Origin of the sequence: Cryobacterium sp. TMT2-4 (assembly GCF_004402575.1) — a bacterium.
Classification (GTDB): Bacteria; Actinomycetota; Actinomycetes; order Actinomycetales; family Microbacteriaceae; genus Cryobacterium; species Cryobacterium sandaracinum.
In genome coordinates this window covers 113,499-223,468 of record NZ_SOGE01000001.1, presented here as the reverse complement: position 1 = coordinate 223,468, position 109,970 = coordinate 113,499, and the positions used below count along the sequence as shown (strand labels likewise).

At 67.0% G+C, this 109,970-nt stretch carries 114 protein-coding genes, 2 tRNA genes and 1 pseudogene (1 of these 117 only partly in view); 43 read left to right on the top strand and 74 right to left on the bottom strand.

Annotated features, from left to right (window positions below):
* The 9 genes from E3O54_RS01145 to rpsP all read right to left on the bottom strand — a co-directional run.
* Window positions 1-597, bottom strand: partial view of a ribonuclease HII gene (locus E3O54_RS01145; RefSeq protein WP_134400755.1) — the 5' portion only. The gene continues 45 nt to the left of window position 1, outside the view; only the first 597 of its 642 coding nucleotides appear in the window; it begins with the start codon at window positions 595-597; the stop codon falls past the left edge of the window.
* A gap of 3 nt (window positions 598-600) precedes the next feature.
* Window positions 601-1,347: a signal peptidase I gene (gene lepB, locus E3O54_RS01140; RefSeq protein ID WP_104103128.1), complete on the bottom strand. Its 747-nt coding sequence runs from the start codon at window positions 1,345-1,347 to the stop codon at window positions 601-603.
* 85 nt (window positions 1,348-1,432) lie between these two features.
* Entirely contained in the window at window positions 1,433-1,777 is a 345-nt protein-coding gene (gene rplS / locus E3O54_RS01135) for a 50S ribosomal protein L19 (protein WP_104195167.1), read from the bottom strand.
* A 192-nt stretch (window positions 1,778-1,969) separates the two neighbouring features.
* The gene (locus E3O54_RS01130; RefSeq protein WP_134400754.1) at window positions 1,970-2,548 is read right to left on the bottom strand and encodes an MFS transporter; all 579 of its coding nucleotides are present in this window, start codon (window positions 2,546-2,548) and stop codon (window positions 1,970-1,972) included.
* Window positions 2,549-2,584: 36 nt separating this feature from the next.
* Window positions 2,585-3,334, bottom strand: coding sequence for a tRNA (guanosine(37)-N1)-methyltransferase TrmD (gene trmD / locus E3O54_RS01125; protein WP_104103117.1), 750 nt, complete (start codon window positions 3,332-3,334; stop codon window positions 2,585-2,587).
* 9 nt (window positions 3,335-3,343) lie between these two features.
* The gene (locus tag E3O54_RS01120; protein WP_134343031.1) at window positions 3,344-4,225 is read right to left on the bottom strand and encodes a formate/nitrite transporter family protein; all 882 of its coding nucleotides are present in this window, start codon (window positions 4,223-4,225) and stop codon (window positions 3,344-3,346) included.
* An 87-nt stretch (window positions 4,226-4,312) separates the two neighbouring features.
* The gene (gene rimM / locus E3O54_RS01115; RefSeq protein WP_104103111.1) at window positions 4,313-4,987 is read right to left on the bottom strand and encodes a ribosome maturation factor RimM; all 675 of its coding nucleotides are present in this window, start codon (window positions 4,985-4,987) and stop codon (window positions 4,313-4,315) included.
* A 22-nt stretch (window positions 4,988-5,009) separates the two neighbouring features.
* Window positions 5,010-5,246 carry an RNA-binding protein gene (locus E3O54_RS01110; RefSeq protein WP_104103108.1) on the bottom strand — a complete coding sequence of 79 codons (237 nt, stop codon included), beginning with the start codon at window positions 5,244-5,246 and terminating at the stop codon, window positions 5,010-5,012.
* A gap of 2 nt (window positions 5,247-5,248) precedes the next feature.
* Complete coding sequence (rpsP, locus tag E3O54_RS01105; RefSeq protein ID WP_104103105.1) at window positions 5,249-5,674, bottom strand: 30S ribosomal protein S16; 426 nt, start codon at window positions 5,672-5,674, stop codon at window positions 5,249-5,251.
* A gap of 285 nt (window positions 5,675-5,959) precedes the next feature.
* Between rpsP and E3O54_RS01100 the strand changes: the two genes are divergently transcribed.
* Window positions 5,960-7,096 (top strand): glutamate--cysteine ligase, encoded by a 1,137-nt coding sequence (locus E3O54_RS01100; RefSeq protein WP_104103102.1) that lies wholly within the window; start codon window positions 5,960-5,962, stop codon window positions 7,094-7,096.
* A 348-nt stretch (window positions 7,097-7,444) separates the two neighbouring features.
* Here the strand turns inward: E3O54_RS01100 and E3O54_RS01095 are convergent, their stop codons facing one another.
* Window positions 7,445-8,284, bottom strand: coding sequence for an LLM class F420-dependent oxidoreductase (locus tag E3O54_RS01095; RefSeq protein ID WP_104103100.1), 840 nt, complete (start codon window positions 8,282-8,284; stop codon window positions 7,445-7,447).
* A 70-nt stretch (window positions 8,285-8,354) separates the two neighbouring features.
* Window positions 8,355-9,929: a signal recognition particle protein gene (gene ffh / locus E3O54_RS01090; RefSeq protein ID WP_104103097.1), complete on the bottom strand. Its 1,575-nt coding sequence runs from the start codon at window positions 9,927-9,929 to the stop codon at window positions 8,355-8,357.
* Window positions 9,930-10,005: 76 nt separating this feature from the next.
* On the opposite strand from ffh, the gene E3O54_RS01085 reads away from it, so the two are divergent.
* Window positions 10,006-10,326 (top strand): putative quinol monooxygenase, encoded by a 321-nt coding sequence (locus E3O54_RS01085; RefSeq protein ID WP_134342630.1) that lies wholly within the window; start codon window positions 10,006-10,008, stop codon window positions 10,324-10,326.
* Window positions 10,327-10,346: 20 nt separating this feature from the next.
* Here E3O54_RS01085 and E3O54_RS01080 read toward each other — a convergent pair whose 3' ends face one another.
* Window positions 10,347-10,850 (bottom strand): DUF2004 domain-containing protein, encoded by a 504-nt coding sequence (locus E3O54_RS01080; protein ID WP_134342631.1) that lies wholly within the window; start codon window positions 10,848-10,850, stop codon window positions 10,347-10,349.
* A gap of 7 nt (window positions 10,851-10,857) precedes the next feature.
* Window positions 10,858-11,733: a signal recognition particle-docking protein FtsY gene (ftsY, locus tag E3O54_RS01075; RefSeq protein ID WP_104103088.1), complete on the bottom strand. Its 876-nt coding sequence runs from the start codon at window positions 11,731-11,733 to the stop codon at window positions 10,858-10,860.
* 488 nt (window positions 11,734-12,221) lie between these two features.
* Here ftsY and E3O54_RS01070 point away from each other — a divergent pair, with 488 nt between their 5' ends.
* Complete coding sequence (locus E3O54_RS01070) at window positions 12,222-12,602, top strand: four-helix bundle copper-binding protein (RefSeq protein WP_134342632.1); 381 nt, start codon at window positions 12,222-12,224, stop codon at window positions 12,600-12,602.
* A gap of 37 nt (window positions 12,603-12,639) precedes the next feature.
* On the opposite strand, the gene E3O54_RS01065 is transcribed toward E3O54_RS01070, so the two are convergent.
* On the bottom strand, window positions 12,640-16,401 hold the full coding sequence (locus E3O54_RS01065) for a chromosome segregation SMC family protein (protein ID WP_134400753.1): 3,762 nt from the start codon (window positions 16,399-16,401) through the stop codon (window positions 12,640-12,642).
* A gap of 268 nt (window positions 16,402-16,669) precedes the next feature.
* On the opposite strand from E3O54_RS01065, the gene E3O54_RS01060 reads away from it, so the two are divergent.
* Window positions 16,670-17,068 carry a GNAT family N-acetyltransferase gene (locus E3O54_RS01060; RefSeq protein WP_134400752.1) on the top strand — a complete coding sequence of 133 codons (399 nt, stop codon included), beginning with the start codon at window positions 16,670-16,672 and terminating at the stop codon, window positions 17,066-17,068.
* A 62-nt stretch (window positions 17,069-17,130) separates the two neighbouring features.
* Complete coding sequence (locus tag E3O54_RS01055) at window positions 17,131-17,478, top strand: hypothetical protein (RefSeq protein WP_134371597.1); 348 nt, start codon at window positions 17,131-17,133, stop codon at window positions 17,476-17,478.
* Here E3O54_RS01055 and E3O54_RS01050 read toward each other — a convergent pair.
* A complete protein-coding gene (locus tag E3O54_RS01050; protein ID WP_241976701.1) occupies window positions 17,414-17,986 on the bottom strand; it encodes a hypothetical protein in 573 nt (190 codons plus the stop codon). The two genes, E3O54_RS01055 and E3O54_RS01050, sit on opposite strands and share 65 nt — an antisense overlap.
* On the opposite strand from E3O54_RS01050, the gene E3O54_RS01045 reads away from it, so the two are divergent.
* Window positions 17,985-18,383, top strand: coding sequence for a hypothetical protein (locus E3O54_RS01045; RefSeq protein WP_134400750.1), 399 nt, complete (start codon window positions 17,985-17,987; stop codon window positions 18,381-18,383). The two genes, E3O54_RS01050 and E3O54_RS01045, sit on opposite strands and share 2 nt — an antisense overlap.
* Window positions 18,384-18,695: 312 nt before the next feature.
* On the opposite strand, the gene E3O54_RS01040 is transcribed toward E3O54_RS01045, so the two are convergent.
* The 9 genes from E3O54_RS01040 to E3O54_RS01000 all read right to left on the bottom strand — a co-directional run bounded on the left by E3O54_RS01040 (window position 18,696) and on the right by E3O54_RS01000 (window position 29,080).
* Window positions 18,696-19,637, bottom strand: coding sequence for an Fpg/Nei family DNA glycosylase (locus tag E3O54_RS01040; protein ID WP_134400749.1), 942 nt, complete (start codon window positions 19,635-19,637; stop codon window positions 18,696-18,698).
* Window positions 19,638-19,670: 33 nt separating this feature from the next.
* Window positions 19,671-20,357 (bottom strand): ribonuclease III, encoded by a 687-nt coding sequence (gene rnc / locus E3O54_RS01035; RefSeq protein ID WP_134400748.1) that lies wholly within the window; start codon window positions 20,355-20,357, stop codon window positions 19,671-19,673.
* Between the two features lie 135 nt (window positions 20,358-20,492).
* On the bottom strand, window positions 20,493-20,696 hold the full coding sequence (gene rpmF, locus E3O54_RS01030; RefSeq protein WP_066596228.1) for a 50S ribosomal protein L32: 204 nt from the start codon (window positions 20,694-20,696) through the stop codon (window positions 20,493-20,495).
* A gap of 2 nt (window positions 20,697-20,698) precedes the next feature.
* Window positions 20,699-21,271 (bottom strand): DUF177 domain-containing protein, encoded by a 573-nt coding sequence (locus E3O54_RS01025; protein ID WP_104171681.1) that lies wholly within the window; start codon window positions 21,269-21,271, stop codon window positions 20,699-20,701.
* Between the two features lie 11 nt (window positions 21,272-21,282).
* Window positions 21,283-23,724, bottom strand: coding sequence for a DUF3488 and transglutaminase-like domain-containing protein (locus E3O54_RS01020; RefSeq protein WP_134400747.1), 2,442 nt, complete (start codon window positions 23,722-23,724; stop codon window positions 21,283-21,285).
* Complete coding sequence (locus E3O54_RS01015) at window positions 23,711-25,276, bottom strand: DUF58 domain-containing protein (RefSeq protein ID WP_134400746.1); 1,566 nt, start codon at window positions 25,274-25,276, stop codon at window positions 23,711-23,713. Before E3O54_RS01015 ends, E3O54_RS01020 begins: the two co-directional genes overlap by 14 nt.
* A gap of 4 nt (window positions 25,277-25,280) precedes the next feature.
* Window positions 25,281-26,252, bottom strand: a complete 972-nt coding sequence (locus tag E3O54_RS01010; RefSeq protein WP_134400775.1) for a MoxR family ATPase — start codon at window positions 26,250-26,252, stop codon at window positions 25,281-25,283.
* Window positions 26,253-26,338: 86 nt separating this feature from the next.
* Window positions 26,339-26,827: a pantetheine-phosphate adenylyltransferase gene (coaD, locus tag E3O54_RS01005; RefSeq protein ID WP_104103054.1), complete on the bottom strand. Its 489-nt coding sequence runs from the start codon at window positions 26,825-26,827 to the stop codon at window positions 26,339-26,341.
* Window positions 26,828-26,884: 57 nt separating this feature from the next.
* Window positions 26,885-29,080, bottom strand: coding sequence for an ATP-dependent DNA helicase RecG (locus tag E3O54_RS01000; protein WP_104103051.1), 2,196 nt, complete (start codon window positions 29,078-29,080; stop codon window positions 26,885-26,887).
* A gap of 95 nt (window positions 29,081-29,175) precedes the next feature.
* On the opposite strand from E3O54_RS01000, the gene rsmD reads away from it, so the two are divergent.
* Window positions 29,176-29,754, top strand: a complete 579-nt coding sequence (gene rsmD / locus E3O54_RS00995) for a 16S rRNA (guanine(966)-N(2))-methyltransferase RsmD (RefSeq protein ID WP_134400745.1) — start codon at window positions 29,176-29,178, stop codon at window positions 29,752-29,754.
* Between the two features lie 7 nt (window positions 29,755-29,761).
* Here the strand turns inward: rsmD and thiL are convergent, their stop codons facing one another.
* Entirely contained in the window at window positions 29,762-30,769 is a 1,008-nt protein-coding gene (gene thiL / locus E3O54_RS00990; protein WP_370247057.1) for a thiamine-phosphate kinase, read from the bottom strand.
* A 24-nt stretch (window positions 30,770-30,793) separates the two neighbouring features.
* Here thiL and E3O54_RS00985 point away from each other — a divergent pair, with 24 nt between their 5' ends.
* From E3O54_RS00985 to E3O54_RS00975, 3 genes are all read left to right on the top strand, one after another.
* Complete coding sequence (locus E3O54_RS00985) at window positions 30,794-31,309, top strand: DUF3515 family protein (protein ID WP_104171675.1); 516 nt, start codon at window positions 30,794-30,796, stop codon at window positions 31,307-31,309.
* Between the two features lie 213 nt (window positions 31,310-31,522).
* The gene (locus E3O54_RS00980) at window positions 31,523-32,581 is read left to right on the top strand and encodes a YeeE/YedE family protein (protein WP_104103039.1); all 1,059 of its coding nucleotides are present in this window, start codon (window positions 31,523-31,525) and stop codon (window positions 32,579-32,581) included.
* A 35-nt stretch (window positions 32,582-32,616) separates the two neighbouring features.
* A complete protein-coding gene (locus tag E3O54_RS00975) occupies window positions 32,617-32,844 on the top strand; it encodes a sulfurtransferase TusA family protein (RefSeq protein ID WP_134400744.1) in 228 nt (75 codons plus the stop codon).
* A 28-nt stretch (window positions 32,845-32,872) separates the two neighbouring features.
* On the opposite strand, the gene E3O54_RS00970 is transcribed toward E3O54_RS00975, so the two are convergent.
* The 10 genes from E3O54_RS00970 to E3O54_RS00925 all read right to left on the bottom strand — a co-directional run bounded on the left by E3O54_RS00970 (window position 32,873) and on the right by E3O54_RS00925 (window position 42,697).
* Window positions 32,873-33,991 carry a D-alanine--D-alanine ligase family protein gene (locus E3O54_RS00970; protein WP_134341768.1) on the bottom strand — a complete coding sequence of 373 codons (1,119 nt, stop codon included), beginning with the start codon at window positions 33,989-33,991 and terminating at the stop codon, window positions 32,873-32,875.
* Window positions 33,894-34,991 carry an NAD(P)H-dependent glycerol-3-phosphate dehydrogenase gene (locus E3O54_RS00965; RefSeq protein ID WP_104103030.1) on the bottom strand — a complete coding sequence of 366 codons (1,098 nt, stop codon included), beginning with the start codon at window positions 34,989-34,991 and terminating at the stop codon, window positions 33,894-33,896. The genes E3O54_RS00970 and E3O54_RS00965 overlap by 98 nt, the downstream gene beginning before the upstream one ends.
* 19 nt (window positions 34,992-35,010) lie before the next feature.
* Entirely contained in the window at window positions 35,011-35,706 is a 696-nt protein-coding gene (locus E3O54_RS00960; RefSeq protein ID WP_241973097.1) for a 1-acyl-sn-glycerol-3-phosphate acyltransferase, read from the bottom strand.
* Window positions 35,707-35,839: 133 nt separating this feature from the next.
* Entirely contained in the window at window positions 35,840-37,162 is a 1,323-nt protein-coding gene (gene murA, locus E3O54_RS00955; RefSeq protein ID WP_233191550.1) for a UDP-N-acetylglucosamine 1-carboxyvinyltransferase, read from the bottom strand.
* A gap of 98 nt (window positions 37,163-37,260) precedes the next feature.
* Entirely contained in the window at window positions 37,261-37,869 is a 609-nt protein-coding gene (leuD, locus tag E3O54_RS00950; protein WP_104103024.1) for a 3-isopropylmalate dehydratase small subunit, read from the bottom strand.
* A 3-nt stretch (window positions 37,870-37,872) separates the two neighbouring features.
* Window positions 37,873-39,318, bottom strand: a complete 1,446-nt coding sequence (leuC, locus tag E3O54_RS00945) for a 3-isopropylmalate dehydratase large subunit (RefSeq protein WP_134371627.1) — start codon at window positions 39,316-39,318, stop codon at window positions 37,873-37,875.
* A gap of 199 nt (window positions 39,319-39,517) precedes the next feature.
* Window positions 39,518-40,360 carry a PP2C family serine/threonine-protein phosphatase gene (locus E3O54_RS00940; protein WP_241976700.1) on the bottom strand — a complete coding sequence of 281 codons (843 nt, stop codon included), beginning with the start codon at window positions 40,358-40,360 and terminating at the stop codon, window positions 39,518-39,520.
* A 44-nt stretch (window positions 40,361-40,404) separates the two neighbouring features.
* A complete protein-coding gene (locus E3O54_RS00935) occupies window positions 40,405-41,430 on the bottom strand; it encodes a TerC family protein (RefSeq protein ID WP_134371629.1) in 1,026 nt (341 codons plus the stop codon).
* 238 nt (window positions 41,431-41,668) lie between these two features.
* Window positions 41,669-41,741 (bottom strand) — tRNA-Glu (locus tag E3O54_RS00930).
* 56 nt (window positions 41,742-41,797) lie between these two features.
* The gene (locus E3O54_RS00925) at window positions 41,798-42,697 is read right to left on the bottom strand and encodes a diacylglycerol kinase family protein (RefSeq protein ID WP_134400743.1); all 900 of its coding nucleotides are present in this window, start codon (window positions 42,695-42,697) and stop codon (window positions 41,798-41,800) included.
* Window positions 42,698-42,752: 55 nt separating this feature from the next.
* Between E3O54_RS00925 and E3O54_RS00920 the strand changes: the two genes are divergently transcribed.
* The 5 genes from E3O54_RS00920 to E3O54_RS00900 all read left to right on the top strand — a co-directional run bounded on the left by E3O54_RS00920 (window position 42,753) and on the right by E3O54_RS00900 (window position 48,230).
* Entirely contained in the window at window positions 42,753-43,391 is a 639-nt protein-coding gene (locus E3O54_RS00920) for an MBL fold metallo-hydrolase (RefSeq protein WP_104103016.1), read from the top strand.
* A 270-nt stretch (window positions 43,392-43,661) separates the two neighbouring features.
* A complete protein-coding gene (locus E3O54_RS00915; RefSeq protein ID WP_134400742.1) occupies window positions 43,662-45,332 on the top strand; it encodes a hypothetical protein in 1,671 nt (556 codons plus the stop codon).
* 195 nt (window positions 45,333-45,527) lie between these two features.
* A complete protein-coding gene (locus tag E3O54_RS00910) occupies window positions 45,528-46,250 on the top strand; it encodes an ABC transporter ATP-binding protein (protein WP_134371635.1) in 723 nt (240 codons plus the stop codon).
* Entirely contained in the window at window positions 46,247-47,548 is a 1,302-nt protein-coding gene (locus E3O54_RS00905) for an ABC transporter permease (RefSeq protein ID WP_104103007.1), read from the top strand. The genes E3O54_RS00910 and E3O54_RS00905 overlap by 4 nt, the downstream gene beginning before the upstream one ends.
* A complete protein-coding gene (locus E3O54_RS00900) occupies window positions 47,541-48,230 on the top strand; it encodes a TetR/AcrR family transcriptional regulator (protein ID WP_134400741.1) in 690 nt (229 codons plus the stop codon). The genes E3O54_RS00905 and E3O54_RS00900 overlap by 8 nt, the downstream gene beginning before the upstream one ends.
* A 258-nt stretch (window positions 48,231-48,488) precedes the next feature.
* Here the strand turns inward: E3O54_RS00900 and ald are convergent, their stop codons facing one another.
* Window positions 48,489-49,607, bottom strand: coding sequence for an alanine dehydrogenase (gene ald / locus E3O54_RS00895; RefSeq protein WP_134371639.1), 1,119 nt, complete (start codon window positions 49,605-49,607; stop codon window positions 48,489-48,491).
* 357 nt (window positions 49,608-49,964) lie between these two features.
* Here ald and E3O54_RS00890 point away from each other — a divergent pair, with 357 nt between their 5' ends.
* A complete protein-coding gene (locus E3O54_RS00890; RefSeq protein ID WP_134371641.1) occupies window positions 49,965-51,191 on the top strand; it encodes a CdaR family transcriptional regulator in 1,227 nt (408 codons plus the stop codon).
* Here E3O54_RS00890 and E3O54_RS00885 read toward each other — a convergent pair.
* From E3O54_RS00885 to E3O54_RS00845, 9 genes are all read right to left on the bottom strand, one after another.
* Window positions 51,188-52,675 (bottom strand): amino acid permease, encoded by a 1,488-nt coding sequence (locus tag E3O54_RS00885; RefSeq protein ID WP_134400740.1) that lies wholly within the window; start codon window positions 52,673-52,675, stop codon window positions 51,188-51,190. The two genes, E3O54_RS00890 and E3O54_RS00885, sit on opposite strands and share 4 nt — an antisense overlap.
* 273 nt (window positions 52,676-52,948) lie before the next feature.
* Window positions 52,949-53,830 (bottom strand): ABC transporter permease, encoded by an 882-nt coding sequence (locus tag E3O54_RS00880; protein ID WP_104102992.1) that lies wholly within the window; start codon window positions 53,828-53,830, stop codon window positions 52,949-52,951.
* Window positions 53,817-54,800 carry an ABC transporter ATP-binding protein gene (locus E3O54_RS00875; protein WP_233191527.1) on the bottom strand — a complete coding sequence of 328 codons (984 nt, stop codon included), beginning with the start codon at window positions 54,798-54,800 and terminating at the stop codon, window positions 53,817-53,819. Before E3O54_RS00875 ends, E3O54_RS00880 begins: the two co-directional genes overlap by 14 nt.
* A gap of 10 nt (window positions 54,801-54,810) precedes the next feature.
* On the bottom strand, window positions 54,811-55,992 hold the full coding sequence (locus E3O54_RS00870) for a DUF2092 domain-containing protein (RefSeq protein WP_134400739.1): 1,182 nt from the start codon (window positions 55,990-55,992) through the stop codon (window positions 54,811-54,813).
* A 132-nt stretch (window positions 55,993-56,124) separates the two neighbouring features.
* A complete protein-coding gene (locus E3O54_RS00865) occupies window positions 56,125-56,448 on the bottom strand; it encodes a zf-TFIIB domain-containing protein (RefSeq protein ID WP_104102983.1) in 324 nt (107 codons plus the stop codon).
* A 506-nt stretch (window positions 56,449-56,954) separates the two neighbouring features.
* Window positions 56,955-57,155, bottom strand: coding sequence for a zinc-ribbon domain-containing protein (locus E3O54_RS16700; RefSeq protein ID WP_255570146.1), 201 nt, complete (start codon window positions 57,153-57,155; stop codon window positions 56,955-56,957).
* Between the two features lie 443 nt (window positions 57,156-57,598).
* The gene (locus E3O54_RS00855) at window positions 57,599-58,063 is read right to left on the bottom strand and encodes an SRPBCC family protein (RefSeq protein WP_174720165.1); all 465 of its coding nucleotides are present in this window, start codon (window positions 58,061-58,063) and stop codon (window positions 57,599-57,601) included.
* Window positions 58,064-58,071: 8 nt separating this feature from the next.
* On the bottom strand, window positions 58,072-59,553 hold the full coding sequence (locus E3O54_RS00850) for an NAD(P)/FAD-dependent oxidoreductase (RefSeq protein ID WP_134400737.1): 1,482 nt from the start codon (window positions 59,551-59,553) through the stop codon (window positions 58,072-58,074).
* A 409-nt stretch (window positions 59,554-59,962) separates the two neighbouring features.
* Window positions 59,963-60,775, bottom strand: coding sequence for a bile acid:sodium symporter (locus tag E3O54_RS00845; protein ID WP_241976706.1), 813 nt, complete (start codon window positions 60,773-60,775; stop codon window positions 59,963-59,965).
* A 122-nt stretch (window positions 60,776-60,897) separates the two neighbouring features.
* Here E3O54_RS00845 and E3O54_RS00840 point away from each other — a divergent pair, with 122 nt between their 5' ends.
* The 5 genes and pseudogenes from E3O54_RS00840 (at window position 60,898) to E3O54_RS00820 (ending at window position 65,259) form a co-directional block, all read left to right on the top strand.
* On the top strand, window positions 60,898-61,284 hold the full coding sequence (locus E3O54_RS00840; protein WP_134371653.1) for a helix-turn-helix transcriptional regulator: 387 nt from the start codon (window positions 60,898-60,900) through the stop codon (window positions 61,282-61,284).
* Window positions 61,281-63,233, top strand: a complete 1,953-nt coding sequence (locus E3O54_RS00835; RefSeq protein ID WP_134400735.1) for a cation-translocating P-type ATPase — start codon at window positions 61,281-61,283, stop codon at window positions 63,231-63,233. The genes E3O54_RS00840 and E3O54_RS00835 overlap by 4 nt, the downstream gene beginning before the upstream one ends.
* On the top strand, window positions 63,230-63,412 hold the full coding sequence (locus E3O54_RS00830; RefSeq protein ID WP_134400734.1) for a hypothetical protein: 183 nt from the start codon (window positions 63,230-63,232) through the stop codon (window positions 63,410-63,412). Before E3O54_RS00835 ends, E3O54_RS00830 begins: the two co-directional genes overlap by 4 nt.
* A 215-nt stretch (window positions 63,413-63,627) precedes the next feature.
* Window positions 63,628-64,013, top strand: a pseudogene (locus E3O54_RS00825) (ArsR/SmtB family transcription factor).
* The gene (locus E3O54_RS00820) at window positions 64,006-65,259 is read left to right on the top strand and encodes an MFS transporter (RefSeq protein ID WP_134400733.1); all 1,254 of its coding nucleotides are present in this window, start codon (window positions 64,006-64,008) and stop codon (window positions 65,257-65,259) included. Before E3O54_RS00825 ends, E3O54_RS00820 begins: the two are co-directional and overlap by 8 nt.
* Before the next feature lie 4 nt (window positions 65,260-65,263).
* On the opposite strand, the gene E3O54_RS17240 is transcribed toward E3O54_RS00820, so the two are convergent.
* Window positions 65,264-65,545 carry a hypothetical protein gene (locus tag E3O54_RS17240; RefSeq protein WP_134400732.1) on the bottom strand — a complete coding sequence of 94 codons (282 nt, stop codon included), beginning with the start codon at window positions 65,543-65,545 and terminating at the stop codon, window positions 65,264-65,266.
* Between the two features lie 1,064 nt (window positions 65,546-66,609).
* On the opposite strand from E3O54_RS17240, the gene E3O54_RS17115 reads away from it, so the two are divergent.
* Together E3O54_RS17115 and E3O54_RS00805 are read left to right on the top strand one after the other, a co-directional pair.
* Window positions 66,610-66,735: a hypothetical protein gene (locus E3O54_RS17115; RefSeq protein ID WP_255570123.1), complete on the top strand. Its 126-nt coding sequence runs from the start codon at window positions 66,610-66,612 to the stop codon at window positions 66,733-66,735.
* Complete coding sequence (locus E3O54_RS00805) at window positions 66,732-67,790, top strand: beta-propeller fold lactonase family protein (protein ID WP_134400731.1); 1,059 nt, start codon at window positions 66,732-66,734, stop codon at window positions 67,788-67,790. Before E3O54_RS17115 ends, E3O54_RS00805 begins: the two co-directional genes overlap by 4 nt.
* Here the strand turns inward: E3O54_RS00805 and E3O54_RS00800 are convergent.
* Window positions 67,747-68,073 (bottom strand): metal-sensitive transcriptional regulator, encoded by a 327-nt coding sequence (locus tag E3O54_RS00800; RefSeq protein ID WP_166785345.1) that lies wholly within the window; start codon window positions 68,071-68,073, stop codon window positions 67,747-67,749. The genes E3O54_RS00805 and E3O54_RS00800 overlap by 44 nt on opposite strands.
* 344 nt (window positions 68,074-68,417) lie before the next feature.
* On the opposite strand from E3O54_RS00800, the gene E3O54_RS00795 reads away from it, so the two are divergent.
* From E3O54_RS00795 to E3O54_RS00775, 5 genes are all read left to right on the top strand, one after another.
* A complete protein-coding gene (locus E3O54_RS00795; protein ID WP_134341785.1) occupies window positions 68,418-68,639 on the top strand; it encodes a heavy-metal-associated domain-containing protein in 222 nt (73 codons plus the stop codon).
* Window positions 68,636-70,927 (top strand): cation-translocating P-type ATPase, encoded by a 2,292-nt coding sequence (locus E3O54_RS00790; RefSeq protein ID WP_134400730.1) that lies wholly within the window; start codon window positions 68,636-68,638, stop codon window positions 70,925-70,927. Before E3O54_RS00795 ends, E3O54_RS00790 begins: the two co-directional genes overlap by 4 nt.
* Before the next feature lie 99 nt (window positions 70,928-71,026).
* Window positions 71,027-71,488, top strand: coding sequence for a hypothetical protein (locus E3O54_RS00785; protein WP_104102956.1), 462 nt, complete (start codon window positions 71,027-71,029; stop codon window positions 71,486-71,488).
* 95 nt (window positions 71,489-71,583) lie between these two features.
* Window positions 71,584-72,189: a DUF305 domain-containing protein gene (locus tag E3O54_RS00780; protein WP_198411399.1), complete on the top strand. Its 606-nt coding sequence runs from the start codon at window positions 71,584-71,586 to the stop codon at window positions 72,187-72,189.
* A 174-nt stretch (window positions 72,190-72,363) separates the two neighbouring features.
* The gene (locus E3O54_RS00775) at window positions 72,364-72,552 is read left to right on the top strand and encodes a hypothetical protein (protein ID WP_166805179.1); all 189 of its coding nucleotides are present in this window, start codon (window positions 72,364-72,366) and stop codon (window positions 72,550-72,552) included.
* 56 nt (window positions 72,553-72,608) lie between these two features.
* On the opposite strand, the gene E3O54_RS00770 is transcribed toward E3O54_RS00775, so the two are convergent.
* Window positions 72,609-72,806, bottom strand: coding sequence for a hypothetical protein (locus E3O54_RS00770; protein ID WP_134371662.1), 198 nt, complete (start codon window positions 72,804-72,806; stop codon window positions 72,609-72,611).
* An 83-nt stretch (window positions 72,807-72,889) separates the two neighbouring features.
* Between E3O54_RS00770 and E3O54_RS00765 the strand changes: the two genes are divergently transcribed.
* The 7 genes from E3O54_RS00765 (at window position 72,890) to E3O54_RS00740 (ending at window position 76,592) form a co-directional block, all read left to right on the top strand.
* Window positions 72,890-73,177, top strand: a complete 288-nt coding sequence (locus tag E3O54_RS00765) for a hypothetical protein (protein ID WP_134400728.1) — start codon at window positions 72,890-72,892, stop codon at window positions 73,175-73,177.
* Between the two features lie 317 nt (window positions 73,178-73,494).
* A complete protein-coding gene (locus E3O54_RS00760) occupies window positions 73,495-74,007 on the top strand; it encodes a redoxin domain-containing protein (RefSeq protein WP_134400727.1) in 513 nt (170 codons plus the stop codon).
* A 3-nt stretch (window positions 74,008-74,010) separates the two neighbouring features.
* Window positions 74,011-74,169 (top strand): hypothetical protein, encoded by a 159-nt coding sequence (locus E3O54_RS16135; RefSeq protein ID WP_166805178.1) that lies wholly within the window; start codon window positions 74,011-74,013, stop codon window positions 74,167-74,169.
* Complete coding sequence (locus tag E3O54_RS00755; protein ID WP_134400726.1) at window positions 74,169-74,492, top strand: thioredoxin family protein; 324 nt, start codon at window positions 74,169-74,171, stop codon at window positions 74,490-74,492. The genes E3O54_RS16135 and E3O54_RS00755 overlap by 1 nt, the downstream gene beginning before the upstream one ends.
* Window positions 74,493-74,506: 14 nt before the next feature.
* The gene (locus E3O54_RS00750) at window positions 74,507-75,145 is read left to right on the top strand and encodes a DUF3105 domain-containing protein (protein WP_104102938.1); all 639 of its coding nucleotides are present in this window, start codon (window positions 74,507-74,509) and stop codon (window positions 75,143-75,145) included.
* 101 nt (window positions 75,146-75,246) lie between these two features.
* Window positions 75,247-75,627 carry a BlaI/MecI/CopY family transcriptional regulator gene (locus tag E3O54_RS00745; RefSeq protein ID WP_134371666.1) on the top strand — a complete coding sequence of 127 codons (381 nt, stop codon included), beginning with the start codon at window positions 75,247-75,249 and terminating at the stop codon, window positions 75,625-75,627.
* Complete coding sequence (locus tag E3O54_RS00740; protein ID WP_134400725.1) at window positions 75,624-76,592, top strand: M56 family metallopeptidase; 969 nt, start codon at window positions 75,624-75,626, stop codon at window positions 76,590-76,592. Before E3O54_RS00745 ends, E3O54_RS00740 begins: the two co-directional genes overlap by 4 nt.
* A gap of 89 nt (window positions 76,593-76,681) precedes the next feature.
* Here E3O54_RS00740 and E3O54_RS00735 read toward each other — a convergent pair whose 3' ends face one another.
* From E3O54_RS00735 to E3O54_RS00720, 4 genes are all read right to left on the bottom strand, one after another.
* Window positions 76,682-76,861 (bottom strand): hypothetical protein, encoded by a 180-nt coding sequence (locus E3O54_RS00735; protein WP_134371670.1) that lies wholly within the window; start codon window positions 76,859-76,861, stop codon window positions 76,682-76,684.
* Window positions 76,858-77,187, bottom strand: a complete 330-nt coding sequence (locus tag E3O54_RS00730; RefSeq protein WP_134400724.1) for a hypothetical protein — start codon at window positions 77,185-77,187, stop codon at window positions 76,858-76,860. The genes E3O54_RS00735 and E3O54_RS00730 overlap by 4 nt, the downstream gene beginning before the upstream one ends.
* A 104-nt stretch (window positions 77,188-77,291) precedes the next feature.
* Window positions 77,292-78,800 carry a multicopper oxidase family protein gene (locus tag E3O54_RS00725; protein WP_134341794.1) on the bottom strand — a complete coding sequence of 503 codons (1,509 nt, stop codon included), beginning with the start codon at window positions 78,798-78,800 and terminating at the stop codon, window positions 77,292-77,294.
* Entirely contained in the window at window positions 78,797-79,048 is a 252-nt protein-coding gene (locus E3O54_RS00720; protein ID WP_134341795.1) for an SHOCT domain-containing protein, read from the bottom strand. The genes E3O54_RS00725 and E3O54_RS00720 overlap by 4 nt, the downstream gene beginning before the upstream one ends.
* Before the next feature lie 376 nt (window positions 79,049-79,424).
* Here E3O54_RS00720 and E3O54_RS00715 point away from each other — a divergent pair, with 376 nt between their 5' ends.
* Complete coding sequence (locus E3O54_RS00715; protein WP_134400723.1) at window positions 79,425-81,812, top strand: cation-translocating P-type ATPase; 2,388 nt, start codon at window positions 79,425-79,427, stop codon at window positions 81,810-81,812.
* On the opposite strand, the gene E3O54_RS00710 is transcribed toward E3O54_RS00715, so the two are convergent.
* The 7 genes from E3O54_RS00710 to E3O54_RS00680 all read right to left on the bottom strand — a co-directional run bounded on the left by E3O54_RS00710 (window position 81,804) and on the right by E3O54_RS00680 (window position 87,789).
* Complete coding sequence (locus E3O54_RS00710) at window positions 81,804-82,922, bottom strand: cell wall metabolism sensor histidine kinase WalK (RefSeq protein WP_104102917.1); 1,119 nt, start codon at window positions 82,920-82,922, stop codon at window positions 81,804-81,806. The two genes, E3O54_RS00715 and E3O54_RS00710, sit on opposite strands and share 9 nt — an antisense overlap.
* Window positions 82,919-83,611 carry a response regulator gene (locus tag E3O54_RS00705; protein WP_104102914.1) on the bottom strand — a complete coding sequence of 231 codons (693 nt, stop codon included), beginning with the start codon at window positions 83,609-83,611 and terminating at the stop codon, window positions 82,919-82,921. Before E3O54_RS00705 ends, E3O54_RS00710 begins: the two co-directional genes overlap by 4 nt.
* Before the next feature lie 92 nt (window positions 83,612-83,703).
* Window positions 83,704-83,964: an SHOCT domain-containing protein gene (locus E3O54_RS00700; RefSeq protein WP_134371676.1), complete on the bottom strand. Its 261-nt coding sequence runs from the start codon at window positions 83,962-83,964 to the stop codon at window positions 83,704-83,706.
* Window positions 83,965-84,042: 78 nt separating this feature from the next.
* On the bottom strand, window positions 84,043-84,381 hold the full coding sequence (locus tag E3O54_RS00695) for a hypothetical protein (protein WP_134400722.1): 339 nt from the start codon (window positions 84,379-84,381) through the stop codon (window positions 84,043-84,045).
* Window positions 84,382-85,062: 681 nt separating this feature from the next.
* Window positions 85,063-85,134, bottom strand: a tRNA-Gln gene (locus E3O54_RS00690).
* Window positions 85,135-85,270: 136 nt separating this feature from the next.
* Window positions 85,271-86,791: a glutamate--tRNA ligase gene (gene gltX, locus E3O54_RS00685; protein ID WP_104102905.1), complete on the bottom strand. Its 1,521-nt coding sequence runs from the start codon at window positions 86,789-86,791 to the stop codon at window positions 85,271-85,273.
* Between the two features lie 11 nt (window positions 86,792-86,802).
* Window positions 86,803-87,789 (bottom strand): LysR family transcriptional regulator, encoded by a 987-nt coding sequence (locus E3O54_RS00680; protein ID WP_233191521.1) that lies wholly within the window; start codon window positions 87,787-87,789, stop codon window positions 86,803-86,805.
* Window positions 87,790-87,870: 81 nt separating this feature from the next.
* Between E3O54_RS00680 and E3O54_RS00675 the strand changes: the two genes are divergently transcribed.
* Entirely contained in the window at window positions 87,871-88,962 is a 1,092-nt protein-coding gene (locus E3O54_RS00675; protein ID WP_134341799.1) for an aminotransferase class V-fold PLP-dependent enzyme, read from the top strand.
* A 61-nt stretch (window positions 88,963-89,023) separates the two neighbouring features.
* Here the strand turns inward: E3O54_RS00675 and E3O54_RS00670 are convergent, their stop codons facing one another.
* Both E3O54_RS00670 and E3O54_RS00665 read right to left on the bottom strand, forming a co-directional pair.
* On the bottom strand, window positions 89,024-89,731 hold the full coding sequence (locus E3O54_RS00670; RefSeq protein ID WP_134341800.1) for a type 1 glutamine amidotransferase domain-containing protein: 708 nt from the start codon (window positions 89,729-89,731) through the stop codon (window positions 89,024-89,026).
* Between the two features lie 48 nt (window positions 89,732-89,779).
* The gene (locus E3O54_RS00665) at window positions 89,780-90,805 is read right to left on the bottom strand and encodes an NADP-dependent oxidoreductase (RefSeq protein ID WP_104102898.1); all 1,026 of its coding nucleotides are present in this window, start codon (window positions 90,803-90,805) and stop codon (window positions 89,780-89,782) included.
* A 93-nt stretch (window positions 90,806-90,898) separates the two neighbouring features.
* On the opposite strand from E3O54_RS00665, the gene E3O54_RS00660 reads away from it, so the two are divergent.
* The gene (locus E3O54_RS00660) at window positions 90,899-91,504 is read left to right on the top strand and encodes a TetR/AcrR family transcriptional regulator (protein ID WP_134371682.1); all 606 of its coding nucleotides are present in this window, start codon (window positions 90,899-90,901) and stop codon (window positions 91,502-91,504) included.
* A 3-nt stretch (window positions 91,505-91,507) separates the two neighbouring features.
* On the opposite strand, the gene E3O54_RS00655 is transcribed toward E3O54_RS00660, so the two are convergent.
* Genes E3O54_RS00655 through E3O54_RS00645 form a run of 3 tightly spaced genes read right to left on the bottom strand, consistent with a single transcriptional unit; the run spans window position 91,508 to window position 94,490 of the window.
* Window positions 91,508-92,278: a fumarylacetoacetate hydrolase family protein gene (locus tag E3O54_RS00655; RefSeq protein WP_104102895.1), complete on the bottom strand. Its 771-nt coding sequence runs from the start codon at window positions 92,276-92,278 to the stop codon at window positions 91,508-91,510.
* A complete protein-coding gene (locus tag E3O54_RS00650; RefSeq protein ID WP_134400721.1) occupies window positions 92,275-93,420 on the bottom strand; it encodes a branched-chain amino acid aminotransferase in 1,146 nt (381 codons plus the stop codon). The genes E3O54_RS00655 and E3O54_RS00650 overlap by 4 nt, the downstream gene beginning before the upstream one ends.
* Window positions 93,417-94,490: a 3-isopropylmalate dehydrogenase gene (locus E3O54_RS00645; protein WP_134341803.1), complete on the bottom strand. Its 1,074-nt coding sequence runs from the start codon at window positions 94,488-94,490 to the stop codon at window positions 93,417-93,419. Before E3O54_RS00645 ends, E3O54_RS00650 begins: the two co-directional genes overlap by 4 nt.
* 102 nt (window positions 94,491-94,592) lie before the next feature.
* On the opposite strand from E3O54_RS00645, the gene E3O54_RS00640 reads away from it, so the two are divergent.
* Complete coding sequence (locus E3O54_RS00640; RefSeq protein WP_104102889.1) at window positions 94,593-94,844, top strand: DUF6458 family protein; 252 nt, start codon at window positions 94,593-94,595, stop codon at window positions 94,842-94,844.
* Window positions 94,845-94,925: 81 nt separating this feature from the next.
* Here the strand turns inward: E3O54_RS00640 and E3O54_RS00635 are convergent, their stop codons facing one another.
* On the bottom strand, window positions 94,926-96,413 hold the full coding sequence (locus E3O54_RS00635; protein ID WP_241976704.1) for an MFS transporter: 1,488 nt from the start codon (window positions 96,411-96,413) through the stop codon (window positions 94,926-94,928).
* A gap of 131 nt (window positions 96,414-96,544) precedes the next feature.
* Here E3O54_RS00635 and E3O54_RS00630 point away from each other — a divergent pair, with 131 nt between their 5' ends.
* Window positions 96,545-97,138 carry a TetR/AcrR family transcriptional regulator gene (locus E3O54_RS00630; RefSeq protein ID WP_104102886.1) on the top strand — a complete coding sequence of 198 codons (594 nt, stop codon included), beginning with the start codon at window positions 96,545-96,547 and terminating at the stop codon, window positions 97,136-97,138.
* Here E3O54_RS00630 and serA read toward each other — a convergent pair.
* Window positions 97,128-98,720 (bottom strand): phosphoglycerate dehydrogenase, encoded by a 1,593-nt coding sequence (serA, locus tag E3O54_RS00625; RefSeq protein WP_104102883.1) that lies wholly within the window; start codon window positions 98,718-98,720, stop codon window positions 97,128-97,130. The genes E3O54_RS00630 and serA overlap by 11 nt on opposite strands.
* 97 nt (window positions 98,721-98,817) lie before the next feature.
* Between serA and E3O54_RS00620 the strand changes: the two genes are divergently transcribed.
* A complete protein-coding gene (locus tag E3O54_RS00620) occupies window positions 98,818-99,213 on the top strand; it encodes a DoxX family membrane protein (RefSeq protein ID WP_104102881.1) in 396 nt (131 codons plus the stop codon).
* 262 nt (window positions 99,214-99,475) lie between these two features.
* On the opposite strand, the gene E3O54_RS00615 is transcribed toward E3O54_RS00620, so the two are convergent.
* The 8 genes from E3O54_RS00615 to E3O54_RS00580 all read right to left on the bottom strand — a co-directional run bounded on the left by E3O54_RS00615 (window position 99,476) and on the right by E3O54_RS00580 (window position 108,309).
* The gene (locus E3O54_RS00615; protein WP_104171617.1) at window positions 99,476-99,844 is read right to left on the bottom strand and encodes a hypothetical protein; all 369 of its coding nucleotides are present in this window, start codon (window positions 99,842-99,844) and stop codon (window positions 99,476-99,478) included.
* Window positions 99,841-100,431, bottom strand: a complete 591-nt coding sequence (locus tag E3O54_RS00610; protein WP_104102876.1) for a DNA polymerase III subunit gamma/tau — start codon at window positions 100,429-100,431, stop codon at window positions 99,841-99,843. Before E3O54_RS00610 ends, E3O54_RS00615 begins: the two co-directional genes overlap by 4 nt.
* A complete protein-coding gene (locus E3O54_RS00605) occupies window positions 100,428-100,763 on the bottom strand; it encodes a hypothetical protein (RefSeq protein ID WP_134400720.1) in 336 nt (111 codons plus the stop codon). The genes E3O54_RS00610 and E3O54_RS00605 overlap by 4 nt, the downstream gene beginning before the upstream one ends.
* A gap of 112 nt (window positions 100,764-100,875) precedes the next feature.
* Window positions 100,876-101,904 (bottom strand): ketol-acid reductoisomerase, encoded by a 1,029-nt coding sequence (gene ilvC / locus E3O54_RS00600; RefSeq protein ID WP_134400719.1) that lies wholly within the window; start codon window positions 101,902-101,904, stop codon window positions 100,876-100,878.
* A gap of 41 nt (window positions 101,905-101,945) precedes the next feature.
* On the bottom strand, window positions 101,946-102,455 hold the full coding sequence (ilvN, locus tag E3O54_RS00595; RefSeq protein WP_104102867.1) for an acetolactate synthase small subunit: 510 nt from the start codon (window positions 102,453-102,455) through the stop codon (window positions 101,946-101,948).
* A gap of 3 nt (window positions 102,456-102,458) precedes the next feature.
* Window positions 102,459-104,279: an acetolactate synthase large subunit gene (locus E3O54_RS00590; protein WP_134371693.1), complete on the bottom strand. Its 1,821-nt coding sequence runs from the start codon at window positions 104,277-104,279 to the stop codon at window positions 102,459-102,461.
* Between the two features lie 37 nt (window positions 104,280-104,316).
* Window positions 104,317-106,011 carry a dihydroxy-acid dehydratase gene (ilvD, locus tag E3O54_RS00585; RefSeq protein WP_104171612.1) on the bottom strand — a complete coding sequence of 565 codons (1,695 nt, stop codon included), beginning with the start codon at window positions 106,009-106,011 and terminating at the stop codon, window positions 104,317-104,319.
* Between the two features lie 45 nt (window positions 106,012-106,056).
* Window positions 106,057-108,309, bottom strand: a complete 2,253-nt coding sequence (locus E3O54_RS00580; RefSeq protein WP_134400771.1) for a bifunctional alpha,alpha-trehalose-phosphate synthase (UDP-forming)/trehalose-phosphatase — start codon at window positions 108,307-108,309, stop codon at window positions 106,057-106,059.
* 203 nt (window positions 108,310-108,512) lie between these two features.
* Here E3O54_RS00580 and E3O54_RS00575 point away from each other — a divergent pair, with 203 nt between their 5' ends.
* Window positions 108,513-109,181 carry a hypothetical protein gene (locus E3O54_RS00575; protein ID WP_134400718.1) on the top strand — a complete coding sequence of 223 codons (669 nt, stop codon included), beginning with the start codon at window positions 108,513-108,515 and terminating at the stop codon, window positions 109,179-109,181.
* Window positions 109,178-109,954, top strand: a complete 777-nt coding sequence (locus E3O54_RS00570; RefSeq protein WP_134400717.1) for a PspA/IM30 family protein — start codon at window positions 109,178-109,180, stop codon at window positions 109,952-109,954. The genes E3O54_RS00575 and E3O54_RS00570 overlap by 4 nt, the downstream gene beginning before the upstream one ends.
* The last annotated feature ends 16 nt before the right edge of the window (window positions 109,955-109,970 follow it).

The window sequence follows — 109,970 nt, the reverse complement described above, 5'->3', positions numbered from 1 at the left end:
TCCGAGCAGGGCGATCGCCGCCATGTGGGCGGGGCTGCCGTAGCCCTTGTTGCCGGCCCACTCGTAGCCGGGCGTCACGGCATCCGCCTCGATCATCAGAGCGTCGCGGTGCACCTTCGCGATCACGGATGCCGCGGCCACCGACGCGCAGTCCTGGTCGGCCCGCACGCGGGTCACCACGTTGAGCGGAGTGCTCAGTGCCCTGTTCAGCCAGTCGTCGTTGCCGTCCAAAAGCACCACGGCGCCGGTGATGTCGACCCCGGCCGCGAACAGCTGCGCGAGGGCCCGCTTGCCGGCCAGGCCGAGCGCGGCGATGATGCCCAGTCGGTCGACCTCCAGCGGCGTCGCGAGGCCGACCGCTGAGTGCAGCGCCCAGGCGACAGCCAGCGGCGCAAGGAGCCCGCGCCGGGGTTCACTGAGCATCTTGGAGTCGCGCAAACCGGCCGGGAAGGCCGAAGCTGAGGCGTTGACGACGGCCACACCTACCCCCACCGGACCGGCAAGGGCGCCGCGGCCGACCTCGTCGACGCCGATCACGCAGGTCGCCCCGGCGGCCAGCAACGCCCGTTCGATGTCGAGGGTCGGATCCACGACCATTCCCTACCTCGTCTCCGTGGGGACGCCCTGGAAGACCTCCGGGTAGTCGTCGAGCCAAGACCAGCGCGCGGTCGGCCAGCTGATCACGAGGGCGCGCCCGACGACGTTGTCGATGGGCACGAACCCCTTGCCGGGGGTCTCGGTGTTGTAGCGGGAGTCCTTGGAGTTGTAGCGGTTGTCACCCATCACCCAGAGCGAGCCGTCCGGCACGACGATGTCGAAGTCGTCCTGCGAAACGCTCGTCTCCCCGGTCGGCAGAGACACATAGGGTTCGGACAGAGGCACGTCGTTGACGCTCATCTGGCCGAGCGGGTTGCAGCAGGTGACGTGGTCGCCCGGCAGCCCGATGACGCGTTTGATCAGGTGGTCGTTGCTGTCCGGCGCCGACAGCCCCACCGCGGCCATGACCCAGTCCACGGCGGCGATGACGGCGTTCTGCTCGAGGGGCGCCTGCGGCAGCAGCCAGCCGCCCGGATCCCGGAACACGACGACGTCGCCGCGTTCGACCGGGATCAGTTTCGGTTCGAGCTGGTTCACGATGATCCGGTCGTTGATCAGGAGGGTGGTCTCCATCGACCCGGAGGGAATGTAGAACGAGCGCACCAGGAACGTCTTGATCAGGAACGAGATGAGCAGCGCCACCACGAAGATGACCAGCAGGTCACGTATAAAGAGTGCAACGCCGCGCTTCTTGCGCTTTGTTTCTGTTCCCTGGCGATTGGATCGCGTGGGCAGAGAATTATCTGTCATTAAACCGCCTGAGCTCCTGACCCAGTGTACGGGTGAGGAGCTCAGGGGGAATTCAGCGCAAGCTGGAAGTCGACTGCGACGGGTGTTAGTCGCGCTTCTCCTTGATCTTGGCCTTCTTGCCGCGCAGGTTGCGCAGGTAGTACAGCTTCGCGCGACGCACGTCACCACGGGTGACGACCTCGATGCGGTCGATCACCGGGGAGTGCACCGGGAAGGTACGCTCGACGCCGACCTGGAAGCTGACCTTGCGTACGCAGAACGTTTCGCGCACGCCTTCGCCGGAGCGTCCGATGACGACTCCCTGGAAGACCTGCACACGAGAGCGAGCGCCCTCAACGATGTTGACGTGGACCTTGACGGTGTCGCCGGCGCGGAACGCCGGAATGTCCTTGCGGAGGGATGGGGCATCCACCTGGTCGAGAATATGCATACTGTTCGCTCTCTGTATCCGCCACAGGACGACTACGGCTTATGCGATCCGACACGCGAGGCGAGCGAATCAGCAAATGAATGAGTTTGTTTCGTGCCGATACGTTGCAGCTCCCCTGTGGCAGAGGCTTGCCACGGCACAAACGATGATTATGTCACGAAACGCACCATGCCCGCAAAAGCTGGGTGAAGGTCAGGCCTCCGGCGCCTGACCGTGCTTCTTCCCGGATTCCTTCTTCTCGAACGACTCCCCGGTCGGGCGGAGTGGATGCTCGCGCACGATGATGACGGAGGGATCCGGCGTGGGGTTGAAACCGTCGGTCGGCGGCAGCGTGGGCGGCACGGTCGGCAGGAACGCGGGGCCCCTCGCCGTCTCCTCGACCAGGAGCATCATGGCCCGCATGCTGCGGCGGGCGGCGGCGATCAGCTCCCAGATGGCGAACCAGAACGCGCCGATTCCGACCACGATCACCAGCGCGGCGAGGCCCGGCGCGACGCCGTAGGTAAAGCCCATGCCCACGATCAGGGCGTGCCAGAGCGTGAGGATGCCCACGTCGGCCCACGACACCATGCGGGTGCTGCGCACCTCGGTGCGGGCGAAGAAGATCAGGCTCACGGCGAGCAGGCCCACACCGACCACGAGGCCGCCGAAGAAGCTGCCGACCACGTCCCAGCCGCCGCTGCCGTAAACGGAGGCGCCGACCAGGAGCCACGCCGGAAGCACGAGGACGGCAATGAACTGCCAGTAGTAGAAGAACCTGCGTACGAACACGGAATCAGACTACCCGGGCGATCTGCTCCGGCGAGCTCAGTTCGCTGGCGGCAGAAGGTCCGGGCGCACCCGGGCCGTGCGCAAGAATTGCTGCTCCCGCCGCCACGCCGCGACGGCGCCGTGGTTGCCACTGAGCAACACCGACGGAACGTCGAGGCCGCGCCAGGCCGCGGGCTTCGTGTAGCTCGGATATTCGAGGAGGCCGTCCTCGTGGGATTCCTCGACAAGGCTTTCCGGGTTGCCGACGACCCCCGGGATCAGACGACCGACGGCCTCGATCATGGCCATCACGGCCACCTCTCCCCCGTTGAGCACGTAGTCGCCGAGACTGACCAAGCGCACCCGGCCGTCCTGCTCGAAGTGGTCGAAGACCCGCTGGTCGATGCCCTCGTAGCGTCCGCAGCCGAAGATGAGGTTCGATTCCTCGGCCAACTCCCGGGCCATGGCCTGCGTGAACAAATCCCCAGCCGGGGACGGGAAGATCAGGAGCGGACTGGCATCCGTCGCCGTCGTTTCGGGCATGACGGACGCATCCGGCGGCTCGGCACCCGGGTGCACGTCGGTGAGGATCGCGTCGATCGCGTCACCCCATGGCTCCGGCTTCATCACCATGCCGGCGCCGCCGCCGTAGGGCGTGTCGTCGACGGAGTGGTGCCGGTCGTGGGTGTGGTCGCGCAGGTTGTGCACCCGAAGGTCGATCAGCCCCGATTGCCGGGCCTTGCCGACCAGGGAGACGTCGAGGACGGAGAAGAACTCCGGAAAGATCGTGATGATGTCGATACGCACGGGAGAAGTCTACGAGCGAACGAGCGTGGGTTCGGCAGGCTCGGTCGCCTCGGCGGCCACCTCCGCGTCGACGTCGACTGCTTCACCGGATGCCGGGGCGCGGTTCACATGGGTACGGTGCGAGAAGTAGATTGGCAGCGCGGTGAAGAGGATGGCGCCCAGGACGTTGCCGAGGAGCACCGGGGCCTGGTTCCATACCCACCACTGCCCGACCGTGACGTCGGCGCCGAGCATGATGCCGGCCGGGATCGCGAACATGTTGACGATCGCGTGCTCGAGGCCGAGGCTGAAGAAGGTCGTCACCGGCAGCCACATCGCGAGGATCTTGCCCCCCGTGGACTTGGACGTATAGAACATGATGGTGCCGATGGCGACCATCCAGTTGCAGAGCATGGCCTTGATGATCACGACAAGGATGCCGCCGGCACCGACCGCCTCGTAGGGCAGCACCTTGTGCTCGGCGAGGTCGATGATGGCCTGGACCATCGGGTCGGACATGTCCGTGCCCAAGTAAGTGATCGACGTCGTGTAGAGGAAGGCGTACAGTCCGGCCCCGAAGAGGTGGGCGAGAATGACCACGAAGAAGTTCCTGAGTCCCCGGGTGACCGTCGTGCGCCTTTCCATGATCGCAAGCGGGACAAGGGCGAAGCTACCGGTGACCAGCTCGAGGCCCAATAGCAGGATCATCGCGAATCCGACCGGGAAGAGCACGGCCCCGACGATCGGCAGCCCGGTCTGGGCCGTGGCGGTTAAGGCGACGGTCGTGGCCGCTCCGAGAATCGCCCCGGCAAGCGCACCCCGCATCACCATTTGCCCCAGGGTCAGTTGCGTTTTAAGCATGCCGGAGTGAGTGATGTCATCGACGAGTTGGCTCGGTTTAACGTACGACATGCGACGGTGCTCCAATAAGAGGTCTGCCGCGTCGTGACGAGGTGGGGAGCCGGTCGGGCGCGGCGCGCCTCTCCCCGAGGAGGTGTTTCAGCTCCGGCCGGGGGCTCCGTCAACCTCGGCCTGGGGTTCTGATTCAGTTTCGGGGGCAGCCGTGGCTGCGGTGTTGTCACTATTGTCGACGTTGTCATCGTCGTCGTCCGGTTCCTCCGGGAGCTCTTCGAGCAAGCCGGGAGGCGGGGTGATGGTGACGATGCCGGTCGCGATGTCGACGGAGGGCACGATGGCCTTCACGAATGGGATCATGACCTCGGCGGCGGGGGTCTTCACGATCAACAGGTCCTGCGCGGGAAGGTGCTCCAGCCGCGCGATGGTTCCGATCTGGACGCCGTCGCGCACGACGGAGAGGCCGATCAACTGGTGGTCGTACCAGGCGTCTTCTTCGCCGGACTGTTCCGCGTCGTCTTGGTCGATCCAGAGGATCGCCTTGGCGAGGGCTTCGGCCGCTTCACGGTCGGGGACATCCTTGAAGAAGCCGACCGCGTGCTGGTTGTACCAGCGGAGCTCGACGAGCTCGATTTTCTTGCCGTGCCAGGGTGAACCCGTGGGCACCTGCAGGGTGAACACGGCGCCCGGGACGAAACGACGTCCCGGGTCATCCGTGAACAATTCCAGCTTGATCGCGCCCTTGAGACCGTGCGCCTTGGTCAGGCGCCCCACCCTCAACTGGCTGCGCGGAGTCGTACTGTCGTTCACCGAACTCATATCCAACTACTCATTTACCAGTTCAGAAATCGGTGTCGACGACGTCAACGCGCACGCGCCGGCCGTCGGCCAGCGCGGCCACGAGGGTGCGCAGTGCCTTGGCGGTGCGCCCGGAACGCCCGATCACGCGGCCGAGGTCTTCGGGGCTCACACGAACCTCGAGAACCTCGCCCCGTGGGGACGTCTGGGTCACAACATGCACATCGTCCGGGTGATCGACGATCCCCTTGACAAGATGCTCAAGCGCGGGAGCGAGCAAAATTACGCCTTGTCCTCTTCGGTTGCCTCCGCGGCAGCCTCGGTCTCCTTGGGTGCCTCTTCCTTGGCCACAGGCTTGACGGCCTTCGGCTTCAGAACCGGCTTCTTCTTCTCGTCGGCGACGAACGGAGCCTTCGGCTCCTTGAACTTCACGGTACTGACGGCGTTCTTGTCACCCTTGAAGATGCCCCAGTCGCCGGTCAGCTTGAGGAGAGCCTCAACCTGCTCTGTCGGCTGTGCTCCAACGCCCAGCCAGTACAGGGCACGCTCGGACTTGACCTCGATGACGGAGGGCTCCTGCGTGGGGTGGTAGATGCCGATCTCTTCGATGACACGACCATCGCGCTTGGTGCGCGCGTCGGCAACGACGATGCGGTAGTACGGTGCACGGATCTTGCCCATGCGCTTCAAACGAATTTTGACAGCCACAATTCTCCTGTGTATTTGATTTTTGGCGAACTGAGGGCCGTGAGCGTGGGGGCACACTCGGCACAAGCTCAATAAGGTTTTTTCCTGCGCCTGAGTAGAGGGTCGGACGCAAGAGAACTCGACTAACTATTCTGTCAGACATCGACGACTTTCTGATAATCGACCGGCTGGGCGGCGCGGTCATCACCGGACCCGCGTCCGGCTGGGGCGCCGCTTCGCCAATCGGTGTCAGGATTGTCACACAACCACGCCCGAAGGGGTGAACCAGGATCGGAAGGACCGCGCATGGGGATCGAATTTGCCCGGTCGAAACGGTCAACCATTGGCATCGAGTGGGAACTCGCCCTCGTCGACCGCGAGTCGGGTGACCTGGTCTGCCTGGCCGAAGAGGTGCTGACGGCTCTGGCCGCGCCCGACGGCACGCCGCATCCGCACATCACCGGGGAATTGCTCCTGAACACGGTCGAACTCGTGTCGGGGGTGCACCATACAGTTGCGGGCGCCGTCACGGATGTCGCCGTCCAGGTTGACGAGGTGCGCGCCATCACGGATCCGCGGGGCGTCGAACTCATCTCTAGCGGATCGCATCCGTTCAGCCAGTGGTTCGACCAGAAGGTCACGGACGAGGCCCGCTACCAGCGGTTGATCGACCGCACCCAGTGGTGGGGCCGCAACATGATGATCTGGGGCATCCACGTGCATGTGGGGATCGAGGACAAGGCCAAGGTCATCCCGATTTTGAACGGCCTGCTCGGCTACCTACCGCACCTGCAGGCCCTGTCGGCGTCGAGCCCGTTCTGGGCCGGCGTGAACACGGGCTACGCCTCCAACCGCGCCCTCATGTTCCAGCAGTTGCCCACCGCCGGCCTGCCGTGGATCCTGCAGGACTGGGAGGCCTGGGAGCGCTACGTGGCCGATATGACGGCCACCGGGGTGATCGAGGATGCGACCGAGGTGCGCTGGGACATCCGTCCTTCGCCGCGATGGGGAACCATCGAGGTGCGCGCCTGCGACGGCGTGTCCACGACGGAGGAACTCGGCGCCATCGCCGCGTTCATCCAGTGCCTGGTCGACTGGATGTCTGGGCGTCTCGACGCCGGCGAGACGGTCGGGCCGATGCAGCCGTGGTTCGTTCGTGAGAACAAATGGCGGGCCGCTCGCTACGGCCTGGACGCCGAGATCATCACGGATGCCGCGGGCGCCGAAAGCCTGGTGACCGACGATGTGCGCCGGCTGATCGGCATCCTCTCCCCCGTCGCCGAGCGTCTGGGCTGCCTGGACGAGCTGCAGAGCCTGAACCGGATCATCACCGCGGGTGCGAGCTACCAGCGGCAGCTGCGCGTCGCCGAGGCGCACGGCGGCAGCCTGCCGGCCGTCGTGAAGTCGCTAACCCGCGAACTCCGCACGGGCCTCCCCGCATAGCTGACTGAGCCTTCATGGCCGTGGACGATGCGGGATCGCGGCTTGGGGGTTCCGAGCCGGGTGTTCGTGATGTCGACGCAGGCAGGCAGTGGACCGTGACGCGGGATGTGAGTGCGTTCCGGCCACCGTGTCTCTCGGGTCCGCGGCCCTGCAGCAACTCCGTCCCCAACGAATTCGACGGCGATTTTGGCGGAATCGGCCCGTCACACACCGAAAAACCCGTTTCACACCAAAATCTCCGTCGAATTGGTTCACCACCGAAGCCGGCGTTCCGCCTGTGATGATCAGCGTCCACGTGGTGCGGGCAGGACTGACCTTCCGGGAGCGATACCACCACTCGATTAGGACTCACGCATCTCGGGTGCAGCCCGTCTCAAGCGCGTTTTTTGTATCACGCCAGGCGAGCCAGTCAGTGAGCGAGGCCAGGTCGTAGTGCGGGCCGGACAGCCCAAGGGTGAACAGGCGGGCGCCTAGGTCGTAGAGCTCGTCGGCCTCGGTCACGGTGCGGGCCCGCAGCTCGGTGGAGATCTCGATCTCGGAGAGGTCCCGGCCCACCGTGTCACACCACTTCGAGAGCACGCCGAGCTTGTGCTCGAGCACCGCGGGAGTGGAAAACGAATGCCAGATGTCCGCATGTCTCGCCACGATCCGGAGGGTCTTCTTCTCGCCCCCGCCGCCGATCAGCACCGGGATGTCGCGCAGGGGCGGCGGGTTCAGCTTCGCCCAGCGCGCCTCGATCCGCGGGAGGTCGGCTTCGAGGGCGTCCAGGCGGGTGCCCGCGGTGCCGAACTCGAAGCCATACTCGTCGTAGTCGCGCTCGAACCAGCCGGAGCCGGTGCCGAAGATGAACCGGCCGCCGCTGATGTGGTCGATGGTGCGCGCCATGTCGGCCTGCAGGTCGGGGTTGCGGTAGCCGTTGCAGTTGACCAGCGCGCCCAGCTCGATGGTGGAGGTCTGCTCCGCCCAGGCCGCGAGGAGCGTCCAAGACTCGAAGTGGAGGCCGTTCTTCTCGCCGGAGAGCGGAAAGAAATGGTCCCAGTCGAACGCGATGTCCGTGCCTAGGGCCTCGACCTCCGCCACGGTCACTCGAATCTTCGGATAGAGGGCGTGCTGCGGGGCGATTTGCACACCGATACGCACTCGGTCGGCCCTGGGGGAAGGCGTGGAGGAAGGCGTGGAGGAGGTCATGCGCTCATCCTAAACCGGCGGCCGGGGGCATCCGCAGCGCAGTCAGCGGCTCAGCGTTTGCGGCGCAGTATCACCGACCGAGCATCTTCTGCAGGGCGGCCATCTCGTCTTCGGTGGGACCGCCCGCCTTCCTGGCGCCGCCGAGGCCGAAGCCCGTGCCGCCGCCCGCACCGGGGCCTGCGCCAGCGGGCTTCTCACCGGACGCGATCGCCAGGTTCTCCGCCGCGCGCTTGGCCGGGTTGCCTGACTTCGAGCCCTTCTTCTTGGGCTGCGGCTTGCCACGGCCGCCGCCGCCCATGCCGCCGGGGACCGGGCCCATGCCGGGGATGTTGGGCATGCCGCCCTTGGCGACCGTCTTCATCATCTTGGCGGCCTGCTCGAACCGGGACACGAGCTGGTTGACCTCGGTCACGGTCGATCCGGCGCCGCGGGCGATGCGCAGCCGACGGGATCCGTTCAACAGCTTCGGGGTGGTGCGCTCGGCCTTGGTCATCGACTGGATGATGGCCTCGGTGCGCACGATCTCGCGCTCGTCGAAGTTCTCGAGCTGCTGCTTCATGGCGCCGGCGCCGGGGAGCATGCTCATCATCTTCTTGATCGAACCCATGTTGCGCAGCTGCTGCATCTGCCCGAGGAAGTCGTCGAGGGTGAAACTGTCGGTGGAGAACTTCTCCGCCATCTTGCGTGCTTCGTCTTCGTCGAAGGCACCCTGCGCCTGCTCGATCAGGGTGAGGATGTCACCGAGGTCGAGGATGCGGCTGGCCATGCGGTCGGGGTGGAACGGCTCGAAGTCGTCGAGGCTCTCACCGGTCGACGCGAACATGATCGGACGGCCGGTGATCGAGGCCACGGACAGGGCCGCACCGCCGCGCGCGTCGCCGTCGAGCTTGGAGAGCACCACGCCGGTGAAGTCGACGCCGTCCTGGAACGCCTTGGCGGTGGCCACCGCGTCCTGGCCGATCATGGCGTCGATCACGAAGAGCACTTCGTCGGGGTCGATGGCCGTGCGGATGTCCGCGGCCTGCTTCATCATCTCCGCGTCGACGCCGAGGCGTCCGGCGGTGTCGACGATGACCACGTCGTGCATCTTCTGCTGCGCGTACTTGACGCCGTCGCGGGCGACCTTGACCGGGTTGCCGACGCCGTTGCCGGGCTCGGGCGCGTAGACGGGCACGCCCGCCTGGGCGCCGACGACCTCGAGCTGGGTGACCGCGTTCGGGCGCTGCAGGTCGGCCGCGACCAGGATCGGGGTGTGGCCGTCTTTCGCGAGCCACTTCGCGAGCTTGCCGGCGAGGGTGGTCTTACCGGCACCCTGGAGGCCGGCGAGCATGATGATGGTCGGCGGCTTCTTGGCGAATTCGAGTCGGCGCTGCTGACCGCCGAGGATCTCGACGAGCTCCTCGTTGACGATCTTGACGACCTGTTGGGCCGGGTTCAGCGCCTTGCTGACCTCGTCGCCGAGGGCACGCTCGCGCACCTTGCCGGTGAAGTCCTTGACCACCTCGAGGGCGACGTCGGCGTCGAGCAGTGCGCGCCGGATCTCGCGCACGGTGCCGTCGACATCCGCCGCGCTGAGCTTGCCCTTGGTGCGGAGATTCTTGAACGTCTCGGCCAGGCGATCTGAGAGGTTTCCAAAAGTAGCCATAATGCGTTTAGTTTAACCGGTCGCGGAGCCTACGTTTGTTCGGGTGCGCAAACCGCATCCGAAGCCAGGAGTCACCATGTCCGTTGTCGTCGTCGCCGTACTCACCCCGAAGCCCGGTCGCAGCCAGGAGCTCCTGGACGCGTTCGCCGTGGTCTCCCCCACGGTGCACGCCGAGACCGGCTGCGAACTGTATGCCGCGCACACCGACGGTGACCTGGTGGTCATGGTCGAGCGCTGGGCCAGCGTCGCCGACCTCGCGGTGCACGCGACCGGCGCGGGAATCACCGAACTTGGTGCGCTCACCGATGACGCACTGGCCGCCCCCACGGACGTCAAGGTGCTGCAGAACGTGCCGTTCGGCGACCCGGCCAAGGGCACCATCCAGGAGGGGCACTGACGTCCGACCGGACTGCTGCGCTACTGCTCGACGGCGATCCGCACGGGGTCGCCGTGCACGTCGATCGTGACCACGAGCAGGGCGTCGGTGTCATCGGGGCTGATCGAGTACTCGAGCACCGCGAAGTGCTCCTCGCTACGGAAGTGGTGCGGGTGGAAACCGATCCGCTGCAGCTGGATGGAGCGCAGAAAATCGATTTGTTTGTCGCCCGAATCCCAGATCAGGGCGTCGTCGAGAACCTCGGGATCCATTTCGTCGAGTTCGGTCGTGATGTATGCGCCCGTCACCGAGCCCTCCTTGCTGAGGTCGGCCACGAGCGATTCGCGGGCCTGCGAATCGAGTCCCTCGATGTCGTTGACCATGGCCGCCGCAATGTCGAGCGCTTCGGTCGAGACGGACTCCTCGTCGGGGGAGCTGAGGTCGATCTGCACGTCCTGGTCGCCCAGTTCGGCCGAATCCGACCAGTAGACCTCGCCAGCATCGTCACTGCCGAGAATTCCGAAGAAATCGTGTTCGATGGTCATGACTGTCCTATCCGACGAGTTTTTGTGCGAAAACGTGCGGCGTGAAACCGGTGAGGTCGTTGATGCCCTCGCCCTGGCCCACGAGCTTGATGGGGATGCCGGTCTTCTCCTGCACGGCGAGCACGAAGCCGCCCTTGGCGGATCCGTCCAGTTTGGTGAGCACGAGCCCGGTCACGCCGGCATGCTGGATGAAGGCCTCGGCCTGGGCCAGTCCGTTCTGGCCGGTCGTCGCGTCGAGCACGAGGAGCACCTCGGCGATCGGGGTCTGCTTCTCGATCACCTTGCGGATCTTGGTGAGCTCGTCCATCAGGCCGCCCTTGGTCTGCAGCCGCCCGGCGGTGTCGATGATCACGATCTCCGTGCCGTCTTTCATGGCCCGCTCGACGGTCTGGAAGGCGACGGATGCCGGGTCCTGGCCGTGGGCCTGCGGCCGCACGATGTCGGCGCCCGCCCGTTCGGCCCAGGTTGCCAGCTGTTCCACGGCGGCCGCACGGAACGTGTCTGCCGCCCCGATCAGCACGCTGCGGTTGTAGGTGCGCAGGAACTTCGCGAATTTGCCGATCGTGGTGGTCTTGCCGACGCCGTTGACGCCGACGACGAGCACGACGGCAGGCCGCGCGCTGAGGTTGAGGGTGGAGTCGAGCTTGGAGAGCCGTTCCTCGAGGCCTTCGCGCAGCATCCGTTGCAGGTCGGTCGGGTCGGTCGTGTTGTACCTGGCGACCTTGGCCCGCAGGTCGGCCACGACCGCCTCCGTGATGCTGGGACCGAAGTCGGCCTGGATGAGCGCGTCTTCGAGGTCTTCCCAGGTTTCGGCGTCGATGAGCTTCTTCGCGAACATGCCGCGCAGTGCGCCGGAGAGAGACCAGGGGGTGCGTTCTGCCATACCTACAGCCTATGGCTCGCGCGGTATCTGCGCCGCTGCGCCCCAGGTGTGCCTCGCGCGAAGCGGCGCAGCCGGCGCGTACCGAGCGGTGGACCTCCGAACCGATGGTGCGGACCGGGAGCGGCACCGCCCCGATAACGCTCGTTCGTGCGATTCGTGCCGTCACACGAGCGACCCGACCCGGCAGAATGACGGGGTGACGGCCCAGACCTCATCCTCTTGTGTCGGCATCGTCCACATCACGGCACGTCCTTCCCGCACGGCCCGGCGGCGGTCGGCAGCCTGATGCGTACGCTGGCGGCCGCGCGGCCGGAGCCGATCGTTGCCCTCGGATTCGTCGATGTGCAGCGCCCGGACACGCCGGAGACCCTCAGCCCGGTGTGAGGGTGTTGTTCTGAGGGACTTTCGGTCCTGGAACGACCACCCGAAAACGAGCAGGAATGTGCAAGCCCCCCGACAGCCGCCCGGACCCGGTCTAGGGTGTCGGCATGGCAGTCAGCACAGGGCCCGAGAGTGTGCGCACCGGGATCAACCGGTGCATCGCGGCGTGCGACGCTCTCGTGACGGTAAGCGAGGACTGCGCGCACGCCTGCCTCCGCATCAAGGGCAACGGCGACATCACCCGCTGCTTCTTCGCCGACCTGGACTGCATCGAGGTGTGTTCGTCGACGAGCCGGCTGCTGTCCTGGCATGCGCGCAAGGACGGGCTGATGACCATCGCGCTGCTGGAAACCTGCCGCGAGGCCGCCCGGGCATCGATCGCGGCCTGCGAGAACATGGCCCGGCTGCATCCGGGCTGGCACACCTGCAGCATGGCCTGCCGCCGGGTCGACGAGGCCTGCGCGCGACTCCTGGCCGTGCTGCGCTAGCGTTCCTCACTCGACAGCGGCGAACAGCGGCGACGTGTCAGGATGCCTGCTCGTCATCCTTCGCGATGCGCTGCCCGACCACGGCCGAGACCCCATCGAGGCGCATCGAGACGCCGTAAAGGGCATCCGCGATCTCCATCGTGCGTTTCTGGTGGGTGATCACGATGAGCTGACTGGTGGCGCGCAGGTCCTCGAAGATAGTCAGCAGCCGGCCGAGGTTGGCGTCGTCGAGGGCAGCCTCGACCTCGTCCATGATGTAGAACGGACTCGGGCGGGCCTTGAAGATGGCGATCAGCAGGGCCACGGCGGCGAGCGAGCGCTCTCCGCCCGACAGCAGCGAGAGCCGCTCGATCTTCTTGCCGGCGGGCTTGACCGAGACCTCGATGCCGGTCGTGAGCAGGCTGTCGGGATCGGTGAGACGGATGCTGCCGCTCCCGCCCGGGAACAGCACCGGGAACACCTCGGCGAACGCCGCCTGGGTGTCGTCGAAGGCGCTGCCGAAGATGGCACCCATCTTCTCGTCGATCTCCTCGATGATGGTGAGCAGGTCACGGCGCGTGTTGGAGAGGTCGGTGAGCTGCTCAGTGAGGAAGCGGTGCCGCTGCTCGAGCGCGGCAAACTCCTCGAGGGCCAGCGGGTTCACTCGGCCGAGCTGGGCATAGCGGCGCTCGGCGACGGTCAGGCGGCGCTGTTGGTCGTCCCGGTCGAAGCGGACGGGTTCGATGGTCGGGTCTGAGCTGTTCTGGACGGCGCCCGGGATCGGCTGGTCGGGCCCGTACTCGGCCACGAGCACGTCTTCGGTCAGACCGAGGTCGCTGACGGCGCGCTCGAGCAGCCCGGACAGGTGCAGCTTCTTCTCGTAGATGGCCAGTTCCAGGCCGTGCACGGTCTCGGTGACGGCCTGCAACCGGGTGCGCAGAGCGCTGTCCTCCCGGCGCAGCGCCGCGATTTCCTCGTTCTGGCTGCTGCGCTCCGCCTCGGCGGTGGCCAGGCGCAGCCTGGCTTCGCTGGCGGAGGCGTCGACCGAGGCGAGAACCAGCGGGAGCGCCTCGGCCACCCGGCTGGCGGCATCCACCTGACGGCGACGGATGACCGCACGCCGGGCTGCCTCCTCGGCCGCCGCCCGCGCGGCAGTCTGCTGTTTCGCTAGCGCGTCGGCCCGCGCCTGCCCGGCGCGCACGCGTTCGCGGGCGGTCTCGGCCTGGAGCCGGGCCTCGACCTCGGCTTCGCGCGCGGCCTCGAGGGCGGCGACGAGCGCGTCGCGAGGTCCGGTATCCGGCACCGGGCGCGGCCGGGCGCGCTGTTCGTCGCGCGCGGTGCGGGCCATCTCGCTCGCGGCCTCGAGGGCGGCGACGGCCTCGGCCTGCAGTAGGAGGGCGGCGGAGAGCCGACTCAGTTCGGCGGTGGCCGCCTCGAGCTGCACGGTGGCCCGGTTGGTCTTCTCGGCCTGCACGGTCGTGCGGGACTCGAACGCCCGCACCCGGGCGGTGGCCGCCTGGGCCTGGGTCTTGCGGGCGGACAGCACGACGCGGGCCTCGGCGAGGTCGGCGACGACCTGCTCGAGCCGGATGCGCACCGCAGCGAGCGAGTCGGCGGCCGCATCGCGGTCGGCGATGAGCTCGAGGCGGCTGCGCCGGGCCCCGGAACCACCGCACAGCACGGTGTCGCTGAATACGTCTCCGGCCCGGGTGATGACGGTGATCGGGAGGGCTGCGCGCCCGGCGGTCGCCACGCCAACGGTCTCCACGCCAACGGTCTCCACTTCCTCGGATCGGGGTCCGAATCGGTCTACGACGGCTCGGGCGGCGTCGAGGTCGTCGGCGATCACCGTACGCCGGAGCAGGCCGAGCACCCCGGGTGGCGCGTCGATCACCGATTCGGCCCAGAGCAGCCCGGGCTGCACGGTGAGGTCTGGCCGGGTGTCGGGTGCGAGGACATCCGTCGTGCCGGTACCCGACGTGCCAATACCTGACATGCCGGTATCCGCCGTGCCGTCACCGGGCGCGTCGGCGTCGATCGTGCCGGCCGTCGCATCGCCGGTCGCGTCTGCGGGCGGGGCGTCGGCCCTGGCGTCTTCGTCGATCGTGCCGGCCACGATAAGTTCGACCCGGCCGAGATCGTCGGCGCGGGCGCGCACGATGGCGTCGACGGCCGCGCTCCAGGTGTCGGCGAGCACGGCGTCGGCGAGGGAGCCGAGGGCGGCGGCGATGGCGGCCTCGTAGCCGGGCCGCACGCGCACATGCTCGGCCACCAGACCACGGATGCCCGCCGGGGCCGCAGCGAGCAGGGCCGCCGAGCCGTCCTTATGGTCCAGAGCGAGGGACAGTGCCCCCGCGCGGGCGGCGAGGGCGTCCCGTTCGCGTTCGCCGAGGTGCAATTCGTCGCGCAGGCGTTCGACCTCGACCTCCGCCTGGGCGACGGCAGACCGGGCCGCGGCGGCAGCCTCGGCCGGGTGGATCTCGCCGGCGTCGAGGGCGGCCGCGTCGAGCGCCGCGGCGTCCGCGGCGAGTCCGGCGAGGTGTGCCTCAGCCGTGTCGACCCGGCCACGGGCGGCATTGAGGGCGTTCTGCTGCCGCAGCACTTCGCCGCGCACGGAGGCCAGGCGGCCCGCGGCGGTCTCGGCCTGCCCGGTCAGCTGGGAGAGGTGGAGGTCGTGCCGGGAGACCAGCACGGCCTGGGCGGCGATCTGTTCGTCGAGCGCGTCGAGCCGGCCCCAGGCCTCCTCGGTGGCCGCGCGGGCGGCAGCCCAGGTGGAGTCGGCCACGTCGATGCGGCTACGCAGCGCGTCGATCTCGGCGGCGGCATCCGTCAGCATCGCCGTGGTCACGCTGGGGCCGGCGTCCACGGACTCGGCCTGCGAGCCGAGCAGGGCCAGCCGCTGGTTGGCGAGGGTGTAGAGGCCGCGCAGGCGCTCCTGCACGGATTCCAGGCCGAAGTTCGTGCGCCGGGCCCGGTCGACGGCGTCGCCGATCTGCTCTTGCTCGAGTCGGCGCAGGCGCCGCTGCCGGGTCTCGAGCTGTTCGGTCAACACGAGTCGTTCGGCGTGCCGCTCGCTCTCGGTGCGGCCGTGCGCGTCGAGCGCGATACGCAGCGTGACCACGTCGTCGGCGAGGAGCCGGGCCCGGGCGTCGCGGGCGACGGCGGCGATGATCTGCGCCTCGCGGGCGATGTCGGCCTGGCGCCCGAGCGGTTTGAGCTGCCGACGGATCTCCCCGGCAAGGTCGCTGAGCCGGGTGAGGTTGGCCTGCATGCCGTCGAGCTTGCGGAGGGTCTTCTCCTTGCGCCGACGGTGCTTGAGAATGCCGGCGGCCTCCTCGATGAACCCGCGGCGCTCCTCGGGGCTGGCGCGCAGCACGGCGTCGAGCTGCCCCTGCCCCACGATCACGTGCATCTCCCGGCCGAGGCCGGAGTCGCTGAGCAACTCCTGCACGTCGAGCAGGCGGCAGGTGCGCCCGTTGATCGCATACTCACTCGCACCGTTGCGAAAGAGGGTGCGGGAGATGGTGACCTCGGTGTAGTCGATCGGTAGCGCGCCATCCGTGTTGTCGATGGTCAGCGTCACGGCCGCCCGGCCGAGCGGGCCCTTGGTGGACGTGCCGGCGAAAATGACGTCTTCCATCTTGCCGCCGCGAAGGGTCTTCGCGCCCTGCTCGCCCATCACCCAGGCGAGTGCGTCGACGACGTTGGACTTGCCCGAGCCGTTGGGCCCGACCACGCAGGTGACGCCGGGTTCGAAGGCGAACGTGGTGGGGTGGGCGAAGGATTTGAAGCCTTTGAGCGTGAGGCTTTTCAGATACACGGTTTCGCCCCCTTTCGCCGCTGACTCGGGTCGCGGCTGCCCGGCGCGCCGCCCCCAGTAACGGTACCGGACACAGCCGCCACCGCCCGGTAGGCGCGGTCCCTGGCGGTAGGCGCGGTCCCTGACGAATTCGACGGAGATTTTGCCGATTTGGAGCGGAAACGGATGTCTCGGGCCGGGTTTGAGCAAAATCTCCGTCGAATTGATTCGGAGCTGGGGCCGAACCCGGGTGGCAGGGGCGGCAGGGGCGGCGCTACGCTGGCCGATCATGGGGACCTTCACCTTCGAGATCGACGAACTCGCCATCCCCGCCGCGCCGCAGGCTCCCGGCTGGGCCGATTTCGAGGCGGCAAACGGGGTGCGCAACACGGTCGAGGCGTATGGCACCACCGACCTGGAGCTGACCGTCGAAGAGCTCCTGCCGGACTGGCTCAAGCAGGCGTGGGAGCCCAAGCGCCTCTTCGTGGCCCGGTCCAAGGGACGCCTTGTCGGGCGCGGTCACTACGAGACCCTTCCGGAGGGTTCCGCCGAGCACGCGTGGTTGGCCGTGGAAGTGCTTCCCGAGTACCGACGGCGAGGCATCGGCTCAGCCCTCACTGCCCGGCTCGAGGCGATCGCACCCCGCCGGAATGGTTGCCCGATCTGGCGGTGCTCTACGCGCGCATGAGCACGGATGCCCCGAGCGCCGGCCTTGCCGAACCGGAGCAGCTCTAGACGCCCGAGCGCGTCATGCAGGAGGAGCAGAAGGCTGCCGCCGGCAGGCGCACGGCGTTGACCTCGGCGGTGCTGCATGGCCCGAGCGGCCACCTCGTGGGATTCACCGAGCTGGAGGTGCCGGCGGAGTCCCGCCGCTCGGTCAGCCAGGAGGACACTCTGGTGCTGCGCGAGCACCGCGGCCGCCGGTTGGGGATGCTGCTGAAGATGGCGAACCTCGAGCTGCTCGCGGCGAAGCGCCCCGGGCATCCGTCGGTGATGACCTATAACGCTGAGGAGAGCCGGCACATGCTCACGGTCAACGAGGCCATCGGCTTCGTGCCGCTTGGTTACGAGGGAGCCTGGCGCCGCGACGCCCTCTAACCCGGCTCTCCGGCCCTCGAGCCTGCCGAGCCCTGAATTTCCGAACCCTGAGTCCCAGAGCCAAAGACCCAGATCCCGAGACCCGACAACCAAAAGCCCAAAGCCAAAGCCAAAGAACAAAAGACCGCAAAGCCAGCAAAGAGGGCAAAGCCGGCACACGTAGCTGAGGCGAAGGGCGGCGACCGCCGAACACCCGGCCCTGATCGGCCTCGCCGGCGATCGTCAGCAGCTGCACGAGGGCATCGGCGGCGATCTGGTCCGTGGTGCGGGGGTCGTCCTGCATGCGTGTGGCCCACGCGGCTTTCGCCTTGTCGACGAAGCGCACCCCGCCGCGGCGAGGGCTGGTGATCGAGTCGAAGACGGAGAGCACGAACTCGCCGTCTTCGGTCGCGAAGAGGCCATTCAGACGCACCTTGCCGTTGCCGAGCCGGTAGACCTTCAGGAACCGGTCGTCGTGGGCCTGCTTCTCCCAGGCGGCAATGCCGGCCTCGTCGAGGCGGTCGCGCATGCGCCGCGCCAGTCTGAAGACCTGGTCCGTGTTCAGCGTCGACGCCTCGACGAGAAGCAGGGGTCAGGGCTTCGGTGAGCTTGTCGGCGGTGACCGTCGCGGCGATCTGGCCGAGATCAAAACGGATCGACTCGGCCGCGTCGACGGAGAGAGCCCCACTGGTGACCGCGCGGGCGATCGGCGCTTGCCAGGGCACCTTCGCAACGAACTCCGCGACCTCGGCGGCATCAGCGTCCGGCGACTCCACGGCCGCCTCGACGCGCGCCTGCGCCGCCTCGGCACCGGCCATCATCGTGCCGACCGAGACCAGTTTGAACGCGTCGGTCTTGGTCGAGCCCGTCACCTTTTGGATCATCGCCTCGGGCGAGAGGAATCCCTGCTGCGCGGCCAGACCTGAATGGCCGAGTTCGGGCCGGGACCGCCGGGCGATGGTCGCCGCCATCCACGCGGATCGCGTGTCGAGGAGGCGGCGGGCGGCCACGATCTGCTTCTGACCGGCCAGCACCTCGGCGTCGGCGAGGTGCTCCTAGTCGGCGCAGGAGGAGTCCAGGCGGGCGACGGCATCCGTTGCCGCTCTGAGGTCATCTGCGGCGGTTGTCATGGTCCGCGGTTAGCAAAGATGGTGATTGAAGTTGAGAGTTATTCACTTGATATTCAAAAGAGTTTCGTATTTTTGTTCAACAGTCAGGCTTCTCGCGGGCAGCGAGCCTCAGCGCAGCCGTTGGCATCGCGGGCAGAGGTGTGAACTGCGGTTCATGAACTGCTGCCGCACGAGCAGTGTGCCGCAGCGGGGGCACGGTAGACCCTGCCGGCCGTACGTGTTGAGGCGGTGCGAAAAATATCCGGACTGACCATTCACGTTCACGTATTGCGCATCGAAACTGGTGCCGCCCTCGGCCAGGGCCCGGTTCAGGATGCTGCGGACCGCGCCGAGCAGCGCCCGCCCCTTCGCGGGCGACAGGGAGTCTGCCGGCTGCTCGTAGTGCACCCGGGCCTCAAAAAGGGCCTCGTCGGCGTAGATGTTCCCGATGCCGCTGATCAGGGTCTGGTCGAGCAGGGCGCGCTTGATCCCGGTCTTCTTGCGGGCCAGGGCAGCCAGGAAGAGCGGCGCCGAGAAGCCCGGATCCAGCGGGTCGCGCGCGATGTGCGCCACCTGCGACGGGATCAGCCCCGACCAGCCCAGGCCCGAACCGGCTAGTCCGTCCGCCCCGGTCGCGCCGCCTGCGAGCCCGGAGTACCCGGCCGTCAGCCCGTCGCGGGTGGGCTGCATCGAGTCCACGGCCATACTGCCGAAGATGCGCTGGTCGACGAAGTTGACCCACAGCTCGCCGTGTTCCGGGTGCTCGATCTGCAAACGGATGCGCAGGTGCCGGTCCGTGTCCGATCCGGGGCTGCGCAGCAGCACCTGACCACTCATTCCGAGGTGCACGACCAGGGCGCGCCCGGAATCCAGCGGCAGCCAGATGAACTTACCCCGGCGGACGGCGGCGAGCACGCCCCGGCTCTGCAACAGGTCGGCGAAATGCCCGCTCGCGGAGTCATGGCGACGCAGGGATCGTGGCTCGAAGACCTCGACGCCGACGATCACGGCGCCGGTTACGGCCGGCGCCAGGCCGGCGCGAACGACCTCCACTTCAGGAAGTTCGGGCATGCGAGCCTTTCAGCGTCACGGCCTGACAGCAGCTCAGGGAGCGCTGAGGCGCGTCCAGGCGTCGAGTGCGGCGGCCATCTCGGCGTGCTTCTTGCTCGTGCCCTCGCCGACCGCACTGACGTCACCCACGGTGACGGTGGCGATGAAGATCTTGGAGTGATCGGGTCCGCTTTCCGCGATGGAGTAAACGGGAACCCCGGTGCCCAGGCGAGCCGCGGCTTCCTGCAGGCTCGTCTTGGGGTCCATGGACACTCCGAAGTGCCCTGGGTCACGGAGGAGCGGCTCGATCAGGCGCAGCACGAGCGCCGTCGCCGTCTCTCCGCCGGAGTCGAGGTAGACCGCTCCGATGAGCGCCTCGACGGTGTCGGCAAGGATCGACGACTTGTCACGCCCATTGGTGAGGATCTCGCCGCGGCCGAGGCGCACGTACGCACCCAAGCCGATGCCGCGCGCGATGCCCGCCAGGGCAACGCTCGACACCAGGCTGGCCCGGCGCTTGGCAAGGTCACCCTCGTCGAGCTGCGTGTACTCCCGATAGAGCATGACCGTCACGGCCTGCCCCAGAATCGAGTCGCCGAGAAATTCGAGGCGCTCATTATTGGGTATGCCGCCGTGCTCGTACGCGTACGAGCGGTGGGTGAGAGAGAGCTCAAGCAAGGCCGGGTCGATCTGCACGCCGAGAGTCGCCAGCAGGGACGAAACCTCGGGATCGACGTTCACGAGTGCCGGCTCAGCGAGTGCGCGCCGGGCAGATGCCGACCGAAAACACTGATGCCGCGACTCAACGGAACGGGACCCTGAATCGGGACTCCCGGCATCCGTCGGCGCGGCATCAGGCGTTCGAGCACGACGAGGCTAAACGTCGGCGACCTTGCGGCCCTTGTATTCCATGAATAGCGCCGTGCCGGCTGCGTCGGTGACGACCTTGGCGCGGTGCGGCAGGCTGTAGACAACTTTGCCGTTTTCCATGGTCTTGACCAGGGTGGGCGCTTCGGCCTTCCAGCAGGAACGACGTGAACGGGTGTTGGAGCGTGATTGCTTGCGCTTCGGGACTGCCATGACTACTTCTCTTCTCTATCCGTTTCAGCCTGGATGTCTTCATCCGTGCCGCTGCTTTCGGAAGCTTGGAATTCCATGAGCGCGGCCCACCGGGGATCGCGCTTTTCTTCGGGTAGGAACTCAGGGGCCTCGGCAAGCCGTTCACCGGTCTCGGGGTCGAGACCTGGGCAATCCGGCCGGCAAACCGGCTGGAACGGCAGTGACAACACCACCGCATCCCTGATCAGAGGTTCAAGATCCACGTGGTCATCTTGAACTTCACTTTCATAAGCTTCGTCTAGAGAGTACGCGAAAAGCTCGTGAAACTCGACTTGGACCGGCAATTCGACGTCGATGAGGCATCTGCCGCACTCTCCGGCGGCGATTCCGGACACCTGGGCCGACACGAGGATGCCCTCGTGCAGGGTTTCGAGGCGCAGGTTCGCGATCACGGTAGAGCCGGCCTTCACGGCGACCAGGCTCTCGCCGAGGTCTCCCGGCACGACGATTTCGAGGTGTCGTTCGTGCATGGTGCCCGGGCGGTTGATCAGGTCGCGCACATCGACCTTGTACGGGGTCTTCTTGAATCTACTCACGAGGGAAGATTCTACGCGTTCACGGCTGGGCGTCCGATTCGTCGCTCGCCGGGGCGCCAGAGCGATGCCGGCAGCAGCGTCGCCCGCACCCGCAGGCGCCGGCCCGACACCGAATGGATGCCGCGGAGCACCACGTCGAGGTCGGCCACGCGTTCCGCCGCCCGCGCGGACTGCGCGTCGTCACCCGGTCGCCCGTAGTGGCTGCGCTCCGCTCCCACGAGGAGCCGGTCGAGGGCCTCGGCCGCGGCTCCCCCGCCCGGACCGGCGCCCTCCGTAACGCTCTCGGTACCGCCTACCGAGCCGATGAGAACCCGGAGCCGCGCGGCGAGCTCGCGCGGCGTCTCGGTCTCCCGCACGAAGACGCCATGGTCCACCGCCGTGTCGCTGACCTCACGCCACGCCTCCACGGCCCCGCTCTGCCCCGACAGGAGGCCCCGGCGCCGCAGCATCCGCCGGGTCACCCGGATGAGGGCCGGCAGAAGGAGCAGCGCGAACGTCCCGAGGACGAGCAGGCCGAGACGGATGATGCCGCCGCGCGAGTCCGCGGGCGAAGAAGCGTCGGCCTGGGCGTCAGCGGCGTTCTGGCCGCCGAGGTCCTCGGGGCGCGGCGCGTCCGACGGGCCGGCCTGGCCGGAATCAGTCAGCGGCACGGTGACGGCATCGTCCTGCGTGTACGCAGGCACGGCGCCGCGGCCGGGCGTGGGCTCGAAGGGCACCCAGCCGACGCCCTCGAAGTAGATCTCCGTCCACGCGTGAAGGTCGTGGGTGTCGACGCTGTACCGGCCGACCCCGGCGACGGAACCCGACGCGGACAGCGACCCGGGCTGGTAGCCGATCGCGATCCGGGACGGGATGCCGATCGAGCGGGCCATAGCCGCCATCGCCGAGGAGAAGTGCACGCAGTACCCGGTCTTCACCTCGAGGAAGGTGCTGACGACGTCAATGCCGCCACCGTCATAGCCGGCCTCGACGGGAGCCTCGGTGTCGTAAGCGAAGTCGCTGCCGCGCAGGTAGTCCTGCAGGGCCCGCGCGGCCTCGTACGCGCTCGTGGTGCCGGCGGTGACCTCACGCGCGGTGTCGCCGATCAGGGCCGGAGTCTCGGCTGGCAGCCTCAGGCTGCGCCGGATCTCCGCCGGATACGCACCCTCGGCTTCCCGCAACTGCTCCGCCGTCGGCTCCAACGTGAGCGCGGTGACGGTGTACTCCTGGCCGCGGGTCGTGTCGCCGGGGCTCGTGATGGACCCGGTCGCCTCGTTCCAGTACCAGGCGCCGAGCAGGCCGGTCACCGAGCGGGGCGGCGCAGGGGTAGGCAGCCACCGGGCGGCCAGGTTGTCGATGCCGATGGTCGTGATCGTCTCGCTCGTCTTGATATCGGGTGAGAACCCTGGCGGCAGGTCGATGTCGTCGACGGCGTTCGCGCGGCTCCTGGGCGCCTCCCCGGCGGTCCAGTTGCGGCCCGAGAATTCATCGAGTGTCAGCAGCCGAAGGTAGGGCGGCCGAGTCGCCGTGGTGCGGAAGTGCAGCACCGGTTCGGCGTCCGGCCGGCGCAGGTCCTGACCGAGGTTGATCATGGGGCTGACACCGTTGGCGAACAGCAGGCTGCTGCCCGGGCGCGCGCGCGTGAGGCTGCCCCCAGGCAAGACGGGCGTGGCGACGCTGACCACGATTGCCGCCACTATCGCGACGCTGCCCACGACGACCGCTCCCTTAGAAGAGCCGGGCACGTGGCGCCGCCCGGGCGCGACCGTGCCGGGCCCCGCTACGACCGGCGGGCCGGGCAGGCTGCCGGCTCGGCGCATCCGGATCTCGACATGGAGGAGCAGGAGGTAGGCGGCGGCCGTGAGCACGAGGGCCTCCAGGTTGGCCTCGTGGCCGAGGGCAAGCCCCGGCACGAGCAGCGGCACCAGCACGGGCAGTCCGGCGAGCGCGGGCACGCGCAGGATGACCGCGAGCGTGTCGATCAGGATCGCGATCACGCCGGCGCCGGCGCTGAGCAGGAACAGGATGCCGGCGGTCGCCTCGGCCGGCGTCGATTGCTGCTCGATGGAGACCACCCCGGAGAGCGCCAGATCGCGGAACCGGTCGATCGTCTCTCCGGTCGGGATCAGCCAGAGCCAGCCGCTTCCGGCGCCGAAGAGCAGCGTCAGGACCGCCACAAGAACCCCTAATCCAGCGAGCGGCCCGAGGAAGACGGGCAGGCCGGCGCGGCGGAACCCGGCGGAACCGAGCAGGACGCCGGCGGCCGTGAACGTCATCAGCCACCACCAGCCCGTGCCCTCGAGCAGCGGCCCGAGGCCGGCGTCGGCCACGACCAACAGCAAAAGGAGTGCGAACGCGAGGGGCCACTCCGCCCGCTTGAGTCGGGCCGCGCGGGCGGAGGGGTCGCGCCAGGCGGTGCGAGTGCCCTGGTCGGGAGCGGCCTGGTCGGGAGCGACCCGGTCAGACGGCGTCATTCAGGGGCCTTCTCGCGCCGATAAAGTCCTCCCAGGCACGGGGGATGTCCGGGGTCTGGTGCACGGGGATGCAGCGCCAGCCGGCCTCGCGCAGCCGGCGCACGGCATCCGTTCGCACCGTGGGCAGCACGAACGCCACCGCGGGGCGGCTCTGGGACACGAGGTCGGCGAGCTCGGCCAGATCCCGGTCGTCGACGGCGACGAGCACCACGAAGGTCGGCAGCAGCCCGCCGGGCACCACGAGCGTGCTGAGTTTCGCGGCGGTCCCGGACTCGGGCGTACCTGGTTCGACGGATGCCGGGGGTCCGGGCTTCACTGCGGGGCCGCCGAACGTGTACGTCTGTTCTGCTTCGTCCTCGCCGGTCTCCGCCGGGTCGGGCGGGTCCGCCGGCTTGACCCCGGCCAGCCCTTCGAGCAGCAGCGCGACTCCGCCCGGCGGCAGGAAGACGGTGGGAGGGTCGCCGCGCAGGCCGCCTCGGCCGCCGGGTCGCCCCGGGGTGGCGTTCGCCTGGCCCGGGCTCGCCAGTCTGCCGGACGAGCCCGAGCTGGGACTGGACAGGCTCGGTGTGGACAGGCTCGGTCCCAGCGCAACGAGGTCGAGCCGGTAGCCGGCCGCCAGCAGGTGCACCCCCACGGATGCCGCGAGCTCGACGGCCACCTCGAACGCCTGCTCGAGGCGCGGCCCGCCGAGATCGGTGCCGCTGTCGGCACCGGCACCAGTGTCGGCACCGACGACGGTCGGGCGGCCGCGGCGTCCGCGCAGCGCGGTGTCAAGCACGAGTCGGGCTCCGGGGTTGCTCTGCTCTTCCTCCTGCCGCACCATGATCGCGCCCAGGCGGGCCGTGGCCGGCCAGTTCACGCGGCGCAGCGGGTCGCCCGGCCGGTACTCGCGCGCGATCAAGGGGTCTGCGTTGTGGTTCAGGTGCCGGAGCCGCTCCGGAACGTCGCCGTCGTTCAGGGTGCCGGTGAGGCCCCGGCCGGCCAGGGCGGTCACCCGGGGCGTCACCGCCAGGTCGTGCGGCTCCCCCACGGCCCACTCGCCCGAGGCAAGGCCGAACGGATCCGAACGCCCGATCAGCACCGGGCCCGTTGCGTAGAGACCCCGCCGGGGCAAGCTGAACCGGTACTCGAACCTCACGCTGTCTGCACCGGTGTCCGGGCCGCCCTCGTAGCGGTCGAGGGCCGGCAGCGGCGTTCCGGCCGGCACGGTCAGTCCGGCGTCGCCGGCGTCCCGCCCCCGCACGGTGTCCCGCAGATGCAGGCCCGCCAGGGGCCGGGGGGAAAGGTTCCGCACCCCGAGCCCCACGACGACCTCGCCGCCGGCCGGCACGACCGGTGGGCGCAGCATCCGGGTGACGCGCAGGCGCACCGGATGGATCGATACGTACCCGAGGGCGGCGACGGGGATGGCCAGGAGCACACCGGCGATGAACAGAAGGTCGCGCTGGTTCGTCAGCAGGGCGAGCAGCAGAAGGCCGGCTCCCGCGGCGAGGAACATCCCGCCTCGAAGGGTGACCCGGGGAAACCGGACGCGCCGCTGCTTCGCCGGCATGGCGTCAGGGATGCCCGGTGGCACCGACGGGAACGGGGGTGGCCGCCACGATTCGGCGAACGATGTCGTCGACCACCGGGCCGCTGTCCTGATGGTGGCCGAGCACCCGGCTGCTCGCCACGAGGCGGTGCCCGAGCACGGCGACGGCGAGAGAGTCGATGTCGTCGGGCAGCACATAGTCCCGGCCGTGCAGCGCCGCCTGGGCCTTGGCCGCCCGGATCAGCTGCAGCGTGGCACGGGGGCTGGCGCCCAGGCGCAGGTCGCGGTCGTCGCGGGTGGCCCGCACCAGGCTGACCGTGTACTCCTTCACCGCGGGAGAGGCGAACACCCGCTGTACGGCCGTCATCATTCCGCGCAGCTGGGCGCCGGAGACGACCGCCTCGATGCCGGCCAGCGGGCTCGACGTGTCGCGGGCATCCAGCATCATCAGCTCGGACTCGGTGTCGGGGTACCCCATCGAGATGCGTGCCATGAACCGGTCCCGCTGGGCTTCGGGAAGCGCATAGGTGCCCTCCATCTCGATCGGGTTCTGGGTGGCCACGACCGTGAAGGGCAGCGGCAGCAGATAGGTGGAGCCGTCGACGGTGACCTGGCGTTCCTCCATGCATTCCAGCAGCGCGGACTGGGTCTTCGGGCTCGCCCGGTTGATCTCGTCCCCGATCACGATGTTCGCGAAGATGGCGCCAGGCTTGAACTCGAATCGGCGGTCCACCTGGTTGAACACCGACACGCCCGTCACGTCGGAGGGCAGCAGGTCGGGGGTGAACTGGACGCGGCTGACCGTGCAGTGCACGGACTTGGCCAGCGCCTTGGCCAGCATGGTCTTGCCGACGCCGGGAACGTCCTCGATCAGAAGGTGCCCTTGGGCCAGCAGCACCGTGAGAGCCGTCGTGACGGCCGTGTGCTTGCCGTCGATGACGGTTTCCACATTGCGGATGATCGCACGCGCCGCAGCCTCGACGGCCGGAAGGCCCATCAGGGTCTCGTCGTCCGTGTCGGCGACAGGGCCGCCCACGTTCCCGGCGAGCGCCGGAACGGAAACCGAGCGCAGGGGCGACGTATTCACACGCGTGTCTTCTGCAGGAACGCCGCCACGGCCGGCGGCACATACGGGGTGATATCGCCGCCGAGCGCGGCGACCTGGCGCACCAGGGAACTGGACACGTGGGCGTTGGCCGGGTCCGGCAGCAGGAAGATCGTTTCCACGGCGGCGAGGTTGCGGTTCACGATCGCCATCGGGGTCTCGTAGGCCACGTCCACCTGTGAGCGGATGCCCTTGATCAGCACGCTTGCGCCGACCTCCGTGCAGTATTCGACGAGCAGCCCCATGCCCCAGGAGGCCACCACGATGTTGCCCGGCAGCCCGGCGTCCAGGATGGACCGCTGCAGCAGGGAAACCCGCTGGCTGATCGGCAGTAGAGCCGTCTTGCCGGGGTTGTGCACGACGAGCACGTGCAGTTCGTCGAAGAGACCGGACGCCCGTTCAATCACGTCGAGATGACCCCGCGTGACGGGGTCGAATGAACCGGGGACGACGGCGATCCTGCGCATAGCGATCACCCTAGCCCCAGTGCGTGAACGGTGCCTGAGCGCGCTCCGATCCTGCTGTCAGGACTTGGTGAGCGAGGCCCGCTCCGCGTCGTCGAGGCGCCGCCGCACCGCCTCCCGCAACGCCGGGACCGATTCGAGGTGCGGGTCGTGCTCGCTCAGGCGCTGCGCATGGCCTCTGGCCTCCCCGATCAGGTCGCCGTCGGTCGCCACCCTCAGCAGGCGCAGCGAAGAGCGGCCCCCGGACTGGTTGCTGCCGAGCACATCGCCCTCCCGGCGCAGTTCCAGGTCGACCTGGGCCAACTCGAACCCGTCGAGGGTGGCAGCGACAGCCTCGACTCGCTCGCGCGCGATGGTTTCGGCCTCCGCGCTCGTGACCAGGAGACAGAGCCCCGGCACGCCGCCGCGGCCCACCCGGCCACGCAGCTGGTGCAGTTGCGAGACGCCGAACCGGTCGGCGTCCAGCACCACCATGGCGGAGGCGTTGGGCACGTCGACGCCGACCTCGATAACGGTCGTCGCCACGAGCACGTCGATCTCACCGGCCGCGAACGCGCGCATGGCCACGTCTTTCTCTTCGCTGGTCATGCGCCCGTGCAGCGGTTCGATGCGGGCAGAGGCCAGGGCCGGGTTACGACGCAGTTCGGCGAGCACCATTTCGACGGATGCCGGCGCTGCAGCCTCGGGATCGACCTCCGCGCCCTCCTCGAGCTGTTTCGGGGCGATGGCCGGGCACACCACGAAACCCTGGCGGCCCTGGGCGAGCTCCTCCGCCAGCCGGGTCCACACCCGGGTGACCCAGCCAGGCTTCTCGAACACAGGCACGACGAACGTCTCGATGCCCTGCCGCCCCTCCGGCAGCTCCGCGATCGTGCTCACGTCGAGGTCGCCGAACACGGTCATGGCCACGGTGCGCGGGATCGGGGTGGCGGTGAGCACCAGCACGTGCGGCGGCACGGCCCCCTTCAACCGCAGCGCCTCGCGCTGGTCCACGCCGAACCGGTGCTGCTCGTCGACGACGACCAGTCCGAGGTCGAAGAACGTGACCTTGTCGCCGAGCAGCGCATGCGTGCCGATCACGATCTTGGCCTGTCCGGACACCACTCGGAGCAGCGCCTTGCGGCGCTCTGCCACCGGCAGCTGCCCGGTGAGCAGGGTGGGCATCAGCGTGCCTGCCAGCTCGGGGCCGAGCGACCGCACGATCGTGCGCAGGTGCTGGGCCGCCAGAACCTCGGTGGGAGCGAGGAAAGCCGATTGGCCGCCTGTGTCGGCGACGGTGAGCATGGCCCGCAGGGCCACGACGGTCTTGCCGGATCCGACCTCACCCTGCAGCAGCCGGTTCATCGGGTGGGTCTCGATAAGGTCGGCGGAGATCTCCGTGGCCACGCCCTGCTGGTCCGCGGTGAGGCTGAAGGGCAGGCCGGCGTCGAAGCGCTCGAGCAGGCCGCCGGACGACGCCACGCGCGGGGTGGAGTGCTGCTGCCGGGCGGTGAGCCGCTGCTGCACCAGGGCGCTCTGCAGCACGAAGGCCTCGGTGAACCGCAGGGTGTCCCTCGCGCGGCGCCAGTCCGCATCGGTTTCCGGGCGGTGGATCAGCTCGAAGGCCCGGCCCTGCGGCAGTAGCCCGCGCTCGGCGCGCAGCCCCGGCGGGATCGGGTCGGGCACCGGGCCCACGCTGTCCAGCAGGATCGCGATGGACTGCGCGACCTGCCAGCTGGCCACGGTGTTGGTGGCCGGGTAGATCGCGACGGGCTGCTCGATCCAGAGTTTGGCGGCCGCGGCATCCGTGGGCATCTCGGGTTCGTCGTCGGCGCCGGGGCCGAAGAGCTTGTAGGTCGGGTGCGTGAGCTGCAGGTGGCCCCGGTAGTCGGTGACCTTGCCCGCGAACATTCCGCGCATGCCGGGTTGGAGCTGCCTGGCCCGCCAGGACTGGTTGAACCAGGTGAGACTGAGGATGCCGCGGCCGTCGGAGATCTTCACCTCGACGATCGACCCCTTGCGGGCTTTCATCGGGCGTTCCTCGACCGAGCGGATCTCCGCCACAATGGTCACGTTCTCGTCGAGCGGCAGCAGGCTGATCGACGAGAGCTCGCCGCGACGGGCGTAGCGGCGCGGGTAGTGGCTGAGCAGATCGCCCACGGTGTGCGAGCCGAAGGCCTTGCCCAGGGCGACGGCCGTTTTGCCGCCGACCACGGTGGCCAGCTTGCTGTCGAGGGTCACCGGGGCGAGAGTCTCCCCAGCCTCCGAATCGGTCATGTCTCGATCGTAGGCGGCACGTGCGACATGCGGCACCGCGTCGGCGCGGGTGCACCGCGACCGCGGCCGCCGACGGGCGATAAACTCGACGGGTTATGACGCGAATCGTCGCCGGGTTTGCCGGTTCCCTGCCCCTGGCGGTGCCCAAGACCGGCACCCGCCCCACCAGCGACCGTGTTCGGGAGGCGATCTTCTCCGCCCTCGACGCGCGCGACATCATCCGTGGCGCTCGGGTTCTCGATCTGTACGCCGGGTCGGGCGGGCTCGGCCTGGAGGCGGCCAGCCGGGGAGCGCGCATCGTGACCCTGGTCGAGAACAACTTCGGCGCCGCGCAGATGTGCCGCAAGAACACCGAGGCCGTGCTGCGGGCGGCACCGGGGCGGGGCGCCCCGAAGATCAAGGTGAGCAGCCAGGCCGTGCAGTCGTTCCTCGCGGCCACCGGCGAGGGGTTCGACCTGGTCTTCATCGACCCGCCCTACGACCTGGCCGAGACCGAGCTCGGCCACAACCTTGCCGCCCTGGCGCCGCTGCTCGACCCGGGCGCACTCGTCATCGTGGAGCGCAGTTCGCGCTCCCCCGAACCGGTCTGGGGAGCGGGCCTCGCATCCGACCGGCGCAAGGACTACGGCGACACGGCCGTCTGGTACGCCTCCCCCGTGCTGCCGGCGGCCTGAGGCGCTCTCAGGCGACGGCGCCGTCCCAGCCGCGGTAGGGGTCCCAACCGGCCTGGTCGTGGGGGCGGCCATCCACCAGGACCGAGCCTGCGGCATCCGTCACCACGCCGACGGCGCGGAAGCCGGCGGGCAGGACGGCGCCCGGCGGGAAAGTGGCCAGCAGGCCGTGGTCCTCGCCGCCGCCGAGGGAACGCTCGACATTCTCGCCGAGGGCCGACCGGGCGAAGTCGATGCCCACGCCGCTGGCCCGGGCGAGGCGCCCGGCGTCGATGGCGAGTCCGTCGGACACGTCCAGCATCGCGGTCGCGCCGGCGCCGGCGGCGGCCGGACCTCGGTCGATGGGCGGCACCGGTGCGAGCTGCGCGGCGACCGCCTCAGGATGCTGCGCCCGCAGTGCGTCCGCCAGCGCAGCATCCGGAACACCGTTTTCGTCCACGGCGAGACGGAAGAGCAGGTCCAGGCCTCGGGCGGCCTCACCGAGGCGCCCGGCCAGGACCACGACGTCGCCTGGCCGCGCCCCGGAGCGCAGCACGGGCTCGCGTCCCTCGAGGTCGCCGAAGGCTGTCACAGCGAGAGTGAGGGCGTCGGACGCGGACAGGTCGCCGCCGACGACGCCGCAGCCGGGGGCCAGCGCCTCGCAGCAGTCGCGCAACCCGTCGGCGATGCCCTCGATCACCGAGATCGGCGTCGACGGCGGGGCGGCGATCGCCACCACCAGTGCGGTGGGACGGGCCCCCATGGCGGCGACGTCGGACAGGTTCGTCGCGGCGGCCTTCCAGCCGAGGTCGTGCGGGGACGACCAGGCGAGCCGGAAATCCGGACCCTGGATCATCATGTCCGTGGTGACGACGTAGCGCCCGTCCGGGGCCCGCATCACGGCGGCGTCGTCGCCGGGGCCGAGGAGCTGGGCCGCGGAGCCCGGCAGTCGCGGGAAGATCCGGGCGAGAACCTCCCCTTCGCTCAGGTCGGCCAGCGTCGCACTCATGGGGAACATCGCGCCCGCAGCATTCGTCATGCTACAAACGGTAGCCTGAATGCAATGACTCCCCGCATCCGTTTCCTCCACACCGGCCTCGCGCTCACGCTCGTCGCCGGTACCGTGCTCCTCACCGGCTGCACGGCGGTCGTGCCGCTGGAACCGGCCGCGGATGCCGTCAATCCCACCTGCGCCGACCTCATCGTTCGCCTTCCGACCTCGGTGGCCTCGCTTCCGGAACGTGAGACGAACGCCCAGGCCACGGGCGCGTGGGGCACCCCGAGCGCGGTCCTGTTGCACTGCGGCGTTGCCGTGCCCCCACCGACGACGCTCCCCTGCCTCACGGTCAACGGCATCGACTGGATCGAAGACGACTCGGATGCGCCGCTCTACCGCTACACCACCTACGGCCGTGACCCGGCAACCGAACTGGTCATCGACTCGGACAAGGTCAGCGGGTCCACGGTGCTCGTAGACCTGGCGCAGGCCGTGGGGAACATCCCCGCGACGGGCCAGTGCCTCGGCGCCGCGGACCTGCTGCTGCCGACCGACGGCGAGACGGTGGCGCCCGCTCCATAGCCCGCCACCCTGCCGCCCCGCCGTCCTGCTGCCCCGAGTCGACAGCTTTCGGGGGTTGCGGCCGCACGGACGAGTGCGGGTACGGAGTTGTCAAGTGTTACGTCTCATTTCGTTATGCCGCGACGTCTGGGAGCAGCGCCGCCGGCAGGCCCGTAACGTCGCTGGGGAGTCGCCGTCACACGGCGTGCGGCCTCTGATGGACGGGGACACGACATGCTTCTCACCGGACTCGGCCTGGGCGTCGCCCTGGGCTTCACCATGCAGCGGGGCAGGTTCTGCGTCACCGGCGCTTTCCGGGACCTGTGGCTCACGGGCAGCACCCGCTGGCTGACGGCCTTTCTGATCGTCATCGCGGTGCAGAGTGTGGGAGTCTTCGCCCTCGACGCTGCCGGTGTGATCACCCTCGACCCCCAGCCCTTCGCCTGGCTGGCCACGATCATCGGTGCGTTCATCTTCGGGTTCGCCATCGTGCTGGCCGGCGGATGCGCCACGGGCACCTACTATCGCGCCGGCGAGGGTCTGGTGGGCAGCTGGTTCGCCCTGATCTTCTACGCCCTCTTCTCCGCCATCTCGAAGACGGGCGCGCTGTCCGCTCCGGTCGCGGCGCTGCGCGGTATCACCGTGGAGGCTTCCACCATCCACGGCGTCCTCGGCATCTCACCGTGGGTGCTGGTCGCGGTGCTCGTCACCGGCGTCGGCCTGCTCGCCCGACACCACCTGCGGCTGCGGTCGTCCCTGCCGGTCGCGTCGCTCCCGGCCCGCACGAGCGGCATCCGGCATCTCCTGTTCGAGAAGAAATGGGGCGCGTTCACCACCGCCCTGATCATCGCGCCGCTCGCCATCCTCGCCTGGCCGCTCAGCTGGGCAACCGGGCGCGAGTCCGGGCTCGGTATCACCGGGCCGTCCTCGAACATCGTCAACTACCTCGTGCGCGGCGATCCCCAGTTGATCGACTGGGGAGTGTACCTGGTGATCGGCATCCTGCTCGGCTCGTTCATCGCAGCCAAGGGCAGCGGCGAGTTCCGGGTGCGGCTGCCCGATGTCACCACCACCATCCGCAGCATCCTCGGCGGGGTGCTGATGGGCGTCGGAGCCAGCCTGGCCGGCGGCTGCACCATCGGCAACGGCATGGTCGACACCGCCACCTTCGGCCTCCAGGGCTGGGTGGCGCTGGTGTTCATGATCATCGGCACCGGCGCCGCGACGCGCCTCTTCATCACCGGGTCCGCGCGGGTAGGGGTCTCCCCCGCTCGCGTTCCGGCCAACCAGTAGCAACCCCGCAGCCAACCAGGAGAAAGAAGCCCGACATGGCACAGTACGTACTTGAGACCGACGGTCAGGTCTGCCCGTTCCCGCTCGTGGAGGCCGGAGCCGCAATCGAGAAGCTCAACCTCGGCGACGAGCTCACCATCAACTTCGACTGCACGCAAGCGACGGACGCCCTGCCACGCTGGGCGGCGGAGAGCGGCTACCCGGTCACCCACTTCGATCGCGTCGGGGACGCCCACTGGACCATCACGGTGCAGAAGGTCTGATCGCCGCGCCGGGAGCGCGGCTGGGCGGCTAGACCGCCAGGTGCAGCGCGGCCGGCGCGGCGCGGTGGGCGATCGCCACCTCGATCAGCTCATCAATCAACTGCGGGTAGGTGAAGCCACTGGCCAGCCAGCAGCTCGGGAACATCGAGATGGGGGTGAACCCGGGCATGGTGTTGATCTCGTTGATCACCCAGCCGTCATCGGTGAGGAAGAAGTCCACCCGCGCCAGGCCGGCGCCGTCGATCGCGTCGAACGCGCGGATGGCCAGGGCCTGCATCTGGGCAAGTTCCTCGGAGGTGAGGTCGGCCGGGCAGACCAGGTCGATGCCGGACGCACCGAGGTACTTGGCGGCAAAGTCGTAGAAGTCCCGCCCGGTGACCCGCACCTCGCCGGCGACGGATGCCCGCGTCGGCTCCCCAGGACGCCCCTGCAGCACCGCGATCTCGAGTTCGCGTCCGCGCAGCCCGGCCTCGATCAGAACCTTGCTGTCCTCGAGCAGAGCAACCCGCATCGCCTCGGCGAGCTGGTCCAGGGTCGACACCCGACTCACGCCCACGCTCGACCCTGCACGAGCCGGCTTCACGAACACGGGCAGCCCGAGCTCCTCGGCCGCCGCGAACGCCATCCCGGGAGCCTCGGCCCAATCGCCGGCGGTGATGGTACGCCACGGGGCGACCGGGAGGGCAGCCTGCTGGAAGACGGTCTTGGTGAAGTGCTTGTCCATTCCGAGCGCCGACGCGAGCACGCCTGAGCCCACGTAGGGCAGCCCGACGAGTTCGAGTAGCCCCTGCACGGTGCCGTCCTCGCCGAACGGGCCGTGCAGGATCGGGAAGACCAGGTCGACGTTACCGAGCGAACGATAGCCGGCGCCGTCACTGACGGTCAGCTGGCGGCTGAGGCTGCTCTCCGGCCACCGGATGCGGGTGCCGTTGTCGAAGACCTCCGGCAGTTCGTCCGCGTCCAATGTGAACCGGGCCGGGTCATCCGCTTCGAGCACGAAGGCTCCGTCACGGGTGATGCCGACCGGAATGACGTGGTAGCGATCGCGGTCAATCGCCGCCAGGACGCCGCCCGCTGTGGCGCAACTGATCGAATGTTCGCTTGACCGACCCCCAAAGAGCAGCGCCACCGTGAGCTTGTTCGTCATCAATCGTCCTTTCGCCCTGCGGCTCCGCTGAGTCCGTGGTCAGGTGCGGGGCGAGATCCCGCGGTTTCAGAGTACCGGCCAGCACCTGGCGGACCTGCTCAACGATGGGCATGTCCACCCCCTTGGCGCGGGCGAGATCGAGAATGGGGCCGACGGACGCAAGACCCTCGGTGGTCTGCTGCATCTGCTTGACGACGTCGTTGATGCCGTAGCCCTGGCCGAGGAGCCGGCCGGCGGTGTTGTTGCGCGACAGCGGCGACTGGCAGGTCGCGATCAGGTCGCCCAGGCCGGCCAGGCCAGCCAGCGTTTCCGGATGCGCGCCGTAGGCCACCGCGAAATCGGTCATCTCCACGAGACCGCGGGTGATGATCGACGCCTTCGTGTTCTCCCCGTAGCCGACGCCGTCGACGATGCCGATGGCCACGGCGATGAGGTTCTTCAGCACGCCGCCGAATTCGGTGCCGATGACATCCGTGTTGACGTAGGAGCGGAAGTAGCGGTTGCGGGCCAGCATGGCAACGGCCTGCGCGGTCTCGAGGCTGTTCGAGGAGACCACGGCCGCCGTCGGCTGTTCCTTGGCGATTTCCAGGGCCAGGTTGGGTCCGGAGATCGCCGCGATCAGGTCGGGGTTGATCGGCAGGATCTCGGCGATGATCTGACTCATGCGCAGGCCGGACCCGCGCTCGACGCCCTTCATCAACGACACCACGATGGCGCCGGGAGCCAGGAACGGCTCAGCCAGGATCAGGTTCTCGCGCAGCGACTGGCTCGGCACCGATACGAACACCTGCTCGGCGCCGGCGAGGGCCAGGTCGAGCCTCGCGGTGGCCCGCAGGCCCTCCGGCAGGTTGATGCCGGGCAGGTAGTCGCTGTTGCGCCGGGCCTCGGTGATCTCGCGGGCGAGCTCGGGACGGCGGGCCCACAGCACGACGTCGGCCCCGCCGTCGGCCAGGATCTTGGCGAACGTGGTGCCCCAGCTGCCGGCACCGAGAACGGCCACCCGTTTGCCTGGCTGAACCTTAGGCTTCAAAACGGCCGGTCTCTTTCTGATCGTGCTCGGTCGGGTTCCAGCGCTTGGACGGCGCCGTCTCACCCCGAAGATCTTCGAGCAACTGGGTGATGGCGGCCATGACGAGCGTGGTGGCCTCGTTGAGCGTCGCCGGGTCGAGGTTGCGGCCCCGGAACTGCGCCAGGTCGAGCGGGTCACCGATCTTGACCAGCACGGTCTTGCGCGGGAATAGGTTCAGCCGCTTCGAGTAGCGCGGCATGATCGCCTGCGCTCCCCAGTGGGCCACCGGCACGATCGGGATACCCTGCTCGAGAGCGATCCGCACAGCGCCGGTCTTGCCACGCATCGGCCACAGCGCGGGGTCCCGGGTCAGCGACCCCTCCGGGTAGACGACGACCATCTGGCCACGTTCGACCAGTCGCTCGGCCGCCTTCACGGGCTCGCTGCCGCGCACGCTGCCGCCGCGCTGCACCGGGATCTGTCCCGACTTGTGCAGCAGCCACCCGATCACCGGGATTTTGAAGACGGATGCCTTCGCCATGAACCGGGGCGCGCGCCCCATATTCCAGCTCATTACCCCCATCAGAAGCGGGTCAATCTCGCTGAAGTGGTTGGGCGCCATCACAAACGCCCCGGAACGGGGGAACTTCGCGGCGTCGGTGACCTTGTACCGCACGGCGAGATTGATCACCGGAAGGATCATCATCGCCAGCACCCAGAACACGGATGGCCGCCGGGTCTCCGAACGCTCCCGCCCGGGGTTCACGACGTCACGGGAGATGTGGGTCTGGGGCGTTGGATCGGACACGGACGCTGGATCGGATGCTGGCACAGCCCCATTATCCTTCGAGATCGAAGTCAGCCCCCAACAGTTGAAGCTTGGTGATGAAGTTCTCGTAGCCGCGGCTGATGATTCCGACGTTGCTGACGGTGGAGGTTCCCTTCGCGGTCAGCGCCGCGATCAGGTGGCTGAAGCCGCCGCGCAAATCGGGAACCTCGATGTCGGCGCCGGTCAGTTTCGTCGGCCCGGTGATCACGGCCGAATGGTTGAAGTTGCGCTGGCCGAACCGGCAGGGGTGCCCGCCGAGGCATTCCCGGTGGATTTGAATGGTGGCGCCCATCTCGACGAGAGCGTCCACGAAGCCGAAGCGCTGCTCGTAGACGGTCTCGTGCACGATCGAGACGCCGTGCGCGTGGGTCAAGGCGATCACGAGCGGCTGCTGCCAATCCGTCATGAAGCCGGGGTGCACATCCGTCTCGATGATGACGGGCTTGAGGTCGCCGCCCGGGTGGTAAAAACGGATGCCGTCGTCTTCGATGTCAAACGCCCCGCCGACCTTGCGGAACACGTTCAGGAACGTCAACATCTCGGGCTGGCGTGCGCCACCGACGAAGATGTCGCCGTCGGTGGCCAGGGCCGCTGCCGCCCAGCTGGCCGCCTCGTTCCGGTCGAACAGGGCGCGGTGGTTGTAGCCCTCGAGGCGCTCGACGCCCTCGATCCGGATCACCCGGTCGGTGTCGACCGTGATGATGGCGCCCATCTTCTGCAGGATGTTGATGAGATCCATGATCTCGGGCTCGATCGCCGCGCCCTTGAGCTCGGTGATGCCCTCCGCGCGCACGGCGGTCAGGAGTACCTGCTCGGTCGCGCCGACGCTCGGGTAGGGCAGGGATACCTTGGTGCCCTTGAGCCCGTTGGGCGCGGACATCCGGATGCCGTTGGGCTGCTTCTCGACGACGGCGCCGAACTTGCGCAGCACGTCCAGGTGGTAGTCGATCGGGCGGTCGCCGATGCGGCAGCCGCCCAGATCGGGGATAAACGCCTCCCCGAGGCGGTGCAGCAGAGGGCCGCAGAACAGGATCGGGATGCGCGAGGAACCGGCGTACGCGTCGATCGCCGCGAAATGCGCGCTCTCGACGTCGACCGGGTCGAGCAGCAGTTCGCCGGGCTCGGCGCCGTCGGTGACCTTGACGCCGTGCACTTCGAGCAGCTGGCGCACGATGCGCACGTCGCTGATGTTCGGCACGTTTTTGAGCGTGCTGGGACTCTCACCGAGAAGGGCCGCGACCATGGCCTTGGTGACCAGGTTCTTCGCGCCTTTCAGTTCGATCCGGCCGACCAGGGGGATGCCGCCGCGGATGGTGATCCGGTCGCCCTGCAGCCCGACGGCCGCGCCCCAGTTCTGGGCGTTCTCGCGGTTCTGCGCGTCCGACCGGTTCTGGTCGTCTTCACGGTCCTGGGTGTTTTCGCTGATGGTGCTCACAAACGTACCTGCCTTGCGGGGAGAGTGCGGGGCCGCCATGGCTCCCGGTGGGATTCGAATTCTGCGATCCGCGCTTCATCGCGCAGGGTGAGTCCGATGTCGTCGAGGCCCTCGAGGAGGCGCCACCGGGTATAGTCATCGATCTCGAACGGAACGGTGAGGCCGCCCACGCGGGCGGTCCTCGACACGAGGTCGACCGTCAGTTCGACTCCGGGACAGGCCTCGATGATGTCCCACAGGCGCTGGGCGTCGGCCTCGGAGATCTGGCCGGCGAGCAGACCCTGCTTGCCGGAGTTGCCGCGGAAGATGTCGCCGAAGCGGGGGCTGAGGACCACGTCGAAGCCGTAGTCGCGTAGCGCCCATACGGCGTGCTCCCGCGAGGAGCCGGTGCCGAAGTCGGCGCCGGCCACGAGCACGCGGGCACCCTCGTAGGCCGGATTGTTGAGTACGAAGTCGGGGTCGGCGCGCCAGCGGGCGAAGAGGGCGTCTTCGAAGCCGGTCTTGGTGACGCGCTTGAGGTAGACGGCGGGGATGATCTGGTCGGTGTCGACGTTGGAGCGGCGCAGTGGAAGCGCGATGCCCGTGACGGTTGTGAACTTTTCCATTACTTACTCGTCTCCATCCTGGACCAGGTCCCACGGGCTCGAAAGCGTACCGCGGATGGCGGTCGCCGCCGCGACCAGCGGGGAGACGAGGTGCGTGCGCCCGCCCTTGCCCTGACGGCCCTCGAAATTGCGGTTGCTCGTGGAAGCGCACCGCTCGCCGGGAGCGAGCTGGTCGGGGTTCATGCCGAGGCACATCGAACAGCCGGCGAAGCGCCATTCGGCGCCGAAGTCGGTAAAGATCTTATCGAGGCCCTCCGCCTCGGCCTCGATGCGCACCCGCGCAGAACCGGGCACCACCAGCATCCGCACGCCGGGGGCCAGGCTATGGCCCTGGATGATGTTGGCGGCGGCGCGCAGGTCCTCGACCCGACTGTTGGTGCAGGAGCCGAGGAAGACGGTGTCTACCCGGATCTCCTTCATCGGGGTGCCAGCCGCCAGGTCCATGTACTCGAGGGCGCGTTCGGCGGCCGAGCGCTCGTTGGCGTCGATGATTCCGGACGGGTCCGGCACGGTATCGCTCAGGGACACGCCCTGCCCGGGGTTGGTGCCCCAGGTCACGAAGGGTTCGAGAGTGTCGGCGTCGAGCAGCACCTCGGCGTCGAACACAGCGCCGTCGTCGGTGGCGAGGGTGTCCCAGTAGCCGACCGCGTCGAGCCAATCCTGGCCTTCCGGGGCGTGTGCGCGACCCTGAAGGTAGTCGTAGGTGATCGCATCCGGGGCCACCATGCCCGCGCGGGCGCCGGCCTCGATCGACATGTTGCAGATGGTCATGCGACCCTCCATGGACAGGGCGCGGATGGCGCTGCCGCGGTATTCGAGCACGTAGCCCTGGCCACCGCCGGTGCCGATCTTCGCGATCACGGCGAGGATGATGTCCTTGGCCGTCACGCCGGGGCGGAGAGTGCCGTCGACGGTGATCGCCATGGTCTTGAAGGGTGTCAGAGGCAGAGTCTGGGTGGCCATCACGTGCTCTACCTCGCTTGTGCCGATGCCGAGCGCCATGGCCCCGAAGGCGCCGTGGGTGGAGGTATGCGAGTCGCCGCAGACGACGGTGATGCCCGGCTGGGTCAGGCCCAGCTGCGGTCCGACGACGTGCACGATGCCCTGCTCGATGTCGCCGAGCGAGTGCAGGCGAATGCCGAATTCCTCGCAGTTGCGCCGCAACGTCTCGATCTGGGTGCGGCTGGTGAGGTCGGCGATGGGCCGGTCGATCGCCAGGGTCGGCGTGTTGTGGTCTTCCGTGGCGATGGTGAGATCGGGGCGGCGCAGAGGGCGTCCGGCCAAGCGCAACCCGTCGAAGGCCTGCGGGCTGGTGACCTCGTGCACGAGGTGCAGGTCGACGTAGATCAGGTCGGGCGTGCCGTCTTCGCCCTTGGCGACGAGGTGTTTGTCCCAAACCTTTTCGGCCAGAGTACGCGGACGTTCTTCCAGCAGTGGTGCGTCAGTCATGTGTGTGCGTCTTCCTCAACGATGGGTATGCAGCCAACCAGAAACTCCACGACGAGAGAGGCCTCAGAACTGGGACTCGTCGCGGCAGGGAAGAGGGAGTCGACGCAGCAGCACCCTGACAGACTAACACTGTGCGTGTGCGAGCTTTGCCTGACGCCCCTCATTCGAGGGTGCTTTCCGCTGTGTCCACGACGTCACTCTATCTGTGGCGCGCTGCTTCGCCCGTGTCGGCGGTGTCGTCCTGCTCGGGGTTGCCCAGTTCCGACTCCACATAGACGACCGTCACGTTGTCGTGTCCGCCGTGGGCCAGAGCCGCGTCGACAAGCACGTCTGCGCGGGACCGGCTGGGCAAGCTATCACCGTCATAGGATGCCAGGATCTTCGCGATCTCGGCCGCGCCGAGTTCCTTGGTCAGTCCGTCGGAGCAGATCAGGAACGTGTGCCGCCCGGACGCCGGTAGCAGCCACACGTCGGCGTCCACGGACTCGTCGGCGCCGATCGCGCGGGTGATCACGTTGCGTTCCGGATGCTGCTCCGCCTCGTCACTGGAAATGAGACCCGCGTCGGCCATCTCCTGCACAGCGGAATGGTCGACGCTCAGCTGCGCCAACGTGTGCCCGTCCCAGGTGTAGACCCGCGAGTCGCCGACGTTGAAGGCCATCCAGTGGAAGCCGACGTCGTCGCCGGCGTCGACGAACGCGATGCCCGACAGCGTCGTACCGGACACCGCGGTGCCGTAGTCGTCGACGGCGCTGAGGTCGCGCACCGCATCGTTCGACGAGTGGATGGCGTCGAGCACGCGTTCCGGGGTCGAAGGTGCGTCGCAGGCGATGTGTTCCTCGAAGACCCGCACGACTGTCTGGCTGGCCACGTCGCCCTGGGCATGACCACCCATGCCGTCGGCGACCAGGAAGACCGGGGCCTGGGCCAGGAAGCTGTCCTCGTTGACCTTGCGCTCGCGGCCGACGTCGCTCCGGGCACTGAACACGAACCGCGCACGGGTTGCGGGGAGCACCAGTTCGCTCTCACTCTGCGAGACCACGTCAGCTCCTGTGTTCGAGTGCGTGCGAGGCACGTCGGCGAATGTCACTCCTCGACGAAGTGGGGGATCTCCTCGGCGAGGGTGTGACCGCGCCGGCGAGCATCCCGCCGAGCCTTGATCAGGCTGGCGATGGTGGCCACGGCCATGGAAACCACGATCACCCCGAGAGAAGTCCAGGTGTCGATCTCCGGAGCCCAGCCCACGCCCTCGCCGCCGTTGATGAAGAAGACCTCATTGTTGTGCAGGGCATGGAAGACAAGCTTGACGCCGATGAAGAACAGGATGAATGCGATCCCGTAATTGAGGTATTCGAGGCGTTCGAGCAGCCCGCCCAGCAGGAAGTACAGCTGACGCAGCCCCATCAGGGCGAACACGTTCGCGGTGAACACGATGAAGGGGCTCTGCGTGATGCCGAAGATCGCCGGGATGGAGTCGAGGGCGAAGACCAGGTCGGTGGTGCCGATCGCGAGGAGCACGATCAGCATGGGGGTGAAGACCTTCTTGCCGTCGACCAGGGTGCGCAACTTCGAACCGTCGAAGGTCGACGAGATGTTCATGTGTCGGCGCAGGAAACGGATCAGCCCGTTGTCGGCCTCGTCCACGTCGGGCTCTTTTGCGACCGCCTGGTGCACGGCCGTGTAGAGAAGGAACGCGCCGAAAATGTAGAAGATCCAGCTGAAGTTCTCGATCAGCTGGGCTCCGAGCAGGATGAAGATGCCGCGCAGCACCAGCGCGATGATGATGCCCACGATCAGCACCTCCTGCTGGTACTTCCGGGGCACCGAGAACCTCGCCATGATGATGACGAAAACGAACAGGTTGTCGATGCTGAGGCTGTACTCCGTGAGCCAGCCGGCGAGGAACTGCCCCGCGTGCTCGGCGTCGCCCAGGACCAACATCAGCAGGGCGAAGATCAGGGCCAGTCCCACGTAGAAGGCAACCCACAGGCTGGCCTCGCGCATCGAGGGCACGTGCGGCCGCTTGAAGACGATGAGGAGGTCGGCAACCAGGATGAGCGTCAGGACGACGAGCGACCCAATCTCAAACCAGAGCGGGAGAGCAATTTCCATGCGCGTAGAGCCTTTCAATGAAGGGGATGCTGGAGGCAGCAGGAAACCTGAGAGTCTCTCCCGTATCGATGGATCGATACCGCCGTGTCGGGCCCCTGCGCCGCGGCCCGTGTTGACGTTCACGGCGAGGTGCCCGAAACGGGCACGGGGATACTCCCCTTCACTCCGTGGAGTCTACCGGGGTCTCGCTTAAATAAGACACCCGGTGCCCCTCGAAAAGAAGGAAACCGGGCTGGTGTGACCCCAGCGGGATTCGAACCCGCGTTACCGCCGTGAGAGGGCGATGTCCTAGGCCGCTAAACGATGGGGCCGTTTTGCAACTCACCTAATATGCCACACGCCGATAGCTAAAACCAAACTGAGCGGCTCAGGCGTGCACGAGCAGGGCTTTGGGTACCACGTCGACCTGCACCGGCATCGCCCCGACCCTCTCCCCGTCGGCGTAGGCGGCGACCCGGTCGGCGTCGATCCAGATGCTGCAACACCGGGTGATTTCCACCTGCGGCAGGGTTGTATGCGTGCCCGAGAATACCTTCGGGAAGACGCGGAGGAAACCCGCCCGCGACAGCGGGGCCACGATGAAGAGGTCCAGCAGGCCGTCGTCGATCACCGCACCCGGAACGACGCGCATGCCGCCGCCGATCGACACGTTGTTGGCTACGGAGATCAGCATGGCCCGCATCCGGCGTGGCCGGCCGTCGACGGTCAGCCGGTAGGAGATGGGCCGAAACGTCGTCAGCACCAGCAGGATGGCCAGGGTGTAGCGGCTCTTCTCGCGGGGCCGGCGCATCCGGTTGGCCCGTTCGTTGACCACGGCGTCGAACCCGGCCGAAAGCACGCCCGCGAACCAGATCGTCGTGTCGCCGCACCGCACCCGGGCGGCGTCTATGGCCCGCGGCGGGCGGGTGAGGGCATCGAGCAGGTGACGGATGGCAGCATCCGTGTCGTCGACCGGGATCCCCAGCCCGCGCGCGAGGTCGTTGCCCGTGCCGCACGGCACAATGGCCAGGAATCGACTCGTACCGGCCAGGAGGTTGGTGCCAAGGCTGACCATCCCGTCGCCGCCGACGACCACGAGCGCGTCGACCCGCGACACCAGTGCGCCCTGGACGTCGCGGCGAAGCGCGTCGAAGCTGGGGGCGCTCAGACTGGTCACCTGGTGGCCGGCCACGACCAGGGCCTGGGCAACCCGAGGGCCGACGTCCCTGCGGCGACCGAAAGCGGCGGCGGCGTTGATGGCGACGACGAGGTGAAGACATGGAGGCACCGCTCCAGTATGGTCTCAGCTTGCAGCGCTCTGGGATTGGGTATTAGCTCAATCCATGAAACTGACGAAACTCGAGCACGCGGCTTTGATTCTTGACAAGGCCGGCCAGAAGTTATTCATCGATCCCGGCTCGTTCACGAGCCCGCTCACCGACACCGCCCGAGCTGTCGCCGTCGTGCTCACCCACGAGCACCCCGACCACTGGACCCCGGAACAGCTGGACCGCATCATCGCCCTGAACCCCGACGTGGCGATCTTTGCCCCGGCCGGGGTCGCGGCCGCCGCCGCCGGCTATCCCGTGACCGTCGTCAGCGCGGGCGACACCGTGGAGGCCGGGCCGTTTCGGCTGCGCTTCTTCGGCGGCACGCACGCCATCATCCACAAAACGATCCCGGTGATCGACAACCTCGGCGTACTCGTCGACGAGGAGCTCTACTACGGCGGTGACTCGTTTGCGATTCCGGAAGGCGTGACAGTGCAGACCCTCGCCGTTCCGGCCGGCGCGCCCTGGCTCAAGATCAGCGAGGTGATGGACTACGTGCTGGCCCTCGAGCCGCGCCGCACCTTCCCCACCCACGAAATGGGACTCTCCCGGGGTGGCAAGGAACTGTCCAACGCCCGGATTCAGTGGGCCACCGAGCAGAACGGCGGCGAGTTCTTCCCGCTCGAGCCGAACGAGTCCCTTGACCTGTGATGTTTGACGCTCCTTTCGGGGGGTAGCCCTGTAGGAATCCCACAAACGATATATAGTCAGCGCGGAATGCGTTAGCCCTGGCCCCGAACTTTTCCGGGCTTCGGTTCGTGGCTTCTCCCCACTGCTACGGTCGTGTCACTTCGGCGCGCCACCGTGCCGCACGGCCGTGAACCACCGGCCGTGACGTCGGAGTCTGACCGCGCACCGCACACCACACCATGCGAGTTCCGGCATGCTCGCATGCCTGCTCACGTCTTTCAAGGAGCCTCAATGACGAGATCTGACCGTGCACTATCCCGCCCAGGCACCATTGGCATTCGCTCCACTGTGGCCGGGCTCAGCCTCATGCTGGTCATGCTGCTGACGTTCTTCTTCCTGACCACCGGGCGGCTGGCCAGCGGCGCCGGAGAACTCTCCACCGGAGCCGTCACGGTGGAAACCGGCTCCCTGAAAGTCACCGGCGGCGCGGCACAACTCGCCGTGGGCGCCGAGACGCTGTCGGAGGGCGCGGCCGCCGCGGCCGCCGGTGCGACCGACCTCCAGGCCGGGGCGACCCGGGCCAACACGGGCGCCATCAGCCTGGCGACAGGTGCGGCGAACGCTTCGGCCGGCGCCGGCACCCTCCTCGACGGAGCACTCACGAGCGTCAGCGGCAGCACCAGGCTGGTGCTCGGCGCCGAATCGGCCGCACGGGGCGCGGAGACGCTGTCCGCCGGCGCCGCCACCGCCGCCAGCGGAGCGAGCGCTCTCGCCGCCGGTGCCGGAGCTGCTGCGACCGGTGCGGCGACTCTCGCCGCCGGCGTCGCCACAACAGGGACCGGCGCCATGAAAGTCTCCGCCGGCGCAACGCAGGTTGCCGCGGGTGCGGCAACCCTGGCCACCGGCGCCGGCCAGGCTGCCCTCGGCGCCAGGACGGCTCGCGACGGCTCGGTCCTGCTCGCCGTTGGAACGGCATCCGCCGCCCAGGGCACGAACCAGGCCCGGCGCGGCGCCGAGGCCCTCGCGCTGGGGGCGACCGAGCTCAGCGACGGAGCCCGCAGAGTCGCTGCGGGAGCCACGAGGCTGGATGCCGCACTCGCCACCCTGGCCGACCAGGTCGAGGCGGACACGATCACCCCGGACGCCCTTCTGGCCACTCTCCAGGGGCTGAGCTCCGCCGCCTCCAGCCTGCACACGGGCACCACGGGGGTTGAGTCCGGGGCTGTTGCCCTTCGGGACGGTTCGGCCGTCCTCCGCGACGGATTGACGCCCCTGAGCGAGGGCACTGCGGTGCTCCAGACGAGATCCGCAGAACTGCGCGACGGGCTCACAACCCTCGCCGCCGGCGCGGCCCAGGTGTCCGGCGGAGCTGCCGCGGTGGCCGCGGGGACAGGTGCCGTCGCGACGGGGGCCTCGGAACTCCAGGTCGGTACGCGGGCCCTCACCGCCGGTTCCGAACGGGTTGCGGCCGGCACCAGCGTGGTTTCCACCGGTGCAAGCTCCCTCCAGGGCGGCACCAGCCGAGTAGCCGCCGGCGCCTCGTCGTTGTTCACGGGAGCGACGACCCTGGCAACTGGCGCTGTGAGTCTCGCCGACGGCGCAACCCGCATCTCGGTCGGCGCCGGGTCATTGACCGACGGCACGCAGACCCTCGCGGCGGGGGCGTCCACGCTGGTCGCCGGCACCACTGCGCTCGAAACCGGGTCCACTGCCCTGGCCGAGGGCACCGAGAAGGTGTCGGACGGATCCGGGACGCTCCTCGACGGTGCGAACACGCTCGCCGCCGGCACCGCCGAGCTGAGCGCCGGCTATGCCAAGGTGGCCGCGGGTTCAGGCAAGCTGGCCGATGGCGCCGAGACGCTGAGCTTCCATCGCTCGGCTCCCGGGATCATGGTCCTGATCGGATTGGTCCTGGCAGGGGCAACCGTCTGGCTGGTCCGCCGCCTGAGAATGGGGCGCTGACCGAGAACCGATAGGCCGCGGGGCCTGGATCCACTGATCCGGGCCCCGCTTTGTCCGGCCCAAAAACCAAAGAAGGGATGCACCGCCCCTGCACAGGGCGCACCCAGCTGACGCGGCATCGGTGCAGCTACTGTAATTTTGATGGCTCTGCACACGTGCGACCCGATGACTTCTCCCCCGAAGGATGCTGCCCCTATGACTGTTCCCGTTCTCTCGGCCCAGAACATCGGCAAGTCCTATGGGAGCGGGGCGAACCGTTTCGACGCGCTCAAGGGAGTCTCCGTCGACATCCGCGCCGGTGAATCCGTCGCCATCGTCGGCAAGAGCGGGTCCGGCAAGTCCACGCTCATGCACCTGTTGGCGCTGCTGGACGCCCCGGACAGCGGCGCGCTGCTGGTCGAGGGAACGGATGCGAAGAAGCTCAAGGGCAAGGAGGTGAACCGGCTTCGCAACCAGGACTTCGGGTTCGTCTTCCAGCAGTTCTTCCTCACCGCCAATGCGAGTGTGCTCGAGAATGTCGTGCTCCCCCTGAAGATAGCCGGGGTCAGCCCGAAGGCGCGCAGGGCGCGCGGAATGAAGGCCTTGGAGCAGTTGGAGCTGGCCGACAAGGCGAAGAACAAGGCCATGAACCTCTCCGGCGGGCAGAAGCAGCGCGCGGTCATCGCCCGGGCCCTGGTCAACAACCCGAAGGTGATCTTCGCGGACGAACCGACCGGCAACCTCGACACGGCAACCGGAGCCGTCGTCGAGGACATCCTCTTCTCCCTCAATAAGGACAAGGGCATCACGCTCATCATCGTCACCCACGACATCGATCTCGCTGCCCGCTGCGACCGCCAGATCTTCATCCGGGACGGGATCGAGGACATCACCAGATCTCCTGAAGCCATCTCGAAGCCCGAGGGAGCGCGCGCATGAAATTCGTCGACATCATCACATCCGCGATCGCGAACAGTTTTCGCAGCAAGCTCCGCACCGGCCTGACCGTCATCGCCATCTTCATCGGCGCGTTCACGCTCACCATCACCAGCGGCATCGGCACCGGGGTGACGAGCTACATCAACAGCCAGGTCTCGGCGATCGGTGCGGCGGATGTGCTCACGGTCTCCAAGACCGACGACGCCGCGGCGACGGAGAGCGACGGACCGGCGGCGTATGACCCGGAGAAGGCCACCACGATCAGCCTGGGCAACGGCTCGCGCCCCGGTAGCACCATCCAGGCGCTCACCGACGCCGATCTCGACACGATCAAGGCCACCAGCGGCATCCTCGGCGTCGACCCGGCGGTGCAGGTGACGCCCGACTTCATTGAGTACGACGGCAGCGGAAAGTTCGAGCTGACCGTGAACGCGCCCGCCACCCTCACCACGGCCGACCTGGCGGCCGGGGCTCAACTGGACAACGAGAGCGCCACCGACCAGCTTCTGCTGCCGACCACCTACCTCGACGCGCTGGGCTTCAGTACCCCGGAGTCGGCCATCGGCCAGACCGTCTCCATCGGCATCACTGATTTCGCGGGCACCCCGCAGCAGGTTCCGGCCACCATCGTCGGCGTGCAGAACGAGACCATCCTTGGCGCTGGGGCCGGCCTCAACCAGCCGCTGACGGACCGGCTGCACGACGTCGAACTCGCCGGCACCCCCGCCGGGGCACCACAGAGCTACGCCAGTGCGACCGCCCGGTTCGACCTGGACGCCTCCGACGAGGAGATCGTCGCGATCAAGGCCGACCTCGCCGACCAGGGCTACGCCTCGCAGACCGTCGCGGACCAGATCGGCTCGTTCGAAACCGTGATCAACGTCATCATCGGCGTGCTCAACGCCTTCGCCGTGATCGCGCTGATCGCCGCCGGCTTCGGCATCATCAACACGCTGCTGATGAGCGTGCAGGAACGCACCCGGGAGATCGGGCTGATGAAGGCTATGGGCATGAACGGCGGCCGTGTCTACGCTCTGTTCAGCACCGAGGCCGTCTTCATCGGCTTCCTGGGCAGCGCCCTGGGCGCGCTCGTTGCGGTGGGCGTCGGTTCGGTGATCAGCAACATCCTCGCTACGACCGTGTTCGAGAACCTGCCCGGACTTCAGGTCGTGCAGTTCGCGCCGAGTTCGATCGCCATCATCATCGGCGTCGTCATGTTGATCGCCTTCCTGGCCGGTACCCTGCCCGCCCGGGCCGCGGCGCGGCAGAACCCGATCGACGCCCTGCGGTATGAGTAGCACGGGCCCGAGCGGTGCGGGCCCGAACGGCCCCGGTCCGGCCGGCCCCGCCGCCGACCTGGGGCTGCGCGCCCGCAAGCGCGCGGCCACCCAGTCGGCGCTGGAGCGGGCCGCCATCTCGCTGGCGCTCGAGCACGGCTACGACCGGGTGACGGTCGACATGATCTGCGAGGCGGCCGTGGTCTCGCCGCGCACCTTCTTCAACTACTTCGGCACGAAGGACGGCGCGTTCCTCGGCGGCGCGCCGCCTCAGCCGACGGATGCCGAGCACCAGGCGTTCGTGCACGGCACCGGCCGGGACGTGCTGGGCGACCTCGTCGAAATGATCGCTGCCGCCGTGGCCGACCACTCCCCCGACACGGAACTTCTCCGTAGCCGCAGGGTGCTGATCGAGCGCACCCCGGAACTCCTCACCGGGGAGACGTCCCGCATCGCGGAGCTGGAGGAGCATCTGGTGCAGCTGGTCCTCGACCGCTTCCACGTCCAGGGGCGCACCGAGACGGGCACCCCCGATCTGGCCGACGAGGCCAGAATGGTCGTCGCCCTCGCGGGCAGTGTCATGCGCTACTCGATGCAGAAGTGGTTCTCCGGCGGCTTCACCGGCAGCCCCGGCGAGTTACTGCACCACTCCCTCGCCCTGGTGCAGCGCCTGACGGGGACGGCTGTTCCGGCGCCCCGCTAAGCTAACGGGCGCCGCAGCGTCGCAGTGCCCGCAACGGGCATCCATCGTGACGTAATCTCGGAGATTTTCGGGAAACCCCGGTTTTCGCGCCCGGCTGAGCGGCGTCTTGCGAAAATCTCCGAAGTTAGCGCGGGGTGGCGCACCGGGTCTCGACGAGCTCGAGCGCCGAACGGGAGCCTCCGGACGTCGGGTCGCCGCTTCTCGACGAGCCCGACCACCGGTTGCTCGACCGGCGGCAGGCCAGGAACGCTCGCGGCGCTACGCGGTGACGAGCTCGCGCCAGTCGGCCAGCGGCAGGCCGTGGGCTTCGGACACGGAACGGTTCGTGACCGCTCCGGCGGCGACGTTCAGGCCGAGGGCCAAGGCGTCATCGCGCTCGAGCGCCGCCTTCACGCCAAGGTTGGCCAGTGAGAGGGCGTACCGCAGGGTGACGTTGGTCAGCGCGTAAGTCGACGTGTTCGGCACGGCGCCGGGCATGTTGGCGACGCAGTAAAAGATCGAGTTGTGAACGCGGTAGGTCGGGTTTTCGTGCGTGGTCGCGTGGGTGTCCTCGAAGCAGCCGCCCTGGTCCACGGCAATGTCGACCAGCACAGAGCCGGACTTCATGCGCGCCACGAGAGCGTTGGTGACCAGCTTCGGGGCCTTGGCGCCCGGGATCAGCACGGAGCCGATGACCAGGTCGGCATCCGTCACGGCATTCTCGATCTCGTAGGAGTTGGACGCGACGGTTTTCAGCCGGCCCTGGTACTGCGCGTCGAGCTGGCGCAGCCGGTCGATGTTGATGTCGAGGATCGTGACGTCGGCGCCGAGGCCCATTGCCATGGCGGCCGCGTTGGTGCCGGCGACGCCGGCGCCCAGCACGACGACCTTCGCGGGGCGCACCCCGGGCACGCCGCCGAGCAGCACGCCCTTGCCGCCGGCCGGGGCCATCAGGGACTGCGCGCCGACCTGCACGGCCAGTCGGCCGGCCACCTCGCTCATCGGGGCCAGCAGCGGCAGCGCGCGGTTGGCGGTCTGCACCGTCTCGTAGGCGATGGCGGTGACGCCGGCTTCGGCGAGGGCGCGGGTGAGGTCGGGCTCGGCGGCCAGGTGCAGGTAGGTGAAGAGGATCAGACCCTCGCGGAAGCGCTGGTACTCGGAAGCGACCGGTTCCTTAACCTTCATCACCATGTCGGCGCGGGCCCAGATCTCGTCGGCGGAGTCGACCAGCTCGGCGCCGGCCACGTGGTACTCGTCGTCGGTGATGTGCGATCCGAGGCCGGCACCCTTTTCGACCAACACGGTGTGACCGGCGGCCAGGAACTCGTGCACGCCCGAGGCTGTGATGGCTACGCGGAATTCGTTGTTCTTGATTTCCTTGGGTACACCGATGATCATGGCCGACTCCGTTGCTCAGTACTGCTCAATTGAACTTGTGACAGGGGGCTGCGGCGCCACTTTCGACAGTGAACCGCAGCGGGGTCAAGACTAAATCCACCAATTCGGCCCGAACCGCACGCCGCCGTCGGGCCTGAGGTCCAGCGGCGGAGACCGATGCCGACAACGGCTCCACCGCAGCATAAATAAGCCTTGCGTTCAGGGGTTTTCCTGGTGATCCCGGTCGGCTTCGCTCCGGACCGCACCGGTTACCGAAATGAAGAACCGCTTTGTCACTCGACAGTTGTCGCGCGTCAACCCGGCAAGCGTCGCCTGATGTCCGTTTCCGGCCTGCTCCGGCCCCCTAACATTGAGCCAATGAGAACCGCGGAAATCGAAGACCTGGTCGAACACCTCGCGGCCGGCCTTGACCGCGCCCTCTCGCTCGAGGATCTCGACGGAGGCCTGCTGGCGTACAGCCGGGACCAGCCGCTCGCCGACAGCGTGCGGGTCAATTTCCTGTTGAGCAAGAGGGTGCCCGCCGACGTCAGCGCCTGGCAGTTGCAGCACGGAATCAGCACAGCGGTCCGTCCCGTCGCCGTCCCCGCCAACGCCGCGCTGGGCATGCTCGGCCGCGTCTGTGTGCCGCTGATGGTGCGGGGGTTCCGGGTCGGCTACCTGTGGGCGATGCAGGGGTCGCACGACGAATCCCCGGAGGCGATCCTCCGTGAGCTACCCGCCGTGCGCGGCCAGCTGGACCGGCTGGCCGAGACCCTGCTCGACAGCAACACCGCCGAATCCGAGCACCGCCGGCAACGTGAGGCCCTATTCCTGGCGGCCTGCCAGGCGGAGACATCCGCCATCGAGGAGATCGCGGGCTGGCCGCAGATTCATGGGACCGGCCCGTGGCATCTCGCCACCCTGATGCCCCGCCCCGTCGAGCAGGCCGACGGCGGCGACGCCACGCCCGATTTCGCCGCCGGCGTTCTGCTCCAGCGGATCTCGGCGCTGCACGCCACGGTCGGCATCGACGCGGCCCGGTTCAGCGCCGGCACCGAGACCCACGCGGTTGTGCTGCTGCGCGATTCAGCGGGCAAGGTGGCACACACCGAGATGCTTCACCGCTATCGGTACGAACTCGCCCGGCGCGGCGGCACCCCCGAACGCCCCGACCTGATGGGCTTCAGCGAGGTGTTCACCGATCTCAGACGGTTCCCGGATGCCTACATCCAGTCCCGCAAAGCGGTGCAGGCCGCCGCCGTCGACGCTCGGTTGGGCACCATCGCCGATTTCCGCCAGATCGGCGTCTACCAGTTCCTCGCGGCCAGCAGCCGCAACCTTTCCCCCGTGGAATCGGTCTACTTCACCGAGCTGCGGGACTTCGACGACAACCACGAGTTGCTTCCGATGCTGGAACTGCTCTACGACACCGACGGGTCGGTTCAGGATGTCGCGGCGGCCCTGCACCTGCACCGCAGCAGCATCTACAACCGGCTGGCGAAGATCCGCACCCTGATCGGCGCTGACCCGCTGGGCGGCCAGGTGCGGCTGGAACTGCACCTCGCGATGAAGGCAGACCGCTGGTCGCGGCGGCCGCGGATCTAGCGCCGGACGAGCGTGGCCTTCTCTGCTTGAACGTCGGCCTTCCACTCCACGATCCGGGCCTGCTGCAGCGGCGCCTTGCGGTTGACGTACCACGCGGCGCCGAGGGCCAGAAACCAGACCGGGGCCACGACCAGCGCGAGGCGCGTGTCGTCAGCCTGGCCCAGGGCCCAGAGCATGAAGGCGAAGAACGCCAGCACGACCCAGGGCATGAACCGAGCGCCCGGCATCCTGTATTTCGAGGCGGCGTGCAGGTGGGGACGGCGGCGCAGGAAGGCGAGGTAGCTGACCATGATGATGGACCAGACGAACATCGTCAGCACAGATGCCACCGAGGTGACAAGCGTGAAAGCGCCCATGAAGGAATCACCCGTGTACAGCAGCACCAGCCCGGCCAGCAGGAATATGCAGGAGAACAGCAGGGCGTTCCTCGGCACCTTGCGGCTGCTCAGCGTGCCGAAGGTCTTCGGGGCATTGCCGTCCTGCGCGAGGCCGTAGACCATCCGGGAGGTCGAGTAGATGCCGGAGTTGGCACTCGAGGCGGCGGAGGTGAGCACGACCAGGTTGACGACGATGGCCGCGACCCCCAGCCCGGCGAGGGCGAACATGCCGATGAAAGGGCTGCTGCCTTGGTCGATGGTGCGCCACGGGTTGACCGACATGATGATCACCAGGGCACCCACGTAGAAGAGCAGCAGCCGCAGCGGAATGGTGTTGATGGCTCGGGGCAAGTTCTTCTCCGGGTCCCTCGTCTCCGCGGCCGCGGTGCCGACAAGCTCGATTCCGGCGAAGGCGAAGATGGCGATCTGGAAGCCGAGCACGAAGCCGGCGACGCCGTGCGGGAACATCCCGCCGTCGTTCCAGATGTTCTCGAAGCCGGCCACGGCACCCGACGGGGAGGTGAAGTGCGTAATGATCATTACCAGGCCGGTTCCGATCAGGGCCACGATGGCGGCGACCTTGATCAGCGCAAACCAGAACTCGGCTTCACCGAACGCCTTGACGCTCGGCAGGTTGAGCAGGATCAGCGCAACCGGAGTGAGTAGCGCGGGGATCCACAGCGGCGTGCCCGGTGCCAGCACGTCGACGTAGCCGGAGATGGCCACGATGTCGGCGACGCCGGTGACCACCCAGAACGCCCAATATGACCAGCCGGTGAAGAAGCTCGCCCACGGGCCGAGCAGGTCACCGGCAAAGTCGCTGAACGACTTGTAGTTCAGTTTGGACAGCAGGATCTCGCCCATGGCCCGCATCACGAAGAAAAGCATGAAGCCGATGATCATGTAGACGACGATCACGGCCGGCCCGGCGAGGGAGATGGTCTTGCCGGCGCCCATGAATAGCCCGGTTCCGATCGTGCCGCCGATGGCGAGCATCTGGATGTGCCGCCGACTCAGCGAGCGAGCAAGGCTCGGATCCGCGTGCGAGTCTCGGGCTGCGGCCCCGGTAGGTGAGGTTCCGGGTACCGCGGTGGTGCGTTCAGGCATGGGGCTTCTTCCTCAAAACGGCACAGACGCAGCCACCCAGAGGACGACCGTGTCAACCCGTTGGGGCCTCACGGTTGTGAAGCGGCCCGACTCGGGTTCTGAAGTAGCAACGCTACGTCCTCGGGCGGGCGTCCCCCGAACCCGGGTGGCAGCCGAGGCGCACCCCAGCCCGCACCCCGCGGCCGCGGGCCAGACCTGATCGACAGGTGTCGAGCATCCGCGGGCCAAACGTCGTCGGCTGTTCGGGCGTGGTGATCCCAACCGGACACAGGGTCAGGACAAGATGTCTTTGGTGGAGAACCGGCCGTAGGCCAGGGTACCGAACACGGCGATGTAGCCCAGTTGCAGGAGCACGTTGTCGCCGAACGAGCCCAGGTCCATGGGCTGCCGCAACAGGTCGGCGAAGCCCAGCCAGTAGTGGCTGAAGAGCCACGGATCCAGCCACGACAGTTGCGGGAGCACGTCGAGGATCTGCACGACGACCGATACCACGACCGTGGCGGCCATCGCCCCCACGGGAACATCGGTGAGGGTGGAGATGAACAACCCGATCGCCGCGAAGCCGAGCAGTGAGACTGTCACGTAGAGCGAGATCAGCCCGGAGCGCAGCAGCGATTCCGGCACGCTGATCACATCGCCCGAGAGCAGCGTCACCGGCCCGACCGGGAACAGTGCGGCCCCGATCAGGGTCCCGGCCACCGCAAGGGTCAACGTCGCGGCCAGGCAGAACACGGCGACGCCGGCGTACTTGACGAGTAGCAGGCGCAAACGCCCGGCCGGGGCCACGAGCAGGTAGCGCAGGGTGCCCTGCCCGGCCTCCCCCGCGATGGTGTCGCCGGCGACGACGCCGATGGTGAGCGGAAGGAACAACGGGATGGCCACGATCATGGCGGTGAACGCCACGAACAGGCCGTTCTGGGTGACCCGGTCCAGGAAGGGCGGGCCCTCTCCCGGTGCCAAGGTCTCCGACGAAAGCCGCACGGCGACGGCGAGCAGGATGGGGATGAGAGCGATGGCGACCAGCATCGCCCAGGTGCGGCGGCGGCGGAACAGCACCGTTAGCTCGGAGCCGAGCAGGGCCGGTCCGGCTGATCGGCGCCTGCTCGGAACGCCGTTGCCCGACACCTTCGAGCTCGCCACGCTATTGGAGGACATCGAAACCTTCTCCGGTCAGGGCCACGAAACGTTCTTCCAGGCTGGATTCCTCGATCAGAAAACCGCGCACGCGCACGCCACCGGCGACGAGAGCCGTGACGATGGACTCCGGCTGCCCGGTCAGGTCGACCGACATTTCTCGGGGCAGCGGAGCCGCGACCCAGGGATCCTGCTCCGGCACGTCGCTGTGCACGGGTGCCAGACCGAGGCCGGTCAGCACGGCTGCGGCCGCGGCGGCATCCGGTGTGCGCACGCGGACCCGCGTCTGGCCCACGTGGCGCAGGTCGGCCAGCGTGCCCTGGGCCACGAGGTTGCCGCCGCTCATCACCGCGGCGTGAGTGCACATCTGCTCCACCTCGGCGAGCAGGTGGCTCGAGACGAAGACCGTGGTGCCCTCGGCCGCGAGCGACCGCACCAGGCTGCGCACCTCGCGGGTGCCCTGCGGGTCAAGCCCGTTCGTGGGTTCGTCGAGCACGAGCAGCTCGCGCGGCTGCAGAAGCGCGTTGGCGATGCCGAGGCGCTGCTTCATGCCCAGCGAGTAGGCAGCTACCTTCTTGCCGGCGGCGTGGGTCAGGCCCACGCGCGCCAGCGCCTGCTCGACCCGGGCGCCTCGCGTGCTAGACGGCGCGTTGCGGTCGGCGGTGTCGAGCCGGCGCAGGTTGGCGGCTCCGGAGAGGAATGGGTAGAACGCCGGTCCCTCCACGAGGGCGCCCACACGCGGCAGCACCGCGTGCAGACTGTCGGGCATGCTCTGCCCCAGCACGCTGATCTGCCCACTGCTGGCCTGGGTTAGGCCGAGCAGCATGCGGATGCTGGTGGTCTTACCGGAGCCGTTCGGCCCGAGGAATCCGAAGACCGCTCCGCGCGGGACGGCCAGGTCGATCTCGTTCACGGCGATCTGCTCGCCGAAGCGCTTGGTGAGACCCCGGCTCTCGATCGCGAGATCGGGAGCCGGGGTTGCGGCTGTCACTGTGTCGTGATCACTGGGCGGCGGCGGCCTGGAGCATCTCCACCGGAACGGATCCGGCGAAGACACGGCCGTCATCGGCGAGAAACACGTTGACCAGGGCTGTTGAGAATAGTCGCCCACCGTCGACCGCGGTCGCCAGTTCCGACATGAGCGGGTTGGCGTTGAGTTCGGACGGAACGGATGCCGCGGGCACTGCGACGATGGCGTCCCAGCCGCTTCCCGTCACGAGGGGAAGCTTCTCAGCCGGAATCTCAGGCTTGGCCTGGTCGGCGGGCATCTCGGTCATCTCGGGCATGACCGGAAGGGCGACCTCTTCGACGGTGGTGCCGGCTGGCGGGCTGAAGTCGAACAAATCGGCGGACGGGGTGCTGAAGTCGACGGCGGTGAAGCCGACCTGAAGAGCGGGGTCTTCCTGGCCGTCGGCGCGCACGGTGACTTGCAGCGGCACCCCCGTCTCAGAGTCGACCGAGATCGACACCGATTCGACCAGGGTCCGTGTGGTCTTGGGGGTGAGCACCAGCTCATAGGCCGTGCGACCGGCCACGGTGCCGTCGGTGCCGACCGAGACGGTGGTGCTCGGGTCGATCTCACTCAAAAAGCGCTCGGCAACCTGCGAGGGCGTCGACAGACCGGCCGGGGCAGAGTCAACTATTTCGGCGAACTTCGCCTCGGCGATGGCCCGGGCGTCGGCGGGGATGGTCAGGTGGCTGGCGGTGTTGGTCTTGGAGTCGTAGGTCCATACATCCGTGCCGTTACTCACCACGTTGCGTTCGGCCATGCGGTCCTGGATCTGCACGCGGGCTTTCGCGGGGCCGTCGGAGTCACTGCCGTCCACATAAATGCGGGCCGTGTGCGAGCCGCTGAAGAGTTCCATCACGGAGGCGAGCGCTCCGGTGGCCGCCGCCCCCGGTTCGGTCGTACCTTCCGGTGCGGATTCGGCCATCGAGTCGCTCATGGACTCGGACATGCCGGCGCTCAGGTCGATGTCGGGTAGTCCCAGCTCGGCTGTTTTCTCGACGGTGCCGGAGAACGCACTGATGGTGCTGTCACTGACCATGAGTAGCACTTGCTCGGGCGTTTTGTCGGGCAGATCGACGGCTGCACCGGCCTGCAGAGGTACAGCAATCACACCGGCGGCGATGACAACCGGAACGACGATGGCGGGAAGCCACTTGGTTGAATTGCGTGACATGATCAACGACCTGTTCCGAAACGATTCATATCCTGATGCTACGCCGGGGCTCTGACAGTCGGCTCGGAATCCCGCTGGGAGGTTGCTCACAAATAGAGACGCCGAGCCGTGAGCGGGTGAGCCCGCGAACGTCTAACCGAAGAGTTCGCCGAGCCAGTTCTCCTTTTTCTTGGGACGGTACCCGTCACGGTTGTCGTAGCCACGGTCTCGGTCGTCATAACTCCGGTCGCGCTCGCCGTACTGCGCGCGGTTGCGGGTGTCCGGATACGGCTGAACCGGTGCCCCGGCGACCGGTGGGACCGGCGCTGCCTGGGCGGCTTCCTTTTCCACGCGGTCGAGGATCTTGTCGAGTTCGCCGCGGTCCAGCCACACGCCGCGGCATTCGGGGCAGTAGTCGATTTCCACACCACTGCGTTCGCTCATCACGAGGGTGGTTGAGTCATTTGGGCACTTCATAAGATTCCTCCAGGACGTCGTGGACTTTCGATCCTAGACGCCCGACCGGACTGATCCTGAGAGTCGTCGGATGACAGAAATCGTCCCTATGGATGTTCACGGGCGCTCGCGGTGGTGTGAGGGGAGTGCGCACCAATCGCTTTCGGCGGTAACGGTTTCACGGATGGACAACTCCGTCCTGAACGAATTCGACGGAGATTTTGGCTCTCCTGCTTCATCCGTGGGTGTTGCGGAGCGCCTTAACGGCCGCACGCCGCTTCCTGTCTAGGTTTCTGACTGTCTAGGAACAGAAACTCAAGGGGCAGGAAAACGGCGTGCGGTCTCTAACTTTATGGCGGACTTTGCTGGGTGTCGATAAGACGGTCGTTGAGGACAACGCGGTCGACTCAATCGAACCATTTCCCGGAGGACTTCGGGCGTTGCTCTCCGAACCAGGCCTGTCCGTCGACGCCAGTGCGCAGCGGCACGGGCTCAGGGCAGACAACTCTTTGCTGTTTTGAACTTTCCTAGTCTTCTGCGGCCCGTGATGTCGCCCAATCCAATGAGTGCCGAACCTGGGTGGCGGTGAGTCGTGTGGTGCCACCGCAGTTGGTGCACTCGTTGGCGTACGACTTGGCAAGGGGAAACAATGGCACTAAGAACAGCGTAAGCTTCGTCGACTTTTTCACCACCCGCTGCTGGGCCAGAGTCCCACAATATCCGCACACAAACGAGACAACATTTATCACGGCACGATGCGCACGCGTGCCGAAGAGAAGGAACACGATCTACTTCCCCGATTGCGCGGCGGGATCGGACACGGAGTCGGACTTCTTATGTCGAGGCCGGTCGAACTCATCGGCGTCTAAACGATTCGGGATGGTCACTTTTTCGGGTTCCCTGCGGTCATACGGGACTGCGCCGGCAGATGATTGATGACGTTTGACATTGTGGTCCTTCCAGGTGCACATGGAACGGCTCGACTCTCTTCACCGCGGCCGCGGCAGTGCCGTCAATAATATGTTGGCCCGTCCCATCCGAGGGACATGCCGCAGACACCTCACTGGGTAATCTGCTGGCCGAGGCACCCGTGACCCGGCTGTTCCTGTCCGCTCCAGCGTGCTGGGACTGGGACTGGGTCATCTCAATCATGGCCGCGGTACCGGGGTGGTCACGCGTCGGTGAGCGCTCTCGGGCCCCTCTCGGCACCGCCCTCGGCCCGGAAAGCGAGCCGGCGCAAAGTCTCCACGTTTCGCATACTGATGGCCGGGTCGCGCAGGAAGGAGGGCACGAACCGGCCGGGGCCGGCGGTGGCGTCCTCGGTGATGCGCACGACGCATCCGCCACCTCGTGCCTTCACATTGAGGGCCACGTGGGACTTCCCGATCGGCCAGCCACGGGCCGTGAACAACGCGTGCCCAGGTGATTCCCACTCCAGAGCAGAGGTGGAGTCGTCGATCAGAGCCGGCCAGACGCCCACCGAGTGATGGATGGAGCTTCCGGCTGTCGGCCAGGCCGCGTCGACAGCCCGCATGCGGGAGGCTGCGACGACCCAGCTCGGGTACAGCCAGACGTCAGCGAGGACGGCGAAAACGTTCTCGGGCGGACAGCTCATGGTGCGGTAGGTCACGGCCACTGTGTCACCTATTTCTGGTTAGTCGGGGAAAGATCGGGGGCTGTGCGCACCCCGAGGTCGTGTCGAAGAGCGCTCAGGGCCGCGTACCAGCCGGCCAGGCCGTGCACGCCGGGGCCCGGCGGTGTGGATGACGAGCACAGGTACACGCCGCTCAGGGGGGTGCGCCAAGGGTCAGTGGACAGTACCGGGCGGCGCACGAGTTGGGTCAGACTCACCTCGCCGGCCGAGATGTCACCGCCGACGTAGTTGGGATTGAGCTGTTCCATCTCCGTCGCGGTGCGACCGGCGCTGGCCAGGATCGTGTCACGGAAACCCGGGGCATAGCGCTCGATCTGGCGCACGATCGCTTCGGTCTGGTCGATGGTTGAGCCGCGCGGAACATGGGTGTACGCCCAAAGAGTGTGCTGACCGGCCGGCGCGCGACTGGGGTCGGTGCCGCTGGGCTGGGACACGAGAACATACGGCTCCTCGGCGTGTCCGCCGCGCGCAACGGTGTTCTCGGCTCGCCGGATCTGAGCCCGAGTGCCGCCCACGTGCACGGTGCCAGCCGCCCGCACCCCGGCAGCCTGCCAGGGCACCGGACCCGAAAGCGCGAAGTCGACCTTGGCGACGCCGTTTCCGTACCGGAAGGCGCGCAACCGTCGCGCGTAGGCGCCGGGAAGCTCGCCCTCGGCGAGTCGCAGGAGCGCACGCGGCGTCAGGTCAAGCATCACCACGCGGGCCGGCGGCAGTTCGCTCAGCCGCCGCACCTCGGTCGACGTGACGATCTCACCGCCATGAGCGAGCAGATCGTCGACCAGCGCGGTCACGATCGCGCCGCTGCCGCCGACCGGTATCGGCCAGCCGCCCGCGTGCGCATACGTGGCGAGGGTGAGGCCCGCACCGGCTGTGACGATGCTCGGCATCGACCTGATCGTATGGGCGCTGACGCCGGAGAGCAGGGCAGGCGCGGCTTCGCCCGAGAAGCGCAGGCCCCAGAGCGGGCTGCCCTGTTCGAGGGAGCGTAAGCCGAAGCGCAGCGCGGTGACCGGATGCTTCGGCAGTCGCAGGAGCTGCGCACCGGTGAACTGAGCGACCTGCTCGGCATGCGCCACGAGGGGCGCAAACAACCGACTCCAGGCCGCGCCGTCCCTGCCCAGTTCGGTGACGGTGCGCGTCAAGCTGCGGTAGGCGAGGCCGGCGGTGCCGCCCGGCAGCGGGTGGCCGTAAGAAACCTCGGGAATTGCCAGTTCGATCCGATCCGCGAGCCCGAATCGTTGAAAGAACTCCGAAGCCAGCGCGAGTGGGTGCACGGCGGAGCAGACATCGTGGTGGAAGCCCGGCAAGGTCAGTTCTGCGGTCGCGGCGCCGCCACCGACGCCGGCGGACTTCTCGTAGACGCGCACAGAGAATCCGGCCCGGGCGAGGGTGACCGCGGCGGCGAGGCCGTTGGGCCCGGAGCCGACCACGATCGCATCAACTTCCGGCACTCCTCGGCGCGCAGTCACCATGTCACTCTCCACTCGTCATGGGAAGAGTCTTCCCTAGTGCCCTGACGTCGTTCACAGACACCATGCCGACGACAGCGATTGAGTGTCCCCGGTGCGAACAGTGTGACTGGAAATACGCAAATCTCAGGTTTTCATAAAAACTCACGGTAGTGCTGAGGTGCCTGGACTCGAACCCAAACAACTGACAGTAGTCTCGGCCGTGCGGCCCACCCGCTACAGGGGCAAAATGCCGCGGATTTCCGCGGTTTTGATGTGGCAAGTGCACGCGCTGGCACGGACGAATACGGGCCAACTCTGGTCACGCCAAGGGGTCTTCGGCGCGTTTCTGGTCACATCCTCGCGCGTGTTGTACACAGAGTGAAAGGCCTCTCATAGACCGAAGGCGGCACTGGATGCGCCGCCACATCCGTCATCGATGTGCGATTTTGTCGGCGGCTCGACGCTGGCCGGTGAGCCGAGGTACGAGACGCACGAGGATCACTATGACGACCAGCTCCACGAGGGTCTGGGTCACCACGGCCAGTGCGGCCGCGGACAGGGACTCCAGGAGCGCGAGCGCCAGAGGGAGCATCACCAGGGAATTGCGGGTGGACCCGCTGAAAACGAGCGCGCGGGTCGTCGGCACGTCCAGGCGTGCGAGTCGACTCGCTGACAACCCGACGACGACCATGATGACCGGGAACGCGATGTACAGCGGCACCACCAGCAGAAGCGAGGCGATCCGCATGTCCACCGCCGCGATCTGGGATCCGATCACCACCGCCAGGGTGGCCATCATCAGCGGCACCGTAATAACCTGCAGGACGGCTTCGATTGCCCGGCCGAACCGGTGCCGACGGCCAACCCATTGAACCGTGACCGCTGCCAGCAGGGGAATCACGATCAGGACGAGGAACGCCTCGAGGAACGGCTCGATCTCGATCATCGAGACGGTGTTCGGGCCGGCGAACAGCAGCAGGTAGATGGGAAGTAGAACAATCTGTAGAAGCATCAACAGAGGTGTGGCCGCCAGGAGTCGTTCACGTGCCCCGCCGGCCAGACCGGTGAACACGATCATATAGTCGACACACGGAGTCAGCAGCACGAGCGGGGCACCGAGGAGCAGTGCCCGGTCGCAGGCAACGAATCGTGACGGGCCGAACGCGACCACCGGAACGACGATGAAGTCGACGGCAATCGCGGTGCCCAGAAAACGGATATCCACAATCCGCCGGCGCTCCATCCACCGCACGGGTCCCGCCATCGTGTATACGCACAACGCCCTTACCCTCGCGTCGGATGGGCCGATGTCCGACTCCCGGCGGTGAGCGAAGAAGGATCCACCTTGAGCGCTATCATCGTTTAATGACGATCAAATCTTCGGTTCTGTCCGATGGGTGCGAGCAACGCGATCCTGCGGCGGCGCTGTTCCACTCCCTCAGTGACCCAGCCCGGTTGAGCATTGTGAAGCGAATGGCCGGCGGCGAGGTACGGGTCAGTGACCTTACCGACGAGCTGGGCCTCGCCCAGTCCACGGTTTCGGCGCACGTCGCGTGCCTGCGTGAGTGCGGCCTGGTGGAAGGCCGTATGCAGGGCCGCAGCGTGTACTACTCGCTGTCTCGTCCGGAGCTGATTGACATGCTCGCCCAGGCCGAGGTTCTACTCGCCGCAACCGGCAACGCGGTCAGCCTGTGCCCGATCTACGGCACCGGCAGTACCGGCGTCCCCCTGACAAAGAAGCGCACACCATGAGTGCTGCCTGCGGTTGCAGCGACGAGAAAAACGGGACCAAGGCATCCGAAGAGGAGGAGACCGCCAGTTTCTGGCAGGTGAGCGAGATCCGGGCGGCGGCAGCCTCCGGTGCACTTCTCCTTGCCGCGTGGATCGTCTCGCTGACCGGCGGCCCCCAGGGGCTGCTGCTACCGCTGGAAATCATGGCGCTTCTGATTGCCGCCTGGACATTTGTTCCGTCCACCCTCCGACGACTGCTCAAAGGCAAAATCGGGGTCGGTACACTGATGACGATCGCCGCCGCCGGCGCGGTCGCGCTCGGGCAGTTCGAGGAAGCAGCCATGCTGGCATTCCTCTACGCGATCTCGGAAGGGCTTGAGGAATACTCCCTGGCGAAAACCCGCCGCGGTCTGCGCGCACTGCTGGACCTGGTCCCGGTTGAGGCGATCGTCCTGCGCGACGGCGCCGAGGTCACCGTCGCCCTGTCAGCACTCGCCCCCGGCGACCGCATGGTCGTCCGGCCCGGGGAACGTCTAGCCACCGACGGGAGGATCATCATCGGCCGCACGTCCTTGGACACCTCTGCGCTCACCGGAGAGTCCGTCCCCGTCGAGGCGGGACCGGGAACCGAGGTCTATGCCGGGTCCATCAACGGCACAGGCCCGCTCGAAGTTGAGGTCACCAGCACCGCTGAGAACAACTCGGTGGCCAGGGTCGTTCAGATCGTGGAGGCCGAGCAGTCCCGCAAGGGGCCCGGTCAGCGGCTGGCCGACTCGATCGCCAGCAAGCTGGTTCCGGGCATCCTGATCGTTGCAGTCCTGATCATCATCTTCGGCTTCATCGTCGGCGAACCACTGCTGTGGTTCGAACGTGCGCTCGTCGTTCTGGTCGCCGCCTCGCCCTGCGCCTTGGCCATCTCCGTCCCGGTCACCGTGGTCGCCTCCGTCGGCGCCGCCAGCCGCATGGGCGTTCTCATCAAGGGCGGGGGTGCCCTGGAAACCCTCGGCCGGATCCGCACCATCGCATTGGACAAGACCGGAACCCTCACCCGCAACAAACCCGCCGTGATCGATGTCGCCACCACCGGATCCGCTTCCAAAGACGATGTCCTCTTCCTCGCGGCCGGTCTGGAATCCCGCAGCGAACACCCCCTCGCCCACGCCATTCTCGCCGCGGCTCCGGACCGGGCGTTTGTCACCGACGTGGATACCGTCCCCGGCGCCGGCCTGGAGGGCCGGGTGGACGGGCGACGTGTACGTCTCGGCCGGCCGGGGTGGATCGATGCCGGCCCCCTGGCCGCCGACGTCCAGCGGATGCAAGGGGCCGGCGCCACCGCTGTCCTCATCGAGGACAATGGGCAGGTCATCGGCGCCATCGCAGTCCGTGACGAGCTGCGTCCCGAAACCCGGCAGGTCATAGACCGGCTGAGCGCATCCGGATACACCACGGTCATGCTCACCGGCGACAACCTGGTCACCGCCACCGCCTTGGGGAAGGCTGCGGGCATCACCAAAGTCCACGCCGACCTCCGCCCCGAGGACAAAGCGGAAATCATCCGCACCCTCAAAGCCCGCCAGCCCACAGCCATGGTCGGCGACGGCGTCAACGACGCGCCGGCCCTCGCAACCGCCGACACCGGCATCGCCATGGGCGCCATGGGCTCCGACGTCGCCATCGAAACAGCCGACATCGCCCTGATGGGCGAAGATCTGAACCACCTACCCCAGGTGCTCGACCACGCGCGGAGAACCCGGAGCATCATGCTCCAGAACGTGGGCCTGTCCCTGCTGCTGATCGCCGTACTCATTCCCTTGGCACTATTCGGCACGCTCGGCCTGGCCGCCGTGGTCCTGATCCACGAACTGGCCGAAATCGTCGTGATCGCCAACGGCGTCCGGGCGGGCCGGCTGAGCCGCAGAACCGCGCTGGGAGCCGCGCAGTCCGCCCCAGCACTGGAAGCGGCAGCGTGAACGCCGAAGCCACGCTCTCGCGCGGGGTGGCCCCCGACCTGGGGTTGATCAGCATCCGGCTTCTCTACAACTCCCGCGCGTCCGCCGGGACGGCACGAGGATTCAGGTCCGCGCATATCGGCTGGGTGGCCGTGCGGGCCGCGACCGACGCGGCGATCAACGTGCATCTGGTCCCGTAGACCATTACCGCGATCACCGGTCTGGTCAATGCAGCGCTGACCGTGTACACCATCCCTTCGGCGCTGGGCATGTCAGGACCTTCCACGCAGGCACGGCCCAGCGATTCAGCGGAGACGCCAGAAACTTCATCGACCGGCTCGACAGGTGGACACTCGTAGCCTGGCCGTATCAGCCACCGCAACGTGCTCGCCCGTGTGTAACACACTGCGCATGAATGCATGAGGATGGTTGCACACTCGGCCCAGAAAGTGAGTATGTCGAGTTGGCCGTGGAGGTCTTCGCGATGCTCGCCGACGCCACGCGCATCCGGGTCATACTCGCGTTGCGGGACTCGAACTGTCGGTAAACCAACTGGCGAAAATCGTCAACAAGTCCCAGGCCGCCGTATCGCAGCATTTGGCGAAGCTGCGCCTCGCCCGCATCGTGACTACCCGGCGCGAAGGAACCCGGGTGTTCTATCGCCTCGCAAACGAGCACGCCCGCCAGCTTGTCCCCGACGCCATCTTTCAGGCCGAACACGCCCTCGATGGCGTTCCGGCCCACCACCGGCACCCGCACGACACCGCCAGCACAGACCTTGAGGTGGACGCGCATGCGTAACGTGTTGCGGAACACCGCCTACCGAAAACTATTCAGCGCCCAGGTTGTGGCGCTGATTGGCACCGGCCTGCTCACCGTCGCACTGGGGCTGCTCGCCTTCGATCTGACCGGCGGGGATGCCGGCATCGTCCTGGGCAGCGCCTTGACGATCAAGATGCTCGCCTATGTGGGCGTCGCCCCGGTCGTGTCCGCGCTCACCAGCCACGTCCCCCGCAAGGTGCTGCTGGTGTCCTCAGATGTTCTCCGGGCCGGGGTTGCGATCTCGCTCCCGTTCGTCACCGAGGCCTGGCAGATCTACCTTCTCATTTTTGTGCTGCAGGCCGCTTCCGCGACCTTCACGCCCGCGTTCCAGGCGCTGATCCCGGATGTTCTTCCTAAGAAAAGCGAATACACGCGGGCGTTGGCGCTGTCCCGTCTGGCCTACGACCTGGAATCCCTGCTCAGTCCCATCCTGGCGGCCGCGCTCCTGATCGTGATCAGCCACCATTCCCTGCTCGTGGGAACAGCGCTCTGCTTCGTCGGCTCGGCCACACTCGTGCTCTCCACCACCCTCCCGGCGATGAGATCCACCGCAGCCGCCCCGTTCGTCGACCGGCTCACTCGAGGCGTGCGCGTGTTCTGGCGCACCCCGCCGCTCCGTGCACTGCTCGCGATGAACCTCGTCGTCGCCGCGTCTACCGCGATGGTGATCGTCAACACCGTCATCCTCGTGCACAACAGCCTCGAACGAACCCAGGTCGATTTCGCGATCACCCTCGCCTGCTACGGACTCGGCTCCATGCTCGTCGCCCTCAACCTGCCGCGGGTGCTGGATCGCTATCCGGATCGACGCGTGATGCTGACCGGATGCGCCATCCTCCCGAGCGGGCTCGTCGCCGTCGCGCTGCTGGTCCTGGCTCAGGACTCCGCGCCGGCCTGGCCCGGCGTGCTCACGGTCTGGTTCGTTCTCGGCGCCGCGACCGCACTGATCCTCACGCCGTCGGCCCGGCTCCTCCGCCGCTACTCCGACGACACCAACCGGCCAGCGGTCTTCGCCGTCCAGTTTTCGCTCTCCCACGCCTGCTTCATCATCACCAACCCGCTGGCCGGGATCCTCGGGGCAACGCTCGGACTTGCCCCGACTGCCCTCGTCCTGGCCGCTATCGCCGTACTCGCCGGGCTCGCCGGGCTCGCCGGGCTCGCCGGGCTCACGGCGGTCCGGTCGTGGACATCGGCGTCAACACGGCTTCAGAAGGCCAATAGGTGAAGGACTACGGCTTCGTGTGAGTCAACATGCCTGAGACTTCGATCTGCCCTCGTGTCCCGACTGTGACGCCGACCTTGTCGAGGTGCAGGTCCGCGGTGGCGGGTCTACGTACGGTGGCCACGAGGAGCTTGCTGGTCCGGATTGTCTCCTTGCCGGTGGCGCTTGTCACCTCGGCGATCACGTCGCGGGTGCCCTCGGATTCTTCCTGCGACACCAGCCGGGAGCGCACCCGGACGGTCATCTCGCAGCCGAGCCGGGAGAACAGTTGTGCTTGTTCGAGGGCCACGTAGCCCCCCGGACCAGCAATGACTCGGGCACTTCGTCTAGCTCCATGGCGTTCGCCGAGGTCAGGTAGCCCACCTCGGACAACGCCTCAATGGGTGGTGCCCACGGGGCGGAGCCGGTGGCCACGAGGTACTGGTCCGAACGCATGGTTTCCACGCTGCCGTCGTCCGAGGTGATCTCCAGTAGCGGCTCCTCCGTAGTTCCCGTGAACGTTGCTTCGCCGTGACGGAAGGCCCAATCGTATTCGGCGATCAAGTCCCCCCTAATTGCTGGCCCGCATCGTGTTGACCAGAGCGCGCTTGCCCTCGATTAACTCCTTCATATCCACCGGCTCCGCAGAGGCTGCGATGCCGGGGAATCGCCTCGCATCCAAGGCAACATGGCGAGCTTCGGCGGCCGCCAACAAGGCCTTCGACGGCATTCATCCCGTATTGACGCAGGTGCCTCCGATAGTTGCACGCTCGACCACTACCACTTGCTTGTCAAGCCTGGTCGCCAGGATCGCGGCCGCGAATGCTGCACCACCGGAACCGATGATCGCCAAGTCAAAGTCGGTCGGCGTTGTTTTACACATGAATCCTCCAAGTGCTTCCAATCGGCAATCGCGCTGCCGCCGCGCAGTGCGGTGTGCACGGACCTCAAGTCTCGACCTTCCTCACGGCTGGAAGGTCAAGCCGGACCACGAGTCCGGTCATGGCAGGGGCACAGGGTGCGCATAGGAGGAACGGCTGATGTGGCCGGGATGACGGCGAAAACGCTGCGCTATGTCGAGGATCGAGGCTTGCTTCCTCCGCCGGACAGGATGCGATCCTGACGAGATCTGCAGCTACCTGAAGACCTCGCGTCGAACACATTGAACCGTGCCATGGGCTGCGGGACCAGCGGCATCGGAGAGCATGTGCTCTGACCGCCGGTCGCCGCGACCGCATCAGCAGCCGATGCGCAGGCGCGTTTTTGCTCAGGCCTGTTTAGAAAGCAGTATTATCGTAAATAATACAATTCGACAAATCATGGTCTCGCTGAGGGTCCGTCCGAAGAGACAACGGCATGAGTGACGGGAATGCAATGAACAGAAGACGTGCACTGGCCATGGGCGCGATCCCCCTGGTCATCGTGGCGGCCGCGACGGCAATTCTGATGACCACAACCGATGACCCGGAGGCCCGGGTAGCCATGCATGAGGTCTCGTGACTGGAACGGTCTGGGTCGCCAGCGAAGATGGCGCCAGCCTGACAGCCATCGACGCGGCCTCGAACAAGGTCGCAACCACCCTGACCGGTCTTAAGAGCCCACACAATGTGCAGGCGACAGCCGATGGGGAGTCCGTGTGGGCCGTCAGTGGATCCACGTCTATGGCGATCAAGCTCGACGCATCTACGTTGGCTGTGACGGGAATGGTCGCCACCGGTGCCATGCCTGCTCACGTTGTCGTCACTCCGGATCTCACGACGAGTTACACAACCAATAACGCTGACGACACCGTGACGGCAGTCAATGCCTCGACGATGCAGTCGGTGGCCACCATCCCCGTCGGGACAGGCCCACACGGGCTCCGGCCAAGCCCCGATGGAAAATGGATTTACGTCGCCAACATCGGCGGAACGATTCTGGGCGTCGTCGATACCGCAACCAACTCACAGGTCGCAGAGATTGAGGTCGGCGCGGCGCCCGCCCAAGTGGCATTCTCACCGGACGGACGCTTCGGGTACGCCTCGCTCAGCGGGGAAAATGCCGTTGCCAAGGTAGACGTGGCCACCCGCAAGCTGATCGGAAAGACCGCGGTCGGCTCCGGGCCGATCCAGACGTTCGTGAGCTCGGACAACAAGTACCTATTGGTAGCCAACCAGGGCACCGACGACGAACCATGCACAACAGTCTCGATCCTGAGTGTCGATACATTCAAGGTTGTGAAGAGCGTGAAGACGGGCGACGGCGCCCACGGCGTCGTCATTGACCCCTCCAGCCGACACGCGTACGTCACCAACATGGCCGCAGACACGGTCGCCGTCCTCGATCTGAAGTCGCTCACCGTTGTGGCACGTATCCCGGTCGGATCCACACCAAATGGAATCAGCTTCTCAACGCAAACCGTCGAACCGTCCCCGGAAACAAAGTTGGAGCTTCCGGTGGTTTCTGGCGACTCGTCGACGATGAAGCACCAGGTACTTTCAGGCGCTGGCGGCGCAGTGCGCATGGGGGAGGTTAGGAGCGGACCAATCGTGCGATTGCGATTGAAGCTTCCTTGATCTTGGCGTCGCCTTCTTCACCGCCGGCAGCGACAGCGGCAACAACACAGTGGCTCATGTGGTCCTCGAGTAAGCCCAAGGCCACGGACTGCAGAGCGCTGGTCATAGCTGATATCTGCGTCAGAATGTCGATGCAGTACAGCTCATCTGCAACCATTCCCTGCAATCCCCTGGCCTGTCCTTCGATTCGTCGGAGGCGCTTCACATACGCGTCTTTGCTCGATATATAGCCGTGCGGGCCAGCGTGGGTTGTCATCGCGCTCTTGTCGCTGAAATCACTCATTGGTGTGTGTATCCGATCTGGTCTGCCCCGCGCGATCCTGGTGGCCTGCCGGCGAGTGGTGGCACTTTGAATTTTCCGAGTATACCCCCGGGTGGTATACCTCACACGCGGCGGGGTGACCAACTGTGCGCACCGATCTCATGTTGACCGGGTACCCCCCTGGGGTATACCGTGGGTGTATCCCCTGGAAGTACGTCCCGACGGTTGCTTCGATCGCCGGGGGAACGAAAGGAATCGCGAATACTATGTCGACGTCGAATAAGAACGACCTTGGTCTTACTGACTCTTCGTGCACGTGCGGGTCGCACGATCACAAATCCGAGCGCACCGCAGAACCTACCGGCATGACCACCACTTTCCAGGTATCGGGAATGACCTGCTCTCACTGTGTGAAGAGCGTGACGGCCGAAGTGGGCCAGGTCGCCGGAGCCGAAGCCGTGGACGTTGACCTTGTTCCGGGCGGCGTCTCCGTGGTCACCGTCTCCAGCTCCAGACCCCTCGATCCCGCCGCTGTGGCCGCCGCCATCGATGAGGCAGGCTACGAACTGGTCACGGCGACACGATGAGTGGAGAGCAGGTCGACCTTCTCGTCGGCGGCATGACCTGCGCCTCATGCGCGGCGCGAATTGAAAAAAAACTCAACCGGATGCCCGGGGTCGAGGCATCGGTGAACTACGCCACCGAGAAGGCCAGTGTCCTCATCCCTGACGGCACGACGGTTGAGGATGCCATCGCGGTGATTGAGGAGACCGGATACACGGCCGCACGTCCGAAACCGCCTGAGGCTCCGACACTCGATGTGCCCACGGACCAAGACCGCGAAGTGGCCAGCCTGCGCCAGCGGCTGATCCTGTCCGCCGTGCTCGCCACCCCCGTGCTCCTGCTCTCGATGATCCCCCCGCTGCAATTCACCAATTGGCAATGGCTGGCTCTCACCCTTGCCGCCCCGGTCGCCGTCTGGGGAGCATGGCCGTTCCATCGCGCTGCCTGGGTGAATTTGCGCCACGGTGCTGCGACTATGGACACCCTGATCAGTATCGGAGTGCTCGCCGCACTCGGCTGGTCGCTATACGCTCTCTTCCTGGGGATGGCTGGAGTCCCGGGCATGACCATGGCCTTCAGCTTTACCGCCACCCCGGGAAGCGGTGCCGATGAAATCTACCTGGAGGTCGCATCCGCCGTCACGGTGTTCATCCTGGCCGGCCGTTACTTCGAGGCCCGTGCGAAGAAACAGTCTGGTGCCGCGCTGAAGGCGCTGCTCGAACTCGGGGCGAAAGAGACGACCCTTCTGCGGGATGGTGTCGAGACCACCGTCCCCACCGCGTCGCTGGTCGTCGGCGACCAGTTCGTCGTCCGTCCCGGCGAGAAGATCGCCACGGATGGAACCGTTGTAGAAGGTAACTCGGCGATCGACGTCAGCATGCTCACCGGCGAGTCCGTTCCGGTCGAGGTCGGGCCCGGCGCAGCCGTGGTCGGCGCCACCTTGAACTCGGGTGGTCGCCTGGTCGTGCGGGCCACCCGCGTTGGCGCGGACACGCAGCTCGCCCAGCTAGGCCGCTTGGTCGAACAGGCGCAGACCGGTAAGGCCGAGGTACAGCGCCTCGCCGACCGGGTCTCAGCGATCTTCGTCCCGATCGTGATCGGGTTGTCGCTGGCCACCCTTGTGGTCTGGCTGCTGCTCGGAGCAGGGACCGTCGTCGCATTCACCGCGGCCGTGGCAACGCTCATCATCGCGTGCCCGTGCGCGCTCGGCTTGGCGACCCCGACAGCTCTGCTCGTGGGCACCGGGCGTGGTGCGCAGTTGGGCATCCTGATCAAGGGACCCCAGATTCTCGAATCAACCCACCGGGTAGACACCATCGTGCTCGACAAGACCGGCACGGTCACGACCGGCCGGATGACGCTCGTGGCCGCCGTTCCCGTCGCTGGTGGAGACGAGCAGCTCCTGCTTCACCTCGCCGGAGCCGCGGAAACGGGTTCCGAACATCCCATCGCCCAGGCGATTGTGTCTGGTGCCCGGGAACGCGCCGGCGAACTACCGTCACCCGAGTCCTTCGCGTCGACGGACGGTCTCGGCGTTCAAGCCCTGGTCGGCGGTCGGGTCGTTCTCGTGGGACGTCCGCGCTGGCTGACGGAACAGTGGACTATCCCGCTTCCGTCAGAGCTCGAGACGGTGCTGGCCGCCTTCGAGGCACAGGGTCGAACCGCGGTCGCCGTCGCCTGGGACGGCCAGGCCAGGGGTATCCTCGCCGTCTCTGACGTCGTCAAAGACACCAGCGCTGCCGCGATCGCGGAGTTCCGTCGCCTGGGTCTGCAGCCGGTGCTCCTCACCGGCGACAACGAGGCCGTCGCGGCCTTCGTTGCGGCTGAGGTCGGTATCAGCGACGTTCGTGCCGGTGTGCTGCCGGCCGAGAAAGCGCAGATCATCCGGGAGCTGCAGAGCGAGGGTCGCGTGGTTGCCATGGTCGGCGACGGCGTGAACGACGCTGTGGCACTGGCCACCGCGGACCTGGGCATTGCGATGGGAACGGGAACGGATGTCGCCATCGAGGCCAGCGATCTGACCCTGGTCAGAAGCGACCTCATCGCAGCAGCTGATGCGATCCGACTCTCCCGGCGCACCCTGTCGACCATCAAGGCCAACTTGTTCTGGGCCTTCGCCTACAACGTGGCGGCGATCCCGCTGGCTATGCTGGGCTTGCTCAACCCGTTGATCGCCGGCGCGGCCATGGCACTGTCATCTGCTTTCGTGGTGAGCAACAGCCTCCGGCTGCGCGGCTTTCGCGGACTCAACGTGGCGGGTGCCCCGATACCTACCGGAACGCTCACCGCACATCCTGCCACCATCAAGTGACCTGCGAGATCGCATTCACAGGTCGAGCAGTGTGAAAGTCGATACTGTGGAGGGGTATGCGCGGGAACCAACTGCGACAGGAACGGGACCGGAGGCGACATGAAGCTGGATAGCACAGCACACGTGGTTCCCCGCACGAGGCCTGTCCTCCTGTCTGGTTTGGTGGCGTTGGTCGCCATGGCCGGACTCCTGTTCGGTGTGCTGGCCATGAACTCCACGCATGCCAGTCACGAGACGGGTGGGACCGCAGTTGCATCTGACCCCACCGCGCAGGTCGGTGTCTCCCCCGTTGTCACGGCGGGCGCTGTCTCGGCGGTTTCCGTCATCGCACACACCGGTCTCGGAGTCGTGGATTGTTCCGATTGCATGTTGGACTGTGCGATCCTCGCGATGACCTGCACCATCCTGCTGGTGCTCGCTTCGCTGATCCTGCTGGCTCGGTTACCGTCAACGTACCGCAGGCTGTTCGACGCGGGCGGGCACATCGCTCGGCTCTCTCACCGCCTCGTCCTGGATATTCACAGGCCGAATCTGACCATTCTTTCCATCAGTCGCATTTAGACCGAACCGCCGCCGACGCGCCCTCATGGACGCGTGGCCTCCTCGCGCCCGCCGGCGCCTCGGTTTCTCAAGTCTGACTAATGAATGGAAAAACAATGCTCAAATCACGTAAGTACCTTCTGACGGGGGCGGCCCTTGCCGCCGTGCTCACGCTCAGCGCCTGCACCAACGGGACAACCCCCGACAGTTCGTCCGGGTCGTCCAGCACCTCCACTGCGTCCGCTTCTTTCGGGTCGGCTGATGTGACTTTCGCACAGATGATGATCCCCCACCACGAGCAAGCCGTCGAGATGAGCGAGGACATCCTCGCCAAGGACGAGGTCGACGTGCGCATCACCGACCTCGCCACGCAGATCAAAGCCGCCCAAGAACCGGAAATAGAGCAACTCAGAGACTGGCTCGCCGAGTGGGGCACCGATGAGACCAGCACCGGCGGCATGGATGGGATGTCGGGGATGGGTGACGGTTCCGACGGAATGATGTCCGACGACGACATGATGGCCCTCGAAAATGCGTCGGGCCCGCAGGCCGGCGAGCTATACCTGGAACAGATGATCGTCCACCATCAGGGCGCGATCATGATGGCGGAGCTGGAACTGGATGAAGGTCGAAACGAGGACGCCAAGGCCATGGCGTCGAACATCGTCACGAGCCAGACCGATGAGATCGATGTCATGAAGGACATCCTCTCCACCCCGTAGGACCCCTCACCTTCCCCGGCGGTAAAGCCTATCGAGACCCGTCGCCGTCTGCGGGCGGCAGAAAAACACCAGCGTCATCGGCAGCCCCGCAGGCTGGCACACAAATCGCGCCGACAACAGTCCGACCGACCGGCTCCGCCACCAGTGCGGCGGCGATTGTTCGGCGTCGTGGCGATGGCCTTCGTCGCGCTTTTCGCCGTCAGTGTCTCGCTCCCCGCTCTCGTTGCAAAACCCGGCCCGGCCGCGGCGAATCCACAGAGCCAACTGGCCGCTGACGCGCCCCAGGTCGTGCCCATCAACGAAGCAGACACCGTCAGCGTCCTGCGCGACGTTTTCACCGTGGGACGAGTGCAGAAGCCGTAGCCAGGCGCCTATAACCAAAGGTCGGGCACCTATGTCAAGGACGTGACTTCGCCAGTTCAGCGGCCGTTCACAGTCGGGGTCTTCATCACGACGGACTGCGGTCCGCGCGTGCCGTCCTGCGACCGCTGCTCGAGCTTCAACAAGGGCCTGGACATGAATCCCGGCGTGAACACTCCCAGCCAGGCAGTCGCGGACGGCATCGTGAAGGACGTCTCGGCAACCGACGCCAGCGGACTCGGCGTGTGCGCCATCATCGAGCACATGATCGACGGCCGCCTGGTCTCGCGATGGTGGCAGTGGGCGTTGCCACCCTGGGGGCTGGAAAATGATGCTACCGATGCCCTCCGCGCGCGGCGGCGGAACGAGCATCGGCTCGGTGTACGGACTCGGAGTGTTCTCCGGTGCCGCCAGCGCGTGCTGCGCCCCAGTCCTCGCCGATGTGGCGGCGCTCTCCGGTGCCGCTTCGTCTTTCGCGGCCGCCGCCGCAGTGGGCGTCGCCTACGTATTCGGGATGGTCGCGCCCCTGTGCGCCTTGGCGTTGGCGTGGGACAGAAAAGACTGGGGAGCCAGTCGCCTGCTCGCGGCCACGACCATTCCGATCGGGCCCGGGGCCCGGTGGCGGTAGCCCGTGGGAACAGTGCTCTCAAGCGGGTTGATGATCGCCATTGGCGTGCTCACCGTCGTCCTCGCGGTGTAGGGACCCGGCATGGCACCGGACGGGTGGCAGGTTGAACTTGCCGCAGCACTGGGGCACTGGGCCGCCGTCATCCAGCAGTTCCTGGCCTTCATTCCAGGGTGAATCTCGACGCTCGCCGTCTTCGCCGCTCTCGGCGCTTTGGTCTGGACGGCGCTCCGCAGCCGAAAGCACGCAGCCACGCCGACCGCCTCCGGCAACCGACCCGACCAGGCGCATACGCGCGCCCAGACAGAGGAGTCACAGTAATGGCATCACGGAAGAAAGGCCGTCCGGGCATACGCCCGCAGTCACGCGCCAGGAGCACCGGGTTGCGCCGGGCAACGATGGTCGTGGGCATCTTGGCGGTTGCGGCAGCCATCCTGGTAGTCATGGAAAGCACTTGGAACGGGACCCCCACGGCTGTGGAAAACACCGCCTCCATCAATTACGCCGTGGGTGCTCCCGGCCCGGGCGCGGAAGCCCCCGACTTTTCTCTCGCTTCCACGGCCGGGGGGACGGTCAATCTCAGCGACTACCGTGGCGAGTCCGTTCTGCTCTTTTTCCATGAGGGGATCGGGTGTCAGCCGTGCTGCGACCAAATCCGCGGTCTGGACGCCGCCCAGACCGAGCTGCAGTCTGTCGGCGTCGATCAGCTCCTCACCATCACCAGCGGGCCGGTGGACCTGATCGCCCAGAAAATGGCCGACGACAAACTGACGGCGGACGCTTTGGCCGACACCCGTCTGGATGTCTCCCTGACTTACCAGACCAACAAGTGAGGAATGATGGGTGAATCCCGCAACGGACACAGCTTCATCCTGGTTGGGCCGACGGGGGAAATTGAGTGGCGCGCCGACTACGGCGGCCCGCCTAACTACACCATGTACGTGCCGGTAGACGAGATCCTCACCCAGATGCAGGCTCTCCGGACCGACGCCTGATGCGAATCACCGTACTGACGCAAGCCTCGTGCCACGCCTGCGATCAAGCCAAGCTGGTAGTGTCCCGACTCTCCGCGGACTACTCCTTTCAGGTCGAGGCGATCGGCCTGGACACCGATGAAGGCCGGGCTCTGGCCGCTCGGAACGGCATCATCTTTGCCCCCGGCATCCTGATCGACGACGTCATGTTCAGCTACGGGAGGCTATCGGAGAAGAAGCTGCGGCTCCAGCTGTCCCGCCCCGACGTAGCCGCCCAGGGGCAGCCGGGCTCGAACGGCAGCTCACAGAACGTTGCCGTACACCACAATGCACATCAGCAATAGAGAGGACCGTCCAAATGGAACACCCGAACACAGAGGACAGAGCACATCGGCAGGCGATCGTTGCGGCCGCACGAGCACAGCTGAAGCGGGGCGAGCGGCGTCGGAGCTTCTGGATCTACGGCTTGGGCACCGTCGTCGCAATCACCCTCGTGGCGACCGTTGTCTCCATCTTCATCGTCAACCAGAAAGACCAGGACGCGGCGAGATCGGCAGCAGACAAGCCAATCAGTGGCGTGGAGAGTTCTGATGGATTGAGCCGCGACCACGTGGTCAACGAGGTTGCGTTTCCGACGCTTCCCCCCGTCGGCGGAGATCATTCGGCCGAGCTGACAAACTGCGGCGTGTACACGAAGCCGGTAGACACCTGGCGGGCCGTGCACTCGCTCGAGCATGGCGCGGTGTGGGTCACCTACCGATCCGATCTGCCGCAAGAGCAGATCGACACTCTGACGGCTGATGCCGAGTCGAACCCATACGAACTCTTGAGCCCGTATCCTGACCTCCCCGCCCCGATTGTCGCCAGCGCCTGGGGAAAACAACTGCAACTGGACAACGTGGATGACCCCCGCCTGCAGTTGTTCCTGCAGACCTACCTACAGGGCCCACAGACACCCGAACCCGGCGCACCCTGCTCTGGTGGCGTCCAGGGCTGATCGGCACGGGATCCCGCGGGCGCAGCAGGGACCGTACGTTACTATGGAAGGTAGTTGATTAGGGGTTTTCGTTTCCATTAGAGCGTAGAAGGGAACAACCCATGGTGCGCCCACTCGGCACGCTGGAACAGCACGTCATGGATCGCATCTGGTCCTGGGGGCGCCCGGTCGCCGTTCGCGAGGTGCTGGAGGATCTCCAACGCGAGCGCACACTCGCCTACACAACGGTAATGACAGTTATGGACAACCTGCGCCGCAAAGGCTTTCTGACTCGGGAGAAGGACGGCCGTGCGTATCTTTACCGACCTGCGCAGACTCGTGAGCAGCACACTGCCGCGTTCATGGGGGAAGTCCTTGCCGGAGGAGCTGACACTTCGGTGACATTTTTGCACTTCCTCGACCATATTCCGCCAGAGGAAGTCGCCAGCCTCCGTCTTGCCCTTGACGAGCACCTTCAGGGTCGCACAAGCACCGCGCCATGATTGCTCCAGCCGTTTTGGCGGTCCTCGCCGTGATTCTGGCCGTCCTGGGGCCGACCCTATTGCGCCGGATGTCGTGGTTCGAGCGGTCTCCCCGGATCGGGATCACTGCGTGGCAAACGCTGAGCGTCTCAATTGTTTTGGCGGTGCTGCTTGCCGGTTCGAGCCTGGCCATCCCCGCGATTCCCTGGACCATCAACCTCGCCGACTGGATCCGTACCTGCGCGATGGCCCTCCTCGCGCAATACTCCACGCCAGGCGGTGCCGTGGTCAGCGCCACCGGCGCTGCCGCCGCAAGTGCCATCCTCGTCCGGGTCGCCTATTGCCTGGCCGCGGACCGGGCAATCGCAGCCCGTAACAGGAAAGTACAACTGGACGCCCTGGCCCTCATTGCGCGACCCCACCTCCGATACGACGCTCTCGTCGTCGACCATCAGGCCGCCGCCGCGTACTGCCTACCAGGCAGGGTCCGTCAGGTCGTCTTGACCAGTGCCGCCCTGTCGGCGTTGGATCACAATCAGCTCCTCGCCGTTCTGGCCCACGAACGGGCCCACCTGCGAGGACGCCACGACCTCATCCTCGCGGCGGCCGACGCGCTACAGCATGCATTCCCCCGTGTCCCAGCATTTCGAACCGCACGCAGAGAACTGGGCCGGCTCGTCGAGATGCTCGCCGATGACAGTGCGGCCCGTCATAGTGACCGGACCACAGTCGCCACCGCCTTGGTGCGCCTGGCCGAACACGGGCTGACCCCCGCGGCGGCCCTCGGTGCTGGCGGAGAATCAGCTCCCAGCCGAGTCAGGAGACTTATTTCACCGACTCGGCCCCTCGGCGCCGGGAAGACAACCGTCGCTGCTTTGGCTATGGGATTGTTGATCGCATTGCCCTTGTTCCTCGCCATCGCCCCCGCATCCGCAGCGGGAACAATGGACCCGTGCCCGGAGGACGAGCAGTCCTTGACGATGTGATCGACGCTGCGCATTCCCCCGGAAGCCCGGATCTCACACTGCAACCGCACTGACGGCCATCGAACAGGTGTTGAGGCTGAATAAGAACCTCAATTCGGCAGATGCAGCGTGTCCACCTCCGCGCGCAGTGTGGTCAACTCCATTTCATCGGCCGCCGACAGCGACTTCGGCGCATCAGCTGTCGTCTTCCCTCGCATCATGAACCACATCATCAAGCCCATAGCCGCTGGGCAGGCCAGGAGGGCCAGACCATAGAGCGCCGTACTCACCGTGACGCCTCCAGGCTTTTATTGCCAGCCTCCGACGAAGCGTCGCCAGCCGGGTGATGGGCCATCATCTGCTCGTGCATTTTCGCCATGCCGGGTGCACCGGCTGTCATGTCAGCCGTGTCGGACATCCCGTCCATCATCTGTTCGTGCATTTTCACCAGGCCAGGTGCTCTGTGCATCGCGGCCATGTGTCCGCGGGCGCTATCCTCGGCCTGACCCGCCGGGGCCGGAGGGCTGCTGCCCTCGGCCGCGTAGGCCGGAGCGACGGTGCCTGCTGCAAGCAACGCTCCAGCGGCCAGGGAGATGATCCAGATTCGTGAGCGCATGAGCGCCTCCTTCTTTGTCTACTATCTTTCATAGTAGTAGCCGAAGTTGGCTCCCGTCGCAGTGAACCGCGGTCACACAGGAAAGCCCCTGTCAGGAGTCGTTGTTACTTTGCTTCAATGACGCCCATCATCCCGTTGTCCTCGTGATCGAGGATGTGGCAGTGATAGACAGTCCGTCCGGCGAAGTCGTCGAAGGCGATGCGGACCTTCACTCGTCCCCCTGCCGGAACATTGACAACGTCTTGCCGAACCACCAACTCGACCGCCCTGCCATTTTCCTCAACGAGCTGCATTGGCCAAACGTGCAGGTGCAGGGGGTGGTCCATCTGGCTGGTGTTTGTCAGGGTCCATTCTTCGATGCTGTCGGCCTGAACCGTGGTGTCTGTTCTGTCCGCATCGAACACCTCTTTATTAATGGTGAAACTCATCATCGAGCCGCCCCTCATCCCGCCCATTCCCATCCCGAACGTGAGCTCGCGACGCGCCGTCACGGGCCGCGAACGAAGATCTGGGGGCACGGCCTGCTCGGGGACTGCGGACAGGGCGGTCATCGCATCACCGGACACCGTTAGTGTCGCCACTGAAAAGCCGCGAGGGTTGCTCTGAGCGTCCTGCCCGCTTGGTCCAGCGCCGCCGCCCATCATCCCGCCCATCATTCCGTTCGGGCCGCCGCGGTCGTAGGGCAGGGTCTGGAAGATGGATGTCCCTGAGACAGCGGTAACCAGGAGGTCCGCTCGGTTGCCGGGTAACAGCACTACCTCATCGACGTCGCCGGGGGTCTGGAACCGTCCCGAGTCGATGCCGAGGAGTTGTAGTTCCTGCCCGTCGAGACGCAGCCGCAGGTACCGGGACACACAGGCGTTGACGATGCGCCAACGTTCGCGTTCCCCCGGACGGGCGGTCATCACCGGATTCACCTGCCCGTTGACCAGAACGAGTTGTCCTTCCCGTCCCGCCATCTGTTCCGACGGCGTGACGGGAGGGATGCGGCCCAGGCTGTCCAGTGTGATGTCTGAGATGACGAGCACGCGCTCTCGCGTTGCCCTGATGGGCGTGGGGTCCTCGACAATGATGGCCCCGTAAAGGCCGCCGAAGACCTGATCGGCGACGAACCCGTGGTGGTGCGGGTGATACCAGTACACTCCCGGCGGGTGATCAGGCGGCAGCTGATATTCGTAGTCGAATGACTCTCCGGCCTTCACGGTCACGAACATGTTGTCGCCGTTGTCCGACGGAGAAACATGCAATCCGTGCACGTGCAGGTTGCTCGGATCGTTGAGGCCGTTGTGCAGGCTCACATTGAGCGTGTCGCCCGCCTGAACGCGTAGGGTAGGCCCCGGCACGCCCCCGTTATAGCTCAGCACGGTGGCACCGCGACCGGAAATCTTCACGTCCCCCGGTGCAGCATCCAGGCGTACCTTGAGGCGGCCATCGGCGCTACGCAGCTCGGGCGGCTGAACCAGTGGATCCCCGGAGGGCGCCCCAAAGCCTGAGCTGGTGGCCGAAGGCGATGCTGTCTGCTGGCTCCAGAGAAGTCCCGCTCCCCCGGCAACCGTGCTCGCCAGCCCGAGGCCACCGAGCGTGAGAGCGCTTCGACGGCTGAGAGGCTTCACCGCTTATCCTCGCCCAAGACTGCGCGCTGTTCGCGGTACTGCTCTGCGGTCAGCTCACCCCTGGCGAAACGTTCATCCAGTATCTGGCGCGCGCGGCCTAGCCCAACCTCTCCCCCCTGTTTCCGCCCGACACTACGATCGCCAGAAAACAGCCGAACCATGAGCACGACCAGCAACGAGATACCGACAATTGTCAGCAGCCCGAAGAGCCAGTACAGCCCCATACTTCCTCCATAGCCCCACATCATGATCCGACTCCTTCGACTCATATTTCGAGAATAGACACTGCCGCAAGCATACCCCTTGGGGTATTTTGGACAATCAAACGGCGTGCACCACTCCCCCTTTTCAGGCGGTGCATCCTCCCGGAAGGGGTAGTCGTTCAGTGCGCCTCAAGCCGTCACGGCGAGCAGCGAACGACAAGCGAGCCGTGAGCCGGTAGAAGCATTCCGGAATACTATCTATCCTAGTAGCGTTGCCTGATTAACGACCCAGAGGCCCTACGACAGCCTCCCACCGACGAGGTGGATCGCCCCGATCGTATACCCCCCATGGGTATAGGGTTAGAGTGTTCGACACGGAGATTGTCGCTGTGAGGCCGATTCTTCAGAATGGAAGATTCACATGACTCAGGAAGCCGAAACTACTGTCCTCGAAGTGCAGGGCGTTCAATGGGCATCCTCGCGAGCGATCGTTGAGTCGGTGCTCGCCCGCCGCCCCGGCGTGTTGAGCGTTGATGCGAATCCGGTAGCGCAAACCGCGAGCGTGACCTTCGATCCCAGGCAGACCTCCGTCACTGATCTGGCGGCATGGGTCCGGGAATGCGGTTACCACTGCGCTGGACGCTCCGTGCCCGATCACATCTGCGATCCGGTGGCGTCATCCGTCACCGACCACACCGAACATGAAATGAAGACCGGACAACCGCCTCGAACCATGCAGGAGACCATGGGGCATGGTGGCGCGCACGGCGACATGTCCATGGCCGGCATGATCCGGGACATGCGCAACCGGTTCATGGTGGCGGTGATCCTGTCGGTTCCGATCACCCTGTGGTCGCCGATCGGCCGCGACGTTTTCGGTTTCGCGGTTCCTGCCCCGTTCGGGCTGCGGGATGACGTTTTCGCGTTGATCCTGTCTCTGCCGGTCATTTTCTATTCGGCTTGGATCTTTTTCGATGGGGCCTTCCGGGCGCTGCGGGCTCGAACCCTGGACATGATGGTTCTGGTAGCCGTCGGTGTCGGAGCGGGCTGGCTCTATAGCCTGTCTGTCACCCTTACCGGTGGTGGGGAAGTTTTCTACGAGGCTGCGACCGTTCTGACCAGCTTCGTCCTCCTGGGCCACTGGTTTGAAATGCGTGCCAGGGGCGGCGCAAACGACGCCATCCGCACGCTGCTCGAGTTGGCACCGTCGATGGCATTCGTCATCCGCGACGGGGAACCGGTTGAGGTCCCGACCGCGGAGGTTGTCCCGGGCGACCTCCTCCTGGTTCGGCCCGGAGCAAAAGTTCCAACTGACGCCGTCGTAGAAGACGGTGAGTCCGACATCGACGAATCCATGGTCACCGGGGAGAGCCTTCCCGTCGCCAAGAGCATCGGATCCAACGTGATCGGCGCCACAGTGAACACCACCGGAACCCTTCGCGTGCGGGCGACCAAAGTCGGCGCCGATACCGCACTCGCGCAGATCGTGGCCCTGGTTCAGGAAGCACAGAACTCCAAGGCCCCCGGACAACGGCTAGCCGACCGCGCGGCCTTCTGGCTTGTGCTCGTAGCCCTCATTGGCGGCAGCGCCACCCTGGGTGCGTGGCTCTTGGCCGGCGCGAGCCTTCCTACCGCGATCCTCTTTGCGATCACCGTCGTCGTCATCACCTGCCCGGATGCGTTGGGCCTGGCGACACCGACCGCCATCATGGTCGGCACCGGCCTGGGCGCCAAACGCGGTGTCCTCTTTAAAACTGCGACCGCGTTGGAGACTTCAGCTCGAATCGACACGGTCGTCCTGGACAAGACGGGAACTCTGACCCGGGGCGAACCAGAGGTGACGGACTTCATTGCTGTTGGGATGGATGAGGTCGAGTTGTTGGCCCTTGTCGCTGCAGTGGAACGGGAGTCCGAGCATCCGCTCGCCGCAGCCGTCGTCAGTTACGCCGTCGGGCGCGGCGCGACTGCGTTGGAAGCATCTGCGTTCCGCAATGTTCCGGGACATGGTGCCGGCGCAACAGTCGCAGGACGCCAGGTGTTCGTCGGCAACCGCAAACTCATGGTCGCCCAGGGCATCGATATTGATCCGGTGTCCGCCCAGCGTCAGACGTTGGCCGCCACCGGACGGACGGCGGTCCTCGTCGCCGTCGACGGGAAGGCCGCTGGGGTCATCGCCTTGGCTGACGCCGTTCGAGAGACCGCGGCGGCCGCCGTTGTCGCTCTTCACGAAGCGGGAATCGAGGTCGTCATGCTCACCGGCGACAATGAGGCGACCGCGCAGCGGGTCGCATCCATGCTCCAGATCGATGTTGTGATCGCCGAGGTGCTCCCGGAAGACAAGGCCGCGAAAATCAAGGAGCTGCAGGCGTCCGGCAAGCGAGTCGCGATGGTCGGCGACGGAGTCAACGACGCTCCGGCCTTGGCACAGGCGGACCTGGGCATCGCCATCGGGGCGGGGACGGACGTCGCCATCGACACGGCGGACGTAGTCCTGATGCGGTCAGACCCCCTCGACGTCCCCATCGCCCTGCGCATCGGGAAAGGCACCGTGCGCAAAATGCGCCAAAACCTCGGCTGGGCGGTCGGCTACAACGCGATCGCGCTCCCCATTGCCGCCGGCGTTTTCTTTCCGACGTTCGGCATCCGGCTCAGTCCGGAAATCGCCGCCATCTCCATGTCCGGCTCCAGCGTCATCGTCGCGGTCAACGCGCTGCTGCTCAAGCGGCTGCGCCTCCCGCGACAGCCCGAGAGCACGACGGCCACCACATCGGCTGACGGAGCAGGGAATGACGTCGGAGTTTCAGCCTGATCTGGCGCCGGCCCGCAGGGGTACCACGACCGCGAATCTGGCTCCCTGCCCTGTCCCTCCCGACGAGGCCGTCACGTCCCCGCCGTGCGCACGCGCTATTTCCCGGGCGATCGTGAGACCGATCCCTGATCCGGCGGAGCGGCGGGCCTGTCCGGGCACACGGTAGAACCGCTCGAAAACACGGTCTGTGTCCTCCTCGGCCAGGCCCACTCCCGTGTCGATCACGACGACCTCACCACGGCCGTCGGCGCCGTGCGTCGTGATGGTGACCGCACCGCCCGCCGGGGTGGCGAGCAGGGCGTTGCCGAAAAGGTTGGTCAGAACCTGGGTGATCCGGTCCGGGTCCACGTGCACGGGCAGCGGCGTGGCGACGTTGAGTGTCAACGTCACGCCCGAATCTTCGAATTGCGGAGCGAGCCGGTTGGCCGTGCGGCGAGCAAGATCGGCCAGGTCGGCATCGACTGGATGCAGGTCGAGCCGCTGTTCTTGAGCGCGCGACAGGCTGGACAGGTCATCGGAGAGGCGATGCAGGCGGCGCAGTTCCTCGCTGAGGGAGGCGAATGTGTCGGGGCTGGCGGTGAACACGCCATCGATCAGCCCCTCGACGTAGCCGTCCAGAACGGTCAGTGGGGTTCGCATTTCATGCGCAACCTCCCCGAGCAGCCGGGTTCGCCGTGACTCGGTATCGGCCAGGGCCTGGGCCAGCGTGTTGACGTCTGTGGCCAGCGCTGCGAGTTCTGGCTCGGAGGGGACGGGGACCCTGCCTCCGTATTTTCCGGCAGCGATCAGTTTGGTCGCGGCCCGCACAGCGTTGAGGGGGCGAAGTAGGCGCCCCGTGACTGCCGCGGCGACGAAACCTGCGGCGATGACGCTGGCCAGTACCCCGACGATCAGCGAGGTCGTGAGCGCGGATAGGAAGGCGGAGCGCACGCTGGTCGCGTCCATGGCCCCCATCGACATTCCGGTGCCCTCACTGTCCATCATCATCCCCAGCCGGTCTTCGAACAGTCGAGGAGCGAGCAGCGAGATCGTCAGATAAGCCACCATGCCGCCGACCACGGCAATAGCGGCATAGGAGATGAACAGGCGCAGCGAGAGGCGCATCTTCATCTGGGCCCGGCCACAAACTTGTAGCCCACGCCCCGCACCGTGGCGATCAGGTGTGGATCGCCGGCATCGTCGCCGAGTCGTGCGCGCAAACTGCGGATGTGAACATCGACGACCCGTTCGTCGCCGTAGAAATCGTAGCCCCAGACTTTTTTAAGCAGTTGTGCCCGGGAAAACACCCGCCCGGGCTCGGTTGCGAGTGCGGTGAGAAGATCAAACTCCAGGCTCGACAACCCCACGGAGACTCCATTCGCCTCAACCTCTCGGTGGGCGGGTTTGATGGACAAGCCATCGAAGCGAAGCAGGGCGTCTCTGTCGGTTCGCTCATCCCGATTGTCACGACGGAGCATTGCCTTCACTCGAGCCGTCACCTCGCGCGGGCTGAATGGCTTGGTCACATAGTCATCCGCACCCACACCGAGCCCCACGAGCTTGTCGACCTCCTCCGCCCTGGCCGTGACGAGGATCACGTACGCGTCGCTGAAGCCTCGCAACTGCCGGAGAACCTCCAGCCCGTCGATCCCCGGCAGCATTACATCCAGCAGCACGAGAGCGGGAGGGTCCTTATGGAGCACCGCAAGCGCCTCGGCGCCGTCCGCGGCCTCCGCTACGTCATAACCTTCCGCTTCCAGGTAGCCGCGCAGGACCGTCCTGATCTGCGCCTCGTCGTCGACAACCAGGACCTTCTGCATCGCTCACCCCTTTTCTTCTGATTATCGCCGTCCGGCGGCACGGACTCTGCACTGCGCCCCAGGGACTCGGCGAGGGAGGACCAACTCAGGCCTTACCTCTCGAGCACCTGCAACCGTTCTCGGTATTCCGTTTCATTCAATTCACCCTTCGCGAAGCGATCATCGAGTATTTGACGCGCTGGACTGCGCTCGCCTTGTCCGCGGCTCAGCGGAGTAGTCCCGCGGAACCCTCCGCGTTCAGTTTCGTCAGCAAAAGCCCGCACAACCCAGACAACAAGGAGGATGACTGCGACGAGCATGAGCAGCCCTACCGGCCATCCCCACGTCATGTTGTATCCGTTTCCCCACATCATTTCTTCTGCTCCTTCAGTTTCTGTTTATTTTCGTACATCCAGGCAGCCCGTGGACCGCTCCGCCTGTTCAGGAGACGGTCAGGTCCGCGCCATTCCCAAGCCCATCCCTACGCCCATCCCTGCGCCCGAGTGCATACCGACTCCCGAACCCATGCCCATCCCCTCACCTGGGGTGTGGGTCGCGTTCAGCATCGGGTCAATGCGGCTCCTCATCTGTTCTACGGCTGCCTCCCCGTCATCAGATGACAGAGTGGTGTTGGAGTCGAGAGTGGTCCTCTGCTGCGAGAGAATTACGTCTTTGAGCCCAGAAACCGATTTTCCCTGGGCTTCAGCGACATCCGCGAGGGACCCACCCGACTGGACCCGGTCCTGCAGCTCCGTCCGACTCAAGCCGAGGTAGCTCGCGATCGCGACCATGGGCGAACTCTGCCCGAATGCCATGCCGGCCAAGTGGCCTGACCGGTGCTCGCCAACTGACGACGAGGTCGTCGATGGTGGCTGGGAAATAGCCCCATCACCGGTAGATGCCTGCGCCGCGGCAACACCGCCCGTGACAAGCGCTCCGACAAGCCCGAGTCCCGCAACACCAGCGGTCACGTTCTTCCGATTGAATTTCATCAGTCTCAACACCTTTCGCGTTCAGCCACCAAGTTGGTGTCTACACACCAGCATGCAGACCGCGCATGAAGCTCCAGCCCCCGAGCATGTGAAGGTTTGATGAAACGCGCTGGCCAGGCTCATACCGATCCGCAAAGCGCATGCCGACGGTCGTTATGCGTCGATTCCTGGCACCAGCGGCGCAGCAAACCATCCTTCAACTGATCGAGTCATCGTCTGAAAATCAGATTGTCCACCGCATCCCGACAAGCCGGGAAAGACATCGCAGTGTGCACCTTGGCGCTGCGGGCTGAACGCCGAACGGCGTCGAGTGTCAGTCCGGTTGCGTCGTGACGAAAGCGAATCAACCCGGGCGGCGAAACGCCGCTGCAGCCCCGCATGGAGCTTGTGATAGTGGTTCTAAACACCGGAGCGGGCCCGGGCCAAGGGGAGAGGATGGGCGATGGGTGATATCGCCGCGAAATCCTGCACCTGTTACTGCTGGGGTACCTGGACTCGAACCAAGAACAACTGAACCAGAATCAGTCGTGTTGCCAATTACACCATACCCCACTGCCTGTTCCTCAGAACGGACCGACTCGTAACTCTAACCCACTCAGAGTGCCGGGACAAACCCAGAGCCGAAATCATCGCCGGCTCGAGCCGATTGCCGGGGCAGACCCCGAGGGGCCCGACACCGCGCGGCCAGTCACTCGAGAGTGGTGGCAGCCAGACGTGCAAGACGCAGCACGGACTCCGCCTTGCCCAGGATCTCCATCGACTCGAACAGCGGCGGCGAGATGCGCCGGCCGGAGACCGCGACCCGCAGGGGGCCGAAGGCCACGCGCGGCTTGAGCGCGAGCCCGTCGATCAGCGTCTCGGTCAGGGTGGTGTGCACGCGGTCGTGCGTCCATTCCGCTTCGGGAATGTCGAGCAGCGCTGCCGTGGACGTGGCGAGGATCTCGCGCGTGTTCTGCGGGAGCGAGGCGAGGGCATCCGGCTGGTAGGCCAGCGAGTCGCCGCCGATGAACAGGAAACCGAGCATGCCGGGTGCCTCGCCGAGCAGGGCGATGCGTTCCTGCACTAGCGGTGCGGCGGCCTCGAGAATAGCCTGCTGCACCTCGCTGAGTGGTTCGGTCACGTCGCCGGCGGCCACCAGGTACGGGATGACCCGGGCGGCGAAATCGGCCGGGTCGAGCAGCCGGATGTGGTCGCCGTTGAGCGACTCGGCCTTCTTGAGGTCGAAGCGGGCCGGGTTCGGCAGCACGTCGACGACGTCGAACGCGGCGATCATCTCATCGATCGTGAACACGTCGCGGTCGCTGGAGAGGGACCAGCCGAGCAGCGACAGGTAGTTGACCAGTCCCTCGGGAACGAAGCCGCGGGCGCGGTGGTGGAACAGGTTGGACTCAGGGTCGCGCTTGGAGAGCTTTTTGTTGCCCTCGCCCATGACGTAGGGCATGTGCCCGAAACGCGGCACGAACGTGGCCAGTCCGATGTCGATCAGCGCGTGGTACAGGGCGATCTGGCGCGGCGTGGAGGAGAGCAGGTCTTCGCCGCGCAGCACGTGGGTGACGCCCATCATGGCGTCGTCGACCGGGTTCACGAACGGGTACAACGGATGCCCGTTGGGCCGCACGACGACGAAGTCGCTGAACGAGCCGGCCGGGAAGGTGATCTCGCCGCGAACCAGGTCGTCGAAGGAGATGTCCGTGTCGGGCACCTTGAGGCGGAGCGCCGGCGAGCGGCCCTCTGCACGGAAGGCCGCCTTCTTCTCATCGCTGAGGTCGCGCTCGAAGTTGTCGTATCCGGCCTTCGGGTCGCGGCCGAGGGCGACGTTTCGCACCTCGATCTCCTCGCCGGTGGCGAAGCTCTCGTAAATGTGACCGGACGCCTTGAGCTGCTCGATCACGTCACGGTAGATGTCGTAGCGCTCGGACTGGCGGTAGGGAGCGTGCGGTCCGCCGACCTCGACGCCCTCGTCCCAGTCCAGGCGCAGCCAGTGCAGCGCGTCGAGGAGCTGCACGAAGCTCTCCTCGGTATCGCGGGCCGGATCGGTGTCTTCGATCCGGAAGATGAACGTGCCGCCGGTGTGCCGGGCGTAAGCCCAGTTGAAGAGCGCCGTGCGGATCAGACCGACGTGCGGCGTTCCGGTCGGCGAGGGGCAGAACCGAACGCGAACGTCGGTGCCGGTGGCAGTGGAAAACGGGTGCGCAATTGTCTCAGACATCACCCCCGATTCTAGTTGCCTCCGGGTGAGGGCGCGGGTGGGGATACGGGTGGCGCCGCGGGTGGCGCGTCCGGTCCGGCCAGCGCGGCGAGCCGGCGCAGGGTGACGGCAATGGCCGCCACGCCCGCGGACCCAGTGACCGTGACCGTGTGCAGGGTGCGGTGGTCGCGGCCGCGGGTGGGCCGGATGGCGACGAGAGGCTGCGCGCCGACGGAGTCGAGGGCAAGCGCGGGCAGCATCGCCACCCCGATGCCGGCCGCCACGAGGCCGAGCACGGCGGCCGCGTTGTCGGTCTCGTAAGAGATGCGGGGCGTGAAACCGTTGTGACCGCAAAGCTCCAGCAGGTGGCCGCGGCACCGAGGACATCCGCCGATCCAATTCTCCTCGGCCAGGTCGCCGAGGTCGACTGCGCTGTTTTTGGCCAGGGCGTGTCCGGCCGGCAGCACGAGCATCATCTCGTCCCGGCGGAGCCGGGTCACGACGAGGCCCTCGGCGCTGTCCCGGTGAGGGTCGACCCGGTCGCCGGGGTAGCTGAACGTGATCGCCAGATCGGCCTGGTTCTGGCGCACCAGAGCCACGGCTTCGGGCGGCTCGGCCTCAAGGTAGGTGACGCTGACTCCCGGATGGCGGCGCTGCAGGTCAGCGAGCAGGCGCGGCACAATGGTCGCCGAGGCGGAGGGGAACGCCGCCAGACGCACCCGGCCCGCGCGCAGGCCGCGCAGCTCGGACAATTCCCCCGCGGCGGCGTCCAGGGCCCCGCTCACGATGGCGGCGTGCCGGGCGAGCAGCCGGCCGGTCTCGGTGAGCCGCACGCCGCGGCCGATGCGTTCGATCACGGCCATCCCGATGCGCTGCTCGAGCCGTCTAAGCTGCTGGCTCACGGCGGGCTGGCTGTAGCCGAGCGCCGCCGCGGCCGCCGTGATCGAGCCGCAGTCGGCGAGCGCACCCACGACGCGCAGCATGGTGGAGTCGAGTTCGGGCTGGACGATGGCGGGCACGAAGTGATCATAACTGATGCTTATGGATTGCCTCAGCTACTGGTTATTGTCAAATGAATAGGCCGGTCGCATGCTGGAGAAATGATCCAGAGCGACTCTTCCGCGTCCCGTTCGACGCTGCCGGCCCGTATCGGCGTGCGCGAGGCGCGCGAGCGGTTCCGGGGCGGCCGCGGCTATCTGGCGGCCTGCACGCTCGGGCTGCCGACCCGGGAAACGGAAGCGGCCCTGCGCCTGGACGCCGACGCCTGGGCGCTGGGCACCGCGTCGGCGGCGGGGTACGCCGCCGTGGTCGAACGGGTCCGGCACGCGTATGCCAGACTCGTCGCTGTTCCGGTGAGCCGGGTCGCGATCGGGTCTCAGGCGTCCGTGCTGGCCGGCCTGCTCGCCGCGAGCGTTCCCGACGGCGCCGAGGTGCTCTGCGTCGATGGCGATTTCAGCTCGATGGTGTTCCCGTTCCTCAGCCAGGCGCACCGCGGGGTCACCGTGCGGCACCTGCCTCTGGCCGAGCTGGCCGTCGGGATCACCGCCGACACCTGGCTTGTGGCGTTCTCGCTCGTGCAGTCCGCCACCGGTGCCGTCGCCGACACCGCGGGGATCGTGGCCGCCGCCCGTGCTTACGGGTGCTTCACCCTCTGCGACACGACGCAGGCCGCCGGGTGGATGCCGGTGGACGCATCCGTCTTCGACGCCTCTATCTGCCACAGTTACAAGTGGCTCTGCGCCCCGCGCGGCGTGGCCTTCCTGACCGTGGCCGAGCGGCTGGCCGTACTGCTGCACCCGGTGCAGGCGGGCTGGTATGCCGGCCGGGACCCGTGGGCCTCCTGTTACGGACCGGACATGAACCTTGCGGCTGATGCGCGCCGATTCGACGTCTCCCCGGCCTGGAACTCCTGGGTGGGCGCCGAACCCGCACTGGAGCTGTTCGGGCGGCTCGACCTGTCGACGGTGCGCGACCACGCGGTGGCGCTGGGCGACGCGCTCTGCGCCGGGCTCGGGCTCGCCCCGGCCGGGCAGTCGATCGTGACCTGGCCGGATGCCGACGGCACCGACCTTGAACGCCTCACCCGGGCCGGTCTCACCGCGTCGCGCAGGGCCGGGCGGGCCCGCGTCGCCTTCCACCTGTGGAATGACGAGGACGACGTCGCCGACGCCCTGCGCGCCCTGCGTCCGTAGCCGGGTCACGACGGGCGCGACCGCAGGGCCTGCTCGGCCAGAGGGCCTCGCGGCGACTCGACTACTTCTGTGCGGTGACGGCGGTGATGATCGCGCCGGCGAGAGCAGCGGAGGAAGCCGGATTCTGGCCGGTGTACAGGTTGCGGTCGATCTCCATGTGCTCGGCCCAGGCTGCGCCGGCGACGAAGTCGGCGCCCAGCGCGACCAGGCGGCTCTGCACGAGCCACGGCGCCTTGGGGGCGAGGCCGCCGAGAGTCTCCTCCTCATCGGTGAAGCCGGTCATGCGGTAGCCGGTGAAGGGCCAGCTGCCGTCGGCTCGCTGGGCGGCGAGCATGGCGGCCGGGGCGTGGCAGAGCACGCCGAGAATCGTTCCGGAGTCGAGGGCTTCGGTCATGATACGTCCGGAGTCGGCGTCGACGGCCAGGTCCTCCATCGGGGCGTGGCCGCCGGGGTAGAAGACGACGTCGTAGTCGGCGACCGTGATGTCACTAATCGAGCGGGGCTCGTCGAGTTCACTGCCGATGGTGTCGAGGTAGGCGACGATGGCCGCGGCCCGGTCTTCCCCGCCGGCCGCCTGGGGTGCCAGGCTTCCCGCGTCGATGGTGGGGGCGATGCCGCCGGGCGTCGCGATGGTGATCCGCCAGCCGGCCTCGGTGAACAGGCGGTGCGGTTCGGCGAGCTCTTCGGCCCAGTAGCCGGTGGGGTGCAGGCTGCCGTCGTTGAGGGTCCAGTGATCGGCGGCGCTGACGACAAAAAGTACGGAATTCATGGGTTCTCCAGAGTGTGTGATCGTGTGAAATGGATGCTGTCGGGAAAGTCAGACGTTCGTGCGGACGACCATCTTGCCGGTGTTCTCGCCACGCATGAGGCCGAGGAAGGCGTCGACCGCGTGGTCGATCCCGTCGACCACGGTCTCGTCGAAGACGACGTCGCCCGCGGCGAGCCAGCCGGCCATGTCGGCCGAGAACGCGGGGAAATGCTGCACGTAGTTGCCCACGATGAAGCCCTTGAGGGTCAGCCCGCGACCGATCATGTTCGCCAGGTTGCGCGGGCCGCCGGTCGCCTCGGTGTTGTTGTAGACGGAGATCGCACCACAGAGGGCGGCGCGTCCGCCGTCGTTGAAGCTGGCCAGTGCCGCCTCGAGGTGCTCGCCGCCGACGTTGTCGAAGTAGACGTCGATGCCGTCCGGAGCCGCGGCGGCGAGCTGCTTGGCGATGTCGCCGTCCTTGTAGTTGAAGGCGGCGTCGAAGCCGTACTTCTCGGTCAGCAGGGCGACCTTCTCGGCCGACCCGGCGGAACCGATCACGCGCTTCGCGCCCTTGAGACGGGCGATCTGGCCGACCATGCTGCCTACGGCCCCGGCCGCGCCGGAAACGAAAACGGTGTCGCCTTCCGTGAGCCCGGCCACCTCGAGCAGGCCCACGTAGGCGGTGAGTGCGGTCATGCCCAGCACGCCGAGGTAGGCGGAGAGAGGCACGCCGGGGATTTCCGGGACGACGCGGAAGCCGGAGGCCTCCTCCTGTACCAGGTCGCGCCAGCCGAACTGGTGCACGACCACGTCGCCGACGGCAACCGCGTCAGAGGCGGATGCGACGACGCGGCCGACGGCCCCGCCCGTCATCGTCTCGTTGAGAGCGTAGGGGGCGGAGTAGGACTTGGCGTCGTTCATCCGGCCGCGCATGTAGGGGTCGACCGAGACGAACTCGTTGGCCACGCGAACCTGACCGGGGGTCAGCTCGGGCAGGTCGATGCGGATGGTGCCGAAGTCGGCATCCGTTGGCCAGCCGGTGGGGCGGGCGACAAGCTGGATCTGGGTGCTGGTGATGGTGATGGACGAGGCCATGGCGGCTCCTCTGCTTCTTTGTAACGAATGTTTTAATATATTGTGTACTGAGCGATACACAAAACCACTCACAGCGAAAACGGAGGAAACACCATGGGGCGGCTGCAGAGTTTCGAGCGCACGACCGTCGTCCAGGCGGCCAGGGACCTGTTCTGGGACAAGGGCTTCGAGGCTACCTCGCTCGCCGACCTCGAAGATGCGACCGGTCTCCGGCGATCCAGCCTCTACCATGCCTTCGGCAGCAAGCGTGGCCTGTTCGACGCCGCCGTCGAGGACTACCAGGCCTCCGTCATCCGCCCGAGATTGCGGACCCTGACCGGGCCGGGGATCGGCCGGGCCTCGCTGCTGGCCTACTTCAGCGAACTCAGGTCGGCGGTCTCCGCCCTGCCGGAGGACTCCCCGCGCCGCGGCTGCCTGCTGGTGAACTGCGCCGCAGGCCTCGCCGGGCACGACGACTTGGCCCGCCAGGTCGTGGAGGGCTACCGGTCCGAGCTGACGGACACCCTTCAGGACGCCCTCCGGGCGGCCGGGACCGCGGCCGGAGGAAGCGCGCCGGAACGCGCCCGCACCCTGGCTTCGCTCGGCATGAGCGCCATGCTGCTCGCCCGGGTCAACGCGACCGAATCGGTGGCGTTGCTGGATACGGCGACGGAGCAGATCCGGTCCTGGTTTCCCGTGCACGCCGCAACCGACGCCTGACGATCAGGCGCGCCGCACCGGATTCGTCAGCACGCCGATGCCGGCGATCTCCACCTGCACGGCGTCACCATGCACGACGGAGGCGGACCGGTCTGGGGCACCCGTCAGAATGACGTCGCCCGGCAGCAGGGTGAACACGCTGGAGACGAAGGAGATCATCTCAGCAACGGTGTACTTGAGCAGCGTCGCATTGCCCTTCTGGAAGACCTCGCCGTTGATGCGGGACTCGATGGTCAACGCGGTCCAATCGTATTCGGTGTCGATGACCGGTCCGAGCGGGCAGAACGAGTCGAAGCTTTTGGCCCGTGTGAGGTCGCCGTCGCGCTCCTGCAGATCGCGGGCGGTGACATCGTTTGCTACCGTGTAGCCCCAGATGGAGTCCTCGGCGGCGTCGACGGACACGTTGCGGGTGATCTTGCCGATCACGATCGCGAGCTCGCCCTCGACGTGCACGTTGTCCGTGGACACCGGCACGGTGATCGGGTCGCCGGGGCCGACGACGCAGGTGTTCGGCTTGAGGAAAAACCTGGGCTCACCGGGCGAGCGGGCCGCGGTGGACTGCTCGGCCGCGTCGGCGAAGTAGGACCACGCCATGCCCACGATCTTCGACCGCGGGATCACCGGGGCGAGCAGCTTCACGTCGCGCAGGGCCACGCGCTCCCCGGACGGGTCATAGCCCGCGAACATCGGGTCGCCCTTTAAAACGACGATCTCGTCGTCGTCGACGATGCCGAACGAGATGCGTCCCTCGTGACTGAACCGTGCGATTTTCACGCGGGTCCCACCGGGGCGTCGAGCCGGGTGAGCCAGCCGTGGCGGTCGGGCAGGCGGCCGTACTGAATGTCGGTCAGCTCCTGGCGGAGCGCCATCGTGATCTGGCCGGCCGGACCATCCGGGTCGCCGATGGAGAGGTTCGGGCCCTTGAGCTGCGAGATCGGGGTGACGACGGCGGCCGTGCCGCAGGCGAACACCTCGGTGATGGCACCGGATGCGACACCGTCCTGCCATTCGCCGAGGGTCACGTCGCGCTCCTCCACGGTCAGGCCTCGGTCCCGGGCGAGCTGGATGATGCTGTCGCGGGTAACGCCCTCGAGGATCGCGCCGGTCAAGCGCGGGGTGACGAGCGTGTCGGTGCCATGAACGAAGAACACGTTCATGCCGCCGAGTTCGTCGATGCGGCTGCTGGTCTCCCCGTCGAGGAAGAGCACCTGGGCGCAGCCGTTGTCATAAGCCTGCATCTGAGGCAGCAGGCTGGCGGCGTAGTTGCCGCCGCATTTGGCCGCGCCGGTGCCGCCGCGGCCGGCGCGGGAGTACTCGGTCGAGAGCCAGATCTTGATCGGGGCCACACCGTCTGCGAAGTAGGCGCCGGCCGGGCTGGCGATCACGTAGTAACCGACCTGGTGCGCGGCCCGCACGCCGAGGAAGCTCTCGTTGGCGATCATGAATGGGCGCAGGTAGAGGCTGGTCTCCGCAGCGGAGGGCACCCAGTCGCCGTCTACGGCCACGAGCTGCCGGATCGATTCGATGAAGTCGGCCCCGGAGAGTTCCGGCAGTGCCAGGCGGCGTGCGGAGCGCTGCAGGCGCTCTGCATTCTTCTCCGGGCGGAAGGTCCAGATCGACCCGTCGGCGTGACGGTAGGCCTTCAGCCCCTCGAAAATCTCCTGGCCGTAGTGCAGCACCGAGGAGGCCGGGTCGAGGTGCAGCGGACCGTAGGGCATGACCCGGGCGTTGTGCCAGCCCGCGTCGAGGGTCCAGTCGATGGCGACCATGTGGTCGGTGAACTTCTTGCCGAAGCCGGGATCGACGAGGATCTCTTCGCGCTCGATCTTCGTGCGGGCCGCGGTCGACGGCGTCAGGCTGAATTTCAGCGGGAAGGTGGCGGTGCCGGATGTCGTCGGGGGCGCTGGCTGGCTCATTGGATTCCCTTGTCTGTCAGTCGAGTCACGATGGCGTCGCCCACGGCGCTGGTGCTCCGGGGTGTGTCGAGAGCCGCCCGGGCCACGATGTCGGCGGTCACGGCGGCAGTCACCCGGGCCGCGGCATCCGTGAGTCCGAAGTGCTCCAGGAGTAGCGCCACCGACAGGATGGCCGCCGTGGGGTCAGCCAGTTGTTTGCCCGCGATGTCCGGTGCCGAACCGTGTACCGGCTCGAACATGCTGGGGAACCTGCCCTCAGGGTTAATGTTCCCGGAGGCCGCAAGGCCGATGCCGCCGCTGATTGCCGCCGCGAGATCGGTGAGGATGTCGCCGAAGAGGTTGTCCGTGACGATGACATCAAATCTACTCGGATTTGAGACCAGGAAAATCGTGGCCGCGTCGACGTGCAGGTAGTCGACGGTCACCTCGGGGTATTCGGCTGCGACGGCGGTGACGATCCGCTGCCACAGACTACCCGCGAAGACGAGCACATTGGTCTTGTGCACGAGTGTGAGGTGGCGGCGGGGCCGACCCTGGGCCTGGGCGAAGGCGTAGCGCACCACGCGTTCGACGCCGAAGGCCGTGTTGACGGAGACCTCGTTGGCCACCTCGTGCGCGGTACCCTGGCGGATCGCTCCGCCGTTGCCCACGTAGGGACCCTCTGTGCCCTCGCGCACGACGACGAAGTCGACGGTGCCCGGAGACGCCAGCGGGCTGGGCACGCCGTGGTAGAGAACGCTCGGGCGCAGGTTCACGTAGTGGTCGAGCGAGAAGCGTAACTTGAGCAGCAGGCCGCGCTCGATATTCGCGTTGGCGAGGCGGGGGTCCCCCGGCACGCCGCCGACGGCGCCGAGCAGGATGGCGTCGTGGCCGGCGATCGCCGCGAGGTCGTCATCGGTCAGCACATCGCCGGTTTCCAGGAACCGTGCGGCGCCGAGGGAAAACCAGGTTGCGTCGAAGGTGACGTCGTCGGCAGACGTGGCCGCCTCGAGAACCTTGACCGCTTCGGCGACGACCTCGGGGCCGATCCCGTCGCCGGGAATGACAGCAAGCTTGATGAGAGGGGACATTCGACTCCGTATGTCTGAAAGTTGGCTGTAGATAAACCCTACTGCGACGCAACGAGTGTCTAAGCTGGTCAACTCCTGACAACCAATAGAAAGCAGTTTCGCATGAGTCTCGGATTGGGAATCTTCCTTCTTGTCGTCGGCGCCATCATGGTGTTCGCCCTGAACGTGACCGTCGAGTGGATGGACATCGAGCTGGTCGGCTACATCCTGATGGGCGCCGGTGCTGTCATCATGGTCATCGGCATCGTCTTGCTGACCCGCAAGCGCAGCAGCATCACCACGACCCGCAGCGCCGTCGACCAAGCGAGCGGGGAACAGGTCACGTCGCAGAAGCGTTCCGTCGACGACGTCTAGGTCGACGTCCGTCGTGCCGGGGCCCGTGTCGAGGTCGACACGCGCCCCGGCACCGGCCTGCGCCGGCGGCGGCCCGGGTGATCAGGTCGCCTTACGCAGGGTGACCAGCGCCACCAACGCCGCCGCCAGCACGAGAATGGTACCGATCCAGGCCGTGGGCCCAATTCCGCTGGTGAAGGCATCGCGGGCCGACGAGAGCAGCACGTTTGCCAGGCCGGAGGGCAGCCCGTCGGCCATGGCCACCGCACCGCCGAGGGTCTCCGCCGCCGCCGCGCTCTGCGCCGCGGTGAGGGCCTCCGGCAACACGACCGCACTGCGGTACGACGCCGTCAGGATGGTACCGAGGATGGTCGTGCCGAGCACGGCGCCCAGTTCATAGGCCGTCTCGCCGACAGCGGATGCCGCCCCCATCTTGGCCGCCGGGGCGTTCGCCACGATCAGTTCGTTCGAGACCGTCTCGGCCGCGCCGATCCCGATCCCGAGGGCCACGAAGACGAGCGCGATGCCGACCGCGTCGAGGTCTCCCCCGCCCAGGGCGGCGGCCGCGTAGCCGACGGCCGAGATCAGCAGTGCCACCGGAACGACGATCGACGGCCGCACGCGCCGGGCGATGGGCACGATGACGAGGCCGGACACGATCATCGCCGCCAGTCCCGGCACGAGCACCAGACCCGCCTCCAGAGGCGAGAGGGCCAGTACGAGCTGCAGGTACTGGGAGACGAAGAACAGGCCGCCGACGAGAGCCACGACGCTCAGCAGGTTGACGCCGATCGCCCCGCTGAAGGCCCCCTGGCGGAACAGCCCGAGGTCGATCATCGGGTGCGTCAGCCGGGGCTGGCGGCGCACGAAGACCACGCCTGCGGCGAGTCCGAGCACGATCGGGCCGAGCGAGAAGGGCGTGGGTCCGTGCTCCGCCAGGGCCTTGATCCCGTAGACGACCGGCAGCATGGTCGCCAGCGAGAGCGCGATGCTCGGCGCGTCGATGCGTCCGGGGTTCGGGTCGCGGGACTCCGGCACGAGCAGGGGCCCGAGAACCAGCAGCGGCAGGAGCAGCGGCACCGCGAGCAGGAAGACCGAGCCCCAGGCGAAGTGCTCCAGCAGCACGCCGCCCACCACGGGGCCGAGCGCGCTGCCTGCGGCGAAACCGCTCGCCCAGATCGCGATCGCCAGCCGCCGCTGGTTGCGGTCGGTGAAGACGGAGCGGAGCAGCGACAGCGTCGGCGGCATCAGCATGGCGCCGAAGAAGCCCAGCACGGCGCGGTCGATGATCAACCACTCGACGCTTGGGGCGAAGGCGGCCACCACGGAAACGGCGCCGAACCCGGCGGAGCCGATCAGCAGCAGCCGGCGGCGCCCGATCCGGTCACCGAGGCTGCCCATGGCCACTAGGAGGCCGGCGAGCATGAGCGGGTAGATGTCGATTACCCAGAGCAGCTGCGTGCCGGTCGGCCGCAGGTCCTCGGAAATGGCCGGCAGGGCGAGGTTGAGCACCGTGTTGTCGATCGAGACCAGGAGCACGGGCAGCATGAGCACGACGAGCGCCCACCACCGGCGGCGGGGGCTGAGCACACGGCTGACGGCGATGACGGGGGTGGTCTCTCGGACGGTATTCGACACGGGAACGACTTCTTTCGGCTCCAGGGACGGATGCTGCACCGTCCAGACGGTACAGTATACCGTCCAGACGGTATAGTAGCACCATGAGCTCTAAAACCGCAGCCCCGGCCCGGAACGTGCCCCGCCTCTCCCCCACGCGCGATCGCATCCTGGACGCGTTCGCGCACCTCCTGATCGACCAGGGCGAGCGGGCGGCCACCCTCGAGGCGGTGGCGGTGGCGGCTGGCCTTTCCAAGGGCGGCCTGCTCTACCACTTCGGGTCGAAAGACGCGCTCGTGGAGGGACTCCTGGCCCGGCTCGACGCGCTCGTCGCCGACGATGTCGAACAAATTCGAGCGGCCTCGGCCGGAGCGGTCGACTACCTGATCCGCACGTCGATGAGCGAGGGGACGGTGCTCGACCAGTCGATCGGTGCGGCCGTCAGGCTCGCGCAGGGGGCACATCCGTTGGCCAATGCGGCCCTGGCCGCAACCCGACGCCAGTGGCTGAGCGTCATCGAGGAGGCGGTGGGAGACCCGGACGTGGCCGAGGTGATCATGCTCGTCAGTGACGGGCTGTACTACGAATCCACCCTCGCGAGCCCCGGCCAGCCTGCCGTCGATGACACATCGACGACGAGGTTGGACCGGTTGCTCGCGGTGATCGGGCGGATGACCGACGGAACTGCTATTCGGTGATGGAGATTTCGATCATGGCCTCGGCCGAGATCGCGTCGCGCACCGTGGCCAGCAGGCTCGCCGGAACGGGCGAGTCGACCGTCAGTACGCTCAGGGCCTTGCCGCCAGCCACGTGGCGGGCGATCTGCATGCCCGCGATGTTGATCTGGGCGTCGCCGAACTCGCGGCCGTAGACGGCCACGATTCCCGGACGGTCCGTGTAGAGCATCACGATCAGGTGGTCGTCGAACGGAACCTCGACGTCGTAGCCGTTGATCTCGACGATCTTCTCGATTTGCTTGGTGCCGGTCAGGGTGCCGGACACCGATACCTGCGAGCCGTCCGCGAGGGCGCCACGCAGCGTGATGACGTTGCGGTACTCCGGCGACTCCTTGTCGGTGATCATGCGCACCGCGACGCCGCGCTGCTCGGCGAGCAACGGCGCGTTGACATAGGACACGGTCTCGCTGACGACATTGGTGAAAATGCCCTTGAGCGCGGCGAGCCGGAGCACGCTCACGTCATAGTCGGCGAGCTCGCCGCGCACCTCGACGTCGACGCTGGTCAGCGGGCTGTGGGCGCCGAGACCGGAGAAGACCTGGCCGAGCTTCTCCACCAGCGGGATGCCGGGGCGCACGTAGGGGTCGATAACGCCTCCGGCGACGTTGACCGCGTCGGGGACGAGCTCCCCCGACAGGGCGAGGCGAACCGACTTGGCGACGGAGACCCCGGCCTTTTCCTGGGCTTCGTCCGTGGAGGCGCCGAGGTGAGGCGTGGTGATGATGTTGTTGAGGCCGAGCAGCTTCGACCCGGTCGGCGGCTCGTTGACGAACACATCGAGGCCGGCGCCGGCGATCGTGCCGGCCGTGAGGGCGTCGTAGAGGTCGTTCTCGTTGATGAGGCCGCCGCGGGCCACGTTCACGACGAACGCGGTGGGCTTCATCAGCTTGAACTGTTCGGCGCCGATCATGCCGTTGGTTTCGGGCGTCTTGGGCATGTGGATGGTGATGAAGTCCGACTGTGCAAGGAGCTCATCGAGGCTGACCGGAACCACGCCGAGCTGCTGGGCGCGGGCGGAGGTGATGTAGGGGTCATAGGCGATGATGTTCGTGCCGAAGGCCTGCATCCGCGCCGCGATGAGGGCGCCGATGCGGCCGAGGCCGATGATGCCGATGGTCTTTTCGTAGAGCTCGACGCCGGTGTACTTGGAGCGCTTCCACTGCCCCTGCGCCAGCGCGCCGTGGGCGGCCGGGATGTGACGGGCCAGGCTGATGATGTGCCCGACGGTCAGTTCTGCGGCGGAAATAATGTTGGAGGTCGGGGCATTGACGACCATGACGCCCGCAGCCGTGGCCGCTTTAATGTCGACGTTGTCGAGGCCGACGCCCGCGCGGGCGATGACCTTCAGTAACGGTGCGGCGGCGATTGCCTCCGCGTCCACCTTCGTGGCGGAGCGCACCAGAACGGCATGCGCCGTGGCCAGTCCGGCGAGTAGCGCGACCCGGTCAGTGCCGTCTACGGAGCGGACCTCGAAGTCGGGCCCGAGGGCGTCGACGGTGGCAGGCGATAATTCTTCAGCGATTAGGACAACAGGTTTTGACACGAAAACGGATCCTCCGATTGCAGCAGAAAAGCATGGCTTGCGCCGCGACCGTGGGGCGCCAGATATGAAATCACTCTATCGGCTGGAGAATAGGGCCATGAGCAGCGTTACATTCCCCGACCTCCAGTTCGCCGTGCGCATCGTGCTGGCGGTGGTCTTCATCGGCGCCGGCATCGCACATTTCGTGCCGGGTGTGGCGCGCACGATGAGGGCGATGATCCCGCCACGGCTGCGAACGACCGGGATGCTTCGCCCCGGCAACCTCGTCATCCTCACCGGAGTCTGCGAGATCGCGGGCGGGCTCGGACTGCTGTATCCACCCACGATCGTGACGGCCGGCGTCTGCCTGATCGTGTTCTTGGCGGCGATCTTCCCCGCCAACGCCTTCGCCGCGCGCTACCCGGACCGCTTCGGCGTGGCCGCGATCCCCCTCGTGCCGCGGCTGACCGGGCAGCTCGTGCTGATGGGGCTGATCGTCGTCGCGATCGCCTGAGCGCTAGGCGACGCCGTGCACCACAGGCGGAGCGCCCTGCCCGGTGTCGAACCAATTCGACGGAGATTTTGGGTCAAACACCCGTTTTTGAACCCAAACGCGCTGTTGAGAGCAACATCTCCGTCGAATTCGTTCGGGACACCGAGCGGCAGGGCCAGGCGAGCAAGCAGGGCCAGGCGAGCAGGCAGGGCCAGGCGAGCAGGCAGGGCCAGGCGAGCAGGCAGGGCCAGGCGAGCAGGCAGGGCCAGGCGAGCAGGCAGGGCTAGGCGAGCAGGCTGCCCGCGCCGAGGGTGAAGATGTTGGCGGCGATCGCGGCGTTCAGACCCAGGCCGGCCAGGAACAGGGCAGCCTGCGCGGCGGGTCCGCGTGAGCGCCCGATCCACGCGGCAAGCACGAAGACGAGGAGCGGGCCCAGGATGCCGACGAGGAGCACGAAAATACCGAGTCCGCTCAGCTGGGTGTCGAGGCTTTGAGCCAGGATGTTGAGGCCGACGAGGTTGCCGACGCCCTCCCAGATGTCGTAGGCATAGCAAAGGCCGAACAGGATCGCGATGCCCGTCGACAGCCAGCGCGGGGTGCGCCGCCGGGATGAGGGAACGGTCGCGGGCGTGGTCACCGGTGAATCGGTCATGCGATGACCCCCGGTCCGGAGATGAACGGCAGCGGGGCGAGCAGAACGACTCCGAGGAGTAGCCAGCCGATCCGGGCTCGGGGATGCGTTCTGGTCAGCCAGAACGTCACCGCGAACCAGACCGCGGGAGCGGCCACGGCCAGCCAGAGACCGAGGGAGAACATGAACTCGGACAACTCGTCGGCGGGCGGGGTCTGGATGCGGCCCACGCCGATGAACCAGCCCACCGTGTAGAGCAGATATATTCCGCCGAAGATTCCGAGCGAGACGAGCGCCAGGGAACTCGTGGCCGTGCGGGTCAGGGCGGCGTCGGCCGCCGCCTTCGCCGCGACAGCGGATGCCGGACCGGCCACGGTCCATCCGTCCGGCGGCGCGACGGAACCGGTCTCGGTACCGGCCGCGGTGCCGGTGTCGGTTTCAGAGCCGGAGCCGGAACCGTCGCCGGTCGTGACGAAAGCGCCCGAATCCGGCTCGGCGGGCCGTGCGGTCGCGCCAGACTCGTCGCCGGAGACGAGCGTGGGGTCGTCGTCGCCGGCCCAGCCCAGAGCGTCGTCCCGGTTGTCGTCACCGGAGTGTCCAGAAGTCATGAGACCAGCGTACCGAGGCGCCGCCCGGGCGGCGCACACTTCCGGCTGATCACGACTTTCAGTGCCTTGGTTTCCGCCGCGCGGGAGAAGGTGTCGTACGCCTCGAGGATCTGGTCCATCCGGAACCGATGCGTGGTCAGCTTGTCGGCTGGGATCTTCTTCTGCGCGACGAGCCGGAAGACGGTGTCCGGGGCCGAGGCGCGCTCGAGCTTCGCGGCCGTGACCGTCTCCCCCGCCGGGCCGTCGGGGCTGCCATGAACCGGCTGCGAATGGGGGTCGTGTCCTGTGCGAACCGGCAGGCCGGGTTCATCCAGGGGATCAATGGTGACCACCCGGACCGGACGTGGCAAGCACCCCGAACGCATCCTCGGGCAATCAGCGCCGTTGACGCGGCAGCGGGGCCAATCCAGTGGATTGGCCCCGCTGCCGATGCGAGCTCGGGTGTTAGCGCGCGGCTTCGCCGTCAGTGTAGTCGTCGTCGGCGGAGGCGTTCCAGGCGAACAGCTTGCGCAGCTCACGGCCGGTGGCTTCGATGGGGTGCTCTTCGCCCTTCTTGCGCAGAGCAAGGAACTCCGGTGCTCCGGCGTCCTGGTCCGCGATGAAGCGGGCCGCAAAGGCGCCGTTCTGGATGTCGGCGAGAACGGCCTTCATATTCTCCTTGACGTGGGCGTCGATGACGCGTGGGCCGGAGACGTAGTCGCCGTACTCGGCGGTGTCGGAGACGCTCCAACGCTGCTTGGCGATGCCCCCCTCCCACATCAGGTCGACGATGAGCTTGAGCTCGTGCAGCACCTCGAAGTAGGCGACCTGCGGCTGGTAGCCAGCCTCGGTGAGAACCTCGAAGCCGTACTGGATCAGCTGCGACGCGCCACCACAGAGCACGGCCTGCTCGCCGAACAGGTCGGTTTCGGTCTCTTCGGTGAAGGTGGTCTTGATGCCGGCGGCGCGCAGCCCACCGATCGCCTTGGCGTAGCTGAGGGTGAGCGGCCAGGCCGCGCCCGAGGCATCCTTCTCGACGGCGACGATCACGGGAACGCCGCGGCCGGCCTCATACTCGCGGCGCACGGTGTGGCCCGGTCCCTTGGGGGCGACCATGGTGACGTCGATGCCTTCGGGGGCCTTGATGTAGCCGAAACGGATGTTGAAGCCGTGTCCGAAGACAAGGGCCTTGCCCGCAGCGAGGTTCGGCAGCACGTCGTCGGCGAACAGGTGACGCTGCACCTGGTCGGGCGCCAGGATGACGATGACGTCGGCCCAGGCGGATGCCTCGGCGGTGCTGAGAACGGTGAAGCCGGCCTCTTCGGCCTTGGCCTTGGACTTCGAGCCGTCCTTGAGGCCGATGACGACCTCGACACCCGAGTCGCGCAGGTTCTGCGCGTGGGCGTGACCCTGCGAGCCATAGCCGATGACGGCTACCTTCTTGCCCTGGATGATCGACAGGTCGGCGTCTTTGTCGTAGTAAATCTCAGACACGAGTAAATGTTCTCCTTGTTGTTGTAGTCGGTGGTCGAGCTCTAGTTTTTGAAGACGCGCTCGCTGATCGATTTCGACCCGCGGCCGATGGCGAGCAGGCCGGACTGGGCGATTTCCTTGATCCCGTAGGGCTCGAGCACGCGCAGCAGCGCCTGCGTTTTGCCGGAGTCCCCGGTGACCTCGATCACGACCGCGTCGACGGACACGTCGACGACCCGAGCCCGGAACAGGGTCACGGCTTCGAGCACCATCGACCGGGTCGTGTTGTCGGCGCGCACCTTCACCAGCAGGTGTTCGCGCTGCACCGACTGGGCCGGGTCGAGTTCGACGATCTTGATGACGTTGATCAGCTTGTTCAGCTGCTTGGTCACTTGCTCCAGCGGTGCGTCTTCGACGTCGACGAGGATCGTGATGCGGGAGAGCCCGGGGATTTCGGTGTGGCCGACGGCGAGGCTCTCGATGTTGAAACCGCGGCGGGCGAAGAGGCCGGCGACCCGGGTGAGCAGGCCGGGCTTGTCCTCGACGAGGAGGCTCAGAACGTGGGTGCTCACGGGTTATTCCTCTTCCCAGGTCGGTGCGTGCTCTTTGGCATACTGCACATAGCTGTTGCTGACACCCTGCGGCACCATCGGCCAGACCATGGCGTCCCGGCTCACGATGAAGTCGATCACCACGGGCCGGTCGTTGGTCGCCAACGCCAGCTTGATGGCGTCGTCGACCTGGTCGGGGCTGGTGACCCGGATGGCGAGGGCACCGTAGGCCTCCGACAGCTTCACGAAGTCCGGCACCATGGCGGACCCGTGCCCGGTGTGCAGATCGGTGAAGGAGTGCCGTCCGTCGTAGAACAGGGTCTGCCACTGGCGCACCATGCCCAGCGAGGAGTTGTTGATGATGGCGACCTTGATCGGAATGTTGTTGATCGTGCAGGTGGCCAGTTCCTGGTTGGTCATCTGGAAGCATCCGTCGCCGTCGATCGACCAGACCACCCGGTCGGGCTCGGCCACCTTGGCACCCATCGCTGCGGGGATGGAGTAGCCCATCGTGCCGGCGCCCCCGGAGTTCAGCCAGGAATTGGGCCGCTCGTACTTGATGAACTGGGCCGCCCACATCTGGTGCTGGCCGACACCGGCCGCATAGACGGCTTCCGGCCCGGTCAGCTCGCCGATGCGCTGGATCACGAACTGCGGGCTCATGAGGCCGTCGGTCGGCTCGGAATAGCCCAGCGGGAACTCCTCCCGCAGACCCTTGAGGTAGGTCCACCAAACGCTGACGTCGGGCGTCGTCGTGGTGATGGCGGCCGCGTAGGCGATGGTGAGTTCGGTGATGACCTCCTTGGCATCACCGACGATGGGAACGTCGGCGGCGCGGATCTTACCGATCTCCGCGGGGTCGATGTCGACGTGCACGATCGTGGCGTGCGGCGCAAACTCGGAGACCTTGCCGGTGACCCGGTCGTCGAAGCGGGAGCCGAGCGCGATGATCAGGTCGGCCTCCTGCAGCGCGAGCACCGCGGACACGGTGCCGTGCATCCCGGGCATGCCCAGGTGCTGGTCGTGCGAGTCCGGGAACGCGCCGCGCGCCATCAACGTGGTGACGACGGGCGTCTTGCTGAGTTCGGCGAACGCGAGCAGTTCTTCCGACGCGCGGGCACGGATGACACCGCCACCCACATAGAGGACGGGCTTCTTGGCCTCGGCAAGCAGCTGGGCCGCAGCCTGCACCTGTTTGCCGTGGGCCTTGGTGACCGGCCGGTAGCCGGGCAGGTCGAGCTTGGGCGGCCAGATGAACGGGGCGCTCTTCTGCTGGGCATCCTTGGTGATGTCCACCAGGACCGGGCCGGGCCGGCCGGTGGAGGCGATCAGGTGAGCCGACGCGATAGCCGCGGGGATGTCCTCGGGACGCTTGACCAGGAAGGAGTGCTTCGTGATCGGCATGGTGATGCCGACGATGTCGGCCTCCTGGAAGGCATCCGTGCCCATCAGGGTGGAGAAGACCTGGCCGGTGATGCAAAGGATCGGCACCGAGTCCATGTACGCGTCGGCGATGGCGGTGACAAGGTTGGTGGCGCCGGGCCCGGAGGTGGCGATGGCCACCCCGACGCGGTTGCTCGCCGAGGCGTAGCCCTCCGCGGCGTGGCCGGCACCCTGCTCGTGCCGCACCAGGATGTGCCGGATCACGGTTTGGCTCATCAGCTCGTCGTAGAGCGGAATGACGGCGCCGCCCGGTAGACCGAAGACGTCGGTGACGCCCAGCAGCTCCAGCGAGCGGATGATCGCACCGGAACCGGTGAGGATTTCCGGTGCCCCCGAGTCGGGCGCCCCGGCGGCCGCGGCAGACGAGGGCGACGGTGATGGCACGGGTGTTTCCGCGGTCATGTGATCAGTTCCCTAGTTCGATGACGAATAGTGAGTTCTAGCCCGTGACGGCGCCGACGGCCGCAGACTGGACAAGCTTCGAGTACTTTGCGAGAACGCCCCGGGTGTAGCGCGGAGGCAGAGGTGCCCAGCCAACACTCCGGGCGGTCAGCTCATCAGGGTCGACCAGTAGGTCGAGCGTGCGAGCTGCGATATCGACCCGTATGAGATCACCATCGCGCACGAAGGCGATTGGACCTTCGTCCACCGCTTCGGGTGCTATATGGCCGATGCACAGTCCGGTTGTGCCGCCTGAGAATCGACCGTCCGTTAAGAGTAGTACATCGGCGCCGAGCCCGGCGCCCTTGATGGCGGCGGTGATCGAGAGCATCTCCCGCATTCCGGGCCCGCCCTTGGGTCCCTCGTAGCGGATGACGACGACGTCTCCCTTCTGGATCTCCCCCGCAGTGAGAGCGTCCATGGCGGCGCGCTCGCGCTCAAACACGCGCGCGGGTCCCTCGAAGATGTCGGAGTCGAAGCCGGCGGTTTTGACGACGGCACCCTCGGGGGCGATAGAGCCCTTGAGGATGGTGATTCCGCCGCTGGCGTGAATCGGGTTGTCGAGGGTGCGCAGCACCTCGCCGTCCAGTTCGGGCGGGTCGATCTCGGCAAGGTTCTCGGCCACGGTCTTGCCGGTCACGGTGAGCGCGTCGCCGTGGATGAGGCCGGCCTCGAGCAGGGCCCGCATCACGGCCGGCACGCCGCCGTGACGGTCGACGTCGTTCATGACGTACTTGCCGAACGGCTTCAGGTCGCCGATGTGCGGCACCTTGTCGCCGATGCGGTTGAAGTCGTCGAGGGTGAGCTCGACCTCGGCCTCGTTCGCGATGGCCAGCAGGTGCAGAACCACGTTGGTGGAGCCGCCGAACGCCATCGCCACGGCGATCGCGTTCTCGAAGGCTTTGCGGGTCAGGATGTCCCTGGCCGTGATCCCCAGACGCAGCAGGTTGACGACGGCCTCGCCGGAGCGGTGCGCGTAGTAGTCGCGGCGGCGGTCGGCGGAGGCCGGGGAGGCCGATCCCGGCAGGCTCATGCCGAGAGCCTCGGCCACGCTGGCCATGGTGTTGGCGGTGTACATGCCGCCGCAGGCACCCTCGCCGGGAGCGAAGGCGCACTCGATGCGCTTGGCGTCGGCCACGGACATCCGCCCGGCCTTGACGGCGCCCACCGCCTCGAAGGAGTCGATGATGGTGATGTCTTTTTCGGTGCCGTCGGAAAGCTTGACCCAGCCGGGAGCGATCGATCCTGCGTAGAGGAAAACGCTGGCCAGGTCGAGGCGGGCCGCGGCCATCAGCATCCCGGGCAGCGACTTGTCGCAGCCCGCCAGCAGCACGGAGCCGTCGAGGCGCTCGGCCTGCATGACAACCTCGACCGAGTCGGCGATGACCTCGCGGGAGACGAGGGAGAAGTGCATGCCCTCATGGCCCATCGAGATGCCATCGGAGACGGAGATGGTGCCGAACTGCAGCGGGTAGCCGCCGCCGCCGTGCACACCTTCTTTGGCGGCCTGCGCGAGGCGATCCAGGGAGAGGTTGCAGGGCGTGATCTCGTTCCACGAACTTGCGATGCCGATCTGGGGTTTCTCCCAGTCGGCGTCGCCCATACCGACGGCCCGGAGCATCCCCCGCGAGGTGGTGGCTTCGATTCCATCGGTGACGTCCCGGCTGCGAGGCTTCATATCGATCTCAGTCATGCACTGAGTCTAAACGTCCGCTGAGGGCGGAACGTCGCCCGGGGGTCATGCTCCGGCGGCGGCCTCACGCTCCGTGGCGACGGCCGCGCGGGCATCGGCGATCAGGCCCAGCACCAGCGGCACGTCTTCGGGGCCGCGCACCCGGTAGCCGGCGAGCGAGTCGCCTGCCCCGATCTTGAGGCCGACGTCGCCGGGTCGCAGCACGGCGAAGGCATCTTCGTCGGTGGTGTCGTCGCCGGCGTAGAAGACCCGGTCGGCCCCCGCGTGCCGGCGCAACCGCTCAAGGGCGTCGCCCTTGGTGCTGGCACGCACCGCGAATTCGATCACGTCCTTGCCGTCCCGCACGGTCAGGCCGGGCAGCAGCGTGCCCAGCTCCTCGCGTGCGGCCTTCAGGGCGGCCGCCGCTTTCCGAGGCGTCGCCAGCCGGGTGTGCAGGGCCAGACCGGCCGGCTTGCGTTCGATCCAGGTTCCGTCGATGCTGCCGGAGATGCGCTCAAGCACCCGGGCGAGGGCGTCGAGCTGCTCGAGTTCCTCGGTGACGAGGTCGAGTTCGATCTCGGGGGTGTCCAGCTGCACCTCGATCCCGTGCGAGCCGGCGAGGAGCACATCGGTCTGCGGCTGCGACACGTGCCGCAGGCTGACCAGGGCCCGGCCGGAGACGAACGCGACCCGCACCCCGTCGAGGTCGAGCAGGCGCTGCACGGCCTCGCGAGTGCCTGCCACTGCGCGCGCGTCTTCGGGCTTGTCGACGTGCGGGGCAAGCGTCCCGTCGAAATCGAGGGCCACGAGGATGTTGTCGGCGCGGCTGAGATCCTTCAGCGCACCGGCGAGGGTGTCGGGGATCCCGGGACGCACGGCGGCTCCTTCGGTCAGGGTTCGGAGGAAGGAAGAGGACCAGGCGTCGACGTCGTTGTCGAAGACCTTGCGGCGGAGCGCGCGCATGCGTCGCAGCCGTTCCTGGCGGGGCATCGCGACGGCCCTGAGGATGGCGGCCTTCACGCCGTCGATGTCATGCGGGTTGATCAGCACGGCCTGTTTGAGCTCGTCGGCGGCGCCGGCGAACTCGCTCAGAACGAGCACGCCGTCGCGGTCGAAGCGCACGGCCACGTATTCCTTGGCGACGAGGTTCATGCCGTCGCGGAGCGCGGTCACGAGCATCACGTCGGCCGCGAGGTAGAGCGCCACCATCTCCTCGCGCGGGTAGCCGTGATGGTGGTAACTGATGGCGGTGTGGCTGATGGTGGAAAAGTCGCCGTTGAGGCGGCCGACGGCCAGTTCGATCTCGTCGCGCAGGGCGATGTACGGGCCGACGCGTTCCCGGGAGGGGCTGGCGACCTGCACCAGGGTGACATCCTCCACGCTCAGGCTGCCGTCGGCGAGCAGCTCGCCGAACGCCTTGATGCGGTGGGCGATGCCCTTGGTGTAGTCGAGCCGGTCCACGCCCAGCATGATCGTCTGGGGGTTGCCGAGGTCTTCGCGGATCTGGCGCGCCCGCTCCTGGATCTCGGGGCGCCGCGCCAGTTCCTCGTAGGCGGCGGCGTCGATGGAGATCGGGAAGTGCTTGGCGATCACCCGGCGATGCTTGCCCTCGGGTGCGGGCACATCGATGGCGACGCCGCGGGTCGGATAGCCGTAGAGGCGGCGCACGGCTCGGGAGAAGTTACCGGCGTCGGCGAGGCGCTGGAAACCGATCAGGTCGGCGCCGAGCAGTCCGTCGAGGATCTGCTTGCGCCAGGGTAGCTGGGCGTAGATCCCGTATGGCGGAAAAGGGATGTGGTTGAAGAACCCGATCACGAGGTCGGGCCGCGCGTCGCGCAGCATCCGTGGCACGAGCTGCAACTGGTAGTCGTGCACCCACACCGTGGCGCCGGGCGCAGCGGCGGCTGCGGCGGCGTCGGCGAAGCGGCGGTTCACCCGAACGTAGGCCTCCCACCATTCGCGGTGGTAGCGCGGCGGCGCGATCACGTCGTGGTAAAGCGGCCAGATCGTGTCGTTGGAGAAGCCCTCGTAGTAATCCTCCAACTCCGACTCGCTGAGCCGCACCGGCACGATGGAGATACCGTCGTTCTCGAACGGGTCGAACGAGCGGTCGGCGATGCCGGGCCAGCCCACCCAGGCGCCGTCGGAGCTGCGCATCATGGGCTCGAGGGCGGTGACCAGGCCGCCGGGCGAGGTGCGCCAGCCCTCGGTTCCGTCTTCGGAAACCTCGATCTCGATCGGGAGGCGGTTGGAGACCACGACCAGCGAATAGGTTGAGTCCGGGGCGGCGGATGCCGTGGGTTCGGCTGCAGAGGTAATGGGATCGTCCGTTCCGGCGGGCGCAGAGCGACGCCTTGGTGGTCTCCCAAGGCTACCAGTGGGCCGAAAGCGGTGGCCGGGCTGGCCACTCGGCCACGGTCGCCCGACATGGGGACAACTTTGAGGTAGCGCGCGTACTTTAACCCGTGGATCGTGTCCGGGTTTGGCGCGACCCCGACTGACTGTTTGAAAGAGGCGGACCCATGGACCTGAATTCACTGCTGAGCTGGGTGTCGATCTCACTCGCGACCATCAGCCTCGTTGTCTTCGTCTCATTCTTCGTTCTGGTGCGGAGGCTGTACCGGCGCATTCGCCGTAGCCGCAGGCTGACCGGCGCGGTGTTGCGTTCTCGCACCATCCTGAGTCGGGGCCCGCAACACGAGGTTCTGAAGCTGCAGTTGCGGCTGAGGGAATCTCTCGACAGTGGTCAGGCAGCCGTCGACCTGGCCCGGAGCAGCCAGGGCCCGCTCGGCGAGCTTCCGCGACTTTTCCGTCGCATTCAGGGCGAAAGCGTCACGCTGCAATCGCAGCTGCGGCTGCTGACGAGCGAGACCGATCCTGTCGTGCTCGCCGAGGCGCTGTCGGTGGCCGGCCGCCGTGTCGACCAAGTGGCCGGGTTGGTGCGCCGGCTGCGCTCGGCCGTCGCTGCCGGTCTCGGAGAGCTCACCGATGACACCCTCACGGCCCTTCGCTCCGAGGTCGACCGCGAGGTGGCCGCGCTCCGGGCTGGGGTCGATGAGTTGCGCTCCCTCAACGGCCGCTCGCTCAACAGCTGCTCTCTCGACGGCCACTCCCATAACGGCAACGACGGGTTCTCCGATCCGCGCCGGCCCCTGCCCATGAATACTTTCAACAGAAGGACTGAATCATGAGCCTCACCTCGCGGCTGCGCGTCATCCTCCGCAGCAAGTCAAACCAGGCCCTGACCCGGATCGAAGACCCCCGCGAGGCCCTCGACGACAGCTACGAGCAGCAGGTGAAGTCGCTCCAGCAGGTGCGCCTTGGGCTGGCCGAGGTCGCAACGGCAAAGAAGCGAATTGAGTTGCAGGGGCAGGACATGGGCGGCCGCTACCAGCGGCTGGCCGACCAGGCCCAGGAGGCGCTGAACCAGGGCCGGGAAGATCTGGCCCGCACGGCGCTGGAACGCCGGTCGCTCCTCGAGGGCCAGGTGGCAGCCATCCGTGACCAGTACCTCGTTTTGGCGCAGCAGCAGGCGCAACTGCAGGACAACGAACGACGCCTCGCCGAACGGGTCGCCGCCTTCCGCATGGAGAAGGAGACCCTCAAGGCCACCTACGCTGCCTCCGAGGCTCGGGTCAAGGCCAACGAGGCCGCGTCCGGCATCGGCTCGCAACTGGGCACGGTCGGTGCCGACCTCGACCGGGCCAAGGACCGGGTCACCCAGATGCAGGCCCGCGCCGCCGCCACCGACGAGCTGCTCTCCAGCGGCGCTCTGAACGATGTCACGGCCCCGCTCGACGCGGACCTCGAGCGGCAGCTCTCGGCTGGGGCGACCAGAGCGGCTGTCGACCGCCAGCTTCAAGCGATGAAGGAGGCCCGCGCCACGAACCGAGGCCCCGGTCCGAACGCTCGCGGAGGAACCGACGCCTGGTTGAGTATCGGCCAGGGCCCGTCTCTCCCCTGATCCTGGTCGTCGACCA

Excerpts from the sequence above, each read along its gene's own strand:
- E3O54_RS00840 (WP_134371653.1), top strand. The coding sequence starts at position 60,898 with ATGACGATCAAATCTTCGGTTCTGTCCGATGGGTGCGAGCAACGCGAT.
- E3O54_RS00715 (WP_134400723.1), top strand. The coding sequence starts at position 79,425 with ATGACTCAGGAAGCCGAAACTACTGTCCTCGAAGTGCAGGGCGTTCAA.
- E3O54_RS00850 (WP_134400737.1), bottom strand. The coding sequence starts at position 59,553 with ATGGTGACTGCGCGCCGAGGAGTGCCGGAAGTTGATGCGATCGTGGTC.
- E3O54_RS01040 (WP_134400749.1), bottom strand. The coding sequence starts at position 19,637 with ATGCCCGAACTTCCTGAAGTGGAGGTCGTTCGCGCCGGCCTGGCGCCG.
- E3O54_RS00670 (WP_134341800.1), bottom strand. The coding sequence starts at position 89,731 with ATGAATTCCGTACTTTTTGTCGTCAGCGCCGCCGATCACTGGACCCTC.
- E3O54_RS00960 (WP_241973097.1), bottom strand. The coding sequence starts at position 35,706 with ATGATGATCCTTCCGGTGATCAATCTCGCCGTGCGGTACAAGGTCACC.
- E3O54_RS00760 (WP_134400727.1), top strand. The coding sequence starts at position 73,495 with ATGGCATCACGGAAGAAAGGCCGTCCGGGCATACGCCCGCAGTCACGC.
- leuC (WP_134371627.1), bottom strand. The coding sequence starts at position 39,318 with ATGACTGACGCACCACTGCTGGAAGAACGTCCGCGTACTCTGGCCGAA.
- E3O54_RS00575 (WP_134400718.1), top strand. The coding sequence starts at position 108,513 with ATGGACCTGAATTCACTGCTGAGCTGGGTGTCGATCTCACTCGCGACC.
- rsmD (WP_134400745.1), top strand. The coding sequence starts at position 29,176 with ATGACGCGAATCGTCGCCGGGTTTGCCGGTTCCCTGCCCCTGGCGGTG.
- E3O54_RS01100 (WP_104103102.1), top strand. The coding sequence starts at position 5,960 with ATGGGGATCGAATTTGCCCGGTCGAAACGGTCAACCATTGGCATCGAG.
- E3O54_RS01070 (WP_134342632.1), top strand. The coding sequence starts at position 12,222 with ATGGCAGTCAGCACAGGGCCCGAGAGTGTGCGCACCGGGATCAACCGG.
- E3O54_RS00820 (WP_134400733.1), top strand. The coding sequence starts at position 64,006 with ATGCGTAACGTGTTGCGGAACACCGCCTACCGAAAACTATTCAGCGCC.
- E3O54_RS00800 (WP_166785345.1), bottom strand. The coding sequence starts at position 68,073 with ATGAGTGATTTCAGCGACAAGAGCGCGATGACAACCCACGCTGGCCCG.
- E3O54_RS01080 (WP_134342631.1), bottom strand. The coding sequence starts at position 10,850 with ATGACCATCGAACACGATTTCTTCGGAATTCTCGGCAGTGACGATGCT.
- E3O54_RS00710 (WP_104102917.1), bottom strand. The coding sequence starts at position 82,922 with ATGAAGATGCGCCTCTCGCTGCGCCTGTTCATCTCCTATGCCGCTATT.
- gltX (WP_104102905.1), bottom strand. The coding sequence starts at position 86,791 with ATGTCTGAGACAATTGCGCACCCGTTTTCCACTGCCACCGGCACCGAC.
- E3O54_RS00615 (WP_104171617.1), bottom strand. The coding sequence starts at position 99,844 with ATGACCGATTCACCGGTGACCACGCCCGCGACCGTTCCCTCATCCCGG.
- E3O54_RS01020 (WP_134400747.1), bottom strand. The coding sequence starts at position 23,724 with ATGACGCCGTCTGACCGGGTCGCTCCCGACCAGGCCGCTCCCGACCAG.
- ald (WP_134371639.1), bottom strand. The coding sequence starts at position 49,607 with ATGATCATCGGTGTACCCAAGGAAATCAAGAACAACGAATTCCGCGTA.
- E3O54_RS00935 (WP_134371629.1), bottom strand. The coding sequence starts at position 41,430 with ATGGAAATTGCTCTCCCGCTCTGGTTTGAGATTGGGTCGCTCGTCGTC.
- E3O54_RS00750 (WP_104102938.1), top strand. The coding sequence starts at position 74,507 with ATGGAACACCCGAACACAGAGGACAGAGCACATCGGCAGGCGATCGTT.
- E3O54_RS00570 (WP_134400717.1), top strand. The coding sequence starts at position 109,178 with ATGAGCCTCACCTCGCGGCTGCGCGTCATCCTCCGCAGCAAGTCAAAC.
- E3O54_RS00975 (WP_134400744.1), top strand. The coding sequence starts at position 32,617 with ATGGCACAGTACGTACTTGAGACCGACGGTCAGGTCTGCCCGTTCCCG.
- E3O54_RS16135 (WP_166805178.1), top strand. The coding sequence starts at position 74,011 with ATGATGGGTGAATCCCGCAACGGACACAGCTTCATCCTGGTTGGGCCG.
- E3O54_RS00730 (WP_134400724.1), bottom strand. The coding sequence starts at position 77,187 with ATGCGCTCACGAATCTGGATCATCTCCCTGGCCGCTGGAGCGTTGCTT.
- rpmF (WP_066596228.1), bottom strand. The coding sequence starts at position 20,696 with ATGGCAGTCCCGAAGCGCAAGCAATCACGCTCCAACACCCGTTCACGT.
- E3O54_RS00650 (WP_134400721.1), bottom strand. The coding sequence starts at position 93,420 with ATGAGCCAGCCAGCGCCCCCGACGACATCCGGCACCGCCACCTTCCCG.
- E3O54_RS00890 (WP_134371641.1), top strand. The coding sequence starts at position 49,965 with ATGAGAACCGCGGAAATCGAAGACCTGGTCGAACACCTCGCGGCCGGC.
- E3O54_RS00720 (WP_134341795.1), bottom strand. The coding sequence starts at position 79,048 with ATGATGTGGGGCTATGGAGGAAGTATGGGGCTGTACTGGCTCTTCGGG.
- E3O54_RS01055 (WP_134371597.1), top strand. The coding sequence starts at position 17,131 with ATGCAGGAGGAGCAGAAGGCTGCCGCCGGCAGGCGCACGGCGTTGACC.
- lepB (WP_104103128.1), bottom strand. The coding sequence starts at position 1,347 with ATGACAGATAATTCTCTGCCCACGCGATCCAATCGCCAGGGAACAGAA.
- E3O54_RS00785 (WP_104102956.1), top strand. The coding sequence starts at position 71,027 with ATGAAGCTGGATAGCACAGCACACGTGGTTCCCCGCACGAGGCCTGTC.
- E3O54_RS00610 (WP_104102876.1), bottom strand. The coding sequence starts at position 100,431 with ATGACTTCTGGACACTCCGGTGACGACAACCGGGACGACGCTCTGGGC.
- E3O54_RS00910 (WP_134371635.1), top strand. The coding sequence starts at position 45,528 with ATGACTGTTCCCGTTCTCTCGGCCCAGAACATCGGCAAGTCCTATGGG.
- E3O54_RS00770 (WP_134371662.1), bottom strand. The coding sequence starts at position 72,806 with ATGATGGCGCACACGCCGAGTCCGCTGGCGTCGGTTGCCGAGACGTCC.
- E3O54_RS00740 (WP_134400725.1), top strand. The coding sequence starts at position 75,624 with ATGATTGCTCCAGCCGTTTTGGCGGTCCTCGCCGTGATTCTGGCCGTC.
- E3O54_RS00755 (WP_134400726.1), top strand. The coding sequence starts at position 74,169 with ATGCGAATCACCGTACTGACGCAAGCCTCGTGCCACGCCTGCGATCAA.
- E3O54_RS00900 (WP_134400741.1), top strand. The coding sequence starts at position 47,541 with ATGAGTAGCACGGGCCCGAGCGGTGCGGGCCCGAACGGCCCCGGTCCG.
- E3O54_RS00885 (WP_134400740.1), bottom strand. The coding sequence starts at position 52,675 with ATGCCTGAACGCACCACCGCGGTACCCGGAACCTCACCTACCGGGGCC.
- E3O54_RS00795 (WP_134341785.1), top strand. The coding sequence starts at position 68,418 with ATGACCACCACTTTCCAGGTATCGGGAATGACCTGCTCTCACTGTGTG.
- E3O54_RS01015 (WP_134400746.1), bottom strand. The coding sequence starts at position 25,276 with ATGCCGGCGAAGCAGCGGCGCGTCCGGTTTCCCCGGGTCACCCTTCGA.
- E3O54_RS00835 (WP_134400735.1), top strand. The coding sequence starts at position 61,281 with ATGAGTGCTGCCTGCGGTTGCAGCGACGAGAAAAACGGGACCAAGGCA.
- E3O54_RS00620 (WP_104102881.1), top strand. The coding sequence starts at position 98,818 with ATGAGCAGCGTTACATTCCCCGACCTCCAGTTCGCCGTGCGCATCGTG.
- E3O54_RS01050 (WP_241976701.1), bottom strand. The coding sequence starts at position 17,986 with ATGCGCGACCGCCTCGACGAGGCCGGCATTGCCGCCTGGGAGAAGCAG.
- ffh (WP_104103097.1), bottom strand. The coding sequence starts at position 9,929 with ATGGCTACTTTTGGAAACCTCTCAGATCGCCTGGCCGAGACGTTCAAG.
- E3O54_RS00980 (WP_104103039.1), top strand. The coding sequence starts at position 31,523 with ATGCTTCTCACCGGACTCGGCCTGGGCGTCGCCCTGGGCTTCACCATG.
- rimM (WP_104103111.1), bottom strand. The coding sequence starts at position 4,987 with ATGAGTTCGGTGAACGACAGTACGACTCCGCGCAGCCAGTTGAGGGTG.
- E3O54_RS17115 (WP_255570123.1), top strand. The coding sequence starts at position 66,610 with ATGAACAGAAGACGTGCACTGGCCATGGGCGCGATCCCCCTGGTCATC.
- E3O54_RS00970 (WP_134341768.1), bottom strand. The coding sequence starts at position 33,991 with ATGACGAACAAGCTCACGGTGGCGCTGCTCTTTGGGGGTCGGTCAAGC.
- E3O54_RS01120 (WP_134343031.1), bottom strand. The coding sequence starts at position 4,225 with ATGTCGTACGTTAAACCGAGCCAACTCGTCGATGACATCACTCACTCC.
- E3O54_RS00870 (WP_134400739.1), bottom strand. The coding sequence starts at position 55,992 with ATGTCACGCAATTCAACCAAGTGGCTTCCCGCCATCGTCGTTCCGGTT.
- leuD (WP_104103024.1), bottom strand. The coding sequence starts at position 37,869 with ATGGAAAAGTTCACAACCGTCACGGGCATCGCGCTTCCACTGCGCCGC.
- E3O54_RS00780 (WP_198411399.1), top strand. The coding sequence starts at position 71,584 with ATGCTCAAATCACGTAAGTACCTTCTGACGGGGGCGGCCCTTGCCGCC.
- ftsY (WP_104103088.1), bottom strand. The coding sequence starts at position 11,733 with ATGGCAGAACGCACCCCCTGGTCTCTCTCCGGCGCACTGCGCGGCATG.
- E3O54_RS00645 (WP_134341803.1), bottom strand. The coding sequence starts at position 94,490 with ATGTCCCCTCTCATCAAGCTTGCTGTCATTCCCGGCGACGGGATCGGC.
- E3O54_RS00880 (WP_104102992.1), bottom strand. The coding sequence starts at position 53,830 with ATGTCCTCCAATAGCGTGGCGAGCTCGAAGGTGTCGGGCAACGGCGTT.
- E3O54_RS01060 (WP_134400752.1), top strand. The coding sequence starts at position 16,670 with ATGGGGACCTTCACCTTCGAGATCGACGAACTCGCCATCCCCGCCGCG.
- E3O54_RS00985 (WP_104171675.1), top strand. The coding sequence starts at position 30,794 with ATGACTCCCCGCATCCGTTTCCTCCACACCGGCCTCGCGCTCACGCTC.
- ilvD (WP_104171612.1), bottom strand. The coding sequence starts at position 106,011 with ATGACTGAGATCGATATGAAGCCTCGCAGCCGGGACGTCACCGATGGA.
- E3O54_RS00775 (WP_166805179.1), top strand. The coding sequence starts at position 72,364 with ATGGCCTTCGTCGCGCTTTTCGCCGTCAGTGTCTCGCTCCCCGCTCTC.
- E3O54_RS00790 (WP_134400730.1), top strand. The coding sequence starts at position 68,636 with ATGAGTGGAGAGCAGGTCGACCTTCTCGTCGGCGGCATGACCTGCGCC.
- E3O54_RS01000 (WP_104103051.1), bottom strand. The coding sequence starts at position 29,080 with ATGACCGATTCGGAGGCTGGGGAGACTCTCGCCCCGGTGACCCTCGAC.
- E3O54_RS00705 (WP_104102914.1), bottom strand. The coding sequence starts at position 83,611 with ATGCAGAAGGTCCTGGTTGTCGACGACGAGGCGCAGATCAGGACGGTC.
- E3O54_RS00905 (WP_104103007.1), top strand. The coding sequence starts at position 46,247 with ATGAAATTCGTCGACATCATCACATCCGCGATCGCGAACAGTTTTCGC.
- E3O54_RS00640 (WP_104102889.1), top strand. The coding sequence starts at position 94,593 with ATGAGTCTCGGATTGGGAATCTTCCTTCTTGTCGTCGGCGCCATCATG.
- E3O54_RS00745 (WP_134371666.1), top strand. The coding sequence starts at position 75,247 with ATGGTGCGCCCACTCGGCACGCTGGAACAGCACGTCATGGATCGCATC.
- E3O54_RS01085 (WP_134342630.1), top strand. The coding sequence starts at position 10,006 with ATGTCCGTTGTCGTCGTCGCCGTACTCACCCCGAAGCCCGGTCGCAGC.
- E3O54_RS00700 (WP_134371676.1), bottom strand. The coding sequence starts at position 83,964 with ATGATGTGGGGAAACGGATACAACATGACGTGGGGATGGCCGGTAGGG.
- E3O54_RS00845 (WP_241976706.1), bottom strand. The coding sequence starts at position 60,775 with ATGGAGCGCCGGCGGATTGTGGATATCCGTTTTCTGGGCACCGCGATT.
- rplS (WP_104195167.1), bottom strand. The coding sequence starts at position 1,777 with ATGCATATTCTCGACCAGGTGGATGCCCCATCCCTCCGCAAGGACATT.
- E3O54_RS01010 (WP_134400775.1), bottom strand. The coding sequence starts at position 26,252 with ATGGGCCTTCCGGCCGTCGAGGCTGCGGCGCGTGCGATCATCCGCAAT.
- E3O54_RS01095 (WP_104103100.1), bottom strand. The coding sequence starts at position 8,284 with ATGACCTCCTCCACGCCTTCCTCCACGCCTTCCCCCAGGGCCGACCGA.
- coaD (WP_104103054.1), bottom strand. The coding sequence starts at position 26,827 with ATGCGCAGGATCGCCGTCGTCCCCGGTTCATTCGACCCCGTCACGCGG.
- E3O54_RS00675 (WP_134341799.1), top strand. The coding sequence starts at position 87,871 with ATGATCCAGAGCGACTCTTCCGCGTCCCGTTCGACGCTGCCGGCCCGT.
- E3O54_RS00765 (WP_134400728.1), top strand. The coding sequence starts at position 72,890 with ATGCCCTCCGCGCGCGGCGGCGGAACGAGCATCGGCTCGGTGTACGGA.
- E3O54_RS00920 (WP_104103016.1), top strand. The coding sequence starts at position 42,753 with ATGAAACTGACGAAACTCGAGCACGCGGCTTTGATTCTTGACAAGGCC.
- E3O54_RS01045 (WP_134400750.1), top strand. The coding sequence starts at position 17,985 with ATGCGCCGCGCCAGTCTGAAGACCTGGTCCGTGTTCAGCGTCGACGCC.
- E3O54_RS00665 (WP_104102898.1), bottom strand. The coding sequence starts at position 90,805 with ATGGCCTCGTCCATCACCATCACCAGCACCCAGATCCAGCTTGTCGCC.
- E3O54_RS00695 (WP_134400722.1), bottom strand. The coding sequence starts at position 84,381 with ATGGTCGCGATCGCGAGCTACCTCGGCTTGAGTCGGACGGAGCTGCAG.
- E3O54_RS00660 (WP_134371682.1), top strand. The coding sequence starts at position 90,899 with ATGGGGCGGCTGCAGAGTTTCGAGCGCACGACCGTCGTCCAGGCGGCC.
- E3O54_RS00590 (WP_134371693.1), bottom strand. The coding sequence starts at position 104,279 with ATGACCGCGGAAACACCCGTGCCATCACCGTCGCCCTCGTCTGCCGCG.
- E3O54_RS00630 (WP_104102886.1), top strand. The coding sequence starts at position 96,545 with ATGAGCTCTAAAACCGCAGCCCCGGCCCGGAACGTGCCCCGCCTCTCC.
- E3O54_RS00915 (WP_134400742.1), top strand. The coding sequence starts at position 43,662 with ATGACGAGATCTGACCGTGCACTATCCCGCCCAGGCACCATTGGCATT.
- E3O54_RS00865 (WP_104102983.1), bottom strand. The coding sequence starts at position 56,448 with ATGAAGTGCCCAAATGACTCAACCACCCTCGTGATGAGCGAACGCAGT.
- thiL (WP_370247057.1), bottom strand. The coding sequence starts at position 30,769 with ATGACGAATGCTGCGGGCGCGATGTTCCCCATGAGTGCGACGCTGGCC.